Below are 95,270 nucleotides of genomic sequence, written 5' to 3'. Positions count from 1 at the left end.
CAGGTGCAGTTCGTCCCACACGCCGACCTCGTTCCACGCGGCAAGGCGCCGCCTGCATGTCATCCCCGAGCCGAAGCCCAGCTCCTGGGGCAGGTACTCCCACTGAATGCCGGATTCACAAGGGCACAAGTTTTCAACACGCGCACGCGCTCCGACCGGATGAGGGGCTTCCTGCTGATGCGATTCGAGTGTTCGCTGGGAATCATGAAACCCAACGCCTCCACTTCAGCAGCGCCACCACTGCATCGACGCGCCACCGACGCGTTGCACCAGGCCGTCGAGCTGGCATGCAACACTCAGCAAACTGACGGGAGTTGGAGCAGTCTGGCAGATGCTCGAATCTTTGATCATGCCACGGTGATGCTGCTCCTGGCTCACAGCAGCGCACCGGTCCCTACAGGTCATCTGCAGCGCGGCCGAGAGGCCCTGGGGCGACTGCGGTGCCAAGGACACGACCCGTGGATCGCAGGCACCGAGTGGTGGCTGATGCAACTGGCGACCCAGCCCTTTTCCCCCACACCTCAACCTTTCGTGCCGGGTCTGTCCGTACCGCCGGGTCGAGCCCTACTGATGCATCTGCTCGCCGTCATCGCAGGGGTACCGCAGGCGCATCCGCACACACTCGCAACGCAGGTCCGATGTGCCTGGGCGGCCGCTTCGGGAAAGCCGCTCAAGCAGTGGCAGCGTGTTCTGTTGTCCGCTGCCGAAATTGTGGCGGCTGTCCGAGCTGGTCAAGATCCTGCCCCAGAACCCGTGCAGGTGCTCACGCGAGAACAGTGGCAGGACGGATCCTTCACCCCCATGCCTGTCATCACCGCCGTCGCACATCTGGCGCTGTCCATGACGCCTCAAGGGCAGGACCAGGCCCGGCGGGCCCTGTCCCACCTGCTGGACGTACAGGAGCCTGACGGGACATGGCGATTCCCCCGCTTGGAAATCTGGGCCACTTCCCTCATGGTGCGATCTCTGCGTGGCCACCGGCTCTTCGACCAGAGCGCTCTCCCTCAAGCTCTGCGGTTCCTGGAAGCCAGCCAGGCAGCGGACGGTGGCTGGGGAGTAGTTCGAGAGATGGAGTCCGATGCCGACACCACCAGCGCCGTCCTTGCGGCCCTCGCCGGCTCCTCCGGCCTTACCCCTGCGCTGAAGAGGGCCGAAGCTTGGTCGGTACGCGCCCGTCGCAAGGACGGGCTGTGGACCACTTGGCAGTCAAGTGACGACCACACGCTCGCGCAAGATGTCAACGCGCACATGATCAGCGGTCTGCGGGACCAAGGAGCTGCGGTCGACACCGGGCCGACTCGGGACTGGCTTGCTCAACGCTCGCGCGACGACGGTGGCTGGTCGGCCTCGTGGTACGTAACCAAGAGCTACGCCGTCAACGAGATCGGTGCTGCCCTGGGAGCCGCTCACTCTGCGACGAGGACCGAAACAGCTTCACTCGTCGAACAGCAACACGACGACGGTGGATGGCCCGCACTGCCGGGCGGTTCCAGCAGCGCGGCCGCTACCGGGCTTGCCATCAGCGCCCTGACGCGTATGGGTACCCCGGCACACGAACGTGCCGCTCTGCAGGGCCTCGCGTATCTGGTGCAAACCCAGCGGTCCGACGGAACCTGGGAAGGAACACCGTTCATGACCGGACCTCGCCCGTTCCTGGCGCACTACCCCACCGACACCCTCGCCCTCGCCGCTCAAGGTCTGCGAGATGCCCTCGTCGCCCACCGGTCATTCCCCTGGGATGGCTGAGACGACGGCCCGCTCGATCGACCCTGTAGTCATTCGGGCCGCTTCCGCCACGATCAATATGAATGAGGGCCTCTACAGACTTCCCCCGTATACGGCCACATCATTCCACTCAGCCCCACACGGACGGTGGTGACCTGGAACCATGAACGAACCTGCCCAGACAACGCCTGCATCGTCGACTCAAGGCGGCTCCTCACGCGGCCAAGGACACCACTCGACGTGCGAAGTACCCTCCATCCCCCCGCTGTGGTGCCCCATCCCAGGCCGCGCCCACCCCGCCGGAAAGGAGGCCGACCAGCACACCGTGGAATGGTCCGCCCGGTTCGAGATCCCGAGGAATCCAGAACGCCGAGAAAAGATCGCCGGCTGGCGGATGGGCCAGGCAGTGGCCTGTTGCGCACCCCAAGTCACCAATGAAGGTCTGTTCCTGCTGTCCGACACAGCGCTGTGGCTTACCTGCCTCGGGGACGAAATCGACGACGACCGCGACACGGACCCTGCGCACCTGCCGGCTCTCATGTACCGGATCTACCAGGCCCTTTCCCCTTTCCCCCGTATCACGGACGACGAGGCCCCCTACCTTGCCGCACTGGTTGATCTTCGGGCGCGGATGGAGGAGAGCGCACCCCATGTGGTCAGGCTCTGGGAACAGACCGTTGGGGCTTCGCTGTTCGCGTGGATGGCAGAGGCGCTGCACCAAGCCCAGCGCACCCAACCCGGCCTGGCCGACTACATCAGCCTTCGCACCGCCACGGGGGCACTGGCACCCATGATGGCGGCCACGGCGGCTGTCTGCAGAGTGCCCACCGCAGAGCTGGACCGGCCTGCTGTCATCGCCCTCACCGACATGGCCTCGACCATCACCAGTTGGGACAACGACCTGTATTCCTACGGCAAGGAGCACATCGGACCCACCTATGGAGGGTTCAACCTTCTCGATGTCCTCGCCCAGGAGGGAGGGCATGCTCCTGCGGACGTCGTGGGCGAGGCCATCGCTTTGCGAGATCGTTGCTTGGCTCGGTTCCTCAGCCTGCGTGACTACATCGCTCAAACCGCCAGCCCCGCACTGGACTGCTATCTCACCAACCTGTCCAGCATGATCCGAGGCCAGTTCGACTGGATGCTGACCAGCGGACGCAATGCCCTGTCCGGCAATGAACCAGACGACGTCTTCGCTGCCACTCCATGTTGCGATGACCTTCGCCCGGTTCGAGTGCCGACACTGGCGTGGTGGTGGCACGACCTGAACTAGTACTCCAGCAGGATTTCGCTGTCTGACCTTTGGGTTTGGCCGGAGGAAGACCGCCCCGGATACGCCGACCGGCGCGGTCACCGTCGAGATCAGCAGTCCGGCCGCGAACCCGGCCCAGAACGCAGGCACCCCCGCCGCCGGTCATGGCAAGAAGCAAGGTCGGGAGACCAACGGTGCCTAATTCCCATCCCGTCGATCCGGTCCGCGGCCATCGCCCAGGCCATCGAGGACGAGATCGCCTGTATGCAGCTGACGAGTGACGAGACCGTCAAAGCACGCCTGTGGGGCCTACGCAGGGCACTGGACATCGCCCTCAACGCAGACGTCGATGACGATTCGACCAGACCGAGCAGCAGCTGAGGACCACCTGTGGGCCGCGCTGATGGGTTCTGATCTCGGAGTCGACTTTGGAAGCCACGGCGTGATCAGTGGTGAGTTCTCTGTCGTGGTCACTACGGGTGAGAAGGCCTTCGTGGCTTCCGGAGACTGCTGTCCCGACGCAGCGGGTGGTCGCCAAGTCGTCGACGGCTCAGGCGACGAGGCGGGCGCTGAGGCCGTCCAGGTGGGGAGCTCGGCTCGTCAAGGAGGATGATGTCGCTGTCCGTTAGTGGGTGTCTGAGAAGCCTCGTTCAGGGCTGGGTTCTTGCCGCTGTGCGGTGCAGTAGCAGCATGACCGTTGCCAGGTAGATCGCGTTCTCCTGGCTGCTCGCCAGGTACTCGTAGTCCTTGGAGAGCCGGCGGTAGCGGCCCAGCCAGGCGAAACTCCGCTCGATTACCCACCGGCGCGGGACCACTGCGAACATCGGTACCACGCGCGGCGGTGCGTCGGTCTTGGCCCAGGTGTGCCGCAACCCGCCGTCCTTGCGTTGCACGATCTGGAGGGTGATCCCGGTTTCCTCGCGGACCCAGTCCAGAAAGTCCCGGCCGCGATACCCCTGATCTGCCCACACGTGCCGGAGCCGCGGGAACTTGCCTGCGCGCCGGGCCGGCAGTACGGCGGCACCGGCGCGGTCGCTGACGTCCGCGGGGCTGACGCAGACTGCCATAACCAGGCCGAGCGTGTCGACGAGGAGGTGGCGCTTGATGCCCAGCACCTTCTTGCCGCCGTCGTATCCGTGCCGGCCGCCGCGTTCGGTGGCCTTGACGCTCTGGCTGTCCACCACGCCGGCGCTCGGGGCGGGTTCACGGTCCTGGCCAGTACGTTCCCTGGCTCGCAGTGCGGTAAGGATCTCTTGCCAGCGGCTCTCGATCCGCCACTGCCGCCAGTAGTGGTAGACGGTGTGGTACGCCGGGAAGTCGTGCGGCAGCAGTCGCCACGCACAGCAGGCCCGTATCCAGTAGGCCAGGGCGTCGATGATCTCGTGGCGGGGGTGCTTCGCTGGTCTCCCGCCCGGTTTGGGCTGCGGCACAAGCGGTGCCAGCACCGCCCACTCCACGCCGGACAGGTCGGTCGGATACACGCGCTGTTCCGTGGCCATCTCGGCCTCCATCAGCGCAGGGACTACCAACTCGCCTGCCCTGAACGGGGCTTCTCAGGCACCCTCTAGAAGGCGAGACCGGACTCCGTGAGCCCGAGATGCAGGGGGGTGTCGCAGCGTTCCGCGAGAAGCGGATAGGCGCCGATCATGGTGAGCGGATCGTGGTGCTGAACGGCGGCCCTGAGATTGGTGAACCGAGCTCCTTGAAGGGAGCATTCCTACAGAGCCGATTCAGCGGTGGCCTTGGGCGGGGCCTTGTCGTACTTGGTCAGCAGCCGAGCGTTGAGCGATCGGGCGTTGACCCCTAGGCGGAGAGGAATTCCGTCAGGTTCTGCGCGTACGGAGGGAGAGACACTGTGTGCCGAGAACGCCGCCAGTTCTCCGTCGGATACTCCACCTGACTCATCGACGAGGATCGCTCTGTGCGCTGCAAGTTCTCCGACGACATGGGTGCTGTGGACGATCTGGTTGTGGGCATACACGGGACGGCCGGTTGGGCGCACCGATTCAGCAGCGACTCGACGGCCTCGATGGCTCGCTCCACTCCCGCGCGGAATGATCGCGGTGCGGCAAGCACCACGCGACGCAGGCGGTGGGGCCGCCCCCAGGCAGCGACTTCGGCCCTGGCGGGAACACTCTGGTCCGTGAAACATAGGAGACGACCCCTCAATGGTCGCGTTGGGTGAGGACATGGGCCAGCGCTGTCAGGTCGCGCCGTCCCTCTGGGGTGGAGGTGACCCTGGTCAACGCCGCGAAAGCCAGGCCTAGTTCACGCCTTACCGTTCGGCGGGCTGCCTGTACGCCGTCCGCCTCGGTCACCAGTCCGGCGGCGTGTCGCAGCTCGGCCACGGTCAGGTGGGTATCGTTTGCATAGACCCGAGCCAGTGCGCGAGCCTGGGGCGTGGAGGAGGCCAGGGCAGCCAGGACGGGCAGGGTCTTCTTCCGCGCGGCGATGTCGCTGCCCACCGGCTTGCCCGTGGCGCCGGCGTCGCCCAGGATGCCGAGCAGGTCGTCGACGATCTGGAAGGCCACTCCCAGATGCCGGCCGAAAGTCTGCAGCAGCTCCGCCTGTTCATCGTCCGCGCCACCGGCCAGCGCGCCCAGTGCGCATGCACATCCCATCAGCGCGCCAGTTTTGGCCGCGGCCATGGCCGTGTACTCGGCCACGGTGACATCGGTGCGCTGTTCGAAGGAAACATCCATGGCCTCGCCCTCGACCAGCTCGAGCACCGCCTCGGAGAGCACCGACACCGCGCGGCCGGGCGGATCGCCTGAGGGTTTGGCGAGCACTTGGAGTGCAAGGGCCAGCAGGGCATCGCCGCCCAGGAGGGCCGAAGGAAGGCCGAAGACCGTCCATAGGGCACGCCGATGGCGGCGTAGCTCGTCGCGGTCGATGACGTCGTCGTGCACCAAGGAGAAGTTGTGTACCAACTCCACTGCCACCGCCGGCCCCAGCCCGTTGGAGGTGGAGCCGCCCGCCGCCTTGGTACAGGCGAGCGCCAGGGCAGGCCGTGCTGCTTTGCCCATGGAGCCTTGCGCCGGGCCGCCCTCTTCGTCCAGCCACCCGAGGTGGTAGCCAACCAGGCTGGCCATCCGGGACGGCATGCGCTCGCACTGGGCCCGCATCTCCGGCCCGGTCACCGCCTGTGCGCTTTCGAGCAGGTGCAGGCCGAGGCTTTCTCCGGAAGGGGGGAGGGATACGGGTGCGTCGGGCGTGGGCATGGTCGATCCTCACAGCAGGTGACAGGATTCGGGTGTTCCGCCGTTTGGCCACGCCAGCTGCTGGGAGTCGGCGCTTCCTTCACGGGCTCCTGTTCATCGAATGCCCCGTAATCGGTCCCTAGGAAGCTCGCCGCCGTATGCGTGGTGTGAACGCGTTGAACGCTCGTGTCTTTGTGAAATCCCGGACCCGGCCCACCGGGGTGGGCTATGGCAGACAGCCTGCCGAGACCCTTGGACGCGGTCCGGACGCCGGGCGCGCGGGACCAGATGGCGGAAGCTGAATCCCTTTTGCGGGTGCAAGGAAGCTGCCAATGCTGCGCCCCGCAATGCGGGCGGTATAGGTAGCGGTTATGGACGATCCCTTTGCCTTTGAGCCGCTGGACGTAAATGCCGTCGAGGGGAACGGTGCTGCTGAGGAGTTGTGCCGCGCGACCGCTGAGGAGGGCGAGCTCGAGGATGTGACGGCCGATCGCTGCGGCACATCGGCGCGATCTGAGGCGGGCGAAGGGTTCGCAGGTCAGAGGTAGTCGGGCGTAGCCGCCGGTTTCTGTCCCCGGGGTCAGCCGCCGGGCCGGGCCTGGCGGTCCAGAGTGCCGGCCCGGTGAAGCAGGCTGACGGCCCTCGCTTGTCGGGGGAAAGCCCCGGCGTTCTGGCGCAGTCGTGTCAGGGCCTGGTCGACCTGGGCGGAGCGCAGGGAGGGGTAGTGGTCGAGGAAGGTGTGCCAGTGGTCGCAGGCAGCTTCGAGTTGCCCCAGGTTCACCCGTGCCTCGGCGAGGCGGGCATGGGTGAGGGCCCATGCTTTGCCCTGGGCCGGGGTGCGATGGCGTGCGGACTGGGACAGAGAGGTCAGGGCGTGGCCGGGCTCGCCGAGTGCGTTGAAGGTGCGGGCGGTGTGGTATTCGAGCCCGGCCCGGGGGTAGGAGGTGAAGGGTCCGGGGGGACTTGAGGCCCGCTCGTGCTGTTGGTCGGCGGCTCGCAGGTCCTCACGGGCGCGGCGCGGCTGACGCACCGCGGCGTAGGTGAGGGCACGCTGGGCCAGAAGGAAGGATCGGATTGCCCCGGCAGTGGTGGGGCCGGCGGTGTCCAGGGCGGTCTGGGCCAGTGTGTGTGCCTGAGGCGGGTGTCCCAGGCGTAGAGCCTGCAGGCTCATGGCCCGCAGGGTGACGGCGTAGGTGGCGCGGTCATCGGCCTGATGGGCCAAGTCCAGGGCCGTGCGGTAGTAGCGCTGGGCGAGGCCCGCGTACCCTGCGTCCTCGGTCATCGCCCCCAGTAGGTGGGTCAACTGTGCTGCTGCTGTGCACAGTTGGCGGTGCACCGCTGAGGTGGCCGGGGCGACCAGCATGCGCTCGGCATCATCCGTGAGGTATGCGGCCAGCGCGGAACGGGCATGCCCCCCGCCGTGGGCCGAGCCAAGAGAGGCGAACACCTCGGTCATCTCCTGCAGGATGCGCACATCCGACGGCGAGCAGGAGGCCGCACGCTGCCCTGAGTCCGGGGTGGTGGATTTCGTCCGGTGAGTCCAGTCGGGCAGAGCGAGAGCTGCCAGCGTGTAGGTGCTGGCGGTCACTGGGGACCGGCGGGCGGGGTCGGTGTCCTGTCGGCACAGTGCGGTGAGCCGACGTATCGGGTCGCTCTCCTCGAGCGGATCGGGCCTGCGAGCCGAGTGGCCGGGCGGTGGCTGGGACAGGCCGGTGTCCTCGGGAGCGACTACGCGCCCGCTGCGGCGGCTCAGTGCCCTGGCGGCGAGGTCGGGAATAGGAGCTCGTGGGCGCGACCCGGAGAGCCAATGTGCCACCGATGTACGGTCGTAGCTCAACGTCAACCCGGCAGCTGATCCTAGGAAGTTGATCGCTCTGGCCAGATCCCCGGCGCTCCAGTCGACCTCAGCGAGCAAGGTGGACAATTGGCGGTTGGGTGCACGGCGTGACACTGGAAGTCTCCTGTCATTCGTATGATCTCGCTTCCTTGGAGATCGTGTGTGAAGGGCGAAAGTGGTGCTGCTCCGCGCACATCACCGACCGTGCCGCTCGTGTTTTCGGGCGACGGTGCGTATGGATTCCAGTACCCGCGCCTCGGACCGCTATGGGGGCGGACTGGCGTACGTGAGATTTCCTGTGCGCCCCCTGGATGCTGGTGCGCGCCGTGGAAGGGGGTGCCGGCCATCCGATCGGAGTCTCCTGGGGGAACTACGGAGGCGGAAATGCAGAGCCAACGCTGGACGTCCCGGGCCCCCAATCCCCCCTGCCGAGGTCCAACTCAAGGGAGAATTGCTGCCCTTCGGGCCGGACCGTGAGATCGCCGTCAATGTCCTCGCGCTCACGAGGTCAGGGTCTTTCTGACTGATTGGGACGACGACCCCCGTAGCCGTCATCACGGTTGAGATGCTGTACCAGTGCTTACGTCAGTTCATTGATTACTCAACTCCCTATGCGGAGGAGTGCGGTGCGTGAATTATGAGGGGATGATGCAACGTGTACATGCGAGGCATAATCGCCCCGCCCCCCCCGGGAGAGCGCAGCACCGATTTCCCGTCGCTGCTGCCTCATGCTCGGGCAGCGCAGCCCAACCACACACGAGACCCTCTTCACAACAACTTTGACACCAGTCGCATCGCCCGTGTCCAGAACTCGAGCGCAGGTCCCCGTCCAGGGGCTTCACCAAACTCAGAACAGCTCAGACCCGGAGTGGTTCCTTCCATGACCATCTCTGTGTGGGTGCGCGCGTGCGGCGCCTGTCACGGGTGTCCATACCTGAGTACTCAGAATCAGGCATTGGCCAGCTCTGCTGCGATGAGGAATGGGCCTGGCGTGCGGTATCCGTCCGCTACGGCTTCGCTGAGCTGGCCGCTTGTGGTGACGCGTCGGCCGTGTACACCCATGGACTCGGCCAGGGCGACGAAGTCGACCGCCGGCTGGGCCAGATCCATTCCGATGAATTTCTCGGGGTTGGGTTCGCTGAGGCGCCAGTTGTCCTTCAGGATGCTGTATTCGCGGTTGTCCGCTACCACAAATCCGATGGGCAGGTTCAGGCGCGCCGCGGTCCACAGCGCCTGGGGGGAGTACATGGCCGCGCCATCGCCCACCGTGCACATGACCTGCCCGCGGTCGCTCGCGAGGCTGACACCGATAGCCGCGGGCATGGCCCAGCCGAGCCCGCCGGACACCCATTGGTACTGGTTGGCCTTGCGCAGTTGGAGCGCCGCTCGGATGTGACGGGACGCCTGCGGAGCCTCGTCCACGACAAGAGTTCCTGCTGGGAGCGCCGTGGCAAGACCGGCACCCAGTGACGGCAGGTCGAGCGGCCCGGCGTGCGCGGGGAGTGCGGGAATCCGCGGGTTCCACGTCGTGCGGTCTGCTGACGGCAGGCACTCCAACAGCCTTTGCAGCGTCGGCTGCAACTGGCCGTGCAGTGCCTGGGCGACAGGAGTGTCCCGGCCGGGTTCACCGGGGTCTGCGGTGATCTGAATGATGTGGGCGTCCTGGTTGAGCAGGGGCCCGGGTGCGTAGGGGAAGTAGCGTGGAAGGGCGTGTGCTCCGGCGATCAGGATCAGTCGGTAGGAGGCAAGCGAGTCCCGGATGCCCAGAGCGTGCGGGGGCAGGTAGCCCTGCCACAGCGGGTGCGCCGTGGGAAAGGGGTTCGTCGCCGGCCAGCCCGATCCCCAGACCGGTGCGCCCAGGGCCTCGGCGAGGGCGACCCCCTCGTCGGGTGCTTCGCGGGCGAGTTCGTCACAGAAGATCAGGGCGATGTCTTCGGCGGGGGCATCGTTGAGCCTTTTGGCTACGTTGTCGATCGGCGCGGCCGCGGCGAACTGCACTTGGGTGGGCCGAGGCGGCGGAGGCCCTGTCTCCTCCAGCAGGTTCATCGGCAGGGAGAGGAAGACCGGGCCGGTCGGCGGCGCCTGGGCCAGTCGAAAGGCCCGCAGAAGGGCCTCGCCGAGCTCCTCGCGGGTGGCGACCTCGTGGGCCCATTTCACGGTGGGCGCGCTCAGGCCGGCGAGGTCACCTGCGAGGACCGGGTCGTGGATGAGATGACGCTGGTCCTGCTGGCCTGCTGTGACCACCAAGGGCACCCCTGCGGCTGCGGCGTTGGTCAGTGCGCCGACTCCGTTGCCCAGACCGGCCGCGGCATGGAGGTTGACGAAAGCGGGGCGTCCGGTGACACGGGCGTGTCCGTCCGCCATGGCCACAGCGGAGGCTTCCTGGAGGGCGAGCACATACTCGATGTCGTGATGCTCGGCCAATTGCCGCATGAGGGGCAGCTCCGTGGTGCCGGGATTACCAAAGACATGCCGGACACCCTCGTTGTGAAGGACGCGCAGCACTACTTCGGCGCCCGTGAGCTGCTGTGCTTGAGAAGTAGGAGGTGTCATAACGGGCTCCGAATCCGCGCTCCAAGGGGGGCGCATAGAGGCCAGAGGCTTGCGGTGACGGCAAGGTCTGCCGGGGTGCCGTGCCGTGATGACGTGTCAGGTCACGCGCCGGCCAGTGAGGTCCCGGGGCCGGGTGCCGGGCATGTGCCCGTCATGTGCAGCCGGTCGCAGCGCTCGCGCAACACGCTCCAGAGGTGGACCATCTGCGGATCGGTTGCATGGCCGCGACAGTCCACCCACAGAAGCAGGGAAGCTTCGCCGGTGGGCAGCGTGTGCAGGCCGAGAAGCTCGGCGTGTGCCTCAGCCAGACACTCCAGCACGTCCCTCAAGGACGTGCTCGGCATCGTCAGAGCCAGACTGGTCACATCGTTGCCGGAGGGAGGAGGAAGCGCCTCGACGCGTCGTACCAACGCGAAACGCGTCACCGGTACGCGGGCGGCGTCGGGGGATGCGAGGACATCGAGCCGGTAGTGCCGTGCGGCGCGCCGCGTACAGACGACCGCCTCGTACCCGGGATCCGGCTGCAAGAGCCTTTCCGCGGAGGCGGACGTGGAAGTGGTGGGCACGGTGGCGGTACGGGGCAGCAGTGACGATAGCCACCGCTGGGTCTGGGCGAGCGCGTGGGGATGGCTGGCCACCGTCTCCACCGTCGCCAGGGGCATACCGGGGGCTGCCGCGAGCACCCAGTCGATGGGCACGTACGCGTGCGCGACTGTGGCCAACTCGTCGGCGTCCGCCAGAGCCAAGAGTGTGTCGTGGACAGGCCCCGACACACTGTTCTCGAGCGGAACCACCGCTTCGTCCGCGCTTCCGTCGAGCAGCCCACTCATCGCCTCATCGAGTGTGTCCAGGGCGATCAGCTCGATGTCGTCCGGTCCGGGCATGAGCTCGGCCGCATGGTGAGACACCGAAGCCGTCGGACCCAGAAAGAGTCGACGGACCCGTTCCGGGCCGTGGGCGGCCGACAGCGAGGACTCCTTGCCGCGGCACAGCTGCAGCAGGCTCATTGCGATGTCGCGCCCCACCGGACCCAGGCTGTCGTGATACCTCCGGATGATGACGCCCTCGCGCTGATGGTCGGTGCGGCAGCCGCCCTCCGCGATACGGGCCGACTGAACCAGCCCCGAGAAGGACGATCGCTCTTTGAGGGATTTGATGATCTGTTGGTCGAGCTGATCGAGGCGCTTCCTGGCTTCGCTGATTTCGCCACTGTGGGAACCCGCGGTGTAGGGCATTACCTGCTCCCTTTTGTTCTTGACCGAATGCGTGCGGCAGTCGTGCCCCGATCGATGCCCTGACTCGCCCGGTGCAGCCGGTGGGTGGAGACCGTTCGAGGCGAACATTGGCGGACACCGCGAGACCGTCTGCACTGAAGGCGAGGTGAGTTGAAGCGCGAGTGCCTCAGCCACAGGCTGCTTTTGGGGTGCCACCGCGATCGGAGACTCGCGGAACGCACAGCAGTGGTCATCAAGGCTCCCAGGGCACAGAGCAGAGTGTGAGTCGTCGGTCGACCGTTTTCACCGGCACCGGGAAGAGGTGTCAGCGAAGGGGGTGAACTTCTTACGTACCCGACGCCCGTCGCCGAAAGCGATGCACCGAGGGACGGTGCGTGAACGTGTTGAATGCTTGCGCCTTTGTGAAGGGTGGAGAGGGTGTCGACTGCAGATGTGCAGGGAGCGCCCGCAGGGCTCATCGTCATCTCGCCGGAACAGCGCAGCTGTGGTGAACCATCTGTCACGCAGCAGGAGATCGTCCGCCTGGTTGGACACCACCGATACCGGGGTTACCCCGGCGCGACGGTGCAGACGGCCGACCGGAGCGAAGGGCGCAGGCAGGGATCTCTTCCGTACGGCACATGCTCATGCCGCGACCGGTGGGGGGGGGTCCGCATGCCCCTGATGCACCCAATGCGCCTCCGGGGCAGGCTGGTCAGCGTTGTTGCCGGGCCCGTGTGCTGGTTCCGCCGAATGACTGTCACTTGCAGCTACGTACAAGGTCACAAGCGTTCAACGCGTTCACGCCCCGCTTGGTCCCAGCCGGTTCCCAACTTCGGTAGGCCCTGGCCAGCTGAAGGGGCTCACCTGGTTCGTGAGGCGCCCGACTCGGTGAAGGCCTCGCGCTCATCAACTTCACGGTCGTGCGCCGACCGGTCGGTCACGGTCTCCTCGACCGGGCTCTGTGTCACGTCAGAGAGAAGAGGATTGCTCGACATGGACTTCCTGCCCGGAACCTCCAACTGGAGCCCTCTCGAGGAGATCGGGCGGCGTGTCCATGCGCCTCATTTACCGGCTGGGCCCTCAGCGGAAATCGGTTTCAATGAATCTGTGACCGATGTGCTGCACTCGCGGAAGGCCATCCAGGGTTCACCCTTCGCCGAACACATCACGTACCTCAGAAACCAGTTCTATGGCCTTACCTCCATGGCTTCCGGCGTGCCGGCATGGAACTACTCTCCCGCGACGATCCTGAAAATCTTCCGAGAAAATCCCGAGTCGTTCGGTGAGGACTTCAAGGAACGGACCAGGGAAGTCAGTGAAACCATCGAGGTTGGTTGCCGCCTCTTGAGGGACATCCAGAAGATCCGGGCTTGTAGTGCGACTAGGGAGAGTGGGGGCGGCCAATCTGTCTGGCCGGTGGAAATCACGGGAGAAGACGGCCTTGTTCGCGCGGTAATTGCCCAGGCGCGGTCAGGGGCGAATCGAAACCGGAGTACAAAATCGAACCTGGTTACATGCCCTCACCCTTCGTGGCAGGAGCTGACTTCCGAGTTTGGTCTTCGAGGGCCGGCATCGTATCCGGCATTCGGTACTGGGGCCTGGTCTGGCGGCTTACTCACCGGAGAGTATGCAGACTGGCGACAGGATTACATGACCGTGCTGATCTACGGCTTCTACTTCGAGTACAACATCGATGCTGTGGGTGGATCGGCGCGTAGCAATCTGATGCGCGACTTCTGTTGCATGCTGGACATGCCCGATCTTCCTGCTGATCTCCAGGCACGTAGGGCGCACATGATGGGCGACATGGCGTTCTTCGAACTCAAGCGCTCACACGAGGCAGACCTCCGAAGCGTGCCTACTACCGGAATGACGGCCTGGGTTTTTGCCGACCGTGATAGTTGGAGAGATTTCAAGGCGTGTGACTCAGGGATCTTCGGTTACTACCTGAGCGTGGTTCCCGGCGATGTCGGCCGCACCGACCTGATGGTAAGCGGGCTGGTCAACGACTGGGTCGACCTAGGTCCTGACCTTCGCAACGGCGAGTGTGCGCAGAGTGTTCTCACTATGACGCGTGGCTCTATCTCGACTGAATCCCTGCTCGAGTGCTACGAGCGCTCATTATGGATGATCAACCACATGCTGACTCCGGAGGGTGGAATCAAGCCCGAACGCTTCTCGATGCTGTCGATGTGCATGGCCGTCTGCATCTGGAATTCCGGCGATCACCGACACGACGTGTGGCGTTACTACGCTCTCGCCGCGGAATCTTGCACTCTGGTGCAGAAGCGGGACGTCTACCGAGCTTGCCGCATCCAGGACTGCTACTCAACTACCCTGGTGCCGATCACTCCTCAAAATACGGACCGCATAACTGTGCCGCGCCGACCACTGCGTTACTCCGTGAGGATATCCGGGAAAAAGCACGAGGGGGAAATCGAGATCCACGCCGCAGTGGTTCAGGGTATCGAGGCCGGCCTTCTCCCCAAGGAGACGGTAGAATACCAGTACATCATTCCACGGCTCCTAGCTGTCGGCGCCATCACCTCCGTGGAATTCCTGGAGTACATGGATCACCACTACTGCGAAAACGCCGCAAAAGTGATCCGCGCCGCACATGAATCAAACTTCAGCACGCAGTTCGCCAACGCACTCAGCTCGCTCGTACTCGAACAATGGTGGTCCGGCATCATGTGCGCAATGGGGATCGGCAGCCTCATCGAAGCACAGCCCGGAAACCTCGCCCACGACCGCATACACCATGTGGATGGGTTGAGTATGGAAGAGCACGGTGCTCGACCGACCGGACCTGCCTCTTGTTGATCTTTAGCAGGTGATTGCCCGGCAGGCTACCCATTCGCCGGAATCGTGTACTGCAGTTGGATCCCGCTCCTACGGTCCGCGGGGGAAAGGACAACGCGCGGATCAGGAGGGGCGATCGTGGCCGAGATGCTGACGTGGGTGATGCAGCGTCGCATGGCGCTCGAGGCGCGGGCCGAACAGCTCAGCCAGGAACTGGTGGACATCGAAGCGGAGGCGGCCGAGGCGGTGATCGCCCAGTTCATCGAGGCCAACCTCGCCGGAGCGGAGGACGATCCCGCGTTGGGTGCGGAGTTGGAGCATGTGACCACGGCGCCCGGCGCGGGTGGGATGCTGCTGGTGCCGCAACTACTTGTTTGGTCGGTGCGGGCAAGCCCCCGGTGCGCACCGGGGCCGACCTTGGCCAGGAGTACCGCGGTCAGCACGACGCCCAGCCGGAAGAGTGAGTCCGGCCAGGGCTGATAGCTATTCCTCAAGGTAATCCCCGTCAGCCGCCCCATATCCGCTCACTGCGACCGGCCGCCGCCCGAGCCAACTGGTCGCGACACTGTGCCATCAACCCCACAAAGGCGCTCATCAACGGTTCACCAGGGCCTCTAGGTCAGGTGACACCACCCGGATTTATGGATAGCAGGGGGAGCCATGCCGGGATTGGAGCCCAGGAGCCGCGTTGCGGGGTCGACAAAGGTAGTGGGCCCCACCTGGCCAGCACTGCCTTCCTGAGTGGGGCACGAGGGTGCCCCACTGTGTGCCAAGGAGGCCTCGGCGTCGGTTCCTGGCTGGCACATCGGTGGTGTGGTGGGACAGAGGCGTGTGGCACCTGACCAGCGATTTATCCCACGCAGTGGGCCAGGACTTCGGGCGTTCAACGCGCTCACGCCTGGATCACGGTGCTGGCGGGATACGGCTGAACGTGGGGGTACTTGATGAATACATACCTTCTGGCGGATTGGCTGGCCAGGTGTGGCGTATCGACGTATCCCCGCTCCCTCTCGTGATTTCGGCTAGAGGTTTCCGTGGTGTCGGCAGCGCTGTTCACGATGGACATCTCCGGTCGGGGGCACCTGCGTTGGGGCAGATACCCGGGCGGTCATATGGCGCCGAACGCGCAGACGCCGCTCCTCCGGGGCGCTGATGACTACGGCGGCCAGCCTGACGCCATCGCGCCTCGCATGCCGTGGGTGCCTCATGTCGCAATGTATCGGAGTGCCAAGTGGACGAGAAGCGAGTGATTCAAGGGACAGCGGTCGCGGCTTCGGGCCGGTCACCGAGCGCCGGCTCCCGGATCGGCGGACTCGGCGCGTACCGGCCCGTGACCGTGGTGCCCAACGAGGAGTCAGCCACGGCGGCGGGTGTCAGCGCCGAGTGGATCTCGAAACGGGTTGGGGTTGAGGAACGACGCCGTGCCACGGTGACGGAGACGGTCGTGACGATGGCTGTCGCAGCGGGCAAGGAGGCGCTGGCTGACAGCGGGGCCACCGCCGATGACGTCGACGTCGTACTCCTTGCTACCTGCTCCATGCCGTCTCCCATGCCCAACGGGGCTGCGTCAGTCGCTACCGCTATCGGCTGCACCGCATCGGCCGGGTTCGATCTCAATGCCGCGTGTTCGGGGTTTTGCCATGGATTGGCGGTCGCTGATGCTCTTGTGCGGGCCGGAACCGCCCGGAGCGTGCTGGTGATCGGCTCGGAGCGGATGACGGACTGGGTGGCGGCCGAGGACCGTAATACCGGTCCGATCTTTGGAGACGGGGCAGCCGCGGCTTATGTGGTGCCGTCAGCTGAGCCCGCCATCTTTCCTGTCGCGTGGGGGAGCGACGGTACGCAGTCGGACCTGATCAAGATCCCTGCCGAGACGGGCCGGATGGAGATGGCGGGTCGCAAGGTCTTTCGCTGGACCACTTCTCAGCTGACCGCTGTCATGCAAGTCGCCTGCGAGCGAGCGGGCATGGAACCTGCCGACCTGCGGGCGTTCGTACCGCATCAGGCGAATCTGCGCATTATCGAAGCGTTGAGTCAGGGCGTTGACGCGCCTGATCTGGTGACCGCCACTGACGTGATCCATACGGGCAACACCTCGGCCGCGTCCGTCCCGCTCGCGCTGCACGCGCTGCGCCAGAGCGGCGAGGTCAGTCGCGGCGAGCCCGTGCTCCTCTTCGGGTTCGGTGCGGGGCTGTCCTACGCGGCGCAAGTCGTTCTGTGCCCGTGAGCACCGAGTTCATTCCAACCATCCGACCTTCCTAACCAAGGAGTAAACCGTGTCCGTCGATCAAGACACTCTGGTGCAGGTTCAGAACATCGTTGCCTTCCTCAGCGATCGACCGGTCGACGAAGTCGGTCCGGGCCACAGGCTCTTGGAGGATCTCGATCTGGACTCCCTGAAGATTACGGAGCTGGCGCAGAAGCTCGAAAACGCGTTGGGCAAGCCTGTTGACGACGACTTGCTCAACGTGGACGGCACCACCGTCGCCCACTGCGCCGAGATCACCCACAACGCCTGAGGGGCCGCCGCAGGAGGGCGATTGCCCCAGCCGACCCCCGCGTTGCCGGAGCGACAGACGGAGCCTGGTCAGGGCACCGGGCTCACAACAGAAAGGCCGATGAGTATGAGCGCAACACCAACCACCCGGGCACAAGTCAGCGGTATCGAAAGCATTCCTACCTGCTCCGAGATCGCTCTGAAGATTCTCTTGGCCACCAGGCCCATTCGCCGTCGTGATGCAGTACTGACACAGCAGGTGCTGCCCAGCGTGCCGATGCCCGCGAGGGAGGCAGCGAGCAGCCATGGCGCGGAACGTGAGTGACGCCGAGCAGAAGAGGGATTCGCCGGCACCGTCCCGTGCCGACCGGGACGCCGAACTGTCCTGCACGGGCACCGGGGTAGCACACGGGAAGGTCATCCTGCTGGGTGAGCATGCCGCGGTCTACGGGGCCCCCACCGTGGCGCTGCCGGTACCGGGGGTGGGCTGCCGTGCCCGCGTCGTGCGCTGTGACCGGGGCAGGGGCGGGCTGTCGGTGTTCCGGCTGGTTCAGACGCCACCTGGCGTGCCATACGGCCCCATGCCGGCACCGTCCCGTGCTCCGGAGAGTCTCGTGCCGGAAGGGTTGAGGAAACTCACCGAGGCCATGTTGCGTCACGCGGACTGGCAGGGGTCCCCGGGTGTGGACGTACTGGTGGAGAGCGGGGTGCCGCCTGCACGTGGCCTTGGCGCCAGTGCGGCATGTGCTCGCGCTGTGGCTCAGGCATTGAACAGCCTTCTTGGGCTGTGTCTGAGCTCCGGAGCCGTCTTTCGCTATGTGCAGGTGTCTGAGAACGCGGCACATGGCAGTGCCAGCGGCATCGACGCCCTGGCCACTGGCAGCCGTAGGCCGGTGCTGCTGGCCGGTGGACGGATCAGTAACCCACCGGTGGGTACCGACGCTTGGATCGTGGTGGCGGACAGCGGTAGCAGCGCCTCCACGAAAGAGGCCGTCACGATGCTGCGGGAGGGCTTCGCCAAGCACCCCGGCAGCCGTGAGGCGTTCCTCAACCGCTCGGTGGCACTGACCCGCACCGGGCTGCGCGACCTGGAACGGGGCCATCTGGTGGCGCTGGGGCGCCGGCTCACGGACTGCCACGACCTGCTCGCCGGACTCAAGCTGACCACAGACCTTACCGACGGCCTGGTGGAAGCCGCGCTCCAGGCCGGCGCGCTGGGCGCGAAGATGAGTGGCGGGGGACTAGGCGGCTGTGTGATCGCCCTGTCAGCCACCGAGCGCACGGCCGACGCACTGGCTTCTGTGCTCGCGCGGGAGCCCGGTGTGCGCTGTTGGACGGCTCCGCTGACGAGGGGAGAGCGCCATGCCGGGATCTGACGGATCCGTCGCGGTGGCCCATCCCAACATCGCGCTGGTCAAGTACTGGGGAAAGCGCGATGAGAACCTCGTCCTGCCTTGCGCCGACAGCCTGTCGATGACGCTGGATGTCTTTCCCACCACTACGCAGGTCCGACTCGACGACTGCTCTGCGCACGATGTGGTGATCGTGGACGGTGTCGTGGACCGGGGCGAGACGGCCAGGCGCATCACTGGATTTCTGGATCTCGTCCGTGAGCGGGCCGGAAGCACCGAACGCGCCGTGGTGGCAACCCGTAACACCGTGCCGGTTGGTGCCGGTCTGGCCTCGTCGGCCAGCGGGTTCGCGGCCCTCGCACTCGCAGCAGCCTCCGCCTACGGCCTGTCGGTTGAACCGGTGGAGTTGTCCAGGCTGGCCCGCCGCGGGTCCGGGTCCGCCGCACGGTCCATCTTCGGCGGCTTTGCAATTTGGCACGCCGGCGAGCCTAACGCTCCCGATCCCGACCTTGCCTCCTACGCCGAGCCGCTCGCGAGCGCACCTCTGGACCTCGCCCTGGTCGTAGTCCTGCTGGAGACCGGTCCCAAGCCGGTCTCCAGCAGTGAGGCCATGCGGCGCACAGTGAAGAGCTCGCCACTCTTCCCCGACTGGCTCGCTACGGCCCGTGACGACCTGGCGGTCATGCGCGAAGCACTGGCCCGGGGCGATATTGCCACCGTGGGCGAGGTTGCCGAGCGCAACGCCCTCGGCATGCACCAGGCCATGGAGAGTGCGATTCCGCCCGTGCACTACCGAACTCCCGCTTCACATGCGGTACTTGAAGAAGTGCGCCGCATGCGCGCACGCGGCTTGCAGGTCTGGGCGACGATGGATGCCGGGCCCAACGTCAAAGTGTTGTGCGCCGGCGATGACGCGGAGCGTGTTGCCGCCGCACTGCGGCAGCAGTCCGGCGGCGTGGCGGTGGTGGCCCGCAGCGGACCCGGCGCGACACTCGCCAGGACGGTGCGCTGATGCCGTCGACAGTCACGCACAGCGCGCCGGGCAAGCTCCTTGTCGCCGGAGAGTACGCGGTCCTTGAGCCCGGGGAACCGTCGATTGTCGTGGCCGTGGACCGGTTCGTCACCGTCGAGGCCTCGCCGACTCACAGCGGCGAGGTGGTGCTTGCCACCGATCTGCTGCCGCACGAGGTGAGGATGTTCCGTACACGGGCAGGGGTGCGGCCCACCGACCCGGCGGAAGCCCCTCACCTCGGCGGGGCCCTCGCATATTTGGTCTCCGTCGTCGAGGTCGTCGACCAGCTGCGATCCGAGCTAGGACTGAGGCCTGTGCCGGTGCGACTGTCGGTCCGCAGCGCACTGCACGAGCATGGCACCAAAATGGGATTGGGGTCGAGCGGGGCGGTAACAGTCTCGGCTGTCGCCGCCCTGACGGACTTCTGCGGTATGCCGATGTCACCGGAACTGCGCTTCCGGCTGGCCCTGCTGGCGAGCATCCGCGTGGATCCCGGCCCTTCCGGCGCGGATCTGGCCGCCAGCACATGGGGCGGCTGGATCCACTACCGCGCACCGGACCGCGCCAGTCTGCTGCAACTCCTGAGGCGGGACGGCGTTACAGAGGCGCTGCAGGCCACGTGGCCCGGGATGACAGCACGCATTCTGCCGCCACCGGCCACACTGCACCTGTACGTCGGCTGGAGCGGCAGCCCGGCCTCCACCGCCACCCATGTGAGCCATCTGTCCCACACCTCGTGGTGGCACAGCACCGGCCACAGCCGGTTCCTGGCGCGCAGCGCGAACTGTGTGACGGCAGCGGTGCACGCGCTCGAACAGCAGGATTCAGCGAAGTTCCTCGCCGCCATCCGCAACGCACGCTGCCTCCTGGCCGGCCTCGACCATGAGACGGCACTCGGCATCTTCACGCCGAAGCTGACTGAGCTGTGCGCCATCGCCGAGGGCTGCGGCGGGGCCGGCAAGCCATCCGGTGCCGGCGGTGGCGACTGCGGCATCGCACTGCAACCTGAGACTGCCGACGCCCTCGCCCTACGAACGCGCTGGGCAGCAGCGGGGATCACTGCGCTGCCGTTGCGGGTCACTGACGTTATGGCCGCCGACGGCGGCGGATCCCAGGCGATGGGCCCGGACGTCACACAGGGGCCCGTCCTGCACCCTCCCTTCATCTTCGACTGAGGACCATCTCCATGAGCGGATCACGCAAGGACGACCATGTGCGGCTCGCAGTCGCCCAGCACGAAATGGCCGGCGAGACCCCAACCGATCCAACGGCACACCCACCCAGCCAGTTCGACGAAGTGCACTTCGTCCACCACGCTCTGGCCGGAACCGACCGAGACCGCATCTCATTGCGCACCCGGTTCGGCGGACTGGATTGGCCAGTCCCCCTTTACATCAACGCCATGACCGGCGGCAGCACGAAAACCGGGGAGATCAACCGTGACTTGGCAATCGCTGCCCACGAGACCGGGGTGCCCATCGCCACCGGCTCCATGAGCCCCTATCTCAAGGATGCTTCTACAGCCAGCACCTTCACCCCGTTGCGCGAACTCAACCCGCAAGGCTTCGTGATGGCAAACGTCAACGCCACTACCACTCCGGAACAGGCGTGCCGAGCCGTCGCCCTGCTGGACGCCGACGCCCTGCAGATCCACCTCAACACCGTCCAGGAAACCGTCATGCCCGAAGGAGACCGCTCCTTCGGCCACTGGCCCGCGGGCATCGAGAACATCACCGCAGCCGTCGAGGTTCCGGTCATCGTCAAGGAGGTCGGCTTCGGAGTCAGCGGTCGGACTGTCTCCGAACTGGCCGGCCTGGGCGTCCGCATCGCCGACGTGGCCGGACGTGGCGGCACCAACTTCGCCCGGATAGAGAACGGGCGCCGCCCTGACGCCGACTACACCTACTTGGAGGCCTGGGGACTGAGCACGCCCGCGGCCCTGCTCGACGCACGCGGCCATGGCCTGCCCCTGCTCGCATCGGGCGGCATTCGCCACCCGCTCGACGTCGCTCGCGCACTGGCCCTGGGAGCCCACGGGGTGGGCGCCTCCGGAGGCTTCCTCACCACCCTCCGCTCCGGTGGGGTCAGCGCCCTCATCCAGCAGATCACCGACTGGCTGGAACAGCTCACGGCCCTCATGACCCTACTGGGAGCCCATAGCCCAGCCGCTCTCACCGACTGCGACGTATTCGTGACGGGTTCTCTGCGCCAGTTCTGCGACCAACGCGATATCGACAGCTCCAGCCATCGAGGAGACCGCCGATGAGTATCCACCCGACCCGGTCCACACCTCCCGCCCCTAACAAGCCGACCGCAGCGCACATTCCCACGCGCTGGGTAGGTCCACTGCGCGTGTCTGGAAACGTGGCCACCACCGAAACCGAGGTGCCCCTGGCCACCTACGAGTCGCCGCTGTGGCCGTCCGTCGGCCGCGGCGCACAGATTTCCAGGGCGGTCGAGAGCGGCATCACCGCCACCCTCGTGGACGAGCGCATGACCCGCTCCGTCCTCGTCGAAGCGGACACCGCAGAGACCGCTCACGCCGCTGCCAGTGCCGTACACAGCCGCCTCGATGAACTCCGCGACATCACACGCACCACCAGCCGGTACGCCGAACTGCTGACCGTGCGCGACGAGATTGCCGGCTCCCTGCTCTATCTGCGCTTCGAGTTCAGCACGGGAGATGCCTCCGGTCACAACATGACCACCCTCGCCGCAGACGCCCTGCTTGGCCACCTCCTCGAGCATGTGCCCGGCATCCGTTACGGATCGATCTCCGCCAACTACTGCACCGACAAGAAGGCCACCGCCATCAACGGCATTCTGGGCCGCGGCAAAAACGTGATCACGGAAATACTCGTCCCTGAACGGATCGTGACAGACCGTCTGCACACCACGGCTGCCCAGATCGCCAAACTCAATACCAACAAGAACCTGGTGGGCACGCTACTGGCCGGCGGTATCCGCTCCGCCAACGCCCACTACGCGAACATGCTTCTCGCCTTCTATCTCGCCACTGGCCAAGACGCCGCCAACATCGTGGAAGGCTCCCAGGGCGTCACCCTCGCCGAAGACCGCGGCGGCGACCTCTACTTCTCCTGCACCCTGCCCAACCTGATCGTCGGAACCGTCGGCAACGGAAAAGGGCTCGACTTCATCGAGGAAACACTCACTGCCCTCGGCTGCCGCGAGGAGCGCCCCGCAGGCGACAATGCGCGCCGCCTCGCCGTCCTGGCCGCGGCCACGGTGCTCTGCGGTGAACTGTCGCTGCTCGCCGCCCAGACCAACCCGGGCGAGCTCATGAAGGCCCATACCCGTCTCGAACGCTTCAACGGAGGCCACCGTGTCCACTGACCGCGCCGTAGGCATCCACGACCTCTCCTTCCGCACGGGCAGCCTCGTCCTCACCCACGCCGAACTCAGCAAGCACACAGGTGCCAGCGTGGCCAAGTACCACAAGGGCATCGGGCAGCAGGCGATGAGCCTGCCCGCAGCCGACGAAGACATCGTCACCATGGCTGCCGACGCAGCGGCGCCGATCATCGAACGCCACGGCGCCGACCGCATCCGCACGCTTCTCTTCGCCACCGAGACGTCTGTCGACCAGTCCAAAGCGGCCGGCGTGTACGTTCACTCGCTACTCAACCTCCCCTCGAACATCCGGGTCGTTGAGCTCAAGCAAGCTTGTTACGGAGCAACGGCGGCCCTTCAGTTCGCGGCCGCGCTGGTCCAACGCGAGCCCGAGCAGCAGGTCCTGGTCGTCGCAAGTGATGTCGCCCGATACGACCTCGACAGCCCGGGAGAGGCCACCCAAGGGGCCGCTGCCGCAGCCATGCTGGTCTCAGCCGACCCTTCCCTCGTCGAGATCAACACCCCGTCCGGCCTGTACACACACGAGGTCATGGACTTCTGGCGTCCCAACTACCGGGCCACCGCTCTCGTCGACGGGAAGAAGTCCCTGGCCGCCTACCTGGCAGCAGTCGATGGCGCATGGCGCGACTACCAGACACGCAAGGGCCTTCCGATCGAGAGGATCCACACCGTCTGCTACCACCAGCCCTTCACCCGCATGGCGTTCAAGGCCCACCGGCACCTTCTCGACGGAGCCGGCGTCGAAGTCGACGACACAGCAATCGAACATGCCATCGCGCCCACTACCCACTACAACGAAACCATCGGCAACAGCTACACCGCATCCCTCTACCTCGCCCTCGCAGCCTTGTTGGACGAAGACGACGAACTCGACGCGGCAACACTCGGCTTCTTCAGCTACGGCTCCGGAAGCGTCGCCGAATTTTTCACCGGACGAGTCGTCCCCGACTACCGGGCCCAGCTCCGCACCAGTGCACACCTCGAAGCGATCTCGCGACGCCGCCCCATCGACTACAACACTTACCGCTCCATGCGCACACATCACCTGCCCGACGACGGAGCCCAGCATCGTCTGCCTCATCAGACCCAGGGACCATTCCGTCTGTCCGGAATCGAAGACCACCAGCGCATCTACGAGACAGTCCACGCATCCGCCGATATCGCGTAGCTCAACGGTATGCGGCTACCTGGCATCCACCGCCCAACAACAACCCGCGGCCCCCTCCCGGAAGCCAGCCAGGCTGCGCGGGACAGCATCACAATAACCTTACGTGTCAACGCAGAAAACCGGCCAAGAGAAAACCACCGAAGCCAGCGCAACCGAATCCACCCGTCCGGGTTGCGCCCACAGACGAGGAGGACCTGCCATGCACTCAAGCCAAGCGGCCCCAGCAGCTGAAACGAACCCACTGTCCGATGGGGGTCCCACCAAGACCGGCATGACATCACAACATCCCAATGCCACCACCCTGCGCGCCGTCTACACAGATCTGCGAACCATCGGACACTACTGTGCCCCGACCATCGCCCTCCATCCGGCACATCACACCCGATGCGACACAGGAACCCTCCTGGGGCTCGATGCCGTGACCGCACACGAGCAAGCCCTGTTCAACCTGACCCATGGCACCGTGGTGATGGAACTGGATTATGTCGCCGCCAACGACTACTTCGGCGTGGCAATCGGTCTGATGCACGCGGAAGAACCCACCCCCGTCCAGGTGCCGTTCTGCGGCGTGTGGCAGTTCGACGACCAAGGGCGACTGGTCGAGCACTGGGAGCACGACACCGACCCCACCGCATTCGCGGGCCTCACACCCGATATCTGACCATGGCGCCGTGTCCGTCGCACCTGTCCGTCTCAACTGTCCCGGTGCCGCACCGGACTGGGGATAGGTTCATAATTCCGGCCAGTCGGCCGTCCACAACCTCGACCGGCTCGGCGCTCCAACATCACCACGCTGCCGAAAACGGTCTCCTGTCTGATCCGCTGCTGGTCCTCCAGATCGATGCAACCTCAAAGCTTGTAAACCCCAAGTCCTCTCGAGACTGCCTGACTTCAGCAATGGCCGTACTCATCAGCAAGGAATGGGATCGCCAACGACCACTGCGCTTGCCGAGAAGCGCTACGTCGGGCGCGCTGGACCGGCTTCACACCTGTCCTGGTCGTCTATCGGCCGCATCCGCCGTTGGTAACCGCATCCTCCGCTTTCTGACCAGCGCACTCTCACAGGCGACATCGCGCAGCCTGACGCCGCGGCACCCGCTTTGCCGCCCACCCTGAGGTGAACACCCAAATGAACGACACCACCACCGCCTCCGCCCAGGCAATCACGCTCCCCGGACCGCACGTCTACCAAGGTCCGCTCCAGAGCTGGCCCTTCGACCTGCCCTTCGTTCCCCGGAGCACACCCGCCCGCGAACGTGCCCGAGTAACGGCCCACAGCCGAGCCTGGGCGCAGCGCATGGGCCTGACCCCCCAGCCGGCCCACCACGCCAAGATCGCCCGCTACGACATGCCGCTGTACGTCTGCCTGAACTACCCGGACGCCACCGGATCCGACCTGGACCTTGTCAGCGACTGGGTCACTTGGTGGGCTCTATGGAACGATCTCACCGACGAACCAGCATTCTTGGCCACCCCCGGCCGCGCGGCACGCCTCTTCCAATCGCTGGTCGCCGTCGTCACCCCACATCACACCATCAGCACACCCCCCGCCCCCTCAGACATCCCGTTCGTCAACGCCTTCACTGATCTGTGGGCCCGTTGGCAGCAGGACATGTCCACCACCTTCATTACTCGCACAGCCAACAACTGGACGGGCTGGTTCAAGGCCTACATCACCGAATGCGCCAACCGACGCACCCGTACCGCACCGGATACCGGCTCCTACCTGCGCCACCGCGACCTGACCGGAGCCGTGCCCCTGATCATGGACGCCGTTGAACGAACCGGACACTACGAAGTCCGTGCCTACATCCTCAACAGCACCCCCCTCCAGGCCATGCGTCACAGCACCACCCGCGTCATCAACATCACTCAGGACGTCCAGTCCCTGTCCAAGGAAGAATCCGTTGGCGACCCACATAACCTCGTCCTCGTCCTCGAACGTCAACAGGGGCTCTCCCGCCACCAGGCTCTGGCTCACATCCACGCCATGACCCGCAGTTACACCGACGCCTTCCTCGACCATGAAGCCTCCATCCCTCACCTTCTGGACACCCTCGACATCCCCGTCGAAGATCGGCCTCTGGTCTACCGGCACACCGCTGACCTGTGCACGCTCATGAAGGGGAGCGCGGACTTCTGCACTCGCTCCGGGCGGTACAGCACTCCTCCGGGGGATCTGGTCGGAGAATGAGAGCCCAGCTCACGTCAATGAGGTGGCCGTTGGCAACACACCCTGGTCAACCACTGGGTGAGAACCGCCTGCTGGGCGACGAACCAGGTGCTGCCGAGAGCACCACGGTATTCGTGCGTGGACCGAAGCACACCACGCTCGGCTACCCGTCCACCCTCACTGGTTCGGGTGAGTTGTTCGGTGTGGAGCGTTGCCGGATAAGCGTTCAGCAGGGCGCAGCCCGATGCATGTGCGGCGATGGCGCCCCTCTCGACGATGTCCGGGGCCGGGGCGAGCGGCTCATGGCACCGCAGATCGACCGCACCGAGCGTCAACTCGTCGCAGACGTAAGGGGCGTAGATCGCACCGGCATCGGAAGCTGTTCTTGGGCGCATGTGCCGAACAGCGGCCAGTTCGTCAGGTCCTGGTTCAGATCGTTGACGATCGCCTCTGCTCATCTCACTCGCGAGTCAACCAGGTGTCCTACCATCCACCGAACACCCGGACGCCTTTCTCATCAACGCAGCTGCCCCACCCCACCGGAACCAATTGATCGATTACTCGGGAACGCGTATGGAGTGCACGGACGGGCCCATGAGCTGCTACCGACGTTGGGCGACGCCTTCGCGTATGAGTCGCTGGCCCGCCCCGCACGAGCATGATCGGCACGTCGGCGTGGCGTCACGAAGGCGGTCCGCTAGGCCAGACGGATCCATCCGGCCGTCGAAAGTGTCCAGCAGCCGAGGGCTCAGCGCTAGAACAGCAGTTGAGCCGTGCTTGATGTCGTGGTCCCCGCCAGGTCTGCGTGGGGTGTCGGCGGTTAGCGGCCTGTGGTGGCGACCCGCCGGGTCATGACGTCCAGGCCGTTGAGGTAACGGGCGGCGCGTTCTTGTGCTTGCTGGCCTTCGGGGCCCAGGCCGGTGCGTTCCAGGACTGCGAGGTGTCGTAGGAAGGGGGCGACGACGGCGTCGTGATGGATGCGGGCGGTGTAAATGCCGGCGCTCACCACGTCTTTGGTCATCGCTGCGAAGGCGTCCATAGCGTGTCCGGGGAGGCGGAAGCCGGCCAGATTGTCGGCGATTGCGGTCATGGTGGCGTCGGGGTAGCGGTCGAGCGCGGCTTCGAGCAGGTTGCGGTAGAAGATCATGTGCAGGTTTTCGTCGAGGGCGACGCGGGCCATCAGCTGCTCGCAGACCGGATCACCGCTGGCGGTGCCCGCATTGCGGTGTCCGACGCGGGTCGACCATTCTTGCAAGGTGGTGTAGACGATGGTGTGCAGGACGCTGTCGTTGTCGAACTGGTAGCCCGTGGCGAGGTGGTCCATGCGGGCGTGTTCGAGGGTCACGGGGTCCACGGCGCGAGTGGTGTGAAGGTAGTCGCGCATCACGATGGCGTGGCGGCCTTCCTCTGCGGTCCAGCGGTGAATCCATTCCCCCCAGGGCCCGGTGTCGCCCAGTCGTTCGCAGAGCTGGCGGAAGTAGCTGGGCAGGTTGTCTTCGGTCAGCAGGCCCAGAACCAGCGCCGAGCGCGTCGGCCGGGACAGCTGGGACTGTTCAGGTGCCCACGCTTCGCCTCCCAGGGGGCCGTCGAAGTCACGGCCCTGGTTCCAGGGGACGTACTGGTGGGGCATCCAGTCAGTTGCCGTTCCCAGGTGGCGGTTGAGGTTGGTTTCGACGACGGGTGCGAGGTCGGCAAGGATGGCCAGGTCGTTCTTGGATACCTGTGGGATCGTCATGGTTTCAGGGCCTTCTCGATGATCAGGCAGCTGGCGGTGAATCCAGCGCCGGTGGTGATGAGCAGGGCAAGGTCACCACTGGCGAGAGAGTCGGTGGTGAGGACCTCCGAGAGGTTGGCGAGCATGTCGCCTGGTCCGAGGTGGCCGGTGCTGTCCCCCCAGATCACACCCTTGTCCTGCAAGGCGGCCGGTAGCGCCGGGCGCACGCACTGCCGATAGACGAGACGCCCCAGCCGGGTCGGGTAGATGGCACTGATGCGCGGGTCGTCGGCGTGGATTGAGGCATCGGCCAAGGCCTGGTCGACGGCCGTGCGCACTGCGTGGCGGATGGCGTGGGCATTGGCGGCGAACCCGGCGTCACTGTCTTCGGCGTCGGGTTGGGTGCGAAAGGGATGGTTGCGGGGGAATGTGGCCTCAAGTTCCGTGTTGCCGCACGTCGCCAGGGAGTGCATCCGCAGCGGGCCAGGAGTCCCGGCGAGCAGTACGGCAGTGGCGCCGTCGCCGTAGACCAGGCCGGGGGCCGAGGCCCACCGGTCGCTGGGCAGCGCGGTGAAGTCGGCAGATGCCACAGCCAGGGCATATCGCGTGTGAGGTTCCAGCAACAAGGTGGCCGCCGTGTGCTGGAGAGCCGCAGCGCCACCGTTGGACATCTGGAAGAGCGCCAGGCAGACGGCCCGGTCGGCGCCCAGGAGCCGGGCCAGACGGTGGCCCGGGGACCATGGTTCTTCCTCTGCGATGGAGATCCCCGCGTAGGTGATCAAGCCGATGTCGTGCGGGGCGATATCGAGGCTCCTCACCACGTGCTTGGCCGCGGTCAGGCCCATCTCCCAGGCAGTTTTGTCGGCAAGGTGGACTGAGGTGGCCGGGCACAGAGGCAGATCCGAAGCGGGCAGGAGGCCCGCTTCGACGGCACGGGCGGCGGTGGAGGTGGCGGGTGGGAGGTACTGCGTGGCGGATTGCAGCCAGATGCTGTCGATATTCACCGCGTGCCTTCCTCGTCCAAGTGGACCGGCATGGTCAGAGGGTGTTGTTCGATCACACTCATCTGCCACCCGACTTCTTCCAGAGGCACGATCAGCGACAGCCGGGGGAACCGGGCAAAGAGAGCCGGCAGCATGATCTCGGCCTCCAGGCGAGCCAGCGGGGCACCGGTGCAATAGTGCGGTCCGTGGCCGAACGTCAGATGAGGCGGTCGTGCCTCGCGTGCAGGGCAGAGCTCGGCCGCTTGCGGATAGACGTCCGGATCCCGGTTGGCGGCGCTGATGGAGACCAAGACGATGGAGCCCTGAGGAATGGTGACCTCGCCCAGGACGAGTTCCTCCAGGGCGAAGCGCCAGGTGGCGTTCCCGGCAGGGGGCTGGTAACGCAGTGCTTCCTCGACCAGTCGTTGCGTGGCATCGACTGTGGTGAGGCTTTTGCGCAGCCTCTGATTGCCCGCTGCGGCGCCGGTTGCCGTGGCCACCAGCGTGGGCGCGGTGGTGCTGCCCGCCACCAATGTGCTGAAGGCGACGCCCACAACTTCTCGCAGACTCCATTCGCCTGCGGCCTGCCGGGCCAGCATCGCGTTGAGCAAGTCGTCCTGCGGGCTGGCGCGATGTTCACGGATGGACTGCGAGATCATTTGCTCCATCTCCTGGACCACCGCAGCGGTGACGGCGGGGGGCTGAGCGCTGACCCACTGACGCGTGCACCGGGCCACTGCCGAGGCCTGCTCATCGGGCAACCCGAGGATGTGGGTGATTACACGGGCGGGTACCGGGCGGGCGAACTCCTCCAAGAGATCCGGTGCCTTCGCAGTCGCCAGGAGGTTCAGCTGTTCGGTGGTGATCTCCTCGATGAGAGCGCGCCACCGCCCCACCGCGCGGGCCCCGAGGAAGGGACCGTACACGCTCTGAAAGCGCTGATGATCGACCCCGTCGGAGTTGACGGCATGGCGGCCCACCACTGCCCACACATCATCCGGGCAGCGGCGCCCGCCAAAGCCCTGCCGCTGCGGGTCAGAAAGCCGCCGCGGATCCTTGGCCAGACGCGGATCGGCCAGCGCTCGACGCGCCTCCTCATACCGGGTCACCAGCCAGACCATCGGACCAGCGGGAAGCTGGAACCGCTGCACGGGAGCCTGCTTACGCAGCCGCGCCAACTCGGCATGGGACCGAGCAGGGTTGGGCCACGGCAGGGCCTGACCCGTCACGACCGGGCCGCCTGCACGGCCTGGGCCAGGTCATCCACGGTATGGACTTCGATCAGGGATTCCTCGTCGAGTTTGAGGCCCAGTGCGTCTTCCAGGCGCACCACTGTCTCCACCAGACGTAGCGAGTCCGCATGAGGGAGTCCCAGCAGCAGAGCATCCTCCTCGATCCGGCCGGGGGCGATGCCGAGCACCTGCGCCAGTGTCTGGCGTACAACCGCCAGCGCGCTCTGATGGCTCACGTTCTCACTCATGGTTCATCTCCTTCAGGCGTTGCCGTACTTCGGGACGGCGCCATTTGCCGCTTGTGGTGCGTGGCAGCCAGCCACGCCGTACGGGATGCACGGTCAGGCGGCTCAGACCCAGCTGAGCACTTACCGTCATGCGAGCCCGCTCGGCGACGGCCTGCAGGTCGGCCTCGGTGGTTTCCACGACAACCGTCAGCCGCTCGGCCTGGACATCGGCCACCGCCACGCAGTGCTGCCGGAAGACGCCGGGTACCTTCGCCGCCAGTGCCTCCACGTCCTCGGCGTGTAAGTTGCGGCCCTCTGCGATGATCATGTCTTTGGTGCGGCCGGCCACATACAGTTCGCCGTCCCACATGAAGCCGGTGTCGCCGGTTCGTAGCCAGTCGTCATGGAAGGCCTCATCGGTGGCCTCGCGGTGATGGAGGTAGCCGGTCATCAGCCCCGGTCCGCGCGTTTCAATCTCCCCGAAACGGCCCTCCTCGAGCACGTTGTCCGCGCCGTCGGTGATGCGGAGTTCGGCCCTGCCCAGGGGTACTCCGCACGACACCAACCTGCGGCGGCCCGCACCGTGCTCGGCCAGTCGCACCTGCTGCCCATCGGTGAGGGAGTCGCGCTCCACCGACAGGACGCGGGGGCTGCACTGAGAGGGCACTCCCGTGACCGCCAGTGAGGTCTCGGCCATCCCGTAGGCCGGATGCAGCACCGTTTCCTCGACCCCCAGGGGGCCGAAGGTCTCGGCGAACCGGGTCAGTGTGTCGGGTCGGATGACCTCGCCTCCGTTCCAGGCCATTCGCCATCGGCTCAGATCCAGCCCGTGGCCATCGGTATCACCAGCAGCCAGGATGAGCCGGTCGTAGGCAAAGTTCGGGGCGGCGAAGATGGTGAGTTCGTTCTCGGACAGATTGCTCAGCAGTCCAGCCGGGTCCCGAATGAAGGACAGTGGACTGAACAGATGGATGTCCGCATCCGCTGTCATCGCATACAAGAGCTCAAAGAGTCCGAAGTCGTGGAACAGCGGCAGCCAAAGCGCGAACCGGTCCTGTGACGTGATCTCGCAGAACTCCAGCACATCCTGCACCGCCGCCATCACTGCCCCGTGGGAGAGCACAGCCCCTTTGGGGTGAGCCGCACTGCCCGACGTGAACTGCACCACTGCAGCTGCCGTCGCCGAGACGGCCCCCGCCGCAGGAGGCGTTGTCGCCGGGGCGCATCCCTCAACCGGTACCACCTGCACGCCTGTACTTGCAGCCAGGGCCCGGGCGCAGTCACCAAAGGGCTCGGCGACCACGAGGTGCCGCATCTGCGCCGAACGCACCAACGGCTCCAGCTTCTGGGGCAAGTCCGTGCCCACCGTGGGAGTGGGCAGCACGCTGGCCGCTCCTCCCGCCGCCAGGATTCCCAAGAATCCCGTGAGGAATTCTGGAGTGGTGGGCGCAAGTACCCCCACTACATCCCCCGGTTGCACCCCGTGCTGTGCCAGCGTGTCAGCCACGCCGAAGGCGGCTTCCGGTAAATTCTTGTAGGGCACCACCACGCTTTGTTCTGCAAATACCGCTTGGCCCTGGTACTCCGGAAGTCTCCCCAGTAACGCGCACACCGTGGGAATCTCTTCCGCCTGAAGCGGGTGCATATTTCACTGCCCTCCAAAGCGCTGGCAAACGTTGCCGATAAGGCGCCGATCCGGTGGCCCATACGAACCCACCGGATCGGCGCCTTCATCCGGAGTAGCCCGTCGCGACTCGCACAAGCCCCCCAGGCGACGGCGCATTTCGCGCAAAGGAAGCACTACACATGTCCATGGCAAGATCCGCACTCCGGCACGCGCGGTGTACGCCCCCTGCCAGTGCAGAGGGTCCAGGCCGACGTCCCGCGTTGAGGGCGCAAATTCCTCGCCCGCACCGAGCCAGCCAAACTGCACGCGGCCGGCCTGCTGGACTGGCCACGGGTGATCTGTGACGGCCGCGGCGCCCCGCTCAAGGTCATCACGACGGCCGCGAACGTCAATGTGGTTGCTGTGCGCAGGGGAGGGGGAGTGGGGGTGCAATCTCGATCAGGACGAGTCCCAGCGTTTGTCTCGCTCAGCAGATGTCGGGCATCTACTCTCTAATCACCTGCGGGGAGAGCTGCCAGGACGTTCGGGGGACGCATGCGCTTGGTGATCAGCGTTCATGAAGGTTCGGTCGAGGATGAATTGCGGTCTCTCTACGACTGGTTGATGACCGATAGGACGGTGCGGCGGGGCGCACTGGCGGAACTCGCGTCGTCGAATCCACCAATAGCCGCCAGCAATCGTCGGCCGTCGATATTCTGTCGCTCGTACTCAGCAGTGGCTTCAGCACGGCTTCTCTTGGCGTCAGCCTCGCCCAACTGGCGCGCTACGCGACCGCAGCACCCCACCGTGACGGTTGAACGCCCTGACGGCACCAAGGTGAGCATTTCCGGCGCGACGCCTGAAGCGGCGCAACACCTGATGCACCAGCTGCTCAATCCTGAGCCTTGAGATCACAGCGATGACGGCGGACAGACTGCCCCGCTCGGCGGATTCCCGTGCCGTATTGTTCGGTGCGAGCACCTTCGAGATGCTGGAGGATCTCCCGGCTGTCGAAGGCAATGAGCGTTTTCCATCCTGATGCGGTCGCGGCTCCGGACGGCGGGTTCACTCCAGGCGCAGGAAGAAGCTGATGCCCTTGTCGATACCGGCCTCCAGGCCCATTCGATGGGCCGTCGCGTACGGTGCGGCGCCGAGGGTCTCGCGGAGCTGTTGTTCGCAGGCGTTGCGGGTCGCTAGGAACTCCGGCACTCCGGCGCGGTCCCGTCCGATGGAGTGCCAGAGGCTGTCGGCGGTGCCGAGCAGCCGGGCAGCGCGTTCGGGGGCCGACGCGACGAGGGACGTTGCCATGGTGTCGAGATCGACTGCGGCGCCGAAGGTGTCGTTCAGTTGCCACTTGAGGGCCAGTGAGTTGCGGGCGTGGCGGTGGGCCGTCGTTGGATCGCCGTCGGCCAGTGCGGCCATGGCCAGGAAGTAGAGGGCGTAGGCGCGCAGCCACAGGTCGCCGTGGCGCTCGCTGTGTTCGCGCATGAGGTCGGCAGCCGCCACGGCCTGGGCGATCTCGCCCGACAGGAGATGCGCGTACGAGGTAATGCCTTGGGTCAGGAGCCAGATGGCGAGGGCGCTGCCGCGGGCCGGGGGGCGGTCCGGCGAGGCGCGGCAGACGTCGAGGGCCTGGTCCGGGCGGGCGGTCATCACCAGGCGGGTGCCCCGGACGTAGCGCATGGCGGCGGTCGCCGCCGGGTCCGCGAATCGGTCCGCCAGGGGCCAGGAGGTGTTCTCCAGCGCGGCCGAGCGCGCGAAGTCGCCCTGCATGTTGGCCACATGGCCGCAGGACCACAGGGCCCGGAGCAGCTGAGGGCCCTCGGGCGCCTTGCGCTCCTCGGCGACGGCCCGCTCCAGGTAGACGCGCCCCTCGCGCAGGAAGCCGCACCCGGTCCAGAAGAACCACAGATCACTCGCCATCTCCAGTGCGGGCAGCGGATCCGGGTCGGCCAGGCAGGATTCGAGGGCCGCCCGCAGGTTGGCGTGCTCGGCGGTGAGCCGCTCGTACCAGTCGACCTGTTCCGGACCGGCCCACAGGTGGTCACCGGCCTGGGCGAGTCGGCGGTAGTAGTCCCGGTGGCGCTCGCGCAGCGGCTGTTCCTCCTCGAGCCGGGCCAGCCAGTCCTGGCCGTACTCGCGGATCGTGTCCAGCATCGAATAGCGGGGCCCGCAGACGGTGTCGGCGCGCTGGAGGATGGACTGGTCGACGAGGCGGTCGAGCAGGCCGGGTACCTGTCGGCCGGTGAGCGGGCCTCCCGTACAAACCCACTGCGCGGCCTCCGGCTCGAAGCCTCCGACAAAGACCGAGAGCCGCGCCCACGCCAGCCGCTCCAACGGGGAGCACAGCTCATGGCTCCAGCCGATCGTGGTCCGCAGCGCCCAGTGCCGCGGGTCTGCCTCGCCAGATCTGCCGTACGCGCTGTCGCTCTGCCTGGCCAGGAACTCGAAGCGGGTGTGCAGGGCCCAGCCGAGTTCGTTCAGGGACGTTTCGGTGAGCCGGGCGGCGGCCAGCTCGACGGCCAGCGGGATGCCCTCCAGGCGCGCGCAGATCTCGGCGACCGCGGCGCTGTCCTGCTCCGCGAGGACCACCGGGGGAGACGCTTCCGCGGCGCGCTGCGTGAACAACAACTCCGCGTCGGCCGGGGCTCCGTCGGAGCATCCTGCCCCTGTGGTGACCGGCAGCGGAAGAACGGGCACCACCCGCTCGCCCCGAGTCTGCAAGGCACTCCGGCTGGTGGCCAGGACATGCACCCCGGGGGCCGCCGCCAGCAGCACCCGGACAAGGTCCGCGCAGCCGGCGGTGAGGTGCTCGCAGCAGTCCAGGATCAGCAGCAGCTGCTTGTCCGCCAGCCATTCGGCCACCACGTCGAGTGCGGGCCGCGTGGTCTGATCGGACAGCCGCAACGCCTCATAGACGCCGAGCGCGATCATCTCCGCATCCCTGACGGGGTAGAGCTCGACCAGCCACACCCCGTCGGGAAAGGCGGCCCGCACTTCGGTTCCGGCGCGCCGGGACAGACGGCTCTTGCCCACCCCGCCCGGCCCGGTCAGCGTCACCAGCCGATGGGAGGTCACCAAGCCTGCTGTGGCGCTCAGTTCACTCCCACGCCCGACGAAACTCGTCGTCTCGGGCGGCAGGTTCCCCTTCTCCCCGACCTGCCGGAAGCCTTCCATGGCGCCCCTCTCCCGTCCGGTGGCCGTGCCGCTGTCCGCCGACCGCACCCGAGTCTGCTCCGCCGGTCCCGCCCGGAATCCGAATGCCATGAGCTGCCCGGTTCCTGCGCCAAGGCGTACACATGGCCCTACCACCCGGGCACTCCCGGCCAACTACCACCACAGCCCGATCAACGAGTCCGGGGCATGGACGTGGCGGGGGCAGGGATGTCATGCGCTGGCCCGCAGGTGAGGCCTCTCACGATGGAGGCGCCGCGACAACACAGAGGGTTTCTCATCCTGACGCGACAGCGAGGTGAAGGGCGAGGACGGCCTGCACGATTGCGGTGATGCGGTTGGTGCTGCAGCGCAGCTTGCGCAGGAGGCGCCAGCCCTTGAGCGTGGCCATGGCCTGTTCGCCGACGCAGCGGATTCATGCGTGGGTGGTGTGGTGGCGTCGTTGCCAGCGCTTGAGGCGGCGCCCCTTGAACGGGACCCGGACGTTTCGGGCCGTGCCCTGATGCGCCTTATCGGCGTAAGCCTTGAGGCCGACGTCGGCGAGGGCGTCGCTGATGCCGTGCTCGCGGGCCGCCGTCAGGTCGTGTGTCGCGCCGGGCAGCGCGGGCGAGGCCCACCGCAGCCGGCCGAACGGATCGGTCAGCACCTGAACGTTCATACCATGGTGCCGCTTCTTGCCGGAGTAATAGGGCCGGTCGGCGGCGATCCGGTCGATCGGCAGCACAGTGCCGTCCAGGATCACGTACGCCTTCGAACGAGCTGTCATCATCACCTCGTCGAGCGTCGGCGCGAGCACGGCCAGGACCTCGATCGCCTCGCGGACGTAGCGGTACACAGTGGCGATCCCGATACCGAACGAGGCCGCGAGCTGCGCATATGTGTCGCCGCACCGCAGATGAGCCAGGGCGAGCAGGGCTTGACGACCTACGGTCAGCCGCCGCCACCGACTGCCTATCTCCCGGCGTCGCGCCGTCAACTCCCGACTGAGGTGACGCAGGTGCGCGGTGGACAGATCGATCGCTGATGGGTAGACAAGCACACGGAGCTCCTGGAACGACGGTTGATCTTGGTCGATAACTCGTCTACTAGGAGCTTCGTCGTTCTGCATAGCCGTCCGACTCGCAGTTGCACTCGACAGGTTGGAAGAGCCCCACTGTCCTGATCGTGGACCGCACTTTGGTATTACACGCGACCACTCGGTGGCTGAGCACTCGAAGAACTACCGGTACTCAACCAACCGCCAGGTTGTCATCGACGCGGACGCACGGCTCATCGCTGTAGTCGGCCGGCCCTTGGCGGGTATCCGCAACGATTGCAAGGCGTGGTCTGAATCTGGGGCGAGGGATGTCGTGGGCGCCACGATGACGATCGCTGACGGTGGCTATCCGGGCACCAGTCCGGTTATTACCGCACCGCCACCGAAAGGGCGGAACTGCCCGCCTGGAAACGGGAACACAACAAGCCCCACAAGCAGGTCCGAGCACGGGTCGAGCATGTCTTCGCCCGTATGAAGTGTTGGAAGATCCTGTGGTACTGCCGGCTCAAGGGGGACGGTGTTCACCAGGCCATGCTCGGCATCGCTCGACTGCACAACCTTTCGCTTACCGAGTAATGCCATCTCTGCACCGGACACGACGTCAGAGCGGCTAGTACCGCGACGTTCTCTCGCACCAGTGGTGCCAGCCGGCAACCAGAGCCGCCACGTCGTCCGCGTAGCGCCTCACCAACGAGCTGTCTGCACAGGACAACTGCTCATGCATTCTGAGGAACTGGTCCATGACCTTCCGGTGGAGAGCAACTGTCATCTCAAGCCCTCGGGCAAGGGGGCACTGGTAGTGCTGGGCCAGTACGACGGGATAGTTCACCGCGGTAGTTGACGCGGCATGCTCTCTCTCATACGACCAGATGTCGTTAGAGATACCCAGCAGCTGCTGGGCAAGTTGATTGATGCGGGAGATGGCCGGAGAGTGCCAGAGATCCTCGGGCAATACGTATCCCGCCGTAATCCCGATCCACACCAACGGCCAATCGGCAATCGTGTGGGCACGCAGTACGGAATACTCCTCGGGAGACGGCAAAGTGGAGGCCGACATGAAGGCAGCCTCAGCCGCCGCACCGAGAGCGTAGGTGCGCCAGGCAAGTCGGAGGCGGGCTTGGTGTTCGCACCCACTCACCCCGGCAATCTGCTGCCACAACCCCAGCAGCGCCTGGGAAGCGGTGTCCCGGAGCGGGGCCGCCTCCTCACGGTGCGGGGCCAGCACCGCCTCCCAGCGAAGTAGCTGTCCCACAGCCGCACTGGCATCACCCGCTCCGGCCGGCACTTCCACCAGGTCGCCGTCCAGTTCGAAGAGATACATCAGCACACAACCGGCCAGGACAGCTTCCTCCACTCCGCTATGGGGATAGAGACAGGCGGCCAGCCGTCCGTATCCCGCGGCCCGGGCCGACTCGGCATGGTGAAAGAGTGCCTGTGTTCCCGACCAGGACCGAACCCCTTGTTCAACTTGCTCAGCGCGGGGATGCTCTATGGCCGGCAAGGGGCATAGCCCTGCCGCGGCGTCCAGTTGAGTGGCATGCATCTGTCCACAACACCCCGGCTTCTCCTGTTAGGGAAGAGGGAAATCTCCAGCAGGGCGTGAACGCGTTGAATGCTTGCGCGGAAATGAAAGCTACGCTCACCCCACGCCCCAACCAGCGCACCAGTTACAGGACAACCCTTAAAGGGTGTTGCACAAGGCCGTTTTCCGGCAGGTCAGGGCCTGTGAGCGCGGTTCTCTGGTCCGGGCGCGGACCGTGCGGTGGGCGGCGTTGTCGTCCTCTTCGCCTGGCAGCAGGGCGCGGCGGGGGCGTTTGCGGTGCGAGGTGACCATTCCGCAGTTGAGGTCGGCGCCGTCCCCCAGGGGGGCACACCCTGGCAGTGCGCAGCCAGGGCCAGGTGCGTTCGCCATCGGACAGCGCGGCAAGGCGGGAGCGTTCCACGGCCAGGGTGGTCTCGCTGTCTTTGGCGTAGCGCCGGACGAGGTCGGCGCTTTCGTGCCGGGCGCTCGACTTCGTTTCGGCGCCGGTAGTGCTCCTGGTCGAACCTGGCGGGCCTGCCGCCCGCGCTGCCTCTGCGCCGACGGTTGGCCCGCTGGTCCCTCGGCTCCGGGCTCGTGTGCTTGACCCGGCGTCTTCGCAGGTAACTGCGGTTGAGGCGGGAACTGTATGCCTTGTCGCCCCTGGCATGAGCCGGTCGGCTTCGGGGGCGCCCGCCGATGGACGGGGCACCCGGATCCGGTCCAGAACCTCGGTCATCTACGGTGCGTCACCCCACTGGCCGGGCGTAAGAAGGAAGACCAAAGGACGGCAGCCGCCCTCGCCGCAAGGTGGATCTTGCGGGTTAGCCCGCCCCGGGACCGCCCGAGTCCCTCGTCGGGGCGGTGGTGCCAGGGCGTCGTCCTTTCTTCGGGATCCGGGGCCGGGCCTTTAGGGCACCGCCCGCGTGCTGATGGGCCGGGCAGGATGTCGAGTCGACTCCGACCATCGACCAGTCGACGCGACCGACGAGGTCGACGTCCGCCTGGACCGTCTGCAGGATCCGTAGCGTTCCGGCAGATCACGCCAGGGAACTCCGGTCCGGACTCGGAACAGGATGCCGTTCGCCACTGTGCGGTGGTCACTCCACCGGCCTCCCCGATCACCCGACGGCGGCAGGTGCGGCTCCAGAAGCGACCACTCGCGATTCGTCAGATCCCCCTGACGCGTGATCGAACCAACGAGCGAGCAATCGGAAGGTCACATAATCCGCCGAACAGGACCTAGCCCCCCTGCCCTGCGAGCGTGTCCAGGACGTCCGCAACCGGGGTGGGATCCAGAGGACCGACGTGTGACGCCCCGGGGAAATCGTGCACGCGGAAGCTGTTGCCGGGGGTGAACGCGTCGGCTTCCGCGATCATTCTGTCCTAGAGCGCGGTGGCGATCGTACGGTCCCTGCCGAAACGCAGATACGTGCGGGGAATGCGTCCCCAGTTGCCGGCCCGGCCGACCGCTCGGCCCGCATAGGCGGCGACGGGCTCGTCACTCTGCATACCGGACAGTATGCGGCGGAAGTCGGCGTCGGGGTAGTCCGCGCAGATCATCTCCTTCAGGAGGGCCAACTCACCGCTGACACCTGTACGGAAGTTCAGCCGCAATACCCCGAGCCGGTCCGGGTCCCCCACCGTCAGCTCCACCGGGCTGACGGCGTTCGCGTTCTCGGGTGCCGCCGTGCAGGCGTCCGCCGTGGGCAGGACGCGGCTGGGACAGAAGGCCGCCATGTAGCAGATGTGGTGAAGCAGGTGCGGGACGGCGTCGCCGACACGGCTGACCGACACGCCGCCCAGGCTGTGCCCGACCAGCACCACCGGGCCGTTCCGTGCGGCCCGCCGCACGATGCCCGTGACGCGCGCCTCGTAGTCGTCAAGGCCGAGGCCCTTCAGCGGGGAGGGCTCTACCGACATGGCTGTGAGGTCCTGCCGCTGGTACGACTCCGCCACGAAAGCCTCCGCGCCGTGCCGCGGCTGGTCCACCATGACGACGCGGTGGCCGCGCAGCACCAGTTCCCGCGCAATCGGCATCCAGAACGCGCCGGCGCTGTGGGTACCGTGCACCAGCACGTAGGTTCTGAGCCCGCGACGCGGGGCCGCCGCGGCGGGCGAGGGTCCGGGCCCGGTGGCCAGCGTCATGCCCCCCACTGTGAGTCCCAGCCCACGTACCGCTGTCCGCCGGGTGGCGCCTTTTCGTTCTTCGTTCGTGTCATCCGTCATGAACACAACGCTATGAACGGCCCGTTCGGCCCACCAGCGATCCGCAGGGTCCGATCCGCGCGCCGTGAGCGACCGGACCCCCCCGCGCGTTCCCGCCGCAACCGCAGTTACCTGCGAAGACGCCGGATCAAGCACACGATCCCGGAACCGAGGGACCAGCGGGCCAACCGCCAGCACTGAGGCAGCACGGGCGGCAGGCCCGCCAGGTTCGACCAGGAGCACTACCGGCGCCGAAACGAAGTCGAGCGGACCATCCACCGGCTCAAGAACTTGCGGGCGGTCGCCACCCGTTACGACAAGAGAGCCCATGGCTTCCACGGAGCAGTCGCCGCAGCCGCGATCCGACTATGGCTCCGATGCGGGAGGTGCTGGCCGCGATCGTGTTCGTAGCGATTTCCGGATGTACGTAGCAGCAGCTTCCCGCCGCGTCGTTCGGACCTTCCAGTGCGACGGCCCACCGCCGGTTCGCCGAGTGGTCGAAGGCCAGCGCCCTCCCCCTGACGGCCGCGAGGGACGCGGGTTGCAAGGTCGCCTACCTGCCGGGCCCGGCGATGCGGCGGCGTGGAGCTTGGCCCACACCCCCATCGAGGTGAGCGTCCGCAACTGCTCTCACTCGAATAGCTGACTCTGAACGCGGCGCCCAGCGGGTATCCCCATATGGACTGTGGCAGCCGTCATTTCCGACGCTGCCGCCACGCGCCTCCGGCGCGCCTGAGAAGGAGCCTCTATGCGCATGCATCGATACACCGCAGTAGCACTGAGCGCCGCTGTCCTCGCCACGGGACTGCTCAGCACAGGCACCGCCACCGCTCAAACCCAACACCTCACGCACCTGTCCTCCCCCGCAGACGCCCCCTCCTGTCACGATGTGACCATCGACACTCCACAGCCGGGCTCCGTTTATCAGGGTGGAGGCCGCGTCCGTATCGACATCCACAACGACCCCGGGTCTATCGACACCCTGACTGCAATCGACCTGCTTCAGATCCAGCCCAACGGACAACCACCCACGCACGTAGAGAAAGTCTGGGAGGGAGAGGAAAAGTTCTCCGGCAGGTTCTCTTTGAAAGATTCCTTGCCCAACACCGGTCTGGCTGGCGACTTCTTCTACCGGGCGGAAGTCAACACCGCCGGAGATGGAGCCTGCCGGGTCGACAGCAGCCCGTTCACCATCGCGCACTGACCTATGAGTCACGCCTCAGCACAAACAAAAAAGGAGGCCGCACCCTTGCGGGGCGGCCCCTTCTATTGCGCCTGCGGAATGGCCGCTCAGTCGTCGTCCTGGTCGTCGTTCGGCGTGGTGCTGTAGGTCTGGGTACCGAACGTGGACGAGGTGACGGTCACGCTCTGGCCGCCGGACAGGGTGACGGTCTCTGCGGTCTCCTCGGCGGGGCCGCGAAGGCGTCGCCGGATTTCTGGGCTCTGCGGGTCTTCCGCACCAGGCACCTACCGCACTAGGGAGGAAGGCGCCAAAACCACGAAGCGACCAAAAAGCAGCACGGAACGAAACCAACTCGGACCTTAACCAACGGCGCTGCCGACAGGAGACGTGAGCGGCGACACCGCGGAGGCTGGGGCCTCAAAAGTGGAAAATGGGTTAAGAAAGGCAAAATTCGAGCCCCCGGCCCCGCCGTTCTGCGGGATATCCACGGGAAGTTGGTTGAGGTTCCCCAGCACTCCGCTGCCCTGTTCCGTGCGCGCCACGGCAGTGACCTGCTTGTTTGCGTTGATCATCGTGTTGTTGAAGGCAGCATTGCCGATACCGATGACGTTTTCACTGGCGGCCGCTGGTGCAGCCGACAGCGCCACCGCTCCCAGCGCCGTTACCGCCAGAACTGTCCGCCCACGTCCCAGCCGCAATCGCGTCGCCACGGTCTTCCCCTCGTCCAGGCCGACACCGTCACCGGTGCAGACACCCATCGATGCGTCTTGTCACAGGATCAACGACAGACCTCAACCGGCGACACGGCCGGATACGCTGCAATGACCGCAGCCATAAGGCAACGCCGTATGTTCGCGGCGGCTGACCACACTGCGTGACGATCAGTCGAGGAAACGGGACGGCTTCTAAAGGGTGTTGCACAAGGCAGTGAACTGGGCATCTCCGGTGTATGGCTGGGGTGCTGAGGGCTGATCGTGTGTGGGTGGAGACGTTCACCGGGCTGTCGGTGGAGCAGTTCGGGCGGCTGCTGAAGACGGTCCGGGACCGGGGTGGCAACGGGACGTTGCGGGGCCGGCCGTGGGGCCTTCGGCTGGCCGAACGGGTGCTGGTGGTGGCCGTGTACTACCGCACGAACCTGACCATGCGACAGTTGGCGCTGTTCGGGATCTCCTCCTCGACCATGTGCCGGGTGATCCAGCGGCTGGGTCCGCTGCTGGCCCTCGAGCCCCTATCCCGGCCTGTCGACGCGGCAGGCCGGCTGTGGATCGTGGACGGCACCCTGCTGCCGGTCCGCGACCGGCGCATCGGATCGTCCTCACGCAACTACCGGTTCTCGGCGAACGCGCAGGTCATCGTGGATGCCGACACCCGCCTGGTGATCGCCGCTGCCCGGCCGGTGCCGGGCACCACCGCCGATGCGCACGCCTGGCGCGCCTCCGGCCTGGCCGCGCACTGCCGGGGCGTGACCGTCCTGGCCAACGGCGCCTACCTCAACTGCGGGATGGTCGTGCCGCACCGCAAACGCCCCCGACGCGCCCTGCTGCCGGGCGAAGAGGACGACAACGCCGCCCACCGCACGGTCCGCGCCCGGGTGGAGCACGTGATCGGCCGAATGAAGAACCACAAGATCCTCCGCGACTGCCGGCAGCACGGCGACGGACTCCACCACGCGGTCCAGGCCGTCGCCCAGATGCACAACCTCGCCCTCGCATCATGACCAGAGAACCGTGCTCACGGGCCCTGACCTGCCCGAACACTGCCTTGTGCAACACCCTTTAAGCGGATGCGCGGTGCCCGGCATGCCAGTACTAGTGCCGACACTGACTTCTACGGCCGGCCAGGCGGTGGTGATGGAGTGCTCGCCGTCGTCGGGTAGGCGCCACAGCGACGCGGTAGACACCGCCCGATACCAGCACCCAGTAAGAGTCCGGGGTCTACGCCAGGACCCGCCTTCGCCGGGAAGCGATCCTTAACGCTGCACCGCCGCCGCACTGGACGTGCCACAGCGGCCGCGCGTGGATCAACTCGGCGGCTCCGACAGGTCGCGCGAGGGAACCCGTGCCGCCAGTTTCGACAGCAGCACGGAAGCCAGCTCGGCATCCGGCGCCACCTCGTTCGCTCCGAAGCCATGATCCACCTCGCCATGACCGACCTCATGGCCCGCCGCCTCACCGGCGAGGGCACCATCTCCTGGCGCACCCCGACAACAACGGACCAACTCCGCAAAACGGGATAAAACAACAGGAAGAAAACGACCTCTGAGGCGGGCGGGCCGCTCGCGACGGCCTCTCGCTCAGCGGGTACGTCGATGCTGCCGTGGTCGAGCGGCCCTTCGTACCTGCTCAGGTAGCAGCTGCCAGAATTGCTTCCGCAATACTTCTGCTGTGCTGCGACATGATGGAGAAGTGGTCTGTCGCGATATTGATGACGTGCTCGAATCCGCTGTCGGCCAGAGCGGGTGTTGTCGGCCACCAAGAAGGCTGGCGGGTGGCGCGAAGGAGGGTCTTTGGGATCCTCGTCGTACCCCAGTGGTGACCGTAGGGAAATTCAAGATACCTGCCCAAGGCTGTCACCGTGGCGTAGTCGAATCCGTCCGTCTGGTTAGCCTGATCTGCAAATCGACGAAGCAGAGACGTTAGTGCCGCGTCGTCCCGAACTACCGCATCGGTGCCGGGCGGGTCGATCATCACGACAGAGTGCGGATATTTTCCGCCCTTCTCCAGGATGGCTGAAGTGGCCTCGGCGAAATAGGCTCCTGACGAGTGACCTACGAGAACGAAGGGGGTGTTCTGGGCAAGCTCGGCTACGGTGGCTGCGAGCACTTGAGCTACTGCTTCCGAACTGTTGGGGAGCGGTTCTTCCTCGCGATAACCCGGAAGACCCAGGGCGTAGGCTTTCAGGTGCCGCCTTAGGTGTCCTGTCACCTGTGTGTAGGAAAATCCATTCCCTACCGGCGCGATGGAATCAATGCAGATCACGAGGGTTTCACCGTCGCCGTCACATAGCTTGACGGGCTTCCGTAAATCCTTGTGACCTGCCGGATCCGAGAATGACGATCGTGTCCGTGCTGCTCCGGTCGCAATGTGAGAAGCCCGACGTCCTTCTCCTCGGTTAATCGCTGCGGTGAACACCTCGACGACGTCAGCCGCGTCTGGCGGTACTGCGTTGCTCTGGGCTGGTGGGCTTTTGCTCGGGGGGTTGCTCTTGCCTTCAGGCTCAGTTTTGGCCCTTGTCTGCAGAAGAGACGTGAGGTGTTCGGCCAGGGCCTGAGGTGTGGGGTAAACGAACACTGCGGTGGCGGGGAGACGGACATCAGCCGCGATGTTCAAGCGGTTGCGCAGCTCGACCGCCATGAGCGAGTCCACACCCATGTCAGCGAAGTTGCGTTGGAAATCGTCCGCCCGTGGATGCTTGTAGCCGAATACGGTGGCTGTGGTGGCGAGAACCAGTTCATCGACTGCTTCAGGAAATGCTGCGTCGTCCAGACCTACCAGGGACTTGCGCGGGCCAGTATCTTGCGATCGGAGTGACCTGGGGGTTTTGGGGCGGTTACGGGTGCCCACAAGTCCTGCCAGCAGGGCGGGTGCCGCATGTGACTCGACGGCTGCGGACAGCGCCTCGCTGTCAATCGGAGTGGCGATCAGCGCGGGTGAGGATGTCCGAATGGCCTGGTCGAAGAGATTGAGTCCTTCGCGCTCGGTCATCGGCCTCATACCTGTGCGGCTGATTCGTTGCAGATCGCCGCTCGTGAGGTGAGCGGTCATTCCGGTCGCGGTATTCCACAGTCCCCAGGCAATAGAGGTGGCGGGTAGCCCTTTGGCTCGGCGATGCTGGGCCAGGCCGTCGAGGAAGGCGTTGGCGGCGGCGTAATTGCCCTGTCCGGGGCTTCCGAAGACACCGGAAACGGAGGAGAAAACAATGAACCTGGCCAGTCCGATCTCTTGGGTGAGGTCGTGGAGGTGGGCGGCCGCTTCGACTTTTGGACGCATGACTTTGCGTACCTGATCTGCCGTAAGCCGGGTGAGGATGGCGTCGTCGAGTACGCCGGCCATATGCACCACGGCGGTGAGCGGATGCTGGGGCGGTATGCCGCCGACTAGCTGTGACAGATCGTCGCGATCGGCAACATCACACTGGACGATGGTGACCTCAGCGCCGAGTTCCGCAAGTTCGGTGCTCAGGTTGTCAGCGCCGACGGCTGCCGATCCCGTCCGTGAGGCGAGTACCAAGCGGGTGACTCCGTGTTCGCTCACGAGACGGCGGGCGATGAGTTTGCCGATGCCACCGGTGGCACCGGTGACAAGGACAGTTCCGTCGGGGTCCAGCGGTGCGGGGGCGACCGCGGAGGGCGGCCTGCGACGCACGAGCCCTGGACTGCTCACCACGCCGCGCCGCACGGCGACTTCAGCGTAGGAGGGTGCTGCCGCGGCAGCCTTCGCCCACGCGTTGGATGAGCTGTCGAGATCGAACAGAACGAAGCGGTCCGGGTGCTCGATAGCGGCGGTTCGGGCGAGCCCCCACAGCGCACTCTGCTCAGGGCGGACGTCGTCGCCGTCGTCGACCGCCACTGCATGAGATGTGGCAATGGCCAACGTGGTGGTGGCGAGCCGTTCGTCAGCGGTCCATTGGGCCAGCGCCCGGAGCGTGTACTCAGTCAGCAGGATCGCTGACTTTGCGGTGTCCGGTTCCGCGGGAAGCTGGCCGTGCGGGGAGAGCACGGGAACTGTGTTGCCTCCATCGAGCAGGCACCTTTCGACACTTTCGATGTCGTGGCAGATCGTCAGACGTGGATCGTTGCCTGCGGTGAGCATGCCGGTAGCGTCGAGGATGCACAGATCCTCGGGTGTAGATTCCTGGAACGATGCGGTCGGTGTCCACTGGAGTTGGAGGAGCGACTCGGACTCCGTCGGCTGGATTGCCTGCTTCAGCCGGGCTTGCGAGATCGGACGCGTGGACAGACCCGCGATTCGGGCCACGTGGCGGCCGGATTCATCGAACAGATCCATGCCGACAGACTGACCGGAGCGCTGGGTGAGGTGAGCCCTGAGGGTATCGGATCCCGGATGGATGAGTTGGGCACCTTCGGCGGAGAACAGGAGAGGAACCTGACACTCCGAGATCTCGTCGGCTGAATTGAGGCTCTTGAGTTGCCAATGAGCTGCGGCGTCCAGGAGTAGGGGGTGTATCCCGAAAACGCTCGCTTCCGAGCGATATCGCGGCGGTATTTTTACCTCGACGAAGACTTCTCCGTACCGCTGCCAGATTGCGTGAACATTCTGGAAATCCTCTCCGAAATTGTAGCCGCGCCTGGCCAGGGTGGGGTAGAGATCCGTAGTGTCTACCGGCTCTGCGCCGGCGGGCGGCCAGGTCGTCATATCCGCCCAAGGCCGCTCCTGGACGTCACCGCCGGGGTTCCTCAGGTACCCGGATGCGTTACAGGTCCAGGTGTCGTCCTCTTCTCGGCCTGTGGTCCTCGGTGCCTGCGAGTTGATGGTGATGCGGCGCCGGCCTGCGCCCTCGTCGCTGCCGATCCTGACCTGCAGTCGGACCGCGTCCTGGCCGGGAAGATGCAGCGGGCTGAGGAACGTCAGCTCTTCCACCTCGGGGCAGCCGACCCGCAGCCCAGCCTGCAGTGCCATGTCCAGCATCGCCACCCCCGGCATCACCACGGTTGTCAGCACCGCGTGGTCGGCCAGCCAGGGATGGGATTGCAGCGACACGCTGCTGATGGCGATCCACTCGTCGGTTCCCGCAAGTCCCGTGACCGGGCCGAGCAGTGACTGGTCGGCCGATCCCTCGCCGGAGTGCTCCTCCTCGCGCGCCCGACTCGGCCCGTCGGAACCGACCCAGTAGTGCTCGTGCTGGAAGGCGTAGGTGGGGAGCACTGCATTCGTGTTGCCCCTGTGGTGGTCGGGGAAGAAGTCGACGTTGTATCCGGCCACGTACAACTGGCCAAGGGCAGTGAGGAGTTCCTCGGTTTCCGGCTGGTCGCGGCGCATCACGCCGATGATGTGCGGTTCGTCTCGTGTGGCTGCCTCGGCGCTGAAGGCTTCCAGGGACTCGGCGATGGCCGGGGTGAGGACTGGATGTGGCGAAAGCTCCAGAAATTGTGTGTGGCCCTGTTCGAGAAGGGAATGCGTTGTGTCCAGCAGGTCGACACGGTTTCTGAGGTTCTGATACCAGTATTCGGCGCCCAACTGGCGCCCGTCGATCGGGGAGCGGTGTGACTGGCTATCTACGGTGCTGTACATGGGGATACGGGTGGCACCGGGCCGGATATCGGCGAATTGCTCCAGCAGCTGGTTTCGTACGGTCTCGACCTGGGGGCCGTGGGATGCGTAGTCAACGCCGATCCTGCGGGCGCGGACTCCGTCGGTCTGGCACCGGTCGAGGAATTCGCTGACGGCTTCGGTCTCTCCGCTGACGGTCCAATGGGTCGGGCTGTTGGCAGCTGCGACGCCGATGTGCCCAGCCCACGGTTCGAGGAGCTCATCCAGCCGTTCGGGAGCAGCCCAGACCGAGGCCATCGCGCCGTGGCCGGACAGTGCTGCCAGCGCCTGACTGCGAAGCGCGACGACTTTCGCGGCGTCCTCCAGGGTCAAAGCCCCGGCGACGCAGGCTGCGCTGATTTCCCCTTGGGAGTGGCCGACGACCGCGTCCGGGACGATGCCGTGGTGCTGGAGGGTCGCCGCCAGTGAGGTCATGACGGCGAAGAGCGCGGGTTGGATGACGCTGTCCGCCTCCAGGCTGGGTGCCCCTGGCGCTTGGCGCAGCACGTCCAGAACCGACCAGTGGGTGAACGGGCGCAGGGCTTGGTCAGCCGCGTCCAATGATGCCCGGAATGTCGTTGAGCCTTGATAAAGGCGCAGCCCCATGCGGGGCCACTGGGAGCCTTGGCCTCCGAAGACGAATACGGTCTTGCCTCGTGGTCCGGTGGTGCCGGTGACGACACCCGTTTCCGGCCGGCCTTCGGCAAGCGCGTCGATGCGAGCCGCGGTGGCGGTTGCGTCACCGGCAAGGACGACTGCCGAGTGCGTGAAGCGCGTGCGTGTGGTTGCGAGGCTGCGGGCGATGTCCTGATAAGAGAGCTCTGTGTGGTGGTGGATGTGCTGGCGAAGCCGCGCTGCCTGTGCTTTCAAGGCGGTCTTTGATTTTCCCGACAGGACCCAGGGGACGAGTTCTGCTTCGGGACTGCTCTGAGGGACCGGGCCGGCAGAGTCTTCGGCGGTTGGGCCAGGCGCGGATGCGTCCCCATTTTGGGCGGAGCCAGGGGTGGCAAGCGTCGGCACGGGACCGGTGGCGTCGGGACTCTGCTCGAGAATGAGGTGGGCGTTGGTTCCGCTGATACCGAATGAGGAGATGCCTGCCCGGCGCGGCCGTCCTGAGTTCGGCCACTGCTGTGACTGGGCGAGGAGACTGACGGTGCGGGAGGACCAGTCCACCTGGGGTGTGGGCTCATCCACGTGAAGGGTCTGGGGAAGCACGCCGTGGTGCATGGCCATCGCCATCTTGATGACGCCGCCGACGCCGGCGGCGGCAAGGGTGTGGCCTATGTTGGACTTCAAAGAGCCCAGGTACAGGGGTACCGGCGCTCCGTCGCCGTTGGTTGGGCGGCTTCGTCCGTAGGTGGCCGTCAGGGTTTCGGCCTCGATCGGGTCGCCGAGCACGGTGCCGGTGCCGTGCGCCTCGACGGCGTCCACGTCCGCGGCTGAGAGGCGGGCAGCGATCAGGGCGTCACGGATGACCTGCTGCTGGGCGATTCCGTTGGGGGCTGAGAGTCCATTGCTGGCCCCGTCCTGGTTGACGGCGCTGGCGCGGATGGTTGCCCATACCCGATGGCCATGCCGTTTGGCCTCCGAGAGCCTTTCCAAGGCAAGTACCCCGGCTCCCTCGCCCCAGCCGGTGCCGTCGGCGGCCGCCGCGAATGACTTGCACCGCCCGTCGGGCGACAGGCCCTTCTGCCGAGCGAACTCGGTGAAGGCCATGGGGGTTGCCATGATGCTGACGCCGCCCGCCAGGGCGAGGGTGCACTCGCCGCGTCGCAGGGCCTGACAGGCCAGGTGCACGGCGACCAGCGATGACGAACAGGCGGTGTCGACGGTGACGGCGGCGCCTTGCAGACCAAGGGTGTAGGCGATGCGGCCGGATACGACGGCGTGGGACACACTGGTCGGCCGATAGCCTTCGGTCCCATCGGATTGCTGCCAGCCGTCCGAGTAGTCGAGACTGGCGACCCCGGCGTAGACGGCGGTGTTGGATCCGCGCAGCCCGGTCGGATGGATGCCGGCGTGCTCGAGTGCCTCCCAGGCGGTCTCGAGCATGACGCGCTGCTGCGGATCGAGTGTGGCGGCCTCGCGAGGAGTTATCCCGAAGAATTCGGCGTCGAACATTGCGGCGTCGTAGAGGAACCCGCCGCGGTGTGCGTAGGTGGTTCCGGGCGCATCCTTGTCTTCGGAGAAGAGGCGATCGAGATTCCAGCCGCGGTCGGTCGGGAAGGGGCCGATGGCGTCACCGGCGCTTGCGACAAGGCTCCACAGGCTGTCCGGTCCGGCTACTCCGCCGGGGTAATGGCAGCCCATTCCCACAATGGCTATGGGCTCATTTTTGGTGTCTTCCATCTCCTTGAGCTGCTGCCGGCAACTGCTCAGTTTGGAGGTTGCGCGCTTGAGATAGTCAAGGAGTTGCTGCTCGTTGTCTGTCATGCTCTTCGGCCCCTCTTCGCTTCTAGTCGTGATGGTCGGCGCGGTGGTCGCTCTGTTGGGTGCCGTTGTCGATGAAGGCGAACAGTTCGTCGGCGGTGGCAGCCTCAAGGTCGGCCCCGGAATGCGTCCCCTGTGGGGCCTGCGTGACTCCTGCGATCCTCGCTAGAAGGGCTTTGAGTCTGGCTTCGATGGTGCCGCGTTCGGTCTGGCTTCCGGAGAATTCAGCCAGCGCGGATTGGAGTTTGTCGAGTTCGGTGTCCCACGATGGTGAGTCGGACGTCGGGACCGCCATCTCCGTGCGCAGGTACTCGGCTATTCCGGCTGCAGTGGGGAAGTTGAAGGTCAGTGTGTTCGACAGCTCCAGCCCGGTCACGGAACGCAGGCGCTTGGTAAGGGAGATGGCGCCCAGCGAGTCCATGCCGAGGTCTTTGAGGGGTTGTTCGGTGGGGACGTCGTCGGGGGTTGCGTAGCGGAGCACGGCCGCTGACTCACCTCGTACCAGGTTGGTCAGGTAGTCCCGCTGCTCGTTCAAGGAAAGACCGGCGAGTGATTCCCGCACCGTAAGGGCGTCGTCCGGCGATGCGGGATCCTGGACCGTGGACAGGGTTGTGCGGTCGCGCGGCGAGTCGGTCGGGGATGCAGCCGTGGCACCCGCATGCCAGGAGGCAAGGGCCGGGATCAGTTCGGCGAGGGTGTTGTCGGAGGTCAGGCCGGCGCCGATGGCGGCGCCCAGCGCGGCGATGTCGTGGTTCTCCACCGCCGACCAGAACTGCCCCGTGAACTCCTGAGGGATCGTTGCGGGCGGCGGGGAACCGGCTGTGGCCTCAAGCCAGTACCGCTGATGCTCGAAGGGGTAGGTGGGTACGTCGGGCTGAACGGCGCACTGTGGGGGGAGCAGCGCGTTCCAGTTCACCTTCGTCATGCCGGTGACGTGGGCCTCGGCCACCGCCGTTGCGAGGGTGCCGGTCTGCGGTTGTCCTCGTCGTTGGGTGGCGATGGTCAGGGGTGCTGCGGGTTGCCCGGCGAGGGCTTCCTGGGCCATGGCCGACAGGACGGCGTCGGGGCCGACTTCCAGATACTGGTTGACACCCTCGGTGTGCAGGTAGCGGATGCCGTTGTAGAACTGGACCGGCTTGCCGATGTGAGCGGCCCAGTAGTCCGGCGACGATGCTTCGTCTGCGGTGAGAACACGGCCCGTGACGTTGGAAATGATGGGGATGCGGGGCGCAGCGAAGCTGAGGGGCGCGGCGATCGCATGGAATTCCTCGGCGACGGCTGCCATATGGTGGGAATGGAAGGCCCGGCTCACCTTCAGGCGGTGCGTTGCGTAGCCGCGGGACTTCAGTGTCCCGGCAAGGTGCAGCACAGGTTCTACGTCGCCGGACAGGACGACGGATGCAGGTCCGTTGACGGCGGCCAGGGCAACGCTGCCACCGCGGTCCTGGACCAGCGGCGCGATCTCCTCCTCCGGTGCGGCAACCGCGACCATGGCACCGCCTGGGCACAGGGTTTGCATCAGCCGGCCTCGCGCCGCCACCAGGATGGCTGCGTCCTCCAGGGTCAGGACCCCTGCGACGTGTGCGGCCACGAGTTCGCCGAGCGAGTGCCCCATAAGGTAGTCGGGCTTCACTCCCCAGGACTCGAGGAGTCGGAAAAGAGCCACCTCGAAAGCGAAGAGCGCAATCTGGGTGTAGTGGGTTTCATTCAGCAGCCGGGCGTTCTCTGTCCCGCGCGGTGCGAACATGACCTCGCGCAGTGGACGCTTCAGTACCGGGTCGACGGTGGTACACACCGCGTCGATGACCTGAGCGAAGACAGGGAAGACTCGGTGCAGCTCGTGGCCCATGCCTGCCTGCTGGCCGCCCTGACCGGTGAACAGACACGCGTACTTAGTACTGTCACCGCTGATTCCTTGGACGACCGCCGCTGTTGGCCTGCCCTCGGCAAGCGCTTCGAGCCCATGACGCACCTGTGCGATATCGGATCCGAGCACAACAGCCCGGTGATCGAACACGTGGCGGGCCGTCGCGAGCGTGAACGCCAGGTCCGCCGGCCGGTCATTCGCCGCAGGGTTGCCGAGGTGTTCATGAAGCCGCCTGGCGAAGCCCTTGAGTGCGGCACCGCTTCGGGCCGACAAGGGAAGCGCCAGCACATCACCGGGCAGACTTGATCGCTGCCGGCTGTCCTCGGGCGGTTCACCCGAGGCTGGGGATGTGACCTCGTCGGGGGCCTCAAGGATCACGTGGGCGTTGGTGCCGCTGATGCCGAAGGACGACACGCCGCACCGCCGTGGCCGTCCCGTTGCCGGCCACGGCACGGATTCGGTCAGCAGTTCCGCGGTACCGGGGGCCCAGTCCACGTGCGGGGAGGGGGCGTCGACGTGGAGGGTCTTCGGAGCGGTTCCGTGGCGCATCGCCATGGCCATCTTGATGACTCCGGCGACACCGGCGGCGGCCTGTGTGTGGCCGATGTTCGACTTCAGCGATCCCAGGTAGAGCGGGAGCACTCCGCCTTCCGCGCGTGCCAGCCGCTCCTGCCCGTACGTGGCCAGGAGCGCTGTGGCCTCAATGGGGTCCCCGAGCGTGGTGCCGGTGCCGTGTGCTTCGACCACATCCACGTCCGCGGCGGTCAGTTGGGCATCGGCCAGAGCGGCCCCGATGACCTTCTGCTGGGCCGGGCCGTTGGGAGCGGTCAACCCGTTGCTGGACCCGTCCTGGTTCACGGCTGTTCCGCGGATGACCGCCCACACGCGGTGCCCCCGTCGCCGGGCGTCCGACAGCCGCTCCAAAACGAGCAGCCCCGCACCTTCACCAAAGCCGGTTCCGTCCGCTGCCGCGGCGAAGGCCTTGCACCGGCCGTCCGCCGACAGGCCCTGCTGCCTGGAGAACTCAACAAGCGTCCGCGGCGTGGACATCACCGTCACCCCGCCCGCCAAGGCCATGGAACATTCACCTGTGCGCAGGGATCCCACAGCCAGGTGCATCGCCACCAACGATGAGGAGCAGGCGGTGTCCACCGTCAGTGCGGGCCCTGACAGACCGAACTGGTACGAGACACGACCGGACAGCACGCTTCCAGCGGTTCCGGTCATCGAGCTGCCCTCGAGATCGGCCGGCAGGTCGCCCAGGGCGGGCCCGTAGTCATTGCGCATGGCGCCGATGAACACCCCGGTCGCGGTGTCGCGCAGGGATTCGACATCGATACCCGCGTGCTCGAACGCCTCCCATGCGACCTCAAGCGAGAGCCGCTGCTGAGGCTCCATCGTCAGAGCCTCGCGCGGTGATATCCCGAAGAACGCCGCATCGAACCCGCCCACGTCCGTCAGGAAGCTGCCGTACTTGGTCCGTACGGTGCCGGTCTGGTCCGGATCGCTGTCGTGGAGCGCATCGAGATCCCATCCCCGGTCGACGGGGAACGGTGCCAGGGCGTCTTGGCCGCGGGCCACGAGATCCCACAGGCCGCTGGGCGTGTTCGCGCCGCCGGGCAGCCTGCACGCCATGCCCACGATCGCGATCGGATCCTGCGGTGCGGACTCTTCCTCGGGCAGTGCGTTGGCAGCTGTCGGCTCCGCTGTGTTTCCGGTGAGCTGGGTCACCAGGTACTCGGCCATGGTCCGCGGCGTCGGGTGGTCGAACACGATCGTCACCGGGAAGCGATGCCCGGTTTCGGCGACGAGCCGGTTGCGGAACTGCACCGACGTCAATGAGTCGAAACCGAGCGCCTTGAATGCCCGACCGGCGTCAACCGTGGACGCCGACGAGTGCCCGAGTACGGATGCCGCGGTGGCGCGGACGAGATCCAACACCAGCTCCGTCCGCTGCTCCTGGGGCAGCGGGGCCAGCCTCGACTCCCAGGAGCGATCGGCCTGTGCAGTGCTTGCGGCTCGCCGGGCCGGTAGCCGCACGAGACCGCGCAGCAGCGCGGGGAGGCTGCCTGCGGCAGCCAGCGCGCGTAGCGCAGGCAGGTCAAGCAGGGCGGGAACCACGTGGGGTTGACCGGTCCGCAGGGCGGCGTCGAACAGGCGCAGCCCCAGTTCGGTCGGCATCGCCGCGATGCCGCCGCGCGACATCCGACCCCGGTCGGCCTCGTCGAGATGTGCGGTCATCCCGCTCTCGTGCGCCCATAGGCCCCAGGACAGGCTTGTCGCTGCCTGGCCCTGGGACCGGCGCAGGGCGGCAAGGCCATCGAGGTAGCCGTTGGCGCAGGTGTAGTTGCCTTGTCCGGCACTGCCCAGGGTCGCTGTGACCGACGAGAAGAGCACGAACGCCGCGAGGTCGATCTCAGCGGTGAGCTCGTGCAAGATCCGCGCCCCGTCGGCCTTGGGCCAGTACACGCCATCGAGCCGGGACGGTGTCAGTGAACCGAACACAGTGTCGTCCAGCACCCCGGCCGTGTGGATGACGGCCTGCAAGGGCCGGTCATCCGGTATGGACGCGAGGACGCCGGCCATCTGGTCACGGTCGCCGACATCGCAGGCCACGACGGTCAAATGCGCCCCGATCTCCTCGGCCAGGCTGTCAGCCCCGGGGGCGTTGGCGCCCCGGCGGCTGAGCAGGAGCAGGTTCCTCACTCCGTACGCCGTCGCCAGGTGTCGGGCGATCAGGCGGCCCAGACCACCGGTGCCACCGGTGATCAGGACTGTCTTGTCGGGGTCAAGAGCGAGCTGTTCGCCCGTGGTTGGCAGGGTCCGCAGCCGGGCTGTGTGAACGGTCTGACCGCGGACCGCTAGCTGTGGCTCGTTCAGTGCCACGGCCGCCGCGATGAGCGCAGCGACCGACAGGTCGGGCGAGGGCGCATAGGTCGTGCTCTTTCCGTCACCGGTGTCGACCACGGTGGTGAAGGGCTCGGGAAGAGGGGCGCTGCTGGACGGTGCCCGTACAGGTGTGGCCTTGGGCCCGGAGTCGTCGTGAACCGTCGATACCGGCCCCGGTATCTGGTCCAGGGGGAGATCGACCAGCGTGAGCAGGCCAGGGTTCTCGGCTTGAGCGGTGCGTATGAGGCCCCAGATCGCGGCGGCCTCTGGCGAGACCGCTTCTCCCGGGGAGACGGCCACTGCCCCGTGTGTGACGATGGCGAGGTGCCGCCCCTGTGGGCCCTCGGACGCCAGCCACGACTGAACCTGGGCCAGCACGGCGTGAAGAGATGCCGCTGGTTGCGTGGAATCGGCGTCGGCCACCGCCGGCCGGGTGTTATCACCGGGTCGCCCGACTGACGGGCTCTTGAGTCCCTCGTTGTCCAGGGGCGCGCCGTTGTCCAGGGGCGAGCCGTTGACTGTGGGGCTCGATTCTTCCGCGGCTGCGTTGTCCGCGGCGCCCGTGACAGAGATCGGCGTCACCTCGTTCGGGCGGGTGCCGGCTCGCCCGCGCTTCTTGCCGGAGGCGGTGAGCCCTGGGGTTGAGCTGGGGTGGACGCAGGTCAGGACGGTGAGATCGGGCAGGGCCGGGGCAGTGGGGAGGGTGGTGGGGGTCCAGGCGACGGCGTAGAGCGGATCGGTGGTCGCGGCCGCGGTGAGGTCGCTGGGAGCTGGGCGCAGAGCCAAGGACTCCACCGTGGCGACGAGCCCGCCGGCCGGGTCAGTCATGGTGAGGGCGACACCGGCCGAAGTACTGGTGATATGGGCGCGCAAGGATGTCGCGCCGACGGCGTGCAGGCGCACGCCGGTCCAGGCGAACGGCAGTCGGGGGCCCCCGGCCGGAGTGGGGCCGGTCAGGGCCACGATGGGGTGCAGGACCGCGTCGAGCAGGGCCGGGTGGATGCCGAAGGAGTCTGCTTCGCCTTCGGGCAGGCGCACTTCAGCGAAGATGTCATCGCCGCGGCGCCAGGCCGCGTGCAGGCCCTGAAAGGCGGGTCCATAAGCGTATCCGGCGGCCAGCAGGTGGGGGTACACGCTGGTGACGTCGACGGGCACGGCGTCGGCAGGCGGCCACGGCTCGCTCGGGGCGGAGGCCGGAGCCGTTGCAGGGGACAGACTGCCGAAGGCATGCCGGGTCCAGGTCGCGTCCGGCACGGCGGACGGTCGGGAGTAGATGCTCAGGGTGCAACTGCCCTGCGAATCGGGAGCGCTCACGGCCGCCTGCACGTCCACGGCCGCACGCTCACCCAGCACCAGCGGGGCCTCAAGCGTCAATTCGTCGAGCGAGCCGGCGCCCAACCGGGCACCGGCGTGGAGGGCGATCTCGACGAACGCGGTGCCGGGCAGCAGCACCGTGTCCAGCACGCAGTGGTCCGCCAGCCAGGGGTGGGTGCGCAGGTCCAGCCGTCCCGTCAGGAGGAGCCCGTCTCCGTCCGCCCGCTCCAGGGCTGCCCCGAGCAGGGGGTGCTCGGCCTCGGACAACCCGGCCGGTCCAAGGCTCCCGGGGGCGGTCTTCGGGGTCAGCCAGTAGGACTCGCGTTGGAACGGATAGGTAGTCAGGGCGGCCGGTTCGGCGTCGGGTGTATGCCACTCGACGTAGCCGCCGTGCGCCCAGACCTCGCCGAGCGCCGTCAGGAACTGCTCCAGGCCGCCGTGGTCGCGTCGCAGTGTCCCGATGACGATGCCGTCCTCCACGGTGTCCTGAACGGCTCCGGTGAGAATCGGGTGCGGGCTGACCTCGACGAACGTTGTGTACTCCGATAGCCCGGCGATGGTGGGTGCGAAGTGGACGGTCTGGCGAAGGTTGCGGTACCAGTAGTCCGCGTCGAAGGTGACCTGCCCACCGACTGTCGAGTGGAACTCGATCGCCGGGGTTCGCGGGCTCAGACCGTCCAGGTCGTGCAGCAGGGTTGCGTGGATCTCCTCGACGTAGTGCGAGTGTGAGGCGTAGTCCACCGGGATGCGCCGGGCTCGTTCATAGGTGGCGTGGAACTCGTCGAGCGCTGCCACCTCGCCGGAGATGACCGTCGCCTGGGGGCCGTTGATCGTGGCGATCGAGATCCGGCCGGCCCATGGTTCGATGAGCCGCGCCGTCTCGTCGGCTGAGGCAGGAACGGCCGTCATCCCACCGTGTCCGGCCAGCGTCGTGATGGCTTTGCTGCGCAGCGCCACTACCTTGGCGGCATCGTCGAGAGACAGGGCGCCGGCGACGTAGGCGGCGGCAATTTCGCCCTGGGAGTGGCCGACCACCCCGTCGGGCACCACGCCGTGGTGCCGCCACAGGGCGGTGAGCGAGACCATCATGGCGAACAGTGCCGGTTGGACCACGTCGACTCGCTCCAGGCCGGTGCCGTGGCGCAAGGTGTCGTGCAGGTCCCAGCCGATGTACGGCGCCAGGGCGGTCGCGCACTCCTCGACGGCGTCGGCGAATACGGGGGAGGTGTCCAGGAGGGAGGCGGCCATGGCGACCCACTGAGCACCCTGGCCCGGGTAGACGAATACGGTCTTGCCCGGCGGACGGGTCTCCGTGCAGGCCGGCGCGGCCAGGCCGGCGAGCAGTCCCTCCTGGTCGGCGGCGACCACTACGGACCGGTGTTCAAATGCGGTGCGGCGCGTCAGCGTCTGCGCTATCGAGGCGACCGAGGTAAACGGTGCCTTTGCCACCCAGCTCGCCAGGTTGCGCAACGCGTCAGGCGATCGTGCCGCCAGAGGCACCGCCACGGCCGCGGAGGGGGTGGGCGCCGCGGGTTGTGCAGCGGGGGAGACACCCGGGTAGGACTCGATGATCATGTGGGCGTTGGTGCCGGATATCCCGAAGGAGGAGACCGCGGCGCGGCGCGGCCGGTCGAGCATCGGCCAAGGGCGGGCCTTGGTCAACAGGGCCATCTGCCCCGAGGACCAGTCAATGTGTGGGGAGGGTGCGGCGGCGTGCAGCGTTGGCGGGAGGGTGCCGTGCCGCAGGGCGGACACCATCTTGATGACCCCGCCAACCCCGGCGGCCGCCTGGGTGTGGCCGATGTTGGACTTGAGCGATCCGATCCACAGGGGATTGTCCGCGGAGTGTGCCTGGCCGTAGGTGTTGAGCAGCGCCTGAGCCTCGATCGGGTCGCCCAATACGGTGCCGGTCCCGTGGGCCTCCACGACATCCACATCAGCGGGACGCAGCCCACCCTGCGCCAGAGCCTGCCGAATCACCCGCTCCTGGGAGGGGCCGTTGGGTGCGGTGAGGCCATTGGAGGCGCCGTCCTGGTTGACGGCTGATCCGCGGACCACGGCCAGCACCGGATGTCCGTGGGTGACGGCGTCCGAGAGCCGTTCGAGTAGGACCAGACCCGAGCCCTCGGCCCAACCGGTGCCGTCCGCGTCCGCTCCGAACGCCTTGCAGCGGCCATCGCGGGAAAGCCCGCGCTGGCGGCTGAACTCGACGAACATGCCCGGGCTGGACATCACAGCAACACCGCCGGCAAGCGCCATCGTGCATTCGCCCTGCCGCAGAGCCTGCACGGCAAGGTGCATCGCCACCAAGGACGACGAGCAGGCGGTGTCGATGGTGAGGGCCGGTCCCTCCAGTCCCAGCGTGTAGGCGATCCGCCCGGAGGCCACGCTGGTGGTCGATCCGGTAAGCAGGTACCCATCGAAGCCGTCGGCCGCCTCGTGCAGTTGCGGCCCGTAGTCCTGTGCCATGGCGCCCGCGAAGACGCCAATCCGTTTGCCGCGCAACGACCGCGGATCGATCCCGGCTCGCTCCAACGCCTCCCAGGAGTTCTCCAGCAGCAGTCGCTGCTGGGGGTCCATGGCGGTGGCCTCCCGGGGGCTGATTCCGAAGAACGACGCATCGAACGTGTTCGCGTCGTGCAGGAAGCCGCCCTTGGTCGTGTAGGTGTGCCCGGCCCGGTCCTGATCGGCGTCGAACAGGGCGTCGATATCCCAGCCGCGGTTGACGGGGAAGTCGCTGATCGCATCGACGCCCTTGGAGACGATGCTCCACAACTTCTCCGGGGTGTCCGCCTCACCGGGGTAACGGCAGCTCATCGCCACAATGGCCACCGGCTCTGCGGGCGCAGCCGGCGTCACGTCCTCCTCGGAGGCGGCCTCGCTGCCTCCGGCCAGGTACCGGGCGAGCATCGCCGGGGTGGGGTAGTCGAAGATCAGTGTCGGGCTCAGCCGCATCTCTGTCGACGCTTGCAGCTTGCCGCGTAGTTGCACGGCACTGATGCTGTCGAAACCCAGGTCGCGGAAGGGTGTCTCGGGGTCGATCGCGTCGGCGCCCGTGTGCCCCAGGACGATCGCGGCCGTGGTGCGCACGAGTTCGAGCATGGACCGATCGGAGCGGACAGGTATCGCCGTAGCGGGCTGGGCGGCCGGCAGCTCGGCCGGCACGAATGCGGCCGCGGCGTCAAACCAGTGACGTTCGCGGTCGAAGGCATACGTAGGGAGGTCCACGGTCTGCGCCGATGGCGGAGCGAAGACCGAGCGCCAGTCGGCCGCACCGCCGGTCACCCACAGCTGGGCGAGTGCCGACCGCACCGACTGGTCCTCCGCACGCTGGGCCTGCAGTACCGACACCACCTCGGCCGGCCCATCCACCAGGGCGGCGGTGACCATGGGCCCCAGGGCCGGGTCGGGCCCCAGTTCGAGGAAGCGCACGGCTCCCGCTGCCCGCAGAGTCTGCACGCCAGCGGCGAACCTGACCGTGCCGCGCATGTGCCGCACCCAGTAGTCGGCTGTGCAGAGTTCATCCCCATCCAGCTCACCGGACACATTGGACACGATCGGAAGGCTCGGTGGACGGTAGGTCAGCGCCTCGGCCACTGCACGGAACTCATCCAGGATCGGGTTGAGGTGAGAGGAGTGGAAAGCATGTGAGACGCGTAACTGCCGGATGCGGCGGCCGCGCTTCTTCCAGCGCGCACCCATCGACATCACAGAGTCATGATCTCCCGAGACGACGATCGCGTTCGGAGCGTTGACGGCGGCCAGGTCGACGCCGTCCGTGAGCGTCGGGCCCACCTCTTCCTCGGTGGCCTCGATGGCCATCATCGCGCCACCCGCATACGCGCTCTCCATCAGGCGGCCCCGCGCCACGACCAGGGTGCAGGCGTCGGCCAAAGACAGCACGCCGGCTACGTGGGCGGCGGCGATCTCTCCGATCGAGTGACCGATGAGCAGGTCCACCTGGACACCATGGGACCGCATCAACCGGTAGAGGGCCACCTCCAGCGCGAACAGAGCGGGCTGGGTGAAAGCAGTGCGGTCAAGCCGCTGCGCGTCAGCGTCGCCTTCACCGAACATCACGTCCAACAACGGGAAGTCGATATGCGAGGCAATCTCGTCGAGCGCGGCCTTGAACACGGGTTCGGTGCGGTAAAGCTCGCGCCCAGCGCCCAAACGCTGACTTCCCTGTCCGGTGAACATGACGGCCGTGCGGCCCTGCGCCACGGTCCCGGTGACCACGTTGCCGCTCGGCTCGCCCTCTGCCAAGGCTGTCAGCGCCTCGATGCCGGCGCCGAGCACGACTGCCCGGTGCTCGAAGTGGGTCCGCGTGGTGATCAGTGACAGCGCCAGATTGGCCGGGTCGTTGGACTCCACCACACGGGCCAGGCGAGCAGCCTGGCCCCGTAACGCCTGAAGGCTGCGGGCGCTCAGCGCGTACGCCGCCGCCTCCCCACCGGGCCGGGTACCGCCCTCATGCGACGGCCGACTGGTCGAACTGCGGCGAATTCGGCCTCCGGCGCTCCGAGCAGGGGCATTGCGCGCACTCGCGGGCGTGACCTGGTCCATGGTGTGCGGTCCAGTGAGGACCATGTGGCAGTTGGTGCCGCCCATGCCGAAGGAGCTCACGCCCGCGACAAGGCGGTCGGAGGGCCAGTCGGTCAGCTCGCGCTGTACTCGCAGGCCGAGTTCATCAAGGGGAATCGCTGGATTAGGGGTTGTGAAGTTGAGACTCGGCGGCAACTGGCGATGCTTGATGGCGAGGGCAGTTTTGAGCAGGCCCACCGTGCCTGCCGCACCTTCCAGGTGACCGATGTTGGTCTTCACCGAGCCCACCCACAACGGAGTGCCTCCAGCGCGGCCGGCTCCGAGTGCCTCACCCAGAGCTGCGGCCTCGACCGGGTCGCCCACGCGCGTACCCGTCCCGTGCAGTTCCACATAGTGGACGCTCGCGGGAGCGATTTTGGCCGCCGCATAGGCCTCACGCAGCAGTTGAGCCTGAGCCTCGGCACTCGGCACGGTCAGCCCCGGGGTGGCACCGTCGCTGTTGGCGGCGCTACCCCGGATCACGCAGTAGATCGGGTCACCGTCTGTCAACGCCTCATCGAGGGGTTTGAGCACCACAGCTGCGGCCCCCTCGCCGCGCACGTAGCCGTTGGCCCGTGCGTCGAAGGTGTAACAGCGCCCGTCGGGAGACAGTCCGCCGAACCGCTGCGCGGTCGCGGTACTCTCCGCGAGGATGTTCAGGTTCACCCCGCCCGCGACGGCCAGCGAGGACTCCCCCCGAACCAGACTCTGCACCGCCATGTGAACCGCTACCAGCCCCGACGACTGCGCCGAGTCGACGCTGAGAGAGGGACCGCTGAGATTCAGGGCGTAGGAGATTCGGTTGGCGGCAATGCTGCGATGCAGCCCCGTGATCGTGTGCGGCGTGAGTGCCGCGGTGCCATGCCTGTACACCAGGGTTGCGTAGTCGTCCCACATCGCGCCGACAAAGACGCCCGTCTTGGACCCGGCAAGGGTGCCGGGAACGATTCGCGCATCCTCCAGGGCCTCCCACGCGATCTCCAGCATCAGCCGTTGCTGGGGGTCGGTAGCGGCAGCCTCGTTGGGTGAGATGCGGAAGAAGGCGGCGTCGAAGCGATCGATGTCGTCGATGAATCCGCCCAGCCGGACACTTGGATCGGCTGAGTCCCATCGCCCAGCGGGTGCCTCGGTGACATGACTTTCCCCGGCGGACAGCACCCTCCAGAAGGCCCGTGGATCAGGCGCTCCTGGCAACCGGCATGCAATCCCGATCACGGCAATGGTGTTCATCGATTCAGTTACTCCATGTGGGGGGGGCTGGAATATCTGCATCCCTCGGCAAGCGCTCTGACGAGGACTGATCACCCTGTTGCATGCACACCTCATCACCAGGGGCACTCCAGTGGTGGGACCGGAGGGCCGACATCATTCCTTGTCAGAAGACCAATCACGCGCTGTGCGGGCAAGGCTTCACAGCATGCGGGTGCGTGAACGCGTTGAAAGCTTGTGACGTTGTGAACTCATCGCCGGGTCGCGGCAACCACTGGCACGCGTCACAGATGGCGTGCCAGTGCCGGGCAGGAGTGAATCCGCTTGCGAGAACGTGTCGGAAAACATGTCCATCGAGATCGGTCGATGGTTGCCTGTGTACCGGGGGCCTGCCACTGGACTCCAGAGTCCTGTATGCGCGCGAATGTCATGTGTGTTCAACGCTTTCAACATCCTTCACGGCGTGGGTTCGGCGACTACGAGGCCAGCCTCGACTGCGTTTCACTGGCTGTACCGCTTAGAGGTGCTAACAGAGGCGTTGGACGTGGCGGTAGGTGATCAGGCAGGCGGCGAGGCTGAGGAATGCTTCGTGGATGTCGTCGCGTCGTTCCCAGCGGATGCGTAGGCGGCGGAAGCCGTGCAGCCAGGAGTTCGTCCGTTCCACGACCCAGCGGAAGGTGCCCAGGCCGGTGCCGTGTGGCTGGCCGCGTTCGGCGATCGCTGGGCGGATGCCGCGGGCCCGCAGCAGACGCCGGTACTTGTCGTGGTCGTAGCCGTGGTCGGCGAAGAGCATGTCCGGCCGGCGCCGTGGTCGACCGACAAGACCGGCGACGGCCGGGATCTTGTCGAGCAGGGGCAGGAGTTGGGTGACGTCGTTGCGGTTGCCGCCGGTCAGTGACACTGCGAGCGGGATCCCCCGGCCGTTGGTGAAGACGTGGTGCTTGCTGCCCGGCCGGGCGCGGTCGACCGGGCTGGGCCCGCTTTTGGGCCTCGCCGAGCGGCCCGCACGTGCGAGGAATCGATCACCGCCCGCGACCAGTCCAACTGGTCCGCCGACCGCAGCTTCTTCAGCAGCGCGACGTGTAGTTGGTCCCAGACGCCGGCCTCGTTCCAGGCGGCCAGGCGCCGCCAGCACGTCATGCCCGAGCCGAAGCCCAACTCCTGCGGCAGGTACTCCTATTGGACGCCGGTGTAGAGCACGAACAAGATCCCGCACAACGCCTGCCGGTCCGGCACCTGCGGTCTGCCCTCGACCTTCTTCGGACCCGGCTGCGGCAGCAACGGAGCGATGAGCGACCACAGTTCGTCTGACACGACCCACGGCCGCGACGGACGGTTTCCCATAACCAAACCTACGAGACGGCAAGCCGACAGTCTCATGATCAGCAGCTTTTGTCAGAGCCAGTTAGAGGGCGATATGTGAAGTGATGCCACTTTCGTTGTCGCTGGAATGTGTGGCACAGGTGTATCGGGACTGATCGGGGAGCCCTATCGTGGTGGAGTGGTCCTCGTGAGCGACCGCCAGCCCTACAAGAGCGACTTATCCGATGAGCGGTGGGCCCTGATCGAGCCCGCCATCGTCTCCTGGACGGCTTAGCATGCCTCCGTCAGCGGCCACCAGGGTGCCTACGAGATGCGGGAGATCGTCAACGCCCTGCTCTACCAGTCCCGTACCGGCTGCCAGTGGGACTACCTCTCCCACGACCCGCCTCCGGTCGGGGCGGTGAAGAAGTGGCGTGACGACGGCACCGACCAGACCGGGCTGCCGAACGACGCATGGCGGACATCCCGTGCGGAAGCAGGTCCCACTGGCAGCCTGTGCGGCCCTGTTAAAGGAGCGCGTTGACGATCTCCCGCATCTCGTACCGGCCCTGGTGACCGCTGACCGAGCGGTGCGCGGCCTTCCACGTGGCGATCACCGGCTCGACCAGCGCCCACTGCGCATCGGACAGGTCGGTCTTGTAGGGCTTGCGTTCGTTCACAGTGCTTAGCCCAGCACGCCCGAGCCCGCCGACCGGCCGGGATACCGTGCTGCCACACGTTCAGGTCCCGGCAAATCACCTATGCACTTACATACCGCCCTCTTAGGTCAGTTCACGCAGTACCGCCTTCCTAGCTCTCGCCAGACGGGCGCTTCTCCTTCTGGTGTGATTCGCTGGCTCAGCTGCGCATGCACCTGTCCTACCGCAACGTACTGGCGTGAGCAGAGAGAAGACCCCAGGCCAGCGGGAGCGGACGGCCGCCTCCGCATCCAGGGTCCGCAGTACCGCCTCCCGATGGCCACCGGGCTGACGAAGGAGTGGCGCACCTGGCCTTGTGCGTCAGGTGAGCCTCCTGACGGCAGAGTCGGCAAGGCGGCGCAATGTGTCAGCGATCTCCGGCTCCAGCGGCGCCCGCTCCAGATGGCCGAGGGCCTGCTTGTGCCGCTCGGCGATCATGTCTTCAACGACGCGGTCGGCGCCGGTGGCAACGACAATGCGCCGGGCCGTTCCGGCCTGGTCATCAGTGAGGGTAGGACAGCCCAGAAGCTGCCGTAGCTGGTCGGCTTGGGTGCGGGAGGCACGCTGAAGAGTGAGGGCGATCAGGACGGTGGCCTTGCCTTCGCGTAGGTCGTCCAGGGCAGACTTCCCGGTGGCCTTGGGATCGCCAAAGACACCAAGATGGTCCTCCCGGAGCTGGAAGGCCTCGCTGAGTGGCAATGCGAAGGCGGACAGCGTCTGGCTCAGGTCGTTGTCGGCGCCGGCAAGGGCTGCCCCTAGAGACAAGGGGCGCTCAATGGTGTACTTAGCGGTCTTGTAGCGGGTCACAGCCAGGGCTGCATCGACAGCGCTCTGCTGGTGGACTGCGGCGATGAGGTCAAGGTACTGGCCCTGGATCACCTCGGTGCGCATTCGTTCCAGCAGCGGAAGGATGCGCGCCAGTTGTGCTGTGCTGGGGTTGCCCCGGTGGAGGAGCTCGTGGGACCAGATGAGGGCGAGGTCACCGATGAAGATGGCTGCTCCCTCTCCGAACCGGCCAGCCGCAGCGGATTTGTTGTGTTGCGCTGCCTGGGAACGGTGGATAGCTGGCCGGCCGCGGCGGGTATCGGACTGGTCTATGACGTCGTCATGAATGAGCGCGAAGGCGTGGAAGAGTTCCAGGGAAGCTGCCAGATGGTACGCGGTGCGCGGATCGTTGTGCGTGCCTGTGGCGTGCCAGCCCACCATGGCAAGGAGCGGCCGGATGCGTTTGCCGCCCGCGGCCAGGAAGTCCTTCAACGGAGCAGCAAGATCCGGAAGGTGAGCTTCATCGGCGGCCTCCTCGGACTTGGAAGTCAGGAAGTCCAATAGGACTTGGTCAACCGTTTCCTTGAGCCGGTCGAAGTCCAATGCGCGGACAGGGGGCTGGAGCGTCATGACGCGAACGTGGGCTGGAGCAACACACATGCATACTTGGGGAGGCCAGGGCCGGAGTTGTCGTTGCTCGACGGCGGACAAGCCGAGGAAGGCATGGAGATCACCTGCAGAATGAGTTGGTGAGTTATGTGGCTTTCCATGTGCCAAAGGACTGGCGGTGGCCGGGTTCTGGCAATGGGTGTACATCTATCAAGTACTCATTCGGGCGGAGGCGGAACCCGACCATACCGCTGAGAGCGTGAACGCGTTGAGCGCTTGCGGACCCACCCCGTGCCCAGCAGCCGCGGAGGAAGATGGTCGAACGGACATGAGACGACATCACGAGGCCAACTCACAGCAATCGCCTGACACAGAGTGAACCGCTCCGGGATTGGTGGAGTCTCTATGCGTTGACTCCGGCCGCTAGGCCGGGCTGGTGTTGAGCGTAGTAGTTAATCTCGTACTCGTGGGCGGGGTGTCGCCGGTCGCACAGTGGAGCCGTTGGTGATTGAACCAGTCGACCCATTCCGCGGTGGCGAGTTCGATGTCGGCGAGGCCACGCCAGGGCTTGCGGGGTTTGATCAGCTCCGTTTTGTAGAGGCCGATCTGGGATTTCATGAGTGCGTTGTCGAGGGCATCGAGCACGAGCTTGGTCCGCTTGCTCGTGGCCGAGAACCAACCGAGTGCGCCTGCCGAAAACCCCATCCGTGCAGTTGAAGCGGCATGTTGGTACTCGTGCAGAACTCCGCTGAGGCGATCTCTTCGGTGTACGTAGAGGTGGGTGATCTGTATGCGGGTGAATGGTTGCAGGGGTGCTGCCTGGTCTATCGCTTGGTGGGGCTGGTGGAGGTTGTAGTGCCGTTCGAACTGGCGTAGTGCAGATGGCGTTCGTTCCAGATGAGGGTGCGGTCCAGTAGTTCGTGGCGGCAGGTCTGGACCCAGCGTTCCATGATGGCGTTCATGCGCGGGATTCGTATGCCGGTGCGTACGACTTGGATGCCGATCTCGCTCAGGATGTCGTCGAAGAGGGCGGGGTACTTCGCGTCCCGGTCCCGGATCAGGTACGCGTCGGTGGCATTCGCATCCGTCAGGTCCATGGCCAGGTTGCGGGCGGCTTGACTGACCCAGGCCGCGCTGGGGTGGGCAGCGGTGCCGAGGATCCGGACGCGGCGGGTGGCGTGCTCAATGACGGCGAGGATGTACTGACGCCTGCCGGTCAGGGTGATGGCCTCGATGAAGTCGCAGGCCAGGAGGGCATCGGCTTGGGAGCGTAGGAAGTCGGCCCAGGTGGTGTCGGCCCGATCGGGCGCCGGGTCGATGCCTTCGGAGGTGAGGACTTCCCAGACGGTGGAGGCGGCGACTGGACGCTGAGGGTGGCGAGTTCGCCGTGCACCCTGGGGTAGCCCCACGAAGGGTTTTCCGGACCAGGCGCAGGACCAGTGCACGGATGGAGCGGACGGTGGATGGTTGGCCCGGCCTCGTCGGCCACAGGTGCGGGCATGGCGCCATTTGATCAGGTCGCGGTGCCAGCGCAGCGCGGTGTCGGGTTGGACCAGTAGCCGGAGCCGGCGCAGGACCTGACGGGGCAGGGGCACCAGCAGAGCGGTGAGGAACGCTCGGTCGCCAGAAGCGAGCTTCACGCGTTCCGTACCGAGCTGCCGATCCAGGACGGTGATCTGGTGGCGCAGGGCGAGGATTTCCGCGTCCTTGTCGCGGTCGCTCATTGGTAGCAGCCGCAATGCGGCTAACAGGTTGGTGACGGCCGGGTATGCGAGACGAAGCAGCACGAGTGCTCATCCTGCCGCACCACCCCGACCAGGCTTCTGAGCTTCATGGACGACATTTTCAGCAGGTGCAGGCTTTCCCTGCCGGTGAAGCCGCTCCAGATCTGGTCAAGCTTCATGCGTTCCCTTGCCCGCTCCTGGGTGGATGTGCTGGGCGGGGTGGATGGGGCCGTTTCCTCGCCATAGTGGGTTCGTTGCCTCAGGTATGGAACGAGGCGAGAAGGGTGACGGCGTCTTGGGCCCTGTCGTTCCGGCCGCGCTGTCAGATGTGTACTGGCTGATGGTTAACTCTCCCTCTCGGCCGCTTTGCGAGCGGTGTCGGCCGGAGCAGGCAAAGGACATCGTGCCGTGCGCCCGAAGGCGCCTCTCCAGCAGCGAAGAATGCGACGGTCCGGCCCGATGGCCCGTGTCGGGCGGGTACGGGGTGGCACGAACCGCGATACTGACGCTCGCGGCGGTCTCCATCGTCGCCGCGGTGTGGGCGACGGCTGTGACCGGAGGCTGAGCTCCCATCCGCCTCGGGTGCCTATCGTGGGTACCTTGCAGGACGGCTTCCCCTCAGCTGCGGACGATGTTCTTTGCCTGGGCCCTTCTGGCCTGCGTGATGCCGAAGACGGCCTTCACGCTCGCGACGAGTTCGCGGTAGCCACGAGCTACACCCCACCACAATCGTGCCTGCAGTTCGCTGTGTTCCGTCGCGGGGTGAACAACCAGGCCGCAGCGTTTTCCAGGCCGACCGCAGGGCTCAGACAGATTCGCCCAGACTCGATACGTCGACTCAGACGCCGTCCTCGCATCTGAGACCATCCAGGTAGTACTCACTCCCGTGCGGGCCCCGCGGGCGAACGCGTACATCGAGCGCTGGATCGGCGGATGCCGCCGCGACCTCCTCGACCGCACACTGATCACCAACGAACGGCACCTACGCACCGTACTGACCGCATACGAAAAGCACTGCAATACCCACCGCCCACACCGCGCCCTACGCCAAACAGCACGCCAAGGCCAGGGGGCGACGATCGAGCTGAGCGAAGCGGACCTTCTCGCGCAGCCAGTTCGCGACATCGCCTTCCTGTTCAAGTAGGAGTACGAGTTCCCGCAGCTCACCGAGAACGAAAACTCGCTGGCTCAGGGCCCGCTCGCTTTCCTTGATGGCCGGCCCAGTAAAACCGGATCGCGAGATGAACAGCGCGCGGACTTCCGAACGTCCGTAGACCCGAACCAGGTGGCGACTGCGACTCATCGCGTTGATCTCAACAGGCTCATCCCACCACTTGATCTCCACCACGTACTGAGACCCGTCCATTTCCAGCGCACCGTCAATCTGCTCGGCCGGATGCCCCCTCGCTGCGCAGTACAAAGGACTCCCTGATCAGGATCCCTTCGGTCTTGAACGCATCGTTCAGCACGCCTTCCAGGGCAGCGCCTATCCTCCGTGGGTCGACTTCGTGGAAGAGTTCGGCGAGTCGACCTCGAAGCGCTCGAAACTTCGCGCGCCGACGAGCCAGGCGCTCCAACTCTTCGGTGCGTGCCGCGAAACGAGCTGCTCGCTCCACGATGCGTTCCTGGCTCATCCGCGTGCAGGAATCTTTGGCGTTCACCAGGCTTCGCACGTTCGCCTGAAGCCCTTGAACTGGCAGCCGATCGTCCGGCCATAATGTGGAGAAGTCTTCGAACTCGACCGCCCGCTTGAGTACCTCTCTGCGAACCTCCAAGCCGACGTCGCCCTGCTCTTTGATCTGACTGAGTACGGTGCGAACGATCTTGTATTTGCTGATCGTTTATCTGTCCGCGGCGAGCTGTTGTCGGTGCGCCGCGAGCAATCCCTCACTGACGCCCGATCCGCGCAGGAATCCCAAAACTCCGTCCTCGCTTCGGCTTAGCCGTGGTACCAGCTCGATCAACAGCTCCAGCAGTTCGGAGGGCTAGTGATAGGCATCATCATGGGCCATTCGACATCTGCACCTTCCACGTCGAAGCCGCTTCGCAGGGGGCCGTCCGGCCCGAGCCGGATCCGAACAGCATGTCCTTCTATCCTGATTGTGCAGCGCGCGTCTCAACTCGACACGGGTTTCGCGCTATGGGCAGTGACCGACTCACGACACTGCTGGATTCCAGCAGTGCAGACGTTTCAGCACCCCACCAGCGAGATCTAGGAAGGCGGTATGGGAGGAGAGTAGGCGCTCGCCCCCCCCAGGCGGCTGGCGGAGTCTTCACGGATTCCATCGAGGACAAGTACTTGCAGCCCGCAGCAGCGCGATGGTAGCTAGTGCACATCGCCAAGACCGCTTTGATCACTCGACGCGGCCCGGAGTTCGGCCAGGCTTTCAGTGACGGCTGCGAGGAGACGCGTCAAACCGTCATGCTGAGGCGATAGTTGGTCGTACTCGTCGATCTCTGTCGGTGTCTAGGACGTGCCAGTGTCTTCCAACTCCGACAGACGCAGCTTGGCCATGGCTGTGCTGACGACAGCTCGGGACGTATTGAGGAGGCGGCCCGCGGATTCACTGGAGGCGTGCGCGACGAGGGTATCGAGTTCGTCGCCGGGGGCGGGGAGCGCCAGGATGCTGAGACTAATCCAATAGTCTCCCCAGAGACGGCGGCGCCGAGCCTCTGAGACGACGTCGTTCACCACATCGATGGAGACGGTCCGGGACCGGGGAACGGGACCTTGCGGGGCCGGCCGTGGGGCCTTCGGCTGGCCGAACGGGTGCTGGTGGTGGCCGCGTACTACCGCACGAACCTGACCATGCGGCAGTTGGCGCCGCTGTTCGGGATCTCCTCCTCGACCGTGTGCCGGGTGATTCAGCGGCTGGGCCGCTGCTGGCACTCGAGCCTGTGCCCCGGCCTGTCGACGCGGCGGATCGACGAGATGTCCGTTCTCAGATCCTCAGGATCCAGTGTCTCGTGTGTCCAGCAGCAAGGGTCAAGGCCCGCTGTCGAAGGCGAGGGGCCTGCCGCCTCGGGTGCCGCGGTTCTTGCGGTGCTTTTACTGGCCGAGGCGTTCGGGGATGGTGCGCTGGATGCCGCGTCGTCACAGGTAGCGGCGATTGACATGGGATGTGTAGGCCTTGTCGGCCAGGACGCGATGGGGGCGGATGCGTGGCCGGCCCACGCCGAAGCGGGGGACGCAAACTTTCTCCAGCACGGCCTCGAACTGCGGTGAGTCGCCACGCTGCCCGGCCGTCACCGCGATCGCTAGTGGATTTTGTCCCTGCTCGACAGCCAAGTGCAGCTTGGTGATGAACCCGCCGCGCGAGCGTCCCAGTCCGTGATCACGGGGCTCGGTGAAGACACCGCCGGGTGGTTCCTTTTGCAGTAGCCCCGTTTCCGGGTTCCGGCTGCATGCTGATGAGCGCGGCACACCGTGGAGTCGATGCTCAGGTCCTACACGAGCGCACCCTTCGCATCGGCCAGGGGTTGGAGCCGGGTGAGGAGCCGGTGCCAGGTGCCGTCCCGCTGTCAGCGGCGGAACGAGTCGTAGACCCGGGCCCACGGTCCGTACTCGACGGGCACGTCCCGCCACGGAACACCGGTCCTGACCCGAAACCGTATGCCGTCGATCAGCTGCCGCCGCGGCCAGAGGGGCGGCCGCCCCGCCTTCGTCCCCGTCGGCAACAACGGCGCCAGCACAGTCCACTGCGCATCCGTGAGATCTCCCCGCCCCATGAACCACGATCATTCACATGGACGACGCGTTGACGTAGGAGCTTGATGCCCGCACGGCGACTGATGGCGGACGGGGCAGTGGCGCAATGGGTCAACGGCAAGCAGCGGGCGCAGCTGGAAGCAGGAGCCCCCTACCTGGAAAACCCGAAAGGCTGCGCCGTGCTCACCGCTCACGCGCACCGCGCCGGCCCCGCTTCGCCCTGCCCCTCGCTGATCAGACGCACCACCGTGCCGCCCACCGCTCTCGCGGCTTGACAGACCGCATTAGAAATCAGTGGAAGGTGAGGCATGACGGATCATCATGCCCGCTCGGCGTAGGCCGCCGTCCATACCGCGAGGGCCCACAGAGGAAAGTAGTGACGGTAGTTGTCGTAGCGCAGGGCAAGCGTGCGGAAGGTGATCCCGGTGTAACCGCCTTGGGGATAGCTGCCGTCGGGAAGCTGGGCCTGCACGAGGAATCGGACCGCCGCCCGCGCGGCGACGCTCGTGGCCTGCCCCGCACCGCACAAGCCCAGAAGTGCCCAGGCAGTTTGGACGGGTTCGCCTTCGGGCGCGGGTGTGTAGCGGCGGGTGAGGCTCGTGTCGGGCGTCTCCGACCATGAACCGTCGGGCAGTTGAGTGTCGCGCAGGAACTGGGCGGCTCCTACGAGGGACGGGTGGTCCATGTCCAGTCCGGTCGCACGCAGTCCCTCGATGCCGAACCAAGTGCCGTACGTGAAGCAGATGCCCCAGGATCCTTCAAAGCTGCCGTCGGGACGTTGCGCATCGAGGAGGAAGGTGCGACCGGCCGCCGTGGCCTTGTCAATCCGGGGGCGCAGCATCGGCGGAAGGCCGTCCTTCAGGGTGTTGAGTGCCTTGAGGACGCTGGCCGTGCACTCTGTGTAGGACCGTTCGGTGACGCAGTCGTCGAAGACACGCATGGGATTGAGCCGGGCGAGCCAGCGCGGTCCGCGGACCGGTTCGTAACTCGACCACCCCCCGTCCCGATTCTGCCAGGTCAGCAACAGGTCCGCCGTGGCGTCGGCCGACACCGCCAAGTGTTGCGCGGCCGTCGCGGACGTGCTCGTATGCAGGGCTTCGAGGGCTTCGCCCGTGCAGTCACTAACCGCCCAGCCGTGCGCCCGAGTGGAGAAGGGCCAGCTGCCGGCGCGTCGGTCGCGGTGGAAGGTTCTTGCCTGGGGCAGATCGTCGGTCAGCTGGTTGGAGCACAGATACGCCTGAGCCTTGACCAGCGCGAGATCGACAGCATGCGGTCGAGTCCGTCCGGCCGCGGCGAGTGCCTGGGCGGCAAAGGCCGTGTCCCAAACTTGGGTGGAATCGCAGCCCTGTACGCCGATGCCGTGCCGGCCATGCCAGAGGTAGACCCGCATCCGGTCGAGGATCTCCTCGGCGTCAGCCGCGGACGGGTCTCGAAAGTGGTGCACGACAGCGGCGAGCGCAGCCACGCACATGTTCATGTAGAGGCCGTTGGTGTGCTGCCCGTCGTACTCCAGATGGGCCAGCACACGATCGACGGCCCGGCGACGCAGGAATCGCGGCACGCGGGGTTCGACGAGGCGCGCGACCGTGCCGCCGAGTCTTATGAGCATGGAGGCAGGTGCCAGATTGTCGCAGGAGGCGATCGTGGCACGGTGCTTGTGCCAGGGAATATACGCGTAGTCGCGTTCGTAGAGCTCGACGCGCAAGGCTTTGATCACGTCATCGGCCGGGACCGTGGCGCGGTGGGCGTAGAGCCAGGTCATGGGCAGCAGCTGCTGTCTGGCATGGCACAGGAGTTTGCTGGGGTGCAGGGGAAGACCACGGGGCAGAAGCCAGAGCTCGGGCAGCAGTGGGTCTAGACCACCGTAGTCGTACAGGCCCGTCAGGCAGAGCCAGAACTTGGTACAGGGAGCCGCGCGCAACGGACCGCCCTGACGGTGAATCCACCGGCGCATCGCCGTCATCCCCGGGTCGTCAGGGGACTCGCCGAGCAGGCGCAGGGCGGTGTACGTCAGCACGGTGCAGAACAAGGTGCCCGGGCCTTGCTCATACAGGCCGACGCTGCCGTCCGGGTTGCGGCGGTGACGCATGCCTTCGGCCAATCCGCGGACCTGGTCGCCGTCGAGCGGCGTCCGTGTGATCGAGTGGGCCAGGACGTACATCGGCGCCTGGCAGGTCATCCCGCTGAACTCGCCGCGCCAGCTCCCGTCTGCTTCCTGTCGGCCTGCCAGGGAAGCCGCAGCGGCCTGAAGCGCGTGCTGTGCGCTGCTGCGCAGTGCAGCCTGGTCATCCGCGCTCTGTGGCAAGGCACCCATCCCACCGCTCCCATCCGCGATGACTGCTGCGGTCGCGCGGCAGCCATAGATCCACCATTCTTCAAGGTAGGAAGGGCTGCAAGAGGAGCTTGCGATGCGCGTGGTCGTTGTTGGAGCAGGGCCGGCAGGCTGTGCCGCGGCCATCGCTAGCGCCCGCGCAGGGGCCGAGGTATGCGTGCTGGACAGCGGGGAACGCGGCCATGCACAGATGGCTGGCGAGTGGCTACACCCGGCCGGGGCCGACGCGCTCGCCAGGCTGGGCATCGGTCCGCCGAGCAGTGCCGTACGCAACAAAGGCCTTCTCGTCCACGTGGGCCCGCACGCTGAGCCGTTGGAGCTGCGCTACGCCCGCGGTCCCGCAGTGAGCATGCCGCACGCCAACCTCGTCAAGCATCTGCGGACGGCCGCAGCTCACCATGCCCACCTGGCCATTGGCCCTGAGTACCGGGTGCTGGCCGCAGACAGGAACGGCACCTTGACCACCGCCGCAGGCACCACCCGTACGGATCTCGTCGTCGGCGCCGACGGACGTGCCTCGGCGGTCCGCAGGGCCCTTGGCGACAACCGCCCGCCGACCGTGTCGCTGTCCCGCTTCGCCGGTTTCGTGGTGCGTGGAGCCGTGCTGCCCCGGGAGGGCTTCGGGCACGTATTCATGGGCGGGCCCGGCCCCGCACTGGCCTACCGCCTCGATGCGGACAGCATCCGGGTCTTCCTCGACGTCCCGCTCGGACAGCCCTCCGCTCCAGCCGTCTACGCCTTCCTGCGCCGGTACGTGCCCCAACTGCCGCACCCGCTCAGGGATCACTTGTCCGCCGAGATTGAGGCCCACCGTGTGCACTGGGCTGCCAACCGATTCCAGCGCCGGACCCGATACCGGCAAGGGCGGTGCATCTTCGTAGGCGACGCGGTCGGATACAGCCATCCGCTGGCTGCCCATGGCATGTCCGCAGCACTCCTGGACGGCGAGGCGCTGGGGCAGTGCCCCTCTCCCGCCGACTACGCCCGTCACCGCGCCGCCACATCATGGGTGAGCGAACAAGTCAGCGTTCTGGTCCACCGGGCCTTCTGCCGCAGGGACTCGGCGTCGATCGCCCTGCGCGACACCCTGTTCCGTACGTGGCGCTCCAGCCCTGCCGCCAGCGCACGGGCCATGGCCCTGCTCGGGATGCAGTCGACCACCCTGCACGCCTTCGGTACCGAATTCGCCCGGCTGACGGCCATGGGCCTGCGCACCGGTCACCCTCTCAGTACGCTGTCTTGGCTGGACGGGATGGTCCGGCCCCAACCGGCGCTCGCCCTCGCTTGAGAAGCAGGCGGCTGTTACAGTCCGACTTCCCAAGCTGGCGGTGCTGACCGCGAGTTGGGTAGTCCTGCGCAACGCCGAAGCTCCTGGCAGACGGATTCTCGACCAAGATTACCCGCGTCCGCCAGGAGCTTCGCGTGCTTGTCTACCCGTCCTCGATTGATCTGTCCAACCGCACCCTGCGGTTCCGGACCAGGCGACTGGCTGCCAGGTGGCAGGAGATCGGGACAGGCTGGCGGCGCCTTCCCGCAGCACGCCAAGCCTGCTTGCTCTGGCCCACCTGCGACGCGGTGATACCTACGCCCAACTCGCAGCCGGGTTCGGCATCGGGATCGCGACCTTTTACCGCTACATACGTGAAGCCGTCGAGGCCCTGGCCGCCCTCGCCCCGTCCCCGGCCGAGGCTATGAGGACGATCCGGGCGAAGGTCGGCGACTACAAGAACGTCGGGCACCAGTGGCGGCCGACCTGTGAGCCGGTACTGGTCAAAACGCACGATTTCCTGGACCGGCAGGGACCAGGCAAAGCGATCCCGAACGGCATCTACGACATCGCCGCCACCACCGGCCGGGTCAGTGTCGGCGCCGATCACGACACTGCCGCGTTCGCTGTCGCCTCCATCCGCCGCTGGCGGCAGGCCCGAGGCCGGCACGGCTATCCGGCCGCCACCCGCCTTCTGATCACTGCGGGCGTGGGCGGCTCCAACGGCTACCGCACCTGATCCTGGAAGACCGGACTTGCTGCCCTGGCCGCCGAGACGGGCCTGGACATCACTCGGCGGTGGACGTCGACGACTTCTAACGGTGCAAGATCCCTCTCCCATCGACCGCCACCACCGCACTCGTCATACGGGTCGACGGCAAGGGCATCGTGATGCGGCCCGAGGCCCTGCGACCCGCGACACTCAAAGCTCACCTGAACGGCCAGCACGCTCTGCGGACCTGACTCGCCCCGGGCGAAAAGCCCCATCGCAAGCGGATGGCGACCCTGGCCTGCGTCTTCGATACTGACCCCGCACCTCGCCGGTCGCACGATGTGATCGCCCCGTCCGAAGGACGCAGTCTCACCACCCGGACACCCCGCTCCGGCCCGAGAGCACACCGCAAGTGGCTCACCGCCTCCCTCGTCCAGCCGCCCGAGGCGGTGATAGCCGCCGCATTCGACCAGGCCACCGCCCGCGACCATGACCACTTGCGCGACTGGGTCGTCCTGGTCGACGGCGCCCGTCATCAACTCGGCCTGATCCAGGCCGAAGCCGACCGGCGGAGCATTACGGTGCACGTCCTGCTCGACTTCGTGCACGTGAGTGAGTACGTCTGGGACGCAGCCCATTGCTTTCACAAGCCCGGCACTGCGGCGGCCGAAGCCTGGGGTGCCGGTCACCTCACCACGATCCTCCACGGCCAGGCTGACCGCGTCGCCGCCGAGATCAATACCCAGGCCGACCGGACCAGATTGCACGGCACCCGGCGCGAGGGAGCCGACGCCTGCGGCCGCTACCTCACCGGCCACCTCGGCCAACTCCGCTACGACATCGCCCTGGCGGCCGGCTGGCCGATCGCCACTGGTGCGATCGAAGGCGCCTGATCACATCGTGGGCGACCGCCTCGATATCACCGGCAGCCGCTCCTGGCTGCTGCGCCGGCGAGGTCCTGTGCGTCGGCGACGCCTTCGGCCTCATGGTCGTCGTCCGGCGCCTTCGGGCCTCAGAGGCACAGCATGGTGAACACTTGAGTATGAGTTGCCGACGTAGACGCATGAGACTCTGTGTGAACTGCGTGATCGGGGTGGGGGCTGTGCTGGTCGTCAGAGGACTTCGATGCACTTTGCCTCACACGTCACATCTCCTGCGGCGCAATGCTCCAAGCAGTCGATCGGGTCCGCCTTGGGTGCTGTCACTGATGTGGTGGCGGACGATTGCGGTGTCGCGGAGGCTGTCACTGGTACGGCCAGTGCCAGTGCCAGAGCCGCTCCGGCCGAGGCAACAGCGGTGGTGAGGCGGCGCATGGTGGTTCTCCTCATCGTGGTGTCATACAGGTGGCATTTCCATTGGCGCACTGGACGACGATGATCGCATTTCGGGCAGTCGCATCGTTTGCGGTGCACGGGCACCACAGTGATCATCAGCCTTCCCGTCAAAGCGATCATTACCGACGGCTTACTGGCTGTTCTCTATCCGCCCGCGTGCTCGTCCGGCCTTGAACAGGGCGCTGGATCGGTTGAGTCTGCAGGTGCGGATGCATGGAAGAAGAGCCTGGACTGCCCAACTGTTCTGCAACCATTTGCCTGGTGATGTGGGTTTAACCGCGGGCAAGGTATGCCGCACGTCATCCCGTGTGTTCTCACCGGCCGAGGGGCAGTCATTCGCTGCTGCAAGCCCGGCTGTTAGCCTCCTGGGGCTTGTGCTGATTGTTGGCTTTCGGGGGTTTGTGCGTGACGCTCATAATGGCGGCCGCAGCGATATACGGGGTTCTGCAATTGGCGTTGTTGGCCTCGCCGGTGCGGCCGGACGTCGTGTCTCGCTCTAGGTGTTCGTGGCGGCGGTGGAGGGTGCCCGTTGCGGATGCCGGTCACGGCCCCCTACTTGTGTCTACTTCGCGAGCGACCACCGGAGTGTCGGTTCGTCGTCGGTCGTGTACAGCGCCTGGTCGGGGTGTTGCTTGCCGGGTACGGAATACACGATCTTGCCGTGCGAGCAGTCACCTGCGGATATGGGTGCGTCCGTGACGTACTCGGGCTTGGGGAAGTCGTCGTATGTGGTGCCGCTGGGCCCGGAGGCCCCGCACGTGGCGCAGTCGTGGCGTTCTACCGCATTTGAGGCTTGATCGGGCGTCAGCTGCATGCGATCAGCGGCTCAGAAGTGCGTCGCAGAACGCCCGGGGTTTGACATAAGTCTCGCGAACGGCGCCTGCGGAAACGTGATCACTCCGGGCCCATTCCCAGAACTTTCGCATCTGGTCATTTATGAGAATGACGCTGCACCACACAGGCTGTCCAGGGCATCACGAGTCAGGCGGCTTGGATTCCTCCGTCGATGCTGACTGCCGCTCCTGTGATCATGGTGGTCGGTACGGAGAGGAGAACGGCGGCGTCCGCAATTTCGACGGGTTCGGCCCATCGGTGAAGCGGTACCCGGGAGAGGACAGCCTCCGTGGTGGCTTCGGAGGCGCGCAGGGGAGTGGTCATGGTGGTCCGTGTCCAGCCGGGGCAGAGGGCGTTGACGCGGATGCTGTCTGGCGCCCAGGCGATGGCGAGGGTCCGGGTGAGGGAGACGAGCGCGGATTTTGACGCCGCGTAGGGGGCGGAGTGTGGGAGTGCTTGGAACGCGGCAGCTGAGGCGATGTTGATGATCGAGCCGTAGTGGCGGGGCCGTAGGTGGGTTGCCGCTGCGGCGCATACATTGGCCGCTGCCTCGACGTTGATCCGGAAGGTCTCTCGCCATAGTGCCGGCGCAATGTGGTCAATGGCCACGGGGCGCCCCATGCCAGCGTTGTTGACAACAATCTCCAGGCCGCCCAGGCCCTCGATGGCGCGTGTGACTGCCAGTTCGGAGCTGCGGTCTGCAGTGAGGTCGACGGCGATGGGGATGCAGCGGCGCCCAAGGGCCCGGATCCGGTCAACGACGTCCGTCAGCTCCGGAGCGCGCCGATCCACGACAGCCACGTCTGCGCCATGGGCGGCGAGTGCCAGGGCGATGGCACGGCCAATGCCGCGGGCAGCCCCCGTCACCAATGCCCGGTGGTCGTTGAGTAGATCGCCGGTCATGGGACTCACGTGATCATCACTTCCGTTCGGTTGGCTCTTCTCCCTCGCGTCAGTGAGCCAGGCGGCCACCATCGATGACGAGCACTTGTCCGGTCATGTAGGAAGCGGCATCGCTTGCCAGAAACACTGCGGGTGGTCCCATCTCCTGCGGGTCTGCCCAGCGCGCGAGTGGTACCTCGGCCAGCACCGCCGACGAGGCCTTGCTGTTGGTCCACCAACTGCGGGTCATTTCGGTCTTGGTCCACCCCGGGCACAGGGCGTTCACGCGAACGTTCGCCGGGGCCCAGTGCACAGCCAGGGAGCGTGTGAGGGAGATGACTGCGGCTTTTGTTGCTGCGTAGTGGGGTGCGGGTGGAAAACCGATCAGGGCGGCGATGGAGGTGACGTTGACGATCGCGCCCTTCCCCGACTTTCGTAGATGGGGTCCGGCCGCAGCGCAGACTTCTGCCACCGCCTCCACATTGAGCCTCAGTGCCCGGCTCCAGTCTTCCGATCGGGGTTCCTCGCACCGTCCAAGGCCACCGAATGCAGCGTTGTTTACTACGATGTCCAAGCCGCCGAGTGCGTCGGCCGCCCCGGCAACGACTACGGCACCGGCCCCGGACTCTGCCAGGTCTGCGGGGAGCGCAACGGCCTGTACAGCTTGGCCCTCGATGGCAGCGGCGACTTCGTCGAGCATGTTCTTGGTGCGGGCGGTAATGGCGACTGAGGCCCCGGCCTCGGCGAGGGCGGTTGCAATGTGCTTGCCGATCCCGCGCGAGGCTCCTGTCACCAGCGCACGGCGTCCATCCAGAGGGCGGGAGTGCATGAGGTGTGTCCTCCGTAGCTGTTGGGCTTGGTTCCGGCTGTTCGCGGTGCTCGGTCGATGCAGGGAGGTGGATGGGCGGAGCACTGCCTCAAGCGGGCTTGGCACTGGGAGAAGAGGCGAGCAGGGCGATGACGTCGGCACTGCCCGGCCACGCTGCAACGTCGAGGTAAGTGCGGTCGTTGACAATGAGTCCGTCCTGGAAGGTAAGGAACGCACACCAGTGGGTGGACCACGGTTCTGTCGTGCGCCCGTCAGTACCGTGCAGCACGCATTCCACGGCAACGTCATCGTCCTTTGCTACGGCGTGCTCTATCCGTGCTCGTCGGTCTGGGGCCGCGTCGAGTACTAGCTGTTCCACGGCGTGTTGCGTGGCGGCATCGGTGATGGCCAAAAGCCCCGGGCATTCCACCTGCGTCTTCCGATACATTTCATCGATCATGCGATGCACGTCCGTGTTGTACAGCTCGATCCATCGCTGAGTGGCCTGAAGATTGCGTTCTTCGCGGGTTGTCACGGTGACCTCCGGGAAGCTGAGGGTGGGTGTGGGAGGAATGCGTGCGCGTAGTGGTCGAGCAGTTCCCGGATGACTGGTGAGGGCGCGTGAAATGCCATGGCCTCTTCCCCGACGAGTGCAGCCGTATTGGTTCGGTCGAAGGTCAACTGGCCTCTGGTATAGGGAAGATGGAAGTCCAGGATCTGGGCGAGTCGCCGATCGAGGTGGTGCTCAAGAACTGCGTCGGGGGCGAACCGGGGACGCGGGAGTCCGGCCCACTCGAAGATGCACGCGTAGGCCTCGCCCACGGTCGGTGAGGTTGCGTTGGTGAGATGGAACACCGTCCCGGTGGGCCCAGCCAGGCCGGCCTGTACACCGAATGCGGCGACGTGGTCGACCGGCACGAGGTTGCTGTCCACCAAGGGGTCGGACGGCAGTGTCGCACTGCGGCTGAGGAGTTCGGGGAATCGCGGCGCGTACTGCCGCCGGAAGCGCAGCACTTTGGCAGCAACGTCATAGAGGCCCGAATGCCCTGGTGTCCGCAGGGTGCTGCTGTGTCCCACTACGGCGCTCGGGCGCAAGATCCGCGAGGGGAGACTGGATGCGGCAATCAGGAGTTCTGCGTTGATCTTGGAACGTTCGTACAGGTTGCCAGTCGGCCGGTCACACTCCGGGAGCGCCTCGCCCTGTACTCCACGGTGTTGGCCGGCGACATAGGCGGTGCTGACGTAGTTCAGTTCGGCGTTGAGCCGCTGCGCGAGAGCCAGGGCATTCTGTGCCCCCATCACGTTCGCCTGGTGAATCTCCTTGGAGAAGGCATCTTCGTATCGGAGTGTTGCCGCGCAGTGCCAGACCCGCCCGATACGAGGCAGGTCGTCGGCGGAGATGCCGCATGTGGAACGTTCAACGTCACCAAGAACCACGTGGCATCGCTGCGTTGCACGGGACTCGGCGAGTGCGGCGCTCCGGCGGAAGGTATCTGCGGTCCTGGTCAGTGCGCTGTTGAGCCGGGATCGGGCACGGACGATGTCGGGGCCTCGTACGAGACACCAGATGTCGTCGTCGGTGCGGGTGAGGAGTTCGAGCAGGATGGCACTGCCGAGAAAACCGGTGGCACCCGTCATGAGGTGGGCCAGTCTTGGTGTCATCGCCATTCTCCTGTCCAGGTTGGCAGCGTGTTACCGATGGGTTCGGTGTTGGTCAGCTCTTCCATGAGGCATTGCCCTGTGGTGAGCAGCACTCGCGGTCTTGCCACGTGGGTGGAGGCCACGGAGACTTCCATGTCCCGATGCCGCGTCAGCGAGACGAGGAGTTCGCCAGGTGCTCCGGGTCCGCGGGGATGCACGGTGATCCGTCTTCCGACAAGGGCTCGCAGGGGGTAGCTCGTGGCTAGGGAGCGGCCGTTGTCGCACGCTTTGAAGGCGGCTTCCTTGCAGGCAATGATCGCTGTGGGGGGTGGGGCGGTTTCGATCTCATCGGCGGCGGTCGTGAGGCGTCGTGCCAGAGGGGCGTTGCGTGCATCGCGCCGTTCGATGTCAATTCCCAGCAGGGACGAGGCGGGGCCGACGGCTACGGCGACGGTGTCACCACAGTGGGAGATCGACAGTTGGCAGGGTCTGTCGGGCGCAGAGGTATGGAGGTCGGGCGCTCCGTTGCGTGCTGTGAGGATCTCGAGGTTGTCAGGCGGTGCTCCCAAGTAGCGCACCAAGGAGGCCTTCGCCGTGATGCGGCCGCAGGTAAACTCGTGGGTCCGCCAGTGGGGCCAGCCCTTCGTGATCTTCCGCTCGCGCGCGCTGAGTAGTGCGGGCGGCGTTGGTGTGTCGGCCCATTCGGCCAGTGTCACCAGGATTGCGTACCGTCCCCGCGTGGTCATCCTTGGCGGGTGGGCTCTTGCTTGCCGGACAGCGAAGCGAGAATCTGTGCCACGAGATCTGCGACAGATCGGGCGATGGGGGTTTCCTCGGCCATGAGGACGACGTCCCAGCGCTGCTCCATCGCGTTGGCGAGCCTCATTTGTTTGACGGAGTCAGCTCCTTCGATTTCGAGGATGACTGTTTCGTAGGTGATCGCGGAGGCTGAGGTACTGAATTCGTCGGCGAGTTGGTGCCGAACTGAGTCGAATACTTCGGTCCGTGAGGTTTCGTTGGTGCTGCTCATATGCGGGCCTTCTTTCACTCTGAGTCGTCGGATGCCAGGGCTGGTTGGGGGCCGGGATGCGCTGTGTTGGCCGCGGTGCGGGTTTGGGCGCGTCGGAGTTTGCCGCTGGGGGTGCGCGGGAGTCTGCCGCGGCCCACGAGCCTGACATGGACCGGTCCGGCGCCGATGCGTTCGCTGACCGTGTTATGGATCGTGCGGGACAGCTGGTCGGCGTCGGCCCCGCCCGGTGGGGCTGTGCTCTCCGCGACGACCAGGAGGGACTCGGTGCCGTTGGGGTCTGCCTGGGCGAGGGCCACACATTGCCCCCGGTGTACGCCGGGGAGAGGGCGCACGGCTGCCTCGATGTCCTGCGGAAACAGGTTCCGTCCGCGAAGGACGATCATGTCCCGACTGCGTCCGGCGACATAGAGCTGATCGTCGAGGCGGAACCCGAGGTCCCCGGTGCGCAGCCAGCCCCCCTCGAATCGGTCCCGCGAGAGCTCGGATGGTCCGAAATAGCCGGGGCTGATCGACGGGCCGCGCAGGCGGATCTCTCCCAGACGGCCCTCTGTCAGCGGCGTGCCGTGCTCATCGGTGACGCGAAGTGTCAGTCCCGCGACGGGTTTCCCGACCGATACCAGAGCCTTCGCCTGGTCGTGGTCGTGGGGCAGCTCATGGGCGTGGCCGGTGTTGGCCAGCCGGTCCCCGTCGATGTGGATGACGCGGGGGAGGCTCCCGGGCTCGGGGAATGTGGCGGCGAGCGTGGCCTCAGCCATACCGTAGACGGGGTACATCACCTCGGGGGGAACCTGGTGATCGGACACTGCTGCGGCGAAGCGGGCGAGTGTGTCGGCACGCACCGGTTCGGCACCGTTGAAGGCCGTCCGCAAGGCCGTGAGGTCCATACGGTTGGGTTGTTTCCGAAGGAGATCCTCAGTCAGCAAGTCGTAGCCAAAATTGGGGCCCGAGATGCGGGTGCCACGGTGGGCCGCCACGTACTGCAGGAAGCCCGTGGGGTTGCGGACGAAGTCCACTGGGCTGAAGAGGTGCACATCGCAACCGGCAAGGCCGAAAGCGAGCGGACCGAAGAAACCCATGTCGTGGAAGTGCGGTACCCACTGCACCAGGATGTCGTCACCGACGACCGCGCTGGAGCCAAGGATGGCGCGCAGTCCGGCCAGCACCACGCGGTGGGGCAGCATGACCCCCTTGGGTACGGCGGTGCTGCCCGAGGTGTACTGCACGGCAGCCAGATCATCGGGGCCCAGCTCTGGCAAGGGCGTCGCGCCATCGTCGACTTCGGAGAAAAGTAGACACCGCACCGATGGCCTGAGCTGCAGCAATTCATGGACGACCCAGTCGAATGCGGTGTCTGCGAGGACATGACGCATGCCCGCGGAGTCGATGATCGGGACCAATTCCGCAGCAACGAGGTGTGGTCCTCGAGACATCGGGCGTACCGGCAGTGTGCTGACGCAGGCTCCGGCCGCCATGATGCCGAAGGTGGCGATCCACATCTCGAGGCTGTTGCGCGCCACAAGCCCGACGCGGTCGCCTGGCTGTACCCCCGCGCGTACAAGACCTCGAGCCAAGCGCAGCGCCGCCGTGTGGAGTTCCCGTGCAGTCACGTCCTGCTGCCGTCCCGGGAATACCCAGCGTGCACCGGACCCAGCACACCGGGCCAGAGCCTCGGGGAGCGTCTCGTCTGCCGACAATGGGCCGGTCATCGTTGGCTCGCTGAGGATGCAGTAGGTGTGATGTGCACCGGAAGCCGGGTAAAGCCACGGATCACGGGACCTGCGGTGCGTTCGGGCGCGGCCGTGACGGTCACACGCCGGCATCGCCTGGCCAGGTGAACGAAGGCAAGCTCAGCAATCATTTCGGCCAGGGAGGCTCCTGGGCAGTGATGACTGCCCAAGCCGAAACTCAGCAGCTGGTGTGGACTGTTGCCATCGTCGAGGTATCGGCTCGGCTGGAACCGGTCAGGATCGTGGAAGATCCGTGGGTCGCGCCCGGCCGCGCCGAGGCAGACCATCAGGAGCGTGTGGCTGGGCAGTCGGACCGTGCCCAACGTGACGGGCTGCGTCGTCCAGCGGCCGATGTACTGGGCAGGCGGGTGGTAGCGCAGCACTTCACGGCCGAAGGCTGTGCCTGCCTGGGAGTGGCGACGCAGCCATGGGAGAAGACTGGGCTGTTCGGCGATCACCTCAAGCCCGCTTCCCAGCATGGAGGCAGCCGTCTCCGTCCCCGCACCAGCGACGAATACAAGGGTATCGAGTAGCGCGTCCTCGTCACCGGTCCACGAGCGGGACAAGACCGCGGTCAAGGACTCGTCGCCCTTGCGCCGTTGGGCGGCCAAGGCACGCAGGTAGTCCTTGAATTCCAGTGCATCGGCATCCGCAGTCTCCAGGCCGTACCCGGGCGGGTTGAACTCGTTGGCCTGCCCGATGGACTCGATCCAACGCCTCAGCAACACGACATCACCCTGCGGAGCACCCAGTACGTCACACACGATTGCTGCGGGAAGCCGGAGCAGGGTGTCGGCCGCGTCTGCCTCGCCGTCGGCCTGGGCCCGCTCTACCAGCAGGTCCACGTAGTGATTGACGTGCCGCTCCACCACGGCGCGCATCGCCGCGACGTATTTCGGTGCGAAATACCGGGTCAGTAGCCTGCGGGCGGGCTGGTTGGCTGGTGCGTTCTGATGCATCAGAGCGTTGTAGAGCGAGGCCACCGAAGGGTGGGCACGCCAGGACGGCCAGGCGTGATCTCCCCACTCGGCGTCACATACCCGAAAGTTCCGGGGCTGCAGGACGATCTGCTCGCATTCGGGATATCCGGTGACGATGGCCCGACGAGGGCCCACGGTAAGCACCGGTGAGGCATCGCGCAGTGCCGTGTAATTCGGGTACGGATTGTCCTTTCCGCCCTGAGACCACAGTGCATGGAAGGCGCTGGCGACGTTGGTGCCGGTCATGGTGCAGTCACCACCACGACGGCGTTGTGCCCACCGAAGCCGAATGAGTTACTCATGGCCACTCGGACTGGCAGCCGACGAGGTGCGCCCCGCGCGATGTCCAAGTCAATCTGGGTGTCCTGACGGTCAAGATTCGCGGTGGGAGGAACGATGCCGTGTTTGATGGCCAGGACGCAGTAGGCGGCCTCCACGGCACCTGCGGCGCTCAGCAGATGCCCGGTGACACCCTTGGTGGAGGTCACACAAGCCCGCCCACCCAGTGTTCGACGAAGCACCCGCGCTTCGGCCAGGTCGTTGTAAGGGGTGGAGGTGCCATGGGCGTTGACGTGGTCCACGTCTGCCGCGCTCACGTCGGCATCTGCCAACGCGGTGCGGATGGCCCGTTCCACGGCAGCCCCGGATGGCTCAGGAGCCGTGGGGTGATGGGCGTCATCCGTGGCAGCGAAACCGGACAGGACCGCATGCACATGGGCGCCGCGGGCCCGAGCATGCGCACCCTGTTCCAGGACGACAACGCCGGCACCCTCACCCATGACAAAGCCATCGCGATCAGCGTCGAAGGGACGTGATGCCGCCGCGGGATCGTCGCGCCGTTTCGACAATGCACCCATGCGGGCAAACCCGCTGACAAACAGCGGCGTCACGCCTGCCTCAGAACCGCCGGTCAACACAACGTCGCACATATCAGCGGCCAGCAGCATCCTGCCGATGCCCAGCGCCATCGCGCCGGAAGCACAGGCAGCCGACGTGACCAGGTTCGGGCCGCCCGCCTTGAACTGCATGGCGATCTCGCCCGCAACCATGTTCACCAAGGCCGCCGGCAAGAACATCGGTGACAGGGACTGGTGATTCAGCAGCCTGTGATGCTGGGCTTCGACCGTCGCACAACCGCCGACGGTGCCGCCGATCACCACTCCCACCCGGGCGCCGTCCCACGAGGAGGGATCGAGCCCAGCGTCAGCAAGCGCCTCAGCAGCAGCAACAACCGCGATCTGCGTGCACCGGTCCATGCGCCATGCCTTGCGCGAGCCGATGACCGGCTCTGCGTTGAAGCCGGAAATCGTGCAGGCGAAGTCGACGTCCAGCCCATCTAGCTCTGCGTTGTGGGCCGCTGTCGGCTTCCCCGCACACACGCGCCGCCAGTTCTCGGCAACCCCAATTCCCGCCGGAGTAACCAGCCCAATTCCCGTCACCACCACGTCACGGCTCACGACCGCACCGCTTTGTCCGCCAAGGCCTCGACAGCCTGAGCCACGGTGAAGTGAGCTGCGACATCCTCTTCCGCGACGCACAGCCCCAATTCGTCCTCGACCACCGTCAAGAACTCGACTAGTGCGAGCGAGTCAAGTTCAAGATCCTCGAATGTGACATCAGGGCCGATCAGTTCGGCAGGCACGCGAAGCCGCGTGACGAGCAGTTCCTTCAGCAGCGTGAAGTCCACGGACATGGCAACACTCCGATCAGTTGGTGCAGGCCGTAAGGCCCGGCCAGGTCAACACGGTTGAGCCCCAGGACAGCCCAGCCCCGAATGAGGTCAGCAAGATGCGGTCCCCCGCAGCCAGTCGGCCCTCCACTGCGGTGTGAGCGAGCAACAAGGGAAGCGAAGCAGCCTGCGTGTTGCCGATGTGCTCGAGGTTGGACCGGCACCGCCCAGGGGCAATTCCCAGACGAGCGACCACCGCGTCCTGGATACGGCCGTTCGCCTGGTGGCACATCAGATGGTCCACGTCGTCGACCGACCATCCAGCCCTGTCGAGCACGCGGCCAGCGGACTCCGTAACCCGGGCGACTGCCTGCCGGTAGACCTGTGGCCCCTTCATCCGTAGGTAGGGCAAGGACGCTCCCGAAGTCGCCGACGGCATGACGAGCAGGTCGGCGCGGGCCCCGTCGCTGCCCAGGTCGAACGGGCCCACTGCCCCCAGATCACCTGGCCGCCCGGCGCTCAACACCACGGCCCCGGCTCCATCACCGAACAACACCGCGGTGGACCGATCGTCAGGATCGACACAAGGTGAGAGCACTTCAGCACTCACGAGTAGCACTCGCTTGAGTACCCCCGAATTGATCAAACCGGCCGAGACCGCCATCCCATACACGAATCCGCTCGATGCCGCCGCGAGACCGAAGGCAGCCACCGTGCCCATCCCCAGACGATCGGCCACTTCCGGGGCTGCACCCGGACAGGTCTGCCCCGGTGTCGTAGTCGCCAGCACCACCGCGTCGACATGCCCGACGCCAGCCGACTTCAACGCCAGCGAGCCGGCTTCCACAGCCAGATCAGCCAACGTCACGCCTGGTTCGACAACGCGCCCGCTGCGAATCCCAGTTCGGCTCAGAATCCACTCACAGGAAACCCCGAAGCGCTCGGCCAGCTCGCCGTTGTGAATGACACGCGTCGGCAACCATGCACCGCACCCGGATACGACAGCAGACCGCCCTCCATAATGATCAGAGTTGCTCCGGGCAATTGTCTGGGGTCCTGCACTCACAGTAAGCTCCGCACCCTCAGTGAGGTGTCGGGTGAATCCCCGAGCGTTGGGGCTGGGCAACTTAGGCCCAGTAATCGGGACATGAGGCACAGTCGTACGCATCGCAGACGCCTCGTACTTTCTTAGATCTCGCTTGCATATCCGAATTTCACGGACGAAGTTCCATGATCCCCACAGGCTCAGTTCTTCGTGGCAGGCCGTCCTAAGGTGTGCTGATGTAGCAGTCATCCCCGCCTGGAACGGCGTATGCCTGCATCCATCTAGTTCGCCACCACTACCGGGAGAAGGGAACCGGTCAGAGCCCTCCGAGGCGTGAACGCGTTGAACGCATACGCAATTGTGAACGGAACCACTGGTGCAACTGCCCCTGCACCCGCTCTAGTTGATCTGGCCAGGCCTTAACGGTCTTGGTCGGGGGCGTGCGAAGCGACGCACCCAACTGCACTGTGTATGCCTTCCCTGTCAAGTCTTTGTGTTCAGGTTGAGGATCTTGAACCCAGCTTGGCGAGGGGGCAACGAAGTGGTCGCTCGAAGGGATGAAGCTGCACCTTTCCTTAAACGTCTGGGGCAGGTCATTTAAGGAAAGGCAGTGCAGCTCCTGTGGGCTGCGAAGGCACTCTGCTTCCCTGTGCGGGGAATCCGGCCCTTTCAGCCCCTGCCGATGTCAGGTGCTGGGCGGTGGGAAGGGGATGACATTGTCTGCGGTCGCATCCGGGACCCGCGTGGGGCGAGCGGCCAAACCGGTGCCCTGGGTGAGGACGGCCTGCGCGAGCGTCAGCCGGGTCACCAGCCCGCGAAGGTGTTTGAGCTCGTCGTTCTGGTTGGTGATGGTCGAACACGGGGATCGCCAAGCGGCTGGCCATCGCCAAGCACGCCGCCGACACCCACATAGAACACATCCTGGCCAAGCTGGGCCTCACCGCCCGCTCCGAGATCGCCGCCCTGATGCGCGACGAGCCGGGGGCGCAGCAAGCTCCGTAGGCGCGGCTCAGAGCTTCGCAAGCTGTTTGAGGCCCACAATGCAAAACGCCCTGTCAGCTTGTCCTACTCGGTGACGGCCAAGGCCGGCGTGGCGTCACCAACACCTCGGGATAATTTGTAACTGCTGCAGTAGGCAAAGGGGAGCCGCGACGAAGTCGAGGCTCTCATCCGTCCCAACTGGCGGCCGTGGTGTTCTGCGGCGTGGAGGTGCGGCCGCGATATTGAGCGTTGATGCGCTGGGCTTCCTCGAGCTGGTCTTCGAGAACGACGATGCGGCAGGCGGCCTCGATGGGGGTGCCCTGGTCGACGAGTTCCCTGGCGCGGGCGGCGATGCGCAGCTGGTAGCGGGAGTAGCGGCGGTGGCCGCCCTCGGAGCGCAGCGGGGTGATCAGGCGGGCCTCGCCGATGGCGCGCAGGAAGCCCTGGGTAGTGCCGAGCATCTCGGCGGCCCGGCCCATCGTGTAGGCGGGGTAGTCGTCGTCATCGAGACGGTTGAACGAGTCGTCTGCTGTCATCTGCACCTCTCTGGAGTCTGGAGCACGCGTTGAGGGGCCCGGGTGCCGTACTGGCACCCGGGCCCCGAAGGAACTGCTACACCATCTGCCGGCCCTGATACTGCACCGGCCTTCTGTTTCCGCCGACCCGACCTGGAAGTTGTCGGGATTGCGGGGATCGCGGTTGCTTGACCGGAGACCACCTCACTATCGATGTCCTGCGGTACCCGGGCTCAAGACATCCGCCCGGGCGATCCTGATGGCGCTCGGCTCCTCCGTTCTTTCCCTCTTGACCAACTACTTCTCGAACAGAAACTGCGCACTGCTAGTACTACTGGTGATGCGAACTGCTGGTGACCTGAGTAAGCGTCACTCTCCGGCAGCCAGCCCCGTCGCCACTCCCGCATCCGCTCTGGCTTAGAACCCCACTGCCGAACTTCCCGGTGCGCGCGCCCGCAGCCGACGCCTTCACCAGGGTGCTGCTCACTTGATTTCACTGCTGGGTACTGCGAACTGCTCATGGCGGCCCCTGATCACTGCGGGCCACCCGGTCCGGTCGTCAGTCCCGTCGCCGTCCTGCAACCGCTCTGGCTCCGAAACTCCACCACCGCACCGTCTTGCAAATACGGGTACTTCTGCCCGGCAGTTCGTCTCTGCCGGGCCTTGCTCGATCTCGGCTACGAGAGAAACCATAACCACACCACCACCCAATGTCTACTCTGACCAACAGAGATTTTCGCGTGTTCGGCGGTGAGGCATTCAACCTCGTGCAGCGGGGGTCGGACGGTGCAACCCCTGTCCGACGCATCTCGAAGCGGCCCACACCGACGTCGCCGTCCTTCAGACGTCTCGGGGTGTCTCCGGGCCGGATGGAGCGCATTCTCTATGGACCCGGCGCACCATGAGGGCTCCTCATAGGCGTCCTTGTCAGGCAGCGCCGCCCCGCGACGGGCGAGGATGACCACCCCACCGACGACTCGAGGGCTGCTGCGCTAGTTGGCTCCGGCCGCCCCCTGGCCCCCGTCGCAGGTACAGGCCGAGCCGGTCAGTAGGCGGCCAGGGAGATGGCGGTGTAGTGCGCGCAGAAGGCTGCCACGGTCAGCGCGTGGAAGACCTCGTGGAAGCCGAACCAGCGGGGTGAGGGGTCTTAGCGAGTGCGGAGGAACACTGTCCGCGCTTTCGCCGGTCCGCCCTCTCGCACCCAAGAGGGGCATGATCGCGGGTCGGCACCAGCCGGGTCCTCGGTCGCGCCACACGACTCCGCCGGTGACACGGAGGACTGGGATGGTGCCGTGTCGCGGTGCGAGTGGCTCTTTGGAGTGACGAAGGTCGGCGTGCGAGGTCCTAGTGTCGGAGGGATGAGAGTGATGGACGGCAGGTGGCCCCGGTGGGGCGCTGAAGCCGGGTTGGTCGTGCTGACGTTTCTGCCGCCGCTGCTGTCGCAGCCGTACGTGGACACCTCCGGGGCGGCATGGGTGTCGCTCACGGTGTACGAGGCGGTGGGAGTGGTGGTCCTGCTGCTGAGGCGGCGGTTGCCGGTCACTGCCTTCGTCGTGGGTTTCGGGGCCCTGCTGGCGGCGCTGGTGGGCAGTGCGGGTGCGGGGGCCAAGCTGTCGCCGCTGGTCTTCCTGCCGCTGGCGGTGCTGCTCTACAACCTGGGCAACCACGGCACGAGCTGGCGACGGACCGTGTCGGCGGTCCTCGGCGTCACCGTGCTGAGCGTGGCCGGTCTGTGGCTGAACCGGATGACGACCGACTCCGGCGACTTCCAGGGCGGTCTGGACGTCCTCGCCGCACTGGCCCCGATGCCGCTGGCGTGGGCAATGGGGTTCGCCGCGCGGACCCGGCAGGAACTGCTGGCCGCGGCCGAGCGGCGGGCGGCCGACGCACGCCGGGCGCAGGTCCTGGAGGCGGCGCAGGCCACACAGCGCGAGCGGACACGGATCGCCGGTGAGATGCACGATGTGGTCGCGCACTCGCTGACTCTGCTCGTCGTGCACGCGGAGGCCCTGCGGGCCCGTGGCGGCGAGTTGCCCGGCTGGGCCCGTGCCCAGGTCGACGGTCTTGCGACGGCGGGCCGGCAGAGCAGCGGCGAGCTGCGTGACCTGCTGCGGATGCTGCGCGATCCCGCGGACGCGATCCCGCTCCAGCCGGTGCCGGACCTCGGCGAGCTGGACGCGTTGCTGGACAGTCACCGTGCCGCGGGAGGGACGGTCGAGCTGACGACGGGCGGCGCGCTGGAGTCCGTGCCGGGGCCGGTGCAGCTGGCGGCGTACCGCGTCGTGCAGGAGGCACTGGTCAACGCACGTCGGCACGCGCCCGGGGCACCGGTCCGGGTGAGTGTCGACGGCGTCGCGGGAGAGTTGCGGTGCGAGGTCGTGAACGGCCGCGCGGCGCGGCGCGCAACGGCCGGCGCGGGTGTCGGACTCGGTCTGGTCAGCATGGAGGAACGGGTGGGTGCGCTGGGCGGCGAACTCACCGCGCGCCCGACCGGTGACGGCGGCTTCCGCGTCGTGGCCACGATGCCGTGGGAGCCTGCCGGTGTCTGAGCAGATCAGTGTGCTCGTCGTGGACGACGAGCCGATCATCCGCGCCGGGCTGAGCGCGATCCTGGACAGCCAGGAGGACATCACCGTGGCGGGCACCGCGAACGACGGTGAGGAAGCCGTCGAGGCGTGCGCGCGGCTGCGGCCCAACGTGCTGCTGATGGACATCCGCATGCCGCGCCGCGACGGACTGTGGGCGCTGGCCGAGCTGGGCCGCCGGGGACTGACCGGGCCAGGACGCAGCCGGGTGCTGATGCTGACCACGTTCGACCTGGACGCATACGTCGACGACTCGCTGGCCGCCGGGGCGTCCGGTTTCCTGCTGAAGCACAGTTCGTACGAGGAACTGACCGGGGCCGTGCGTGCCGCGGTGGCCGGGCACAGCGCGCTGAGCCCCGCGGTGACCCAGCGCATCATCGAGGGCCATCTCAGCGGCCGGCGCCGCCCCAGCGATCAGGAGCTGGCCCGGCTGAGGGACCTCACCGAGCGGGAGATCGACGTACTGCGTCTGATCCGGGACGGGCTGAGCAACGCCGAGATCGCCGAACGGCTCGTGGTGAGCCTGCACACGGTCAAGACGCACGTCAGCCGTGTGCTGACGAAGACCGGCTGCCAGAGCAGGGCGCAGGCGGCGGTGCTGGCCAGGAACACCCTGTCCTGACCCGCCCCTTCCTGGTGGGCGGGCGGGGCGCCGGGCCTCGCGAGGTCATTCCTTGGAGTGACCTCGTGCCTGCGGGAAGCCCGCCATCGAGCGATGTGCCGGGAGCGCGCCGCTGACTGAATGGCTGTTGTGCGCGGGACCCGCCGGAAGGCCGCTCGACGGATGGATGCCAGGTCCCTCGACGCACAGAGCAACTGTCATGCGCCGAAGGGAACCTGTCATGTCCATACACACGCCGTGCCGCCGCCACCGGATCCGCCGGGGGGTGCTGACCGTGGCGTTGGCGACCTGCATGGGCGCGGCGCTCGTGAGCTGTTCGGATGCGGAGCCGGACGGGGCCGGGCGGAGCGCGGTGAGCCCGGCGGCCGACACCCGGCTGGCCGGCCTCGCGCAGAAGGCGGCCGACACCGGCTCCTTGGGCGTCATCGTCCGGGTCGACTCCGGCGACGGGAAGCCCGTCGAGATCGCGAAGCAGGCCGCCTGGACGAAGGAAGATCACCGCATCGCCGTCGGCGACCAGTTCCGGGTCGGCTCCAACACCAAGACGGTCACCGCGACCCTCGTCCTGCAACAGGTCGCCGAGAAGAAGATCAGCCTCGACGACACGGTGGAGAAGTGGCTGCCCGGTCTGGTCGAGGGCGGCGGGGACATCACCGTACGGATGCTGCTCAACCACACCAGCGGGCTCGGCGACTTCCTGCTGACGCCGGAGTTCCTGCCCTCGCTCACCGGTCAGGAGCAGCGCACCTGGACGCCGGAGCAACTCCTCGCCGTCACACCTCAGCAGCAGTCCGCGCCCGGTGAGACGTACTCCTACAGCAACGCGGGCTACGAGGCACTCGGACTCATTCTGGAGAAGGCCACCGGGAGCGACCTGGCCGAGCTGATCCAGAAGAAGATCACCGGGCCGCTCGGCATGAAGGACTCGTTCTTGGCGACGAACGCCGACTGGGACACCGACGAGACCACCGGGAAGCAGCACGTGACCGGCTACGAGCCGGATGCCGAGCGCCTGAAGGCCATCCTCGCCGGGACCGTGGACCTGCCCGAGGGCGTCGGGTTCGCCGGTCCCGAACGCCCCGAGGACAACGCCGACACCTCCGCCATCGACCCGAGCTGGTCCTGGGCGGCCGGCGGCATGGTCTCGACCGCACAGGACTGGCAGCGTTTCCTGACCGCGCTGATCTCCGGCGAGCTGCTGCCCGAGGCGCAGCTGAAGCAGATGCGCACCACGGTCGACGCTCCCGAGGAGGGCGGAGGCTACGGACTGGGCCTGATGCGGGTCGACACCTCCTGCGGCACCGTCTGGGGGCACACCGGCGGCCTGCCCGGCTACTCCAGCGAGATCTACACCGACGCGAGCGGTCGGCGCAGCGTCGCCGTCCTGACGAGCACGAACTTCGGCATCAAGGAGAAGAAGGCTGCCACCGCGAACAAGACGCTCGTCGAAGCGGCCACCTGCCAGATGCTCGGCGAGCCGCAGCCCTCGGGCAGCCCCGCCGAATGACGCAGGCGGAGGCAGGACGCCCCTCCCTCCTCCCGCCTCCGGTCCGTTCGTCGAGGACGTCGCGCAGGACAAAATAGATGTACCGGTCATTGCCAAGCATCTGTCGGCCTGGTTCCCCGTCTCCTGATGTTCGACGTCGTGAGGTACGGGACGGAATCAGGCTCCGTGAGCAGTGTCGGCTCCTGGCAGTCCGCCGGGCGGACTGATCCCGTTCTTGCGGAACCTGTTCGTTCAGCGGTTTGATTCGTCAGTTTTCGCGAGACATCGGGTCCGCTCCGCCCTGAATTGGCGTCCCGAGAGAGCTTTCCCCTTTGGGCGGCAGGTAAAGGCCACATCGGCTGTGGAGGTCTCTTTCCAACCGACATCCGCCCCTGCCTTCCCAGCGGTCACGGAATGCGCTATCCGTACCTCTCGCGCGTTCCCGTGCGCGCTGAGCCGGTCCTTCCGCCTCCAACGGATTGCGTCTGCGGTGACCTACCGTCCGCGTCCACAGCTCGGAGGAGCAGGAATTCCGGCGCCACGCCGTCGTCCCGTAGAAAGCGAAAAGATCCGTAGTGCTCTTGATGACGGTAGCCAGTCTGCTCACGGACCGGACCCTGCTCCTACACGGAGACGAGGAGCTGACCGCCTTCGCAGTCAGGTCCGAAAGGGCATCGGGCCATGACACCGCCCGATTGTCGCTGGTTGAAACCGCTGCTCCGCATCGCGCTCGCCTCGTAGCCCTCGAAAGATTCACTGCAGCGACAGTGGCTCACCCTGCCCACGCACCTGCCCTGAGGACGAGTGACCATCATCTGGGTGGCCCGCCTCGCCGAACGTGTTCGATCCCGCAGCCGTGTCACACACATGCTCTCAGCGCACCGTCGGGGCAGCCCGTTTTGGGCTGCTCTGCGATCCGGACCAGATGCAGGGGTTGACGGATACGCCGCCACGGACAGGACAGCAGGGATCGCGGAGGCATCCACCCGGCTCCTCCTCGAACTTCTCGGCTGGAAGGGTAAGAGCCATTACGGCAGTGAGCTCAGAGTGAGGCAGGGGCGGTCACTGCGGCTTGCTGACCTTGCCCTGACCACGAAGGCACGCGGCTACCTGTGCGACCCCGGCGGGATGGAGTACCTCTAAAGCGAGCCGTCCACCAGCTGCGGCGTAGCCATGATTGCCTCCCTCTCGCCCTCGCATGGTGTCTGGGAGGGAGCGCAAGAGGCCAGTGCACTTCGCACTCTGACGGTGTACGGGCCCGGCCCCGTGACCAAAGAACTGTCAGGCCTCGCAAAGCATCACCGCAGCCTGTAACCGATGTGCGGGCCTGAAGACGCAACTCACTGCCGAAACGGGGAGATGAGGCCGTGGCGACTACCGCCGTAACTGGACAGAGTCGGACTCCCCGGTTGCCGAGACGGCCCTTGTTGCCGGTGGTCGACTTGTCGTCCCGTCCAAGGACTACCGCGAAGCCAGGTGAAACCGGACCGTGCCGAGATCTTCGACCGACTTGTGGCGAGTGCTAACGAAGTGCGCGTCATGCAAGGCGCCGCCGAAGGTCCAGAGCTATCCCTCTTCTGCCTCAAGTGCCCGGCTCAGAAGCACGGTCAGTCCGGGAAGCTGTCGTCTTCATCTGATGCTGCGCGCAACATAGGCCACGATCGCCGGTTAGCCAAACCGGCGATCGTCGCGACCATTGAGGAGTTCACATTCGGCTGCGCTTGGTGGCGGAGTCGTGGCGGACGCAGGAACTGTATGGGTTGGTCCGTGCCGCGTGGTTGGAGGGTGAGAGAGCTTTGCTTCGCCTGTCTGATAGTCGCTGGCGCGGAGGGCTATAAGGCGACGTATCGGGAGTCACTGTGGAGCGATTCATGAGTGTAAGAGAGACGGCGGAATGCATAAATATGTCCACCTCTTGGGTTTACAAGAGTGGGCGAAGGTCGGGTCTGGTGCCCTATCGATTTGGCCTTGGCAGCAATGCGAAGCTGCAATTCAAAGAGTGTGAGGTGAAGGAGTGGATGCGGCAGCGTAGGGGGTGATGTGACGGTCCGTTGGGCAGGGTGATCGCGACGATACTTAGGTCTGGGTAGTCGATTAAGGAGTATTGGCACTTTGGCGGCAAGAACCCTCGCTCGCGGGATGGGGTCTTTCTTTAAGGACTGCGAGCATGCGCAAGAGCGGTGGTCTAAATGTAGCCATCTTTACAAAATTAGATATCGGGCAGGCGGTGGGCGGCAAACCCAAGAGTCAGGGTATGCGACCCAAGAGAACGCGATTGCGCGTTTGTTGGATGTCTATAACGCGAAGAGGGCTGCGCCGGGCCGTGCGAGTAGGGCGGTGCGTATTGCGAAGTATGGGGCGATGTCGTTTCGGGAGTATGCGAGGGAGTGGCGGGAGAGTCAGCGTCAT

59 protein-coding genes and 18 pseudogenes are annotated in these 95,270 nt (G+C 66.2%); 31 read left to right on the top strand and 46 right to left on the bottom strand.

Annotation, left to right across the window (positions count from 1 at the left end):
• Window positions 1–114, bottom strand: a pseudogene (locus ACWFRJ_RS43670) (transposase); the annotation flags it as partial.
• 45 nt (window positions 115–159) lie between these two features.
• On the opposite strand from ACWFRJ_RS43670, the gene ACWFRJ_RS43665 reads away from it, so the two are divergent.
• Together ACWFRJ_RS43665 and ACWFRJ_RS43660 are read left to right on the top strand one after the other, a co-directional pair.
• Window positions 160–1,746: a prenyltransferase/squalene oxidase repeat-containing protein gene (locus tag ACWFRJ_RS43665; protein ID WP_453544486.1), complete on the top strand. Its 1,587-nt coding sequence runs from the start codon at window positions 160–162 to the stop codon at window positions 1,744–1,746.
• Window positions 1,747–2,050: 304 nt separating this feature from the next.
• Window positions 2,051–2,998, top strand: coding sequence for a terpene synthase family protein (locus ACWFRJ_RS43660; RefSeq protein ID WP_453544484.1), 948 nt, complete (start codon window positions 2,051–2,053; stop codon window positions 2,996–2,998).
• Window positions 2,999–3,627: 629 nt separating this feature from the next.
• On the opposite strand, the gene ACWFRJ_RS43655 is transcribed toward ACWFRJ_RS43660, so the two are convergent.
• From ACWFRJ_RS43655 to ACWFRJ_RS43630, 6 genes and pseudogenes are all read right to left on the bottom strand, one after another.
• Window positions 3,628–4,476, bottom strand: a complete 849-nt coding sequence (locus tag ACWFRJ_RS43655) for an IS5 family transposase (RefSeq protein WP_453544482.1) — start codon at window positions 4,474–4,476, stop codon at window positions 3,628–3,630.
• A gap of 65 nt (window positions 4,477–4,541) precedes the next feature.
• Window positions 4,542–4,670, bottom strand: a pseudogene (locus ACWFRJ_RS43650) (flavodoxin-dependent (E)-4-hydroxy-3-methylbut-2-enyl-diphosphate synthase); the annotation flags it as partial.
• 472 nt (window positions 4,671–5,142) lie between these two features.
• A complete protein-coding gene (locus ACWFRJ_RS43645) occupies window positions 5,143–6,198 on the bottom strand; it encodes a polyprenyl synthetase family protein (RefSeq protein ID WP_453544480.1) in 1,056 nt (351 codons plus the stop codon).
• A 559-nt stretch (window positions 6,199–6,757) separates the two neighbouring features.
• Window positions 6,758–7,993: a hypothetical protein gene (locus ACWFRJ_RS43640; protein WP_453544478.1), complete on the bottom strand. Its 1,236-nt coding sequence runs from the start codon at window positions 7,991–7,993 to the stop codon at window positions 6,758–6,760.
• Window positions 7,994–8,962: 969 nt separating this feature from the next.
• Complete coding sequence (locus tag ACWFRJ_RS43635; protein WP_453544476.1) at window positions 8,963–10,567, bottom strand: thiamine pyrophosphate-binding protein; 1,605 nt, start codon at window positions 10,565–10,567, stop codon at window positions 8,963–8,965.
• A 101-nt stretch (window positions 10,568–10,668) separates the two neighbouring features.
• A complete protein-coding gene (locus tag ACWFRJ_RS43630) occupies window positions 10,669–11,802 on the bottom strand; it encodes a chorismate mutase (protein ID WP_453544474.1) in 1,134 nt (377 codons plus the stop codon).
• A gap of 975 nt (window positions 11,803–12,777) precedes the next feature.
• Between ACWFRJ_RS43630 and ACWFRJ_RS43625 the strand changes: the two genes are divergently transcribed.
• The 12 genes from ACWFRJ_RS43625 (at window position 12,778) to ACWFRJ_RS43570 (ending at window position 26,181) form a co-directional block, all read left to right on the top strand.
• Window positions 12,778–14,607 (top strand): hypothetical protein, encoded by a 1,830-nt coding sequence (locus ACWFRJ_RS43625; RefSeq protein ID WP_453544472.1) that lies wholly within the window; start codon window positions 12,778–12,780, stop codon window positions 14,605–14,607.
• Between the two features lie 117 nt (window positions 14,608–14,724).
• The gene (locus ACWFRJ_RS43620; protein ID WP_453544470.1) at window positions 14,725–15,066 is read left to right on the top strand and encodes a hypothetical protein; all 342 of its coding nucleotides are present in this window, start codon (window positions 14,725–14,727) and stop codon (window positions 15,064–15,066) included.
• Between the two features lie 751 nt (window positions 15,067–15,817).
• Window positions 15,818–16,813 carry a beta-ketoacyl-ACP synthase 3 gene (locus tag ACWFRJ_RS43615; protein WP_453544468.1) on the top strand — a complete coding sequence of 332 codons (996 nt, stop codon included), beginning with the start codon at window positions 15,818–15,820 and terminating at the stop codon, window positions 16,811–16,813.
• 49 nt (window positions 16,814–16,862) lie between these two features.
• A complete protein-coding gene (locus ACWFRJ_RS43610; protein WP_453544466.1) occupies window positions 16,863–17,105 on the top strand; it encodes a phosphopantetheine-binding protein in 243 nt (80 codons plus the stop codon).
• Between the two features lie 283 nt (window positions 17,106–17,388).
• A complete protein-coding gene (mvk, locus tag ACWFRJ_RS43605; protein WP_453544464.1) occupies window positions 17,389–18,459 on the top strand; it encodes a mevalonate kinase in 1,071 nt (356 codons plus the stop codon).
• Window positions 18,446–19,447 (top strand): diphosphomevalonate decarboxylase, encoded by a 1,002-nt coding sequence (mvaD, locus tag ACWFRJ_RS43600; RefSeq protein ID WP_453544462.1) that lies wholly within the window; start codon window positions 18,446–18,448, stop codon window positions 19,445–19,447. The genes mvk and mvaD overlap by 14 nt, the downstream gene beginning before the upstream one ends.
• Window positions 19,447–20,622 (top strand): phosphomevalonate kinase, encoded by a 1,176-nt coding sequence (locus tag ACWFRJ_RS43595; RefSeq protein ID WP_453544460.1) that lies wholly within the window; start codon window positions 19,447–19,449, stop codon window positions 20,620–20,622. Before mvaD ends, ACWFRJ_RS43595 begins: the two co-directional genes overlap by 1 nt.
• Before the next feature lie 11 nt (window positions 20,623–20,633).
• On the top strand, window positions 20,634–21,713 hold the full coding sequence (fni, locus tag ACWFRJ_RS43590) for a type 2 isopentenyl-diphosphate Delta-isomerase (RefSeq protein ID WP_453544458.1): 1,080 nt from the start codon (window positions 20,634–20,636) through the stop codon (window positions 21,711–21,713).
• The gene (locus ACWFRJ_RS43585; RefSeq protein WP_453544456.1) at window positions 21,710–22,801 is read left to right on the top strand and encodes a hydroxymethylglutaryl-CoA reductase; all 1,092 of its coding nucleotides are present in this window, start codon (window positions 21,710–21,712) and stop codon (window positions 22,799–22,801) included. The genes fni and ACWFRJ_RS43585 overlap by 4 nt, the downstream gene beginning before the upstream one ends.
• Window positions 22,791–23,987 (top strand): hydroxymethylglutaryl-CoA synthase, encoded by a 1,197-nt coding sequence (locus tag ACWFRJ_RS43580; protein WP_453544454.1) that lies wholly within the window; start codon window positions 22,791–22,793, stop codon window positions 23,985–23,987. Before ACWFRJ_RS43585 ends, ACWFRJ_RS43580 begins: the two co-directional genes overlap by 11 nt.
• A gap of 271 nt (window positions 23,988–24,258) precedes the next feature.
• Window positions 24,259–24,648: a nuclear transport factor 2 family protein gene (locus ACWFRJ_RS43575; RefSeq protein WP_453544452.1), complete on the top strand. Its 390-nt coding sequence runs from the start codon at window positions 24,259–24,261 to the stop codon at window positions 24,646–24,648.
• A gap of 468 nt (window positions 24,649–25,116) precedes the next feature.
• Window positions 25,117–26,181 carry a terpene synthase family protein gene (locus ACWFRJ_RS43570; protein ID WP_453544450.1) on the top strand — a complete coding sequence of 355 codons (1,065 nt, stop codon included), beginning with the start codon at window positions 25,117–25,119 and terminating at the stop codon, window positions 26,179–26,181.
• Between the two features lie 799 nt (window positions 26,182–26,980).
• Here the strand turns inward: ACWFRJ_RS43570 and ACWFRJ_RS43565 are convergent.
• The 5 genes from ACWFRJ_RS43565 to ACWFRJ_RS43545 all read right to left on the bottom strand — a co-directional run bounded on the left by ACWFRJ_RS43565 (window position 26,981) and on the right by ACWFRJ_RS43545 (window position 31,961).
• Window positions 26,981–27,895 carry an acyl-ACP desaturase gene (locus tag ACWFRJ_RS43565; protein WP_453544448.1) on the bottom strand — a complete coding sequence of 305 codons (915 nt, stop codon included), beginning with the start codon at window positions 27,893–27,895 and terminating at the stop codon, window positions 26,981–26,983.
• Window positions 27,892–28,878 carry a ketoacyl-ACP synthase III family protein gene (locus ACWFRJ_RS43560; RefSeq protein WP_453544446.1) on the bottom strand — a complete coding sequence of 329 codons (987 nt, stop codon included), beginning with the start codon at window positions 28,876–28,878 and terminating at the stop codon, window positions 27,892–27,894. The genes ACWFRJ_RS43565 and ACWFRJ_RS43560 overlap by 4 nt, the downstream gene beginning before the upstream one ends.
• The gene (locus tag ACWFRJ_RS43555) at window positions 28,875–30,008 is read right to left on the bottom strand and encodes a cytochrome P450 (RefSeq protein ID WP_453544444.1); all 1,134 of its coding nucleotides are present in this window, start codon (window positions 30,006–30,008) and stop codon (window positions 28,875–28,877) included. The genes ACWFRJ_RS43560 and ACWFRJ_RS43555 overlap by 4 nt, the downstream gene beginning before the upstream one ends.
• 74 nt (window positions 30,009–30,082) lie before the next feature.
• The gene (locus ACWFRJ_RS43550) at window positions 30,083–30,337 is read right to left on the bottom strand and encodes an acyl carrier protein (RefSeq protein WP_453544442.1); all 255 of its coding nucleotides are present in this window, start codon (window positions 30,335–30,337) and stop codon (window positions 30,083–30,085) included.
• Window positions 30,330–31,961, bottom strand: coding sequence for an AMP-binding protein (locus ACWFRJ_RS43545; RefSeq protein ID WP_453544440.1), 1,632 nt, complete (start codon window positions 31,959–31,961; stop codon window positions 30,330–30,332). The genes ACWFRJ_RS43550 and ACWFRJ_RS43545 overlap by 8 nt, the downstream gene beginning before the upstream one ends.
• Before the next feature lie 516 nt (window positions 31,962–32,477).
• On the opposite strand from ACWFRJ_RS43545, the gene ACWFRJ_RS43540 reads away from it, so the two are divergent.
• On the top strand, window positions 32,478–32,831 hold the full coding sequence (locus ACWFRJ_RS43540; RefSeq protein WP_453544438.1) for an effector-associated constant component EACC1: 354 nt from the start codon (window positions 32,478–32,480) through the stop codon (window positions 32,829–32,831).
• 156 nt (window positions 32,832–32,987) lie between these two features.
• Here the strand turns inward: ACWFRJ_RS43540 and ACWFRJ_RS43535 are convergent, their stop codons facing one another.
• Window positions 32,988–35,189 carry an ATP-binding protein gene (locus ACWFRJ_RS43535; RefSeq protein WP_453544436.1) on the bottom strand — a complete coding sequence of 734 codons (2,202 nt, stop codon included), beginning with the start codon at window positions 35,187–35,189 and terminating at the stop codon, window positions 32,988–32,990.
• 184 nt (window positions 35,190–35,373) lie between these two features.
• Window positions 35,374–36,135: pseudogene (locus ACWFRJ_RS43530) on the bottom strand (transposase family protein).
• A 113-nt stretch (window positions 36,136–36,248) separates the two neighbouring features.
• Between ACWFRJ_RS43530 and ACWFRJ_RS43525 the strand changes: the two are divergent.
• Window positions 36,249–36,708, top strand: a pseudogene (locus tag ACWFRJ_RS43525) (transposase family protein); the annotation flags it as partial.
• Between the two features lie 34 nt (window positions 36,709–36,742).
• Here the strand turns inward: ACWFRJ_RS43525 and ACWFRJ_RS43520 are convergent.
• The 4 genes and pseudogenes from ACWFRJ_RS43520 to ACWFRJ_RS43505 form a co-directional block, all read right to left on the bottom strand.
• A complete protein-coding gene (locus ACWFRJ_RS43520; protein ID WP_453544434.1) occupies window positions 36,743–37,486 on the bottom strand; it encodes a terpene synthase family protein in 744 nt (247 codons plus the stop codon).
• A gap of 390 nt (window positions 37,487–37,876) precedes the next feature.
• A pseudogene (locus tag ACWFRJ_RS43515) lies at window positions 37,877–38,025 on the bottom strand (IS5/IS1182 family transposase); the annotation flags it as partial.
• 107 nt (window positions 38,026–38,132) lie between these two features.
• Window positions 38,133–38,843: pseudogene (locus ACWFRJ_RS43510) on the bottom strand (IS5 family transposase); the annotation flags it as partial.
• Window positions 38,844–38,893: 50 nt separating this feature from the next.
• Window positions 38,894–39,799: pseudogene (locus ACWFRJ_RS43505) on the bottom strand (alpha/beta hydrolase).
• A gap of 144 nt (window positions 39,800–39,943) precedes the next feature.
• Here ACWFRJ_RS43505 and ACWFRJ_RS43500 point away from each other — a divergent pair.
• A pseudogene (locus ACWFRJ_RS43500) lies at window positions 39,944–40,270 on the top strand (transposase); the annotation flags it as partial.
• A 343-nt stretch (window positions 40,271–40,613) separates the two neighbouring features.
• Window positions 40,614–41,063 (top strand): hypothetical protein, encoded by a 450-nt coding sequence (locus ACWFRJ_RS43495; RefSeq protein WP_453544432.1) that lies wholly within the window; start codon window positions 40,614–40,616, stop codon window positions 41,061–41,063.
• 86 nt (window positions 41,064–41,149) lie between these two features.
• On the opposite strand, the gene ACWFRJ_RS43490 is transcribed toward ACWFRJ_RS43495, so the two are convergent.
• Window positions 41,150–41,326, bottom strand: coding sequence for a hypothetical protein (locus ACWFRJ_RS43490; RefSeq protein WP_453544430.1), 177 nt, complete (start codon window positions 41,324–41,326; stop codon window positions 41,150–41,152).
• A gap of 75 nt (window positions 41,327–41,401) precedes the next feature.
• A complete protein-coding gene (locus ACWFRJ_RS43485) occupies window positions 41,402–41,800 on the bottom strand; it encodes a hypothetical protein (RefSeq protein ID WP_453544428.1) in 399 nt (132 codons plus the stop codon).
• 191 nt (window positions 41,801–41,991) lie between these two features.
• On the opposite strand from ACWFRJ_RS43485, the gene ACWFRJ_RS43480 reads away from it, so the two are divergent.
• A complete protein-coding gene (locus tag ACWFRJ_RS43480; RefSeq protein ID WP_453544426.1) occupies window positions 41,992–42,759 on the top strand; it encodes a transposase family protein in 768 nt (255 codons plus the stop codon).
• Between the two features lie 625 nt (window positions 42,760–43,384).
• On the opposite strand, the gene ACWFRJ_RS43475 is transcribed toward ACWFRJ_RS43480, so the two are convergent.
• The 3 genes and pseudogenes from ACWFRJ_RS43475 to ACWFRJ_RS43465 all read right to left on the bottom strand — a co-directional run bounded on the left by ACWFRJ_RS43475 (window position 43,385) and on the right by ACWFRJ_RS43465 (window position 62,948).
• On the bottom strand, window positions 43,385–49,744 hold the full coding sequence (locus ACWFRJ_RS43475) for an SDR family NAD(P)-dependent oxidoreductase (RefSeq protein WP_453544424.1): 6,360 nt from the start codon (window positions 49,742–49,744) through the stop codon (window positions 43,385–43,387).
• A gap of 22 nt (window positions 49,745–49,766) precedes the next feature.
• Window positions 49,767–61,625 carry a type I polyketide synthase gene (locus ACWFRJ_RS43470; RefSeq protein ID WP_453544422.1) on the bottom strand — a complete coding sequence of 3,953 codons (11,859 nt, stop codon included), beginning with the start codon at window positions 61,623–61,625 and terminating at the stop codon, window positions 49,767–49,769.
• A 505-nt stretch (window positions 61,626–62,130) separates the two neighbouring features.
• Window positions 62,131–62,948, bottom strand: a pseudogene (locus tag ACWFRJ_RS43465) (IS5 family transposase).
• Window positions 62,949–63,114: 166 nt separating this feature from the next.
• Between ACWFRJ_RS43465 and ACWFRJ_RS43460 the strand changes: the two are divergent.
• A pseudogene (locus ACWFRJ_RS43460) lies at window positions 63,115–63,360 on the top strand (transposase); the annotation flags it as partial.
• Between the two features lie 76 nt (window positions 63,361–63,436).
• Here the strand turns inward: ACWFRJ_RS43460 and ACWFRJ_RS43455 are convergent.
• The 4 genes and pseudogenes from ACWFRJ_RS43455 to ACWFRJ_RS43440 all read right to left on the bottom strand — a co-directional run.
• Window positions 63,437–63,586: pseudogene (locus ACWFRJ_RS43455) on the bottom strand (transposase); the annotation flags it as partial.
• Window positions 63,587–63,925: 339 nt separating this feature from the next.
• Window positions 63,926–64,999, bottom strand: a complete 1,074-nt coding sequence (locus tag ACWFRJ_RS43450) for a polyprenyl synthetase family protein (RefSeq protein ID WP_453544420.1) — start codon at window positions 64,997–64,999, stop codon at window positions 63,926–63,928.
• A gap of 382 nt (window positions 65,000–65,381) precedes the next feature.
• Window positions 65,382–65,608, bottom strand: a pseudogene (locus ACWFRJ_RS43445) (integrase core domain-containing protein); the annotation flags it as partial.
• Between the two features lie 87 nt (window positions 65,609–65,695).
• A pseudogene (locus tag ACWFRJ_RS43440) lies at window positions 65,696–66,765 on the bottom strand (integrase core domain-containing protein); the annotation flags it as partial.
• Window positions 66,766–67,588: 823 nt separating this feature from the next.
• On the opposite strand from ACWFRJ_RS43440, the gene ACWFRJ_RS43435 reads away from it, so the two are divergent.
• A complete protein-coding gene (locus ACWFRJ_RS43435; RefSeq protein ID WP_453544418.1) occupies window positions 67,589–67,846 on the top strand; it encodes an integrase core domain-containing protein in 258 nt (85 codons plus the stop codon).
• Here ACWFRJ_RS43435 and ACWFRJ_RS43430 read toward each other — a convergent pair.
• Both ACWFRJ_RS43430 and ACWFRJ_RS43425 read right to left on the bottom strand, forming a co-directional pair.
• Window positions 67,745–68,050: a hypothetical protein gene (locus tag ACWFRJ_RS43430; protein WP_453544416.1), complete on the bottom strand. Its 306-nt coding sequence runs from the start codon at window positions 68,048–68,050 to the stop codon at window positions 67,745–67,747. The two genes, ACWFRJ_RS43435 and ACWFRJ_RS43430, sit on opposite strands and share 102 nt — an antisense overlap.
• A gap of 31 nt (window positions 68,051–68,081) precedes the next feature.
• Window positions 68,082–68,477, bottom strand: coding sequence for a hypothetical protein (locus ACWFRJ_RS43425; RefSeq protein WP_453544414.1), 396 nt, complete (start codon window positions 68,475–68,477; stop codon window positions 68,082–68,084).
• A 959-nt stretch (window positions 68,478–69,436) separates the two neighbouring features.
• On the opposite strand from ACWFRJ_RS43425, the pseudogene ACWFRJ_RS43420 reads away from it, so the two are divergent.
• Window positions 69,437–69,609, top strand: a pseudogene (locus tag ACWFRJ_RS43420) (helix-turn-helix domain-containing protein); the annotation flags it as partial.
• 187 nt (window positions 69,610–69,796) lie between these two features.
• Here the strand turns inward: ACWFRJ_RS43420 and ACWFRJ_RS43415 are convergent.
• Window positions 69,797–70,126 carry a transposase gene (locus tag ACWFRJ_RS43415; protein ID WP_453544412.1) on the bottom strand — a complete coding sequence of 110 codons (330 nt, stop codon included), beginning with the start codon at window positions 70,124–70,126 and terminating at the stop codon, window positions 69,797–69,799.
• 98 nt (window positions 70,127–70,224) lie between these two features.
• Window positions 70,225–70,431 (bottom strand): transposase, encoded by a 207-nt coding sequence (locus ACWFRJ_RS43410; protein ID WP_453544410.1) that lies wholly within the window; start codon window positions 70,429–70,431, stop codon window positions 70,225–70,227.
• A gap of 45 nt (window positions 70,432–70,476) precedes the next feature.
• On the opposite strand from ACWFRJ_RS43410, the gene ACWFRJ_RS43405 reads away from it, so the two are divergent.
• Window positions 70,477–70,686: a hypothetical protein gene (locus tag ACWFRJ_RS43405; protein WP_453544408.1), complete on the top strand. Its 210-nt coding sequence runs from the start codon at window positions 70,477–70,479 to the stop codon at window positions 70,684–70,686.
• A gap of 44 nt (window positions 70,687–70,730) precedes the next feature.
• Here the strand turns inward: ACWFRJ_RS43405 and ACWFRJ_RS43400 are convergent, their stop codons facing one another.
• Window positions 70,731–72,869, bottom strand: coding sequence for a hypothetical protein (locus ACWFRJ_RS43400; RefSeq protein WP_453544406.1), 2,139 nt, complete (start codon window positions 72,867–72,869; stop codon window positions 70,731–70,733).
• Between ACWFRJ_RS43400 and ACWFRJ_RS43395 the strand changes: the two genes are divergently transcribed.
• The 4 genes and pseudogenes from ACWFRJ_RS43395 to ACWFRJ_RS43380 all read left to right on the top strand — a co-directional run.
• On the top strand, window positions 72,820–74,031 hold the full coding sequence (locus tag ACWFRJ_RS43395; RefSeq protein WP_453544404.1) for an FAD-dependent monooxygenase: 1,212 nt from the start codon (window positions 72,820–72,822) through the stop codon (window positions 74,029–74,031). The genes ACWFRJ_RS43400 and ACWFRJ_RS43395 overlap by 50 nt on opposite strands.
• Before the next feature lie 134 nt (window positions 74,032–74,165).
• A pseudogene (locus ACWFRJ_RS43390) lies at window positions 74,166–74,455 on the top strand (transposase family protein); the annotation flags it as partial.
• Window positions 74,456–74,746 (top strand): annotated as a pseudogene (locus ACWFRJ_RS43385) (ISAzo13-like element transposase-related protein); the annotation flags it as partial.
• Between the two features lie 89 nt (window positions 74,747–74,835).
• Window positions 74,836–75,712 (top strand): annotated as a pseudogene (locus ACWFRJ_RS43380) (ISKra4 family transposase); the annotation flags it as partial.
• Window positions 75,713–76,618: 906 nt separating this feature from the next.
• Here ACWFRJ_RS43380 and ACWFRJ_RS43375 read toward each other — a convergent pair.
• The 12 genes from ACWFRJ_RS43375 to ACWFRJ_RS43320 all read right to left on the bottom strand — a co-directional run bounded on the left by ACWFRJ_RS43375 (window position 76,619) and on the right by ACWFRJ_RS43320 (window position 86,693).
• Entirely contained in the window at window positions 76,619–76,870 is a 252-nt protein-coding gene (locus tag ACWFRJ_RS43375; RefSeq protein WP_453544402.1) for a hypothetical protein, read from the bottom strand.
• 167 nt (window positions 76,871–77,037) lie between these two features.
• Window positions 77,038–77,793 carry an SDR family NAD(P)-dependent oxidoreductase gene (locus tag ACWFRJ_RS43370; RefSeq protein ID WP_453544400.1) on the bottom strand — a complete coding sequence of 252 codons (756 nt, stop codon included), beginning with the start codon at window positions 77,791–77,793 and terminating at the stop codon, window positions 77,038–77,040.
• A gap of 49 nt (window positions 77,794–77,842) precedes the next feature.
• Window positions 77,843–78,601 (bottom strand): SDR family NAD(P)-dependent oxidoreductase, encoded by a 759-nt coding sequence (locus ACWFRJ_RS43365; protein WP_453544398.1) that lies wholly within the window; start codon window positions 78,599–78,601, stop codon window positions 77,843–77,845.
• A gap of 88 nt (window positions 78,602–78,689) precedes the next feature.
• Window positions 78,690–79,115, bottom strand: coding sequence for a nuclear transport factor 2 family protein (locus ACWFRJ_RS43360; protein ID WP_453544396.1), 426 nt, complete (start codon window positions 79,113–79,115; stop codon window positions 78,690–78,692).
• Window positions 79,112–80,242 carry an SDR family oxidoreductase gene (locus ACWFRJ_RS43355; protein ID WP_453544394.1) on the bottom strand — a complete coding sequence of 377 codons (1,131 nt, stop codon included), beginning with the start codon at window positions 80,240–80,242 and terminating at the stop codon, window positions 79,112–79,114. Before ACWFRJ_RS43355 ends, ACWFRJ_RS43360 begins: the two co-directional genes overlap by 4 nt.
• Entirely contained in the window at window positions 80,239–80,937 is a 699-nt protein-coding gene (locus tag ACWFRJ_RS43350; RefSeq protein ID WP_453544392.1) for a 4'-phosphopantetheinyl transferase family protein, read from the bottom strand. Before ACWFRJ_RS43350 ends, ACWFRJ_RS43355 begins: the two co-directional genes overlap by 4 nt.
• 26 nt (window positions 80,938–80,963) lie before the next feature.
• On the bottom strand, window positions 80,964–81,251 hold the full coding sequence (locus ACWFRJ_RS43345) for an acyl carrier protein (RefSeq protein WP_453544390.1): 288 nt from the start codon (window positions 81,249–81,251) through the stop codon (window positions 80,964–80,966).
• Window positions 81,252–81,265: 14 nt separating this feature from the next.
• Entirely contained in the window at window positions 81,266–82,957 is a 1,692-nt protein-coding gene (locus ACWFRJ_RS43340; RefSeq protein ID WP_453544492.1) for an AMP-binding protein, read from the bottom strand.
• Window positions 82,954–84,204 carry a cytochrome P450 gene (locus tag ACWFRJ_RS43335; RefSeq protein ID WP_453544388.1) on the bottom strand — a complete coding sequence of 417 codons (1,251 nt, stop codon included), beginning with the start codon at window positions 84,202–84,204 and terminating at the stop codon, window positions 82,954–82,956. The genes ACWFRJ_RS43340 and ACWFRJ_RS43335 overlap by 4 nt, the downstream gene beginning before the upstream one ends.
• Window positions 84,201–85,415: a beta-ketoacyl-[acyl-carrier-protein] synthase family protein gene (locus tag ACWFRJ_RS43330; RefSeq protein WP_453544386.1), complete on the bottom strand. Its 1,215-nt coding sequence runs from the start codon at window positions 85,413–85,415 to the stop codon at window positions 84,201–84,203. Before ACWFRJ_RS43330 ends, ACWFRJ_RS43335 begins: the two co-directional genes overlap by 4 nt.
• Window positions 85,412–85,651 carry an acyl carrier protein gene (locus tag ACWFRJ_RS43325; RefSeq protein WP_453544384.1) on the bottom strand — a complete coding sequence of 80 codons (240 nt, stop codon included), beginning with the start codon at window positions 85,649–85,651 and terminating at the stop codon, window positions 85,412–85,414. Before ACWFRJ_RS43325 ends, ACWFRJ_RS43330 begins: the two co-directional genes overlap by 4 nt.
• A gap of 13 nt (window positions 85,652–85,664) precedes the next feature.
• Window positions 85,665–86,693 (bottom strand): beta-ketoacyl-ACP synthase III, encoded by a 1,029-nt coding sequence (locus ACWFRJ_RS43320; protein ID WP_453544382.1) that lies wholly within the window; start codon window positions 86,691–86,693, stop codon window positions 85,665–85,667.
• A gap of 843 nt (window positions 86,694–87,536) precedes the next feature.
• On the opposite strand from ACWFRJ_RS43320, the gene ACWFRJ_RS43315 reads away from it, so the two are divergent.
• A complete protein-coding gene (locus tag ACWFRJ_RS43315; RefSeq protein WP_453544490.1) occupies window positions 87,537–87,674 on the top strand; it encodes a hypothetical protein in 138 nt (45 codons plus the stop codon).
• Window positions 87,675–87,838: 164 nt separating this feature from the next.
• Here ACWFRJ_RS43315 and ACWFRJ_RS43310 read toward each other — a convergent pair whose 3' ends face one another.
• Together ACWFRJ_RS43310 and ACWFRJ_RS43305 are read right to left on the bottom strand one after the other, a co-directional pair.
• On the bottom strand, window positions 87,839–88,189 hold the full coding sequence (locus ACWFRJ_RS43310) for a MerR family transcriptional regulator (protein WP_453544380.1): 351 nt from the start codon (window positions 88,187–88,189) through the stop codon (window positions 87,839–87,841).
• A gap of 1,024 nt (window positions 88,190–89,213) precedes the next feature.
• Window positions 89,214–89,315: pseudogene (locus tag ACWFRJ_RS43305) on the bottom strand (PAQR family membrane homeostasis protein TrhA); the annotation flags it as partial.
• 220 nt (window positions 89,316–89,535) lie between these two features.
• Between ACWFRJ_RS43305 and ACWFRJ_RS43300 the strand changes: the two are divergent.
• The 3 genes from ACWFRJ_RS43300 (at window position 89,536) to ACWFRJ_RS43290 (ending at window position 92,882) form a co-directional block, all read left to right on the top strand.
• Window positions 89,536–90,717 carry a sensor histidine kinase gene (locus ACWFRJ_RS43300; protein ID WP_453544378.1) on the top strand — a complete coding sequence of 394 codons (1,182 nt, stop codon included), beginning with the start codon at window positions 89,536–89,538 and terminating at the stop codon, window positions 90,715–90,717.
• Window positions 90,704–91,375, top strand: coding sequence for a response regulator (locus ACWFRJ_RS43295; RefSeq protein ID WP_453544488.1), 672 nt, complete (start codon window positions 90,704–90,706; stop codon window positions 91,373–91,375). The genes ACWFRJ_RS43300 and ACWFRJ_RS43295 overlap by 14 nt, the downstream gene beginning before the upstream one ends.
• A 220-nt stretch (window positions 91,376–91,595) precedes the next feature.
• The gene (locus tag ACWFRJ_RS43290; RefSeq protein WP_453544376.1) at window positions 91,596–92,882 is read left to right on the top strand and encodes a serine hydrolase domain-containing protein; all 1,287 of its coding nucleotides are present in this window, start codon (window positions 91,596–91,598) and stop codon (window positions 92,880–92,882) included.
• Window positions 92,883–95,270 lie beyond the last annotated feature (2,388 nt).

The sequence above is a fragment of the Streptomyces sp. NPDC055239 genome (assembly GCF_053606205.1).
The sequence above is the reverse complement of the archived record's forward strand: the minus strand, read 5'-3'. Positions and strand labels throughout refer to the sequence as shown.

Excerpts from the sequence above, each read along its gene's own strand:
- ACWFRJ_RS43345 (WP_453544390.1), bottom strand. The coding sequence starts at position 81,251 with ATGAGCAGCACCAACGAAACCTCACGGACCGAAGTATTCGACTCAGTT.
- ACWFRJ_RS43470 (WP_453544422.1), bottom strand. The coding sequence starts at position 61,625 with ATGAACACCATTGCCGTGATCGGGATTGCATGCCGGTTGCCAGGAGCG.
- ACWFRJ_RS43365 (WP_453544398.1), bottom strand. The coding sequence starts at position 78,601 with ATGCACTCCCGCCCTCTGGATGGACGCCGTGCGCTGGTGACAGGAGCC.
- ACWFRJ_RS43340 (WP_453544492.1), bottom strand. The coding sequence starts at position 82,957 with ATGACCGGCCCATTGTCGGCAGACGAGACGCTCCCCGAGGCTCTGGCC.
- ACWFRJ_RS43325 (WP_453544384.1), bottom strand. The coding sequence starts at position 85,651 with ATGTCCGTGGACTTCACGCTGCTGAAGGAACTGCTCGTCACGCGGCTT.
- ACWFRJ_RS43665 (WP_453544486.1), top strand. The coding sequence starts at position 160 with ATGAGGGGCTTCCTGCTGATGCGATTCGAGTGTTCGCTGGGAATCATG.
- ACWFRJ_RS43410 (WP_453544410.1), bottom strand. The coding sequence starts at position 70,431 with ATGGGGCGGGGAGATCTCACGGATGCGCAGTGGACTGTGCTGGCGCCG.
- ACWFRJ_RS43375 (WP_453544402.1), bottom strand. The coding sequence starts at position 76,870 with ATGCAGCTGACGCCCGATCAAGCCTCAAATGCGGTAGAACGCCACGAC.
- ACWFRJ_RS43535 (WP_453544436.1), bottom strand. The coding sequence starts at position 35,189 with ATGGCATTCGGATTCCGGGCGGGACCGGCGGAGCAGACTCGGGTGCGG.
- ACWFRJ_RS43395 (WP_453544404.1), top strand. The coding sequence starts at position 72,820 with ATGCGCGTGGTCGTTGTTGGAGCAGGGCCGGCAGGCTGTGCCGCGGCC.
- ACWFRJ_RS43290 (WP_453544376.1), top strand. The coding sequence starts at position 91,596 with ATGTCCATACACACGCCGTGCCGCCGCCACCGGATCCGCCGGGGGGTG.
- mvaD (WP_453544462.1), top strand. The coding sequence starts at position 18,446 with ATGCCGGGATCTGACGGATCCGTCGCGGTGGCCCATCCCAACATCGCG.
- ACWFRJ_RS43450 (WP_453544420.1), bottom strand. The coding sequence starts at position 64,999 with ATGACGCTCCAGCCCCCTGTCCGCGCATTGGACTTCGACCGGCTCAAG.
- ACWFRJ_RS43645 (WP_453544480.1), bottom strand. The coding sequence starts at position 6,198 with ATGCCCACGCCCGACGCACCCGTATCCCTCCCCCCTTCCGGAGAAAGC.
- ACWFRJ_RS43400 (WP_453544406.1), bottom strand. The coding sequence starts at position 72,869 with ATGGCCGCGGCACAGCCTGCCGGCCCTGCTCCAACAACGACCACGCGC.
- ACWFRJ_RS43475 (WP_453544424.1), bottom strand. The coding sequence starts at position 49,744 with ATGACAGACAACGAGCAGCAACTCCTTGACTATCTCAAGCGCGCAACC.
- ACWFRJ_RS43335 (WP_453544388.1), bottom strand. The coding sequence starts at position 84,204 with ATGACCGGCACCAACGTCGCCAGCGCCTTCCATGCACTGTGGTCTCAG.
- ACWFRJ_RS43405 (WP_453544408.1), top strand. The coding sequence starts at position 70,477 with ATGCCCGCACGGCGACTGATGGCGGACGGGGCAGTGGCGCAATGGGTC.
- ACWFRJ_RS43655 (WP_453544482.1), bottom strand. The coding sequence starts at position 4,476 with ATGGCCACGGAACAGCGCGTGTATCCGACCGACCTGTCCGGCGTGGAG.
- ACWFRJ_RS43370 (WP_453544400.1), bottom strand. The coding sequence starts at position 77,793 with ATGACCGGCGATCTACTCAACGACCACCGGGCATTGGTGACGGGGGCT.
- ACWFRJ_RS43480 (WP_453544426.1), top strand. The coding sequence starts at position 41,992 with ATGGCTGGGGTGCTGAGGGCTGATCGTGTGTGGGTGGAGACGTTCACC.
- ACWFRJ_RS43565 (WP_453544448.1), bottom strand. The coding sequence starts at position 27,895 with ATGACGATCCCACAGGTATCCAAGAACGACCTGGCCATCCTTGCCGAC.
- ACWFRJ_RS43495 (WP_453544432.1), top strand. The coding sequence starts at position 40,614 with ATGCATCGATACACCGCAGTAGCACTGAGCGCCGCTGTCCTCGCCACG.
- ACWFRJ_RS43485 (WP_453544428.1), bottom strand. The coding sequence starts at position 41,800 with ATGGGTGTCTGCACCGGTGACGGTGTCGGCCTGGACGAGGGGAAGACC.
- ACWFRJ_RS43310 (WP_453544380.1), bottom strand. The coding sequence starts at position 88,189 with ATGACAGCAGACGACTCGTTCAACCGTCTCGATGACGACGACTACCCC.
- ACWFRJ_RS43540 (WP_453544438.1), top strand. The coding sequence starts at position 32,478 with ATGCGCTTGGTGATCAGCGTTCATGAAGGTTCGGTCGAGGATGAATTG.
- ACWFRJ_RS43595 (WP_453544460.1), top strand. The coding sequence starts at position 19,447 with ATGCCGTCGACAGTCACGCACAGCGCGCCGGGCAAGCTCCTTGTCGCC.
- ACWFRJ_RS43300 (WP_453544378.1), top strand. The coding sequence starts at position 89,536 with ATGGACGGCAGGTGGCCCCGGTGGGGCGCTGAAGCCGGGTTGGTCGTG.
- ACWFRJ_RS43625 (WP_453544472.1), top strand. The coding sequence starts at position 12,778 with ATGGACTTCCTGCCCGGAACCTCCAACTGGAGCCCTCTCGAGGAGATC.
- mvk (WP_453544464.1), top strand. The coding sequence starts at position 17,389 with ATGGCGCGGAACGTGAGTGACGCCGAGCAGAAGAGGGATTCGCCGGCA.
- ACWFRJ_RS43575 (WP_453544452.1), top strand. The coding sequence starts at position 24,259 with ATGACATCACAACATCCCAATGCCACCACCCTGCGCGCCGTCTACACA.
- ACWFRJ_RS43355 (WP_453544394.1), bottom strand. The coding sequence starts at position 80,242 with ATGACACCAAGACTGGCCCACCTCATGACGGGTGCCACCGGTTTTCTC.
- ACWFRJ_RS43635 (WP_453544476.1), bottom strand. The coding sequence starts at position 10,567 with ATGACACCTCCTACTTCTCAAGCACAGCAGCTCACGGGCGCCGAAGTA.
- ACWFRJ_RS43545 (WP_453544440.1), bottom strand. The coding sequence starts at position 31,961 with ATGCACCCGCTTCAGGCGGAAGAGATTCCCACGGTGTGCGCGTTACTG.
- ACWFRJ_RS43570 (WP_453544450.1), top strand. The coding sequence starts at position 25,117 with ATGAACGACACCACCACCGCCTCCGCCCAGGCAATCACGCTCCCCGGA.
- ACWFRJ_RS43630 (WP_453544474.1), bottom strand. The coding sequence starts at position 11,802 with ATGCCCTACACCGCGGGTTCCCACAGTGGCGAAATCAGCGAAGCCAGG.
- fni (WP_453544458.1), top strand. The coding sequence starts at position 20,634 with ATGAGCGGATCACGCAAGGACGACCATGTGCGGCTCGCAGTCGCCCAG.
- ACWFRJ_RS43585 (WP_453544456.1), top strand. The coding sequence starts at position 21,710 with ATGAGTATCCACCCGACCCGGTCCACACCTCCCGCCCCTAACAAGCCG.
- ACWFRJ_RS43550 (WP_453544442.1), bottom strand. The coding sequence starts at position 30,337 with ATGAGTGAGAACGTGAGCCATCAGAGCGCGCTGGCGGTTGTACGCCAG.